The organism is Micromonospora sp. WMMD714 (genome assembly GCF_029581315.1).
In the GTDB taxonomy this organism is placed as follows: domain Bacteria; phylum Actinomycetota; class Actinomycetes; order Mycobacteriales; family Micromonosporaceae; genus Micromonospora; species Micromonospora rifamycinica.
Genome location: NZ_CP120744.1, coordinates 1,261,291 through 1,375,385, shown reverse-complemented (window position 1 = coordinate 1,375,385; position 114,095 = coordinate 1,261,291). Strand labels below are relative to the sequence as shown.

Here is a 114,095-nt window from a genome sequence, read left to right as displayed (position 1 = left end):
TCCATGGCGAGGATATCGAGCAGGTTCTGCGCCATCACCGCGTCCCGCGCCGCGAGCAGGCGGCCGATCCGCTGGGACGGGGTGCCCGGCTCGGCCATCACGGCGTGGTAGGTGAGCAGGCCGATCGCCGTGGTGGCGAGCACCCTGGCTCGGTTCCACGCCGTGGGGGAGGTGTCGCCGACGAGACGGGGCGCGTCGGCGTACAACCGGGATCGCAGGTCCTCGGCGAGGCCACGGAGCGCGGCGGCCTCGGGTGAGCGGCCCGGTGAACGCGAGGCGTCGTACATGATCTCCGGGGCGGTCCAGCGGTCTTCCCCGCCGACCAGGCGGTCCAGGTCGGTCGTCGTCACGCCGAGGTATTCGGACAGCTCCCGGAGCAGCGGGCCGGGGCTGGGTGCGCCGGTGATCTCGGTCGGCGCGTCGAAACCGTGGAAGGTGACGCGCTCGGCGGGTGCCAGTTTCCCGTTGTGCTCGCGCAGCCAGTCGACCAGTTCGCGGGTCGCCGGATGGGCACCCCAGCCGTGACTGATACCGGTGCTCAGGTCCACCTCGTCGCGCCGGCCCTGGACGTAGTCGTCGACGGCGAGGCCGGCGGCCCGGTCCGATTCGATCGCGATCGACCGGAAACCCTGCCCGACGAGTGTTTCGAGGATCCGGTTGCGCAGGCGGGGGAATGCCGGCTCACCGTGGTAGGGCTCACCGATCGCGAGCAGGTGCGGCCGGCGGGTGCCGACCAGGGACAGCAGCGCGGTGTCGAAAACCATGACCTCGACCGTATCGTTGAACCGACCTGTGAAACTTCACCCAGATCCTGCTCGGAGAACGCCACCTGAAGTCTCAAACCGCGAGGTACCGGCCGGTCGACCTGGGCCGGGCGGTCGGGCTGTCCGCGCAGGCGGTCCGTAACTACGAGCAGGCCGGGATGATCCCGCCCGCCGTCCGCACGCCCAGCGGCTACCGCGTCTACACCGACGACCACCTGGGCGCGTTGACCGCCTACGTCGCGCTCATCGCGGGGTACGGCCACCGTGCCGCCGGAGAGATCATGAAAGCGGTGCTCGGCGGCGACCTGCCGACGGCACTGGCCGTGCTCGACACCGCCCACGTGCAGCTCCACCGCGACCGGGAGACCGTGGAACGCGTCGCCTCAGCGGTCGTCCTGCTCGCCTCCGGCCCGCCGGCCACGCTGGCCTCGGACGCGCCCGTCTCGATCGGCGTCCTCGCCCACCGGCTCGGTGTCACCCCGGCCACCCTGCGCAAATGGGAACGAGCCGGCATCCTCGCCCCGGCCCGGTCACGGACCGCGCGGGTCTACCGCGCCGACGACGTACGTGACGCCGAACTCGCCCATCTGCTGCGCCGGGGCGGCTACCCGCTGCACCACATCGCGGCCGTGATCGGGCAGGTGCACGCTGCCGGTGGCCCCGGGCCGCTGGCCGCGTCGATCGACCAGTGGCGCGGACGGATCACCGCCCGTGGCCGGGCCATGCTCACCGGCTCGGCCCGCCTCGCGGACTACCTGTCCGCCGTGAGCTGACGCTCGACCTGACGACCGGGCCGGGGTCCGGACGGTACAGCCAGCGCTACCTCGACCGGCCCGCCACCTGGATTGTTGTCGGCGACTCCCAAAAATATGGTTTCTTCGCGGAGGAAATCAACGAAAATGGGAGTCCGGCGATGTCGGTGAATAGTGCACGACTCGATTTCGTGTCGACGGTCAACAAAGAGACGCCGGTGGCGGCGGTGCGGGTCCAGCAGTTGCGCAAGGTCTATGGCGGTGACCGGCAGGCGGTAACCGCGCTCGCCGGTGTCGACGCGGCCTTTCAGCGGGGGACGTTCACCGCGGTAATGGGGCCGTCCGGCTCGGGCAAGAGCACGTTGCTGCAGACCGCAGCGGGGTTGGACCGCCCGACCAGCGGCCTGGTGTGGGTCGGCGACACGGAACTGTCGCAGCTCTCGGAGACGAAGCTGACCAAGCTGCGGCGGTCGGAGATCGGGTTCGTCTTCCAGGCGTTCAACCTCGTCGGAGCATTGACGGTGCAGGAGAACATCACGCTACCGTTGCGGTTGTCCGGAAAGCGGGCGGACCCCCTCTGGATACAGCAGATCGTCGACCGGGTCGGGCTCACCGAGCGGCTGTCCCACCGCCCCTCGGAACTGTCCGGCGGGCAGCAGCAACGCGTCGCGATCGCCCGGGCACTGGCCACCCGGCCCGAGGTCATCTTCTGTGACGAACCGACCGGCGCGCTGGACACCCAGACCGCCGGCGAGGTGCTGGCCCTGCTGCGCTCGGTGGTGGACGAGGCGGGACAGACGGTCATCATGGTGACCCACGACCCGGTGGCGGCGTCCTACGCCGACCGGGTGATGGTGCTGGCCGACGGGCGCATCGTGCACGACATGCCGCAGCCGGGCGCGGCGCGGATCGCCGAGCACCTCGCGACGCTCGGGCGTCGTCCGCAGCTGACGCGGGAGGGCTGACCCGTGCTGAAGCTGGCCGGACAGATGCTGCGTCACCGCAAGGGCAGCGCGGTCGCCACCCTCCTGGCGATGACCGCCGGAGTGCTGATCCTGATGTCGCTGGGCGTCCTCGTGGAGTCCGGCCTGCGCTTCACCGCCGCCCCACAACGGTACGCGGCCGCCGACGTCGTCGTCGCCAACCGCGACATCACGCTCACCTCCACCACGCTGGGTGAAAAGGAAACGAACACCGTCGTGCTGCCCGAGGGCGGGACCGTCCCGGCCTCGATGGTCGACCGGATCCGGCAACTGCCGGGGGTGGCCACCGTCGTCGCCGACCGGACGGTGCCGGCGATCCTGCCGAGCGGCGCCGCCACCGGCCACGGCTGGAGCAGCGCCGCCGTCACCCCGTACCAGTTGACCAAGGGTGCCCGGCCCACCCGCGACACCGAGGTCGCGCTGGACGAACGGCTGGCCGCCTCGGTGGCTCCCGGCGACGAGGTGCCGATCCTGGTGAACGGCAGCGCACGGACGTACCGGGTCAGCGGTCTCGTCCGCCACGCGGGCCCCCGACCCGACCCGCACGCACCACCCGCGGTGTTCTTCACCGACGCGCACGCGGTGGTCATCCACCCACGGCTGGGCCAGGTCGACGCGGTGGCCGTCCTGGCCGAACCCGGTGCCGCCAAGGCCGTGGTGGCCGACGTGCGCCGGCTGGCCACCGAGGCCGGCGTCAAGGCCTACGCCGGCGACGAGCGGGGGCTGTTGGAACAGTCCGCGGACCAGGCGGCCTCCCTCATGCTGGTCCAGCTGGGCAGCGTGTTCGGCGGCTACGTGGCGCTGCTGGTCATGTTCGTGGTGGCGGGCACCATCGGTCTCGCGGTCCGGCACCGCCGCCGTGACCTCGCCCTGCTGCGCGCCGTCGCCGCCACCCCCGGCCAGGTCGCCCGCCTGGTCCTCGCCGAGGTGGGACTGCTCAGCCTGTTGTCGGTCGTCATCGGGGTGCCCGTCGGTTGGCTGGCCAGCCGATGGCTGCACCAGGAGCTGGTGGACCGGGCGTTCATCCCGGACACCTTCCCGGTTCGCGGTGGCGGCTGGGCGGCGGTCGCCGTGGCGGTGGCGACGGTCACGGTGGCGGTCGGTGCCGCGTTGATCGCGGCCCGTCGGACGGTGCGGATCCGCCCGACGGAGGCGCTCGGTGAGATCGCCGTGGAATCCGGCCGTAACGGCGTCCTTCGCCTGATCTTCGGTTTCGCCGCCCTGGCCGGCGGCTTCATCCTGATCGCCCTCACCGGCGCGGCGAAGGGGACCGCCGCCCTCGGGCCCGCGATGGGTCTGCTGTGCCTGCTCGTCCTCGCGGTCGCCCTGCTCGGGCCGTGGATCAACCGGGCGGCCGCCCGGCTGCTCGCCCCGGTGCTGCGGCGGGTGTGGGGCGACAGCGGTTACCTCGCGGCGGCGAATCTGCGCGCCAACGCCCAGGGTATGGTCACGGTGCTGACCGCACTGGTGCTGTCCGTCGGCTTCGGTGGCTCGATCTGGTTCCTCCAGGACAACCTGGACAAGCAGATCGTCGCCGAGAACCGTGGTGGGATGCTGGCCCAGCAGACCGTGGTGTCCGCCACCGGACTGCCCGACACCATGCTGGCGCAGATTCGCGACATTCCCGGCGTGCTCGCGGCCACCGGCGTCCGGAACACCTCGATCATCCCGGACGGAGCCGCCGAGGGCGCGGACGCGCAGGCGATCGACCCGGCGGGCGTCGACCTCACCATGGACCTCAAGGTCCGCAGCGGGAGCCTGGCGGACCTGCGCGGGTCGGCCATGGCAGCGTCGACCCTGCAGGCCGGGTCGAACGGCTGGCGGGTGGGCGACCAGGTCACCGTACGGCTCGGCGACGGCACACCCGCCGACCTGCGCGTCGTGGCGATCTACGACCGGGGCTTCGCGTTTGGCGACGTCACCGTCGCCAAGGACGTCGTCGCCGGGCACACCGCCGTCGCCGGCTACGAGCGGATCCTGGTACGCACCGAGCCCGGTAAGGACGTCTCCGCCGCGCTGGGCGGGGTCGTCGGCCAGTACCCCGGCAGCTCGGTGACCAGCACGGCCGACGTCAGCGGTCAGCTCGCCGACGACCTCGCGCTGAGCGCCTGGCTCAACAAGCTCCTGATCGGCATCATGGTCGGCTACGCGGCTCTCGCGGCGGCGAACACCATGGTCATGGCCGCCCTCGCCCGGGGCCGCGAGCTGGCCCTACTGCGCCTGGTCGGTGTCACCGGCAAGCAGGTCAAGCGGATGGTCCACGCGGAGCAGACCGGCCTGCTCGGCGTATCGCTGCTCATCGGCGGAGCCATCGCCGCCGTCACCCTGGTGTCGATCGTGCACACGCTCACCGGCCAGCTGGTGCCCTACGTACCACCGCTCGGATGGGTGTCCATCATCGGCGGCACGACGCTGCTGGCGCTGTTCACCACGATCCTGCCGGTCGCCCGACTGCTCCGCGTCCCGCCGGTCGCCGGTATCGGCATCAAGGAGTAACCGGCCACCGACAGCCGGTTCCGCGGATCGGCGGAACACCCTCGGCGGGCGGGCACGAAGGACGGGCCCGCCCGTCGACGTACCCCGGAAGGGGCCGGCACCGATCCGCGGGTGCGGCGGTACCGCAGGTCGTCGTGGTGGCGGGATCGTTGACCCGCGATCCTTCTGGCGTGCGACCACTGCCGCCACCGCGAACAGTGCGCCCACGAGACGAGAGACAGGGAGGCGATCTCAGCAATGACGAGCGACAGGAAGACGGGCCGCCGGGGGTGGCTCGCCGCTGCCCTGGTCGTCCTCGCGGCGGCCGTCACGATGGAGGAACTGCTGCGCTCCGGCACGCTGGCCGAGGGCCTGCTGGACCACTGGTGGGGTCACGTCGGCAGTACCGCACTGCTGATCGGCGGTGTGGGAGCCGCGTCGTACTTCCTGCATCGCGCGTACCGCAACTGATCGGCCCACCCTCCTACTCGCCGGTAATCGTGCGAGTGCGCTCAGCTACCTCTCAGGTGGCGTTGGTAATTTTCCGGCGCAACGGCCTCCATCATGGATGTCGTTGATCTCGTTGCGGCGCAAGGCTTTCCGGTGGAGTCTTCCTCAGATCACGGCGTCGCGCGGCTGATGGTCGTCAAGGGAGACGCGCGGAGTGTTTAAGAAGATGCTGGGCGCGTTCGGGGTAGGTGGCCCGAGCGTCGACACGGTCCTGTCGAATCCGAACACCCGTCCGGGGTTGCTGCTCGACGGGCAGGTGAACCTGACCGGCGGCAGCCACGACGTGGACATCGACCACATCACCGTCGGCCTGGTCACCCGGGTGGAGATGGAGGGCGTCGAGGAGGAGTACGACGCGTTCGTGGAGTTCCACCGGGTGGGGGTCGCCGGTGGCCTGCACCTGCGGGAGGGGCAGCAGCTGTCCCTGCCGTTCCAGGTGGCGGTGCCGTGGGAGACGCCGGTGACCGACCTGTACGGGCAGCACCTACACGGCATGACGATGGGCCTGCGCACCGAGGTGGCCGTGCGCGGTGCGGTCGACAAGGGCGACCTCGACCCGGTGTACGTGCACCCACTGCCGGCGCAGGAGCGCATCCTGGAGGCGTTCGGTCGGCTCGGTTTCCCGTTCAAGGGTGCCGACCTCGAACGCGGTCACCTCGCCGGGCTGCACCAGACGCTGCCTTTCTACCAGGAGATCGAGTACTACGCGGCCCCGCAGTACGCCCACGCCGTCAACGAGGTCGAGTTGACCTTCGTGGCAAGCGAGCACGGCGTGGACGTGGTGTTGGAGTTCGACAAGCGCGGCGGCCTGTTCACCGGTGGCCACGACTCGTACGGGCGGCACCACGTCGCCCACGGGAGTGCCGAGCACGGTGACTGGGCCGCGCAGGTCGACGGCTGGATCCGGCAGGCCCTCGAAGGCCGTCAGGGCCTGCACGCCGGGCATGGCTACACGGTGCCCACCCAGGGTTACGGCGTGCCCGGATATCCACCGCCTCCCCCTCCGCCGGGCTACGGCCAGCCCGCCTACGGTGCTCCGGGCTACGGGCAGCCTGCCTACGGTGCTCCGGGCTACGGGCAGCCTGCCTACGGTGCTCCGGGCTACGGGCACGTCGGGCACGGTCACTCGGGTGACCATCACGAGGAGCACCACGAGCGGAGCGGCCCCGGCATGGGCGCTGTCGCCGCCGGTGTGGTCGGTGGCGCCGCGCTCGGGTTCGCCGGCGGGATGGTCGCCGACGAGGTCTTCGGCGACGACGAGGACGAGGGCGGCGACGACGAGGGCTGAGCCCGTCGTCGGTCCACTATGGGCCTTGGTAGTGCTTCCTATTGGGCAGGCGACCTGGGCGTGCTGCAACCTCGGCCGTCAGGGGTGAAGCCGCCGCTCGTAACGCCCGATGCGGGCACAGCGGCAGCCGTGGCGCGACGGCTGCTTGTTTCGCACGACGCTGTGGCGAGGGCGCGCTTCCACAGTTGGCCATCTACGGCCCGATCGACACCGCCATCCGAGAGCTTGCCGTTCCTCCCAACGAACACGGTCGGCTCGCCGCGCTCGCCGACGCGGTGCGGTTGACCGATTTCGCCAACTGCGGCCGAGGAGCGGCCTTAACGGCAATCGCTACCTTACATAGTAATTTCCGCCCTTATGTCAGCGGTACCCGCACGATCAACCACTGCTGCCAGGCCTCCCAGTGGGTCGACCAGAGAATCGGAGGAGTTGGATTGGCGATCGAGCCATCCTTGGCGACGGCGGGGACCTTAGTGTCGGTCCTCGCGTCAAGGGCGTAGGCTGATCGATTTGCCTCTATCAGAAATGCAACACGGTCGTCCGTAGGTGTCATGCGCCACCGCTGGCTGTCGAGATTGCGGTCCGTCTCGAGCCACACCCAACTCCTGTCGCCGGCATGTCCGTCGGTCGTGAGTGCCTTACCGCCATGTTCGCTGACGATCTTCACGGCGTCGCGGCCGACCTTCCGAATTCTCCATTGCTGCCACGGCGCAGCGTGCGGCGTCCAGAGGACCGGTCTGGTTCTCTCCTGTGGCTCCGTTGTGGCGTCCAGCGCGAGGCCCCAGCGGCGGTCGATCAACAGGCAAGGGCCACCAAAGAGCTCGTCGGCCCTGAACCTCCTCTTCAGCGATGCCCACTCCTTCTGGCTGAGAGTCATCTTTATGACTCCCAGGCTCAAGGTCACCGACGTCTCGACCACTCTGTCCCCTCAACCCCGTCGTCTGATGAACTCGACCAGTTCTGGCCCAGATCAATCCGGTTGCTCGCAATTCTCTTTGGCAGAGCGCTCTAGAATATAGATCCGTCCGGTCGAAGCGGTGTCCGCTTATCGGCAGATCCGTTTCCCGACAGAAGATGTGCATGTCTGCCTGGTCGCAACCTTCTGAAACCGGGGATGTGGCCCGTCTTGCGGTGTTGGCCAGTTGGAACGGCCTCATCGGCCCGCCGATGCTCGGCTTGTCGGCGACCACTACGACCTGAGCTAAGCCGTGATTGCGGTGCTGACCTCCTCCTCGGCGTGGCCATCGTGGCCGGGCGGCAGGCAGACGACGCCCAGATGAATCAGAGCAGCAGCAGATCGGTTGCTTGATGGGGAGCTGCATGTCGTGCGCGATGAGGCGCATGGGCGTGCCGGTGGTCCTGGCCTTGCGGACCTGTTGGAGTTGGAAGACCAATGGTTGGGCGAAGAGGACCACGCACCGTCCGGTCGGTACGGGGCCAGACACGCCGGCCGCCTGCGATGACCACGCTAAGGTCAGCGCTCCCGGCCGGAGCTTGACCCCGTGCACCCAACCGCGACCGTGCACGTCGAAGTCGAAACGGCGGGTTACCACACCAGTCACGAGCACCTCCTCGCCGGCAGCCTCGGGCCGGCGCGCGGCGCCCCGCTCGACGGTGACGTTGCACGAAGGATGTGGCACGACCGCGCTCGTGTACGTGGTGCCGGGTGAGAGATCCCAGCGCAGCGTCCAGTGGTACTCGACCCATCGCGAGAGCACCGGGGCCGTATCGGTCCGCTCGCTCGAGACGTACCGCGCGAGTTCCTCGGGTCGCAGGATCCCGGCACTCGTGGTCGTCGCGTTTTTGCTAGTCGGCACCCAGCCAGCCTAGGGACGATCGGTGACATGACCGACACTGCCGTGACCGCACCGACCGCCACCTTGAAGATGACCACGCTGGACGCCGGGGACGTCGCCGCCGAGGCGACGTTCTGGGCCGGCCTGCTCGGCTGGAAGGTGGCCCACCAGCAGGAGGAGTACGCAATGCTGACGGGACCGTCGGGCGCACCCGCGCTGGGGATCGGGCTCGTCGCCGATCACCAACCGCCGACGTGGCCCGACGAGGGCGGGCGCAAGCAGTTTCACCTCGACCTCGCCTGCGACGACATCCCTGCGACCGAGGACCATGCCCTCGGCCTCGGCGCGACACTGGCGAACCCCCAACCGGGCGAGACGTGGCGCGTCCTGATCTCGCCAGCCGGGCACCCGTTCTGCCTCACCAACGCCGCGAACTGGTAGCTCCTGGCGGCGCTGGCGAACGCGCTGCCGACCTGGCGGTCACTCCGTCACGGTCCCATGGCCTCTGTCGACATCGCCCGGTGAACCCGCACCGCCGTCCTCCCAGGTGGCGGTCGGGCCGCTACCACCCGCGAACGCGATCCGGTGCACCGAAATCTGGGGCTCGGTCTCATATTCGGCTCTGTCTCAGGACGACCTAGACCTAGCAGTAGCCCGTCGGACAGGGCCGGACGTGAGGGATGCTCGTCGCACGAGCACCCACCGAGCACAACCGACCGCAAGGGACGGAAAAGCAAGGGGGTCTGACCACCATTTCGGCAGGTCAGACCCCTCATGATCTTGTGCGCCCGAAGGGACTCGAACCCCTAACCTTCTGATCCGTAGTCAGATGCTCTATCCATTGAGCTACGGGCGCTTGCTGCTCGACCAGTCTACACAACCGGTTTTGCGCGGAGACTCCGGGATTCGAACCCGGGAGGGGCTTTAAAACCCCAACCGCATTAGCAGTGCGGCGCCATAGACCAGACTAGGCGAAGTCTCCCCGGTGACCCTGCGGACCACCGCGGACGAGGATACAGGTCCGCCCCCACCCGGGGCAAAGCGACTGTCGGTGTGGGGGGCGGACCGCTGGGTGCCAGCCCGACCTGGCGTGACCGTGCCGGCCTGGACCACGCGCCGCTCGCACCGTGTGCGGGGTCACGTTCGCGACTAGGCTGCATCGGCATGCAGGAGCAGCCGCCGAGCGACCAGCCCACCGGTGACCGGACGCGTCGCCGCTCCCCGGAGACGACGTTCACCCCGCCGCGCCAGCAGCAACCCGCGGACGGCGAGGCGAAGGCCCGGCCGAGGCGGACCCGCCCGGCGAAGGCGGCGCCGGCCGTCCTGTTCCAGCCGCCCGTCGCGGAGCCGGTCGAGGCCCGTCCGCCGGCCGTCACCCGACCGCGCGGCGCGGGCGGCGACAGCCTGCCGGCGGCCGGGCCGACCGCCGTGGCGGACGACCCGTCGACCACCCCGGCGCAGCCCGGGACGGGCGGTGTGCCCCCGCAGGGTGGCAGCGCGAACCCCAGGAAGTCGACCCCTCGGCGGGCCACCCGCAGCCGGGCGGCGAGTGCGGATGCGGGTAACGCAGCCCCAGCCCCAGCGCCCGACGGGCAGGCACCGTCCGGCCAGGCCAGCTCCGAGCCCACCGAACCCGGCACCGGCAACACCTCGGAAGGCGTCACCACGCCACCCCGCAAGCGAACAGCCCGAAAGGCGACGCCGGCGGACGACAGCCGCCAGACCGCCCGTAAGGCTGCGCCACGCAAGAGGGCGACCCCGACGAAACCGGTCCCGCCGGCACCTACCGCCCAGTCGGTAGCGGTCCAGGGCGACGCGACCGCGCCGACGGCGACGCCGAGCAGACCCACTCCCGCCGCGTCGACCACACTCGCCGAAACCGCCACCCCCACGAAGCCTGCCACCCCTGCCGAGCCCGTCGGCCCTCCCGGACCAGCCGCCCACGCCGACTCCCCCGAACCCGCCGCGCCTGCCGCTCCAGAACCTGCCGCCGAAGCGCTCGAACCCGCCGAAGCGGTTGAACCCGCCGAAGCGGTCGAACCCATCGCAGCGGTCGAGCCCGTCGAGCCCGTCGGGGCACCGTCGACGGCCGCAGCGACCGGCGTAACCGGTGCGACCGGTACGGGCGGCGCGGAGTCGGGGCGTACCACGGTAGGGGAGCTGGCGGCGCTGCGGACCCGGCTGCTGGCCCACCCGGGGTTCGCGCCGGAACTGCTGGCCATGGCCGCCGTCGCGGGGATCGGGCCGCGCGCCCGGGAATGGGCGCACGGGCTGCGCGCGGCGTACCCGGATGCCGATCCGGACGGGTTGGCCCGGCTCGCCACCCGGCGGTACGTGCGGCTGGCCGGGGTGGGCGGGGGTGCGGCGGCGGGGGCCGGGGTGTTCGCGCCGCTGGCCGAGCTGGCGGTGGTGCTCTGGACACAGTCGGCGCTGGTGCTGCACCTGGCTGCGGCGTACGGCCGGGATCCGGCCCACCCGGACCGGGCGGTGGAGGTGCTGGTGCTGACCCAGGTGCACCCGGACGCGGACAGCGCGCGTGCCGCGCTGGACGCGGCGCGGGCGGCGGACGGGCCGGGGGAGGGGCCGTGGCCGCGCGCGGTGGAGGCGGCCTGGCGGCTGGCGGCGCCGCTGGCCGCGCAGGCCGGTGGCTGGGCCGCGCTGCGCCTGGTGGCCCGGGTGTTGCCGGGGGCGGCGGTGCTGGCCGCGGCGGCGGGTGACGCGGCGGCGGCCGAACGGCTAGCGGCCCGGACGGTGACCGGCTACCGGCGGGGCGGGAACGGCGGCGGTCAGAGCCAGTCGAACCACTCCCGGGGCAGCGACGAGTAGCCGACGAAGGCGACCACGTCGAGCAGGGTGTGCGCCACGATCAGCGGCATCACCCGCCGGGTACGCAGGTAGAACAGGCCGAACACCACGCCCATCACGGCGTTGCCGACGAACGCGCCGAAGCCCTGGTAGAGGTGGTAGGAGCCGCGCAGCAGCGCGCTGGCCGCGATGACCGCGCCGAGCCGCCACTGGAGCTGGCGCAGCCGGGTGACCAGGTAGCCGACCACGATCACCTCCTCCAGCACGGCGTTCTGCACGGCGGCGAGGATCAGCACCGGCACCGCCCACCACAGCTCCGGCAGGCCTGCGGGCACCAGGGTGGCGTTGACGCCGAGCTGCGCCGCCGCCCAGAACAGGGCCAGGCCGGGCAGGCCGATCAGCGCGGCCAACCCGGCACCCCGGGCCAGGTCGGAGCCGGGCCGTCGCAGGTCCACCCCGAGGGTCCGCGCCGGGTCGCCGGGATCCCGCGCCAGCAGGTGTACGGCGAGCAGCACCGGCAGCAGCGCGAAGGCGATGCCGAGCAGCTGGTACGTCAGGTCTAGCCAGGGCCGGGCGGACTGCGAGGTGTTGAGCGAGGCGGTCTGCTTGGACAGCGGCCCGTCGGCGGTGAGCTTCGCGGTCAGCGACACCACGGCGTAGACGGCCGACTGCCCGAGCGACAGTCCGAGCACCAGCAGGGTCTCGGTGCCGAGGACCCGCCGGGACGTCGGGCTGGGCGGCTGCTCAACGGTCACCGCACCACTCTGCCCGACGGCGCGGGTCGCCGGCACCGCCCGGTGGGTCAGATGAGTCGGTCGCACATTCTGTGCGACCGGTGGACACGCTCCGTGGACATTCTATGCGTGCCCGATCCGCCGTATGGAGGAGGACCGCCCCCCGTGGACAACTTCGCTCGGTTGCTCAAGCAGAGTTGGACCCTGGTCGAGGAGGACCGGGACCGGCTGAGCGGTCGCTTCTACGCCCGGCTCTTCCTGCTCGACCCCGAGCTGCGCAGGCTCTTCCCGGCGGAGATGACCGGCCAGGGCGACCGGATCCTGGACGCCATCGTCACCGCCACCCAGGTGATGGACGATCCGGAGAGCTTCGACGAGTACCTGCGCTCGCTGGGCCGGGACCACCGGAAGTACCACGTCGACACCGCGCACTACGCGACGATGGGGGTGGCGCTGCTGGACGCCCTGCGCTGCACGGCGGGGGCCGGTTGGAGCCTGGAGTACGACCAGGCCTGGCGGGAGGCGTACGCGGCGATCACGGCGACGATGCTGGCCGGCGCGGAGGCGGACCGGAATCCGCCGTTCTGGCACGCGGAGGTGCTCACCCACGAGCGGCTCGGCGCGGACACCGCCGTGTTGACCGTCCGCGCCCTCCAGCACCCGCTGGTCTGGAAGGCCGGTCAGTACGTCAGTGTCGAGGTGCCCCGGCACCTGCCCCGGGTGTGGCGGACGTACTCGGTGGCGAACGCCCCGAACGACGACAACGTGCTGGAGTTCCACGTCCGTACGCCGGGCGGCGCGGGCTGGGTCTCCGGCGCGCTGGTCCGCCGGACCAGGCCGGGTGACCTGCTCAGGGTGGCCGCGCCGATGGGTTCGATGACGGTGGACCGCGACTCCGGGCGGGACATCCTCTGTGTGGCCGGCGGGGTCGGCCTGGCGCCGGTGAAGGCGATCGTGGAGGAGCTGGCCGGCTGGAACCGGGACCGCTGGGTGCACGTCTTCTACGGTGCCCGGCACGCCGACGAGCTGTACGGCCTGGCCGGGCTGGAGGAGCTGGTCGCCGCGCACCCCTGGCTGTCGGTGACCCCGTCGTGCAGCGAGGACCCGGACTTCGGTGGTGAGCGGGGGGACGTCTCCGAGGTGATCGCCCGCTACGGCCCGTGGACGACGCACGACTGCTACGTCTCCGGCTCCGCGGCGATGGTCCGGGCGACCCTGCGGGCGCTGGCCGGGGACGACGTGCCGCCGCAGCACATCCGGTACGACACCTTCGGCAACCTGTAGAGCTTTACTCCCCCCGAGACCGGGTCGCGTGCCCCCGCCCCCTGGGGCACGCGACCCGGTCGCCCGTCCGCACCGGTCGCCGTCACCCAGCCCCGCCCCGGCCACGCGCGCCCGGCGACCGGTGGAACCGGCGACGGGGTCAGGCGTTGCTCTCGCGGTACTCCTCGACGGGGACCAGCGGCACGCCGGGCGGCATCCGGTCGGTCCAGGACCGACCCTCGAGGTGGTCGATCTCGTGGGCCACCAGCCGGGCCATCCCGTACGCGAACGAGGTGATCATCTGGCCGCCGTCCCAGCGGGCGTGTTCCACGTCGATGCGCAGCGGTCGGGGCACCAGGCCCCGGTGGTCGGCGGTGGCGAGACAGCCCTCGTACTGCTCGACGGTGTCCGGGCTCTCGCCGACCACCCGGGGGTTCACCAGGACGACCGGCGGGGCGTCCCGGTCAGCGGGGCGGACCACGGCCACGGCGGCGTCCAGGCCGAGTTGGGGTGCGGCGAGGCCCATCCCGGCGCTGAACGGGTGCAGTTCGTCGGCCCGGGTGAGCAGGTCGGTGAGCCGGTCGACCACCTCACGGGCGGCGGTGGCCTCCCGGGGCAGGTCGAACGGGCGGGCCGGCTGGCCGGCCGGGATCGCCTCGGGGGCCAGCACGCCGAGCGCCCGCAGCTGCTCGGCGGGGCGGGTCGGCACCGGCGCGGTCGTCTCGGCGGGCTCCTGACGGAACCGCCACTGGAGGCGGAAGCGGGTGTTGAGCGGTGGGTCCTCGGTGGACCAGTCGAAGACCACCCGGTCGCCCCGGTCGTGTCGACGTACCGGGGTGCGCAGCGGTCCCTCGTCGGCGGAGAGCGAGGTCTCCACCCCCCACACCCGGGGGTCGAGGGCCGCCGGCAGGTCCAGCCGTACGGCGAGGTGCCGGGTGGGCAGGCGGACGGCACGTTGGAACCAGGGGCCCCACTTGACCCGGCCGACCCGGTAGGCGTACTCCACGTCGGCGCGTTCGCCCGGGTGCAGCGGGAACGGGCCGTCGCCGTTCTCGAACAGCAGCCAGATCTCCTTGTACGCGTCCCGGTCGTGGCGGACCCGCCAGTGCATCGGCTCGCGGGCGCCACCGTCGTGATGGACGGCCCGGAAGCGCAGCTCGGCGAAGGTGAGCGGGTGTTCCCGGTGGTGCCGGTTGGAGCGGCTCGGATCGTCGGGCCACCGGTCGACGGCGACCCGGACGAGGTAACGGGTGACCGGTTCGGTACCGGCGTTGTGCAGCCGGCGGCGGACCACGCATCGGTACGTCCCGTCGACCAGGGTGAGGCTGGCGGTCTCCCGTTCGACGACGAGCCCGGTGCCCGGCGGGAGCCACCGGCCGGGGGGCGTGGGTTCGCGTTGTCCGGGGGCGGCCCGGGTCTGGCGGAGCCGGTCGTACTCGCGGAACCGTTGCCAGATGACGCCGCCGGCGTCGAGGACGGCTTCGGCCCGTCGGGCGAAGTCCTCGGTGGGGCGGTGGCGCCGCCCTTCGACATGGCTCACGTACGACGGGTCGAAGCCCATCATGGTGGCGAGCTGCTTCTTGGTCAGCCCTCGCCCCGTCCGGTGCCGGGCGAGTTCCGCCGCGAACGCATCGGTGGCCCGCTCCAGAGGGGAGGTCGTCATCAGCTTCCTCACGCAGCCGGGATGACAAGTGTTCACGTTTTCCCGCTCGGCTTACAGCGAACTGGCACGTTGCCGACATATGCCTTGACATCACCTCCTGTTTCTCTCTTGCAGCTGCGCCCGGATACCGCCCGACCGCCGCCCGAACGGTGGTCGGGCGGCGGTCGGGGTGGTGGAGCCGGCTGGCCCGGATCCGGCGAGCAGGAGGTGACGCCCGCCTCCCCGATACCTGGTGAAGAGGGCTTCCCCCCGGCCGTGAGGATGGTTAGGCTATCCTTAGCTTCACGCGTGATCCCTCCGGTACCCTGAGTGGCCGCGCGAACCGCTGCCACCCCTGGTGGCCCGAGCCAGTGACGGGAGGGTGGTCCAGGTGACAGCGGTGCTCCCGGGCCAGGACCTCGCCGGCCGGCTCGCTCCGGTCACCGCCACCCTGCGCGCCATGTTCGGCACCGACGTGTTGCCCGGCCTCGCGCCCGGCCTGGTGGTGGCGGACGAGGGCGGTTGGAGCCCCGCCACCACCCTGGTCGACGGCTCCCGGATGCCCGATTTCCTGCGCGCCGCCGCCCGCCGCTGGGGTGGCACCCCGCACGCCTGCGCCGCGCTGGCCTGGAAGGCCTACAGCTACTGGACGGCGCTGCCGGTGGTGCTCGGGTGGGCCTCGGCCCGTCGGGTGCCGTTGCTCGACCCGGCCGACGTGCTGATCCACTTCGAGGACCACCGGCAACTGCTCACCATGGGCCTGCGCCGTTCGACGGCCGTCGCGGTGCTGCCCGGTGACCCGCTCGCGCTCACCTGCCAGCCCGGCGTCCGGGTGGTCGCCGACGAGGCGGAGCTGCTCCGCGTCCTGCGGGCCAGCCTGCTCGACGCCCACCTCGCCCCGATGATCGCCGCGCTCCAGGCGGAGGTGCGGGTGGGCGCGCGTACCCTGCTCGGCTCGGTGGCCTCCGGCATCGCGCAGGGCATCCTACGGGCGGCGGACGTCCTGCCGGGCTCGTCGGTGCACACCGTCGACACCCTGCTCGACGCGCTCGACCTGGCGGACCTGGTCGAGCTGGTGCCCGGCCGCACCGGCGAGCCGACCGTGCAGCGGCGCACCTGCTGCCTGGCGTTCACCCTGCCCAGCCCCAAGATCTGCCAGGGCTGCTGCGTCCGCTCGGCCTGACCTTCCGCCGGCTCAGTCGGCGAGCTGCCGGACGTCCCAGAGCCACACCCCACCGGTCCGGATGGGGGTGACACCGGTCAGCGCGGTCATCGCCCGGCGCAGCGCGTCGGCGTACCGGTGCGGGCCGAGGATCACCACGCCGGCCCGCCAGTACCGCAGGTCGGTCCGGGCGGCCCGCCGGTCGGCGGCGGTGACCGGCGGGACGGTTCCGGTCCGCGCGATCCCGCCGAAGAAGTTGCTGGTCCGCCGATAGGGCGCGGTGAACAGGGCGGCGTCGGGCTCGGGGGACCAGGGCCGGGTGTCCGGGGCGAGGAAGTAGCCCCGGGCCAGCGGCATCTCCAGCCGGGTCCGGGACGACCAGCGCAGCGGGTCGGCGTAGGTGTTGTCGGGCAGCGGCAGGGTCACCACGCTGCGGCCCCCCGCGACGTAGGGACGCCAGCCGCCGGCGGTGACGAACTCCGGCACCGGGTCGAGGCGGGTCGTCGGCAGCGGGGTCGGCAGCAGCGGCAGCAGGGCCATCAGTAGCACGGTCACCGTGGCGAAGCGGATCTGTCGCCGGGCGGCCGGGTGCCGGCGGGCGAGGTCCCAGGACCGCTGCGCGCCGAGGGCCAGCAGCACCCCGAGGATCGGCGTGACCGCCAGCGACCAGCGGGTGGGCACCACGGAGTGCAGCAGGGGCAGCTCCTCCAGCAGCGCCCAGGGGGCGGGTATCCCGGTGTTGCGCCCGTTGAGCTGCACCTCCCGGCCCAGCGACAGGACGGCGAAGAACAGCCCGAGCACGGCCAGGCCGACCACCAGGGCGCTGCGCCGCAGCCACCAGACCAGGGCGACCGTGAGGACGACCAGCGGCCAGCCGAAGAAGGCGTTCTCCTCGGTGGGATTGCGGGCCAGCGGATCGGCGGACCGGGCGTCGCCGGCCAGCGACTCCCGGGACCAGCCCACGAACGCGCCCAGGTCGGTGCGGTAGCCCCGGATCAGCCGGGACAGCCCGTGGTAGGAGCCCGGACCGAAGAGCTGCACGTGGAGCGGGTAGGCGAGCAGCACGGCGGAGAGGAGCGCGGCCACGCCGAGCCCGGCGAGGAACGGCCGGGTGGCCGAACGCAGGCGCGGGCGGCCGATGACGAGGGCGCCGACCACCACGGCCAGCCCGATCGCGGTCATCAGCAGGATCTCCAGGTTGAGGAACGCCTGCCAGACGATCAGCAGGCCGAGCAGGAGCCCGTTGCGCAGCCACCGGCCCGGCTCGGCCAGCCGCAGGGTGCGCCAGATGATGAGCGGCACGACGAACTGGGAGACGATGTTCGGGTGGGCGTTGGCGTGCGACACCATCGCCGGGGCGTACGCGCAGAACGCCGCGCCGAGCCAGGCCGCCCCCCGGGACGGGGTGACCACCCGGGACAGGAGGAAATACCAGGCGGTGCCGGTGGCCGCCATTCCCAGGGTGAGGAAAAGGAGAAACGACCAGTGCGGCCCGAAGAGCAGGGTGACCGGAGTCATCGGTATTGACACGGATAATACCGAGGTATTCGCCATCAGGTTGACGCCGTCGGGCACGTTCATCCGATCCGAAGCGAACGGATAGCTCCATTCCGTGACCACCCGTGCGCCGTGGGCCATCATCCACTCGAACTGCGCCTGATCCGATCGGTTGTCCCGCACCCCCGCCCCGGGGTCGCGCCAGAGCCGGGCGGTCACCCAGAGCGCCAGCAGGAGATAGCTGCCGACGGCGAGCGCGTCGGCCCGCCACCGGGTGGTGGACCCGGCCTGCACCGGTCGGCCCGCCGGTGGTGACGGTCCGGCCGGGAGCACCCGTCGCCAGCTCCGCCGGACGGTCCGCCGGGCCGGCCCCGACCCCGCGTCGGCGACGCCGGACCGGTCGGCCCCGGGGTCCGATTCAGGAGTAGTCATGACAATTCAGAGCGTAGTTGCCCTATGGCGGGCACGTGACATGTTTCGGGTACTGCCGTACTATGTGCCGGGTTCGCCGACCGCCGATCGCGTGCCCTCCCCCGACCACATTCCAGCCCCCACGGTGCCCCGTTTCCTCCGCCCCTCTTGCGGATGATTCACTCTGTCGGTCCAGGCGCGGGTCAGTCATATATCGTGAGGAATCGACGCATGGTAGAAATCCTTGGGGATCAGCGCGTCCAGGCAGAGGTGCTGGAGGGTCTGGCCACCGCGGTCAACCACCGTCGGTGGTTCGTCGAGCTGGCGGTGCCCCACCTCGGTGACGACCCGATCGAGATCGGCAGCGGCCTGGGTGACTACGCCCTGGAATGGGCGCGGCACGTCCCCCGGTTCACCGCCACCGAGGCCGACCCGGACCGGCTCGTCCTGCTCAAGGAGCGGCTGGTCGACGAGCCGACCATCGAGGTCCGCGAGATGCTGCTGCCGCACCCGGGCGGCGGCGACTACAGCGCGGCCGTCTCGTACAACGTGCTGGAGCACATCGAGGACCACGTGGGCGCGCTGCGCAGCATGCGCGACCTGGTCCGGCCCGGCGGCGCGGTGATCATCATCGTGCCGGCGTTCCAGTTCGCGATGGGCCCCGCCGACATCGCCACCGGCCACGTGCGCCGCTACACCAAGAAGACCCTCGGCGACGCGATGACCGCGGCCGGGCTGCGCGTCGAGACGATGCACTACGCCAACGCCCTCGGCCTGATCGGCTACTTCATGGCCACCAAGGTCTTCCGGCTGATGCCGAAGGAGGGCCCGATGGTCAAGGTCTACGACACCCTCGTACTGCCCGCCACCAAGGCCGCCGAGCAGCTCGTCCGGCCGCCGTTCGGCCAGTCCGTCTTCGCCGTCGCCCGGGTGCCTGGCTGACCGTGCCCCGCGCCCGCCGGCCCCGCGAGCGCGGGACCGGCGGGACACCGGTCACTCCTTGATCTGGTACGTCGGCCGGATGACCGCCCGCGCCAGGGTGTGGAACGCCAGGTTGAAGCCGACGTACGCGGGGCTGGCGTCCGGCCCGACACCGAGCGTGTCGACGTCGACCGCGTGCACGGCGAAGACGTACCGGTGCGGGCGGTCACCCGGCGGCGGGGCCGCACCCCCGTAACCGGTGTCGCCGTAGTCGTTGCGGACGCTGAACGCCCCGCCCAGGTCGGCCTCCCGCACTCCGGTCGGCAGGCTGGTCGTCGAGGCGGGCACGTCGACCAGCACCCAGTGCCAGAAGCCGCTGCCGGTCGGGGCGTCCGGGTCGAAGCAGGTCACCACGAAGCTCTTCGTCCCGGCCGGGAAACCCGACCAGGTCAGCTGCGGGGAGACGTTCTCGCCACCGGTGCTGCCGTGCGCGTACCGGGCGTCCATCGGCTCGCCGTTGCGCACGTCGGCACTGGCCAGGTCGAACGACGGGACGGTCGGCAGCAGCTCGTACGGGTCCGGGGCGATCGGTCGTTCCAGGGTCATCGGGAAGGTTCCTTCCGGTGTGCGCGATTTCCTCTGCCCTTTCTTACCCCGCCGGGCCGGACGATCGAACCGGAAGCACCGCGCACCGTCGGGCCGCCAGAATGAGGGGACGCGGCGGACGACCGGGAGGGCAGAATGCAGGACACCGAACGTGAGGCGGAACTGCTGGAGGCGGAGCGCCGTCTCCAGGCCGCCCAGCGGGCCGGCGACGTGGCCGCGCTCGACGCCCTGCTCGACGACCGTCTGCTCGCCGTGGGGCCGGACGGGCGCACCTCCGGCAAGTCCGACGACCTGGCCGCCCACCGCAGCGGCAGCTCGGTGCTCGACGAGCTGGTGGAGGAGGAGCTGGAGCTGCTGGTCGCCGGCACGACCGGGGTGACGTTCTTCCGGGGGCGGGTCAGCGGCACCTTCGCGGGCGAGCCGTTCGCGGCACGGCTGCGCTACACCCGGACCTGGACCTACGACGAGGGGTACGGCTGGCGCATCCTCGCCGCCCACCTCAGCCCCGCCCCCTGACCGAGCTATCTGGGCTGCTTGCTGGACGACGCAGGGTGGCTGTCACCGGTCAGGACGCTGTCGGGGCGGCGACGCGCAGCCGGGGATGGCCGCTGGTCGTGCTGGGTGGGGGGCCTGGGTGCCGGTTGCTGGCTCTGTAGTTTGGCCGGCTGCACGAAGATCGACCGACGAGCGACGGCGTCGCCTCTGGGGTCCAGTTGGTAGACGTCGAGCCAGCACCACCCGTCGTAGGTGATCCAGTCGAGCACCCGGATGACCCGGCACCAGATCGGTTTGACGAACTGCACGCTGGCGGCGCGGGTGACGTACACCAGGTCGCCGGCCTTCGGCAGTGGCGCGTTCATCGATGGCCCCGGACCTGCCGCAGCCTGCGCCACGCCCTGATCCGGGCACGGGCGGCCTCGACCAGAGGGCAGAAGCCGCCCTCGGTGCACCTACCGCACCGGCTGTGGCGGTGGTGGTCCAGGCAGTCCCACGCCGACTGGACCAGGAGTGGCACTCCGCTGCGCGCATCCACCGCGCCCCGGTGGACAGCCGCCAGCCGGCAGGGGCAGTCAGCGTGGGCAGCTCGCGGGTAGGGCTGCGGCGGCGCACTCCGGACCCGAGCCCACGCGTCGGTCTGATTCGGATACGCGGTGGACGGGCCGGTGCGATCCAACGGCGGTGAGGCTCCCGGACGGCCAGCCAACCGGCGCAGGGCACGCTTGATCAAGGTGCGCAGCATGAGCGGGCGGGGGGATGTGGTCCCCGTCTGAGGTCGGGGGTCGCCACCTGGGACCGGACAGGCAGCCGGCAGCGGGTCGCTGTGCGGGCGTTCGTTCACGGAGATGCCTCCAGCCGGTCGTACTGCGAAGACGGGATGCCGGGCTGAGGTGGCGCAGGGTCCACCCCAGCCCGGCAGGGGCATCACGGCCAGGTGCCAACCAGGGAGGAATACCCGCCTCAACAACCTAGGTCACTATATGACCACTAAGCAAGGAGAGGCCGGGGTGACCGGCGTGTCGTGATCTACTGGCCAGGCCAACCAGGTACCGGACCATCCGGAGATCCGCCATGCCCATCCCCATGTCCTCACGCCAGATCGCCGACGACCTCAGCGCCCGCATCCGCTCCGGGGAGTACCCGCCGGGCTCCAAGCTGCCGTCCCTGCGGGAGTTGGCCGACCTGTACTCCGTCAGCGTGTCCACCATCCAGCGCGCCCTGGAACTCACCCGGGACCGAGGACTCACGGTCGGCCGGGCCGGTGCCGGGGTGTACGTGGCCGAGGGCCACTAGGTTGGGGTGATGGTCGACCAGTTCTCGCCGACACCCCTCTACGTGCAGCTCGCCGACCTGATCGCCAAGCGCATCGAGTCGGGAGAGTTGCAGCCGCTCAAGCCGCTCCCGAGCGAGCTGCGGCTACAGCAGGAGTACGGGGTGGCTCGCGGAACTGTCCGCGCGGCGATCGCCCTGCTACGGGAGCGCGGGATGGTCATGACCATGCCCAGCGCGGCACATACGTCACCGAGCGGCGTGGGGAGGCGTAGCCCGGCTGATTCCGCTGGTCGGCGCGGGTAGTCAGATGAGGCCAGAAGCTGGAACGGTAGAACATCTGGTTCTACACTCGGGTGCATGGAGCGCATCGGTGTCCGGGAGCTGAACCAGAACACGAGCCAGGTGTTGGCCCGGGTGAGTGGTGGCGAAACCGTGGAGATCACTGATCGCGGCCACCCGATCGCCCGACTTGTACCGGTAGGTGACGACAGGTCGGTGTTGGCCAAGTTGGTAGCCGCAGGGCGAGCCGTGGCCCCCACCGGCGGTGGTTCGGTGCCGCTTCCACCGAAGCTCGGTGACGAGAACGTGGACGTGGCCGCCTCGCTCGCAGCGATGCGTGATGAGGAACGCTGGTGATCTATCTCGACTCCGCCGCCGTCGTCAAGCTGGTTCGACAGGAGGAGTGCAGCGCCGACCTCGTCTCCTGGCTCAACACGCACAACGACGTCCCGCTGGTCTCCTCCGCCCTCGTCGAGGTGGAAGTCCCCAGAGCACTGCGCCGGTCGGCTCCGCAGGCGTTGATCGGAGTGCCGGCTGCGGTCGGACGACTGTTCCGGCTGGAGATCGACAGCACGATCCGGGCGACCGCGGCCACGTTCACCGAGCCGATGCTCCGCAGCCTCGACGCCATCCACCTGGCTACCGCCCACGTGCTCACCAACGAGTCCGGCGCGGCACTCACCGCCTTCGTCACCTACGACCGGCGACTGCTCCAATGTGCCAAGGAGGCGGGACTGCCCACAGCAAGTCCTGGCCAGAACTGACACCCGACGCCCTGTCCCGGTACGAAGTCCCGGGCACCGCGTCGGCCACGGCCTGCATCTGCGTGACCTCGTGCCCCTCCGTCGGGATACCCGATTCGAGTGGCGGCCGTGGGGAATTCGACTCACCAACGCCACCTTGATCGACGGGGTCTGCTGCACCGATGGGTGACATCTGAGATGGCTTGCCCTGCGGGCGGGCTGGAAGGATGTCGCTGTGCCCAAGCCTTACCCCCGAGAGTTCCGCGATGATGTCGTGCGGGTGGCCCGTGACCGTGATCCGGGCGTGACCGTCGAGCAGATCGCGAAGGACTTCGGGGTCCACCCGATGACGTTGTTCAAGTGGCTGCGCCAAGCCGACATCGACGCTGGCGCGAAGCCCGGCACGACCGGTGGCGAGTCAGCCGAGCTACGCGAGGCCCGCAAGCGGATCAAGCTCCTCGAACAGGAGAACGAGGTCCTGCGGCGGGCCGCGGCGTACCTGTCGCAGGCGAACCTGCCGGGAAAAGGCTCTACCCGCTCGTGAGCGAGCTGGCCGCCGACGGTATCCCCGTCGCGGTGACGTGCCGGGTACTGAACATCGCTCGTCAGCCCTACTACCGGTGGCTCGCCCAGCCCATCGGCGACGCCGAACTGGCTGCGGCTCACCGGGCGAACGCTTTGGTGGACGCCCACCGCGACGATCCGGAGTTCGGCTACCGGTTCCTGGTCGACGAGGCCCGCGCAGCCGGGCAGGCGATGGCTGATCGCACCGGGTGGCGGATCTGCTCGGACAACGGCTGGTGGAGCGCGTTCGGCAAGCGCAAGCGGCGCGGCAAGGGTCGCAAGGTCGGGCCGGCGGTGCACGACGACCTGGTCTGCCGGGACTTCACCGCCGACGGTCCGAACCGGTTGTGGCTGGCCGACATCACCGAACACCGCACCGCCGACGGCAAGCTCTACCTGTGTGCGATCAAGGACGTGTGGTCGAGGCGGATCGTCGGCTACTCCATCGACTCACGGATGACGTCGAGGCTGGCCGTCAACGCCCTGGACAACGCCGTAGCCCGCCGGGGTGACGTGGCCGGCTGCGTGCTGCACACCGACCGCGGGTCGCAGTTTCGAAGCCGGAAATTCGTCCACGCCCTCAACCAACACCACATGATCGGGTCGATGGGCAGAGTCGGCGCCGCCGGCGACAACGCCGCCATGGAATCCTTCTTCGGCCTGCTGCAGAACAACGTCCTCGACCGCCGAACCTGGACGACCCGGCAGCAGCTGAGGACCGCGATCGTGACCTGGATCGAACGGACTTACCACCGCCGTCGACGCCAACGATCCCTGTCCCGCTTGACCCCTATCGAGTACGAGACCATTATGACCCCACCGGCCAGTCAGGCCGCGTGACTGAAACTGTCACCTATCGGTGCAGCAGACCCTAGGGACTGCTCGTGCCGCTTGCGTGTCACGTGGCGGGCGTGTCGTACGCATGTGCTAGAACCAGCGAAGCCGGATGATCCATAGGAGGTGATCATCCCCGCACAAAGTTGGAGGAAGCATGGAACCGAAGGCGCTGATCATCAGTCTCGCCGCTGGCATGGTGGCGACTTGGGCCACCAGCCAGATCGTGAAGGAGTTGAAGATTCCTGCCTACGCGGCACCGCTTGTGGGCACCGCCGTCACCATGGCTGTCAACAGCGCCGCGAAGCGGCTGCACTGACGACTGGCGGGCCGCCGTGCGGTAGTTGCAGCGGCCCGCCAGTCTTCGCTCCCAGCGTTCCCGTCTACCATCCACGCACCATGGACAGCCCACCGAGTACGAACCCGCCTCCGGAGGGCGTTAGCGTTCCTAAGTTGACCATGCCTCTGACCTGGGTGAACGTCGATCCTTGTAGAAGAGTGTGCGCCAATTTGGCACGCATTTGGCATGGAGTGGTCCCTGGCGATGCCAGGGTGCTCCTTAGCAAGTCTCACCGTATCGGCTGACCCTGCCATCGCTCGCGAGGGTTACCATTGCTCAGTGCTGCTGTCTGCCAACGCCTGGTATGTCCTCCCGTGGAGTGACTGGGTTGGTGTCGTCGGCTTCCCCTTGGGGCTTTTTGGGTTGTGGCTTACGTTCAAACAGGCTCGCTCGGCTAAAGATGCTGCTACCGCCGCGAATGACGCCGTGAAGCGGACTCAGGTGCAGATCAGGGCGAACCAGCTTTTAGTGTTGATACCGCAACTGCGGTGGATTGCTGCCGAGCTTGACTTCGCCATCGATGACGGCAATGTGCGCTTAGCTAAGCGGCATTTGGATAGCTGGCGGTGGCAGGCAAACAACATTCATGGGATGCTCACGTCGGCTGATGCAAGTCAACGTCGGGTTCTTAAATCCCTTCAAGAAAGCGCCGGTCAAGCAGCTTCAGCGGGAACTCTTCTGATGAGAAAGAATAGCGGCGAAGAATCGATGCTAGACCAGTGCGAAAAGGCGCGTGAGGCAATCGGACGGGTCTGCGACCAGTTGAGCAAATGGGCTGGGGAGAATGTAACGCAAGTCTCGACCGATGAGGGTGCTGAATGAGTGACCAAGAGGTTCAAGGGAAAATGACCATCCTGGCGAAGCTTCTCCTTGAGAAGACGAAAGCTGGTCAGGTTAGCTGGAAACCTGCGAGGGATGAGAGTGAACTCCTTTCGTCCGGCCCCAGTTCTGGATTCAAACTAAGCACCTGGCTTGACGCTGATGGTGACCCTTGCTTCGGTCTGCATCTCCTGAACCCGCGCGGGACAATGGTGGCAGAGTTGACCAGCGAATGGCATATGGTCGACTACGAAGACGACGGACCCAGGCCATCTCCCTGGAATGGCGTCCTGAGCGAGTTGTACTACTTGGCCAGAAGGTATGCGTTAGGACTCGACGATATTCTGAGCCGTACTCTCGCAGACCTGCAAAATGGGTCTTTTAAGGATGACGTTCCCTTCTAATCATGCCTTCTTCGGTAGTGTCCGGTACCGGCGGCCACATCACTTCATGCCCGGCCGTGCGCGTGGCAGTTCATGAAGATAGCCGCTGCGGTCACGTAGCCAGTACCGACCTGCGGCGTCGCGAAACTCAAGGCTGACGTCGAGATCGCCATGCCGCTCACCGTCGGTAAGGCCATCGGGTGCGTTGGCCTCCACATTCACGAGTAGCTCTCCGCGATATGGCGGCACAACCCTGATCGGATGGCTAACCCATGACGTGTTCTCGGGGTCAGGCCGGTAGAACCTGACAACCGCGTCGTAGACCGGTGATTGGGAGGCATTTACGATCCAGGCACCCCAGTCATATACCACCCAAGTCGCTACGCTACGTAGCATTTTCCTGGCCTCCGCACTTTGGCCGTACCAGACGGCGACGAGCGACGCTTGGCTGCGTCGCTCGTCTGCCTCCCGTGCACGGCGTTCCAGTTCGGCTCGGGCGTCGCGCCCGGACTCGACCTTGTATACGCGGTACCCGACCAAAGCTGCAGCAAGGGCGAGAATAACGGTGGCGATGTTGGCCAGTGCACCGATCCACGTGGCCACGTCGCCCAGTTCCCACGGCCGCGTGGCTAGATAGGCCATCGTTGCGGTTGCGATCACGTGGTCAGGCTACGTCGTCCCTGCAACAGCCTTGCGGCTGTGGTTCTAGCCGCCGGCAGGTGGCTCTGTTCTCTGTGGTGGCTTAGCCCCCATTTGCAGCCCCGACGACCACGGCAGCAGAAGGCCGGGGTGTCCGAGCCGATCACAGCCCTAGCTCCGCCAGCCGGATCGACGCTGTCGAGAAAATCCACCATGGTCGAAAATCGGAGAAGAATTAGCGCGCTCGAATGTTATCGGATGCAGTCCACCCCAATGAAGATCGGTCAACCCTCCCCGCATCACCAGGGGGGCGGCAGTTAGATTCGGAAATAGAATAAATGGAGTGTATACATCGTAATCGGAGAGGGGGGACGCAGGCAAATACTTAATTTTGATTCTACCCTCCAATGCCCTTAACTGTACAGACATGCAATCGGAGCCGATTGTTGAACACAGCCCGCTTGCTCTCCTGATCGCAGATACTGCGAGCTTTTCAAGCGCCTCGACCGTATGGAAAGTGCCAGACTTCAAGGCGCTTACCCGCTGCTGAATGTCTTGCACGGGCTCCGATGCTAGATCTCCATTCGCGAATACATAAAACTTGTCTCTGTTCCAGACCATCGGTCGGGTTTCAGCATGGAGCGCTCTGGTGCTATCACCCCTCCGGCCAGTGTGGTCAAGTCGATAGAAGATCGGTCGTGAAGCGGACTTTCGAACGCGCTGTTGACCTACCACCTGAATAGTGAGGGGGGCACCGTGCGTTGCCTTTCGGTAATGATGATCAATTGCCTCCCTAAGGCGGATCAGATACCATCCCAAGTCTCGTTCGTGGCCTCTGTAGCCAAAGCGGGTGCCGTCATGGTCATAGCCAGGGTCAAGAGTTCTGCTGATCCATACGTCAGTCGGCTCGCCCTCTATATATGCGATACCTGTATATCCCAGCGTCACGGTTGCATTGCTCGCTTGAAAGAGAATTGCCTTGTTGGCCGCCATGTCATGTGGCCTATAGCTCCTCCCTCGTCTAGTTGTCACCAAACGATCACTAACATGTAGTGCGAATTCTGGCGTGATAATTGATACAAGCAGCGTCATGGGACGTCATCCGCCAATACGTTTGATCAAAACCTCGGCTATCTCGACCATGCTTTTGATTACCACATCCGCCCGGGCGGCTTGGAACTCATCAACCTTGGTCGGTCGATTCGCATACCCAATCACCTGAACGCCGGCCGCCCTCGATCCCTCAATGTCAGAAAGTGAGTCGCCGATTAGAACGCATCGACGCGGCCGTTTGCCGAGGAATCGGACAGCTTGCAGGATAGGTGCCGGGTTAGGCTTCATATTATCCGGAGCGGAGTATGCCCGGCCGACTACGGGCGATACGCAGCTGGCTAGCCGATGGGCTGCCAGGTAGGCACCCACCGCATCAGCTGAATTGTTGCTGACTACTGCCACTGGCATGCCGGCCTGTCTGGCTGCCACGATGACTTCCCGGCCGTACGGCGTGGGTTCGGCAGTCTCGACGGCGCGGCGCTCGGCTGCGCAGAGTGCGTCCTCTACCGCCCGCGTCACGTCCTGGTCGCCGGTTGCGCCGACGCGGCGTAGCACCTCTAGCGGGTCTGGTTCGCCGGCAAGGTCGGGAGGCACGTCGACGCTGTGCTTTCGAAGGACTTCGACCAACTCGGCGGCAACCTGCGGCGCGGGGTAGCCGGCGAAGACGCTGCACACTGGGCCGTCGAAGTCGAGCAGCAGCGCGCCGACCCCGGCTAGTAGCCGGTCAAGTTCGGTGTTCATGCGTCGTACCGGTAGGCGATGGTCGACCACACGGAGTCGAACCACTGGCGGGACGCTTCGACGAACTGCGTGCCGTGGGAGGCGTCGTCGTCGGTCACCGCGTAGTGGAACAGCGGCACGTCCTTGCCCATCAGGTCGTAGATCGCCATGGGCTCACCCTTGACGGACACGGTGCGCTCAACGACCGGGTAGAAGCCGTAGAAGACTTCCTCGCCGTTGAGGATGTAGAGCTTGAACAGCGGGGATGCCCGGTGCATCCGTACCTCGACGGTGGCCGACCGGATCAGGCCGAGGTCGCCCAGCTCGGTGACCTGATCGATGATGCCGTCCGCCGCCCGGCGGGTGATCCGCTCGGCGCGTTCACGCACGGCCGGGTCATCGACCTGCGTTTCGGCCCGTGCGGGCAGCGCCATCGGCGCAGTCATATCTGAGATCAGGACGCGCACCGAGATCGTCTCCGGTGCAAGTCGGCCGACGCGCACCTTGTCGAGCGCTTCGGCCAGCGCGTCCCGCAGCGTCTCACCGGAGAACCCGGCGAAGTCGATGGTGACGTGAGGCCGTTCGAATGCGGCTTCGATATGGGGCCGCAGCTCTACGGCTCGTTGTGTCTGCGCACGGACGAACGCGCCGCTGCCCTGCCGGGACACGATCAGCCGTTCCGCCCGGAGCAGGTCCAAGGCTCGCTTGACTGTCTCCCGCGCAACGCCATACCGGGCGGCTAGGTCGGGCTGCGACGGCAGCTTGTCACCAGGCGCGAGACGGCGCGTGAGGATGGCCGCCCGCAGCTTGTTCGCGATCTGCTGCGAAGCCTGTTTGGGGTCGTCGGGGTCCAACTCGCCAAGGAAGTCAAGGTTCTCGCTCACACGTTCACGGTAGCGCTGACTAGCCAAGTTGGGAAAGTTCGCCGCGTCCCCTTGACCTGACTAGCCAAGCCGCCCTACGTTTATCTTGTCGAACCTGGCTAGCCAGGAACGACAAGCCGAGCGGAAGCCGGGGAAGGTTGGCGCGTTGCGCTGCACGCCTACGGGCCGGTCGCGTGGTCGTTCATTGAGAACTTCACAGCAGGAGTGCCGCGTTTGATCCGTCTGCGGTATGTCCGCCTTGATCCACATGGTGGCCGACCTCGGTATGTCCCGAGCGAGCGGGCCGAGTGGGCTGATCTTGGCGCGCGGTTGCTTCTGCCTCTGACCCCTGCCGTGGGTGGGGTCGCGCTGTTCCGGCGTGGCCCCGGCCCCGGCGTTCTGCTGCTGGTCCGTGTGATGTCCATGTGGTGCCCGTGTACTGCGCACCCGGCCGTTCTACCTACCCCTGTGGGAGAGGTGATTCCGCTATGTCCGTGATTGCCGCGTGTGTGCGTGTCACCAGCAAGAGCCGCGCCGTTTGGCGTGCCTGCACGGTGTGCGGGTTGCTTGCTCCGCTGGCCCGTGACGAGAGCCGTTGCCAGACCTGCCCGCAGTCGTCGCGTTCTCGTCGTACTGAGAGGAACCGATCGAAGTGACCCCCGCTGAGATGGAGCCGTCCGCTGCCGACCTGGCCGCGGTCGATGCTGAGTGGCCGGTGATCGCCGCTGAGTTGGATGTGCTCGATGCTGAGATCAGCTTGTTCTACGCCGATGACCGGGGTGGTCCGTCGCCGTTGGACTGGCGCCGGTTGCGTCGGGCCGAGTCCCGCGTCACTCGCGTCGCCGCCGAGGTGGCCGGACGACCGGCCACCGGGGGGCAGTCCGCGTCCCGGGTCGCCTGATGGCCCGCGTGCGGGCCGTCTTCCGCGATCCGGACGGCGACCGGTACGGCATCCCGACCTTCTGGTGGCAGGGTGCCCCGCCTGGCTATGCCACCCGTCGCCAACTGCGGGCGGCCGGTCTGTGTCCGGGTGGTCAGGGGATCGCCGCTCAGGTCCTCTGGCGTGGTGTCGGTGGCACCCGCGCCGCGTATCTGTACCGGGTTGATCTGGCCCGGCCGAAGCGCACGGCTACCCCCGCCCAGCGCGCCGCTATCGACAAGGCGCTGACCGCCCGCCGTACCTGCCGCGTCTGCGAGCGGGTCCAGCCCTACTACATCCCGCGCTCACTGAACGAGTGCCTTGACTGCTTCGAGGGAGTCCCCTGGTGATCTGGCTGTTGCTGATTCTGCTGGGCGGGCCGCTGGTGATGCTCGCCCCGTTCGCCCTCGCCCACGCCCTCAACCACACCACCCCGACCGTGAAGGAGACGCTGCGATGACCGCTCCTGCCAGCGTCCACCCCCGCAGTGTCGATGACCTCTACCCCGGCGCGTTGGCGCTGACTGACCAACTCGGCGAGGTCCCCTCGCGTAACCGGCTTCAGAAGCAGTTCAAGATCGGCGCTCCGAAGGCGACCGAGCTACGCGAACGACTGCTGACCCGCACCCTCGACCCGATCGCCACCCCGGACCCGATCGCCATCCCGGACCCGGTGGTCACCGTTGAGCCGGTGGTGTGGGACTACCCGGAGCCGATCGGCCCGCTCCCGGCCCCGGCCCCGACCTCGGATCCGGTGCCGGTGGCGGTCGCCCCGGAGCCCGACGTCGCCCCGGAGCCTGACGAGGTGTCCCGTCCGGGTCGGGGGTGGTTCCGCCGTCGCCGGGTGGTGGGTGAGTTGTCGCAGGTCCGGGTGGACGGACACCCGGGTCCGAAGATCACCCCCGCCCCCGACCCGAAGCCCACCCCCGACCCGGTTCCGGTGTCGGTGCGGCCTGGGGTTGGGCAGGTCCGGCAGTTCAAGCGGATCCGGTGGGCGGTGCGGGTGGTGCTGGCGCTCGGGGTGGCCGCGTCGATCGCGGGCAACGTGCTCCACGCCCGGGACGAGATCATCAGTCAGGTCATCTCCGCCTGGTCGCCCCTGGCACTGCTGTTGACGATCGAGCTGATCTCCCGGGTGCCGGTGCACTCGCGTCGGTTGGCGATTGGTCGGTGGGCGGCGACGGCGTTGATCGCGGGGATCGCTGCGTGGGTGTCCTACTGGCACATGGCTTCCGTTGCCGCGCACTACGGGGAGACGAACGGGGCGCAGTATCTGCTTCCGCTGTCCGTGGATGGGCTGGTGGTCGTCGCGTCGATCTGCCTGGTCGAGCTGGGCGGTCGGATCAACGCGGCGGCGAAGCGATGACCCGGGTGCAGGACGTGTGCGTTACCTGCCACGGCGTCATTGAGTGGGTCAACGACGACGCCCACCCCTATTGGCGGCACGTCAACTCCCGCAATCTCAACCGGCCCCACGCGGCGAAGCCCGCCCGCTGACCCCGCCCGGCGGCACAGCCCTCATGGCCTGGAAACCAGTGCTGTGCCGCCGGTCCGGTCACCCAACCCCGATATGAGAGGAGGGCATCTCTGATGGTGCCAGTACCCGACCCGGTGTGGTTCATCGACCGGATCACCGAGGTCCGCGCCGAACTCGCCCGCGCCGACAGCAAAGCGTCCACGTTGATGGCCGTCGCGGGTGCGGCCGTGACGGTCGGCGTGGCAATCCTCGCCCGCACCGACCTGCCCGGCCTCGCCCTGGCCGCCGGGGTCACCACCGTCGCCCTGGTCGGCACGGCCGTGGGACTGCTGGCCGGTGCGGTCCGGCCGTGCCTGGGCGGTGGTCACGGCCTGGTCCGCTACGCGGCTGCTGTGCCGGGTGACCTGATGACCGAGGCGACCGCGCCACCGCTGTCCGCCGCCGCCGAACGGGCGCACCACCTGGTGTGGCTGTCCCGCACGGCAGTGCGGAAGTACCGGCGGGTTCGTACCGCTGTGGATCTGCTGCTGGCCGGTCTGGTCGGCACCGCCGTCACTGCCCTGCTCGCCACTCTCGCCTGAGTACGAAGGAGTCGTTCGTGTCGAACACCAACCCGCCGCAGGGTCGCACGCTGTTCTCCGGTGCGGACTCGTTGACGGATAACCACGCTCTGATCGAGTGGTGCGAGAGCACCCGCCGCATCCTGCACGCCGCCGCCCTGGAACTCGGGATCACCGCCAGCGAGTTGGACGCCCGGCTGCGGCGGGTCGGCGGTGGGGCCGTCGTCGTCGGTGGCCTGACCGCACGGGCACGCGCCCGGCAGGTCGCCAAGCCGATCCAACAGGCGTCCGAAGCCCTGGTCATCGCGAGTCAGTACGTGATCACGGCGAACAACCGGTTCGTCACCGCCTACATGCCCGAGCTGGAGCAGGTCGGCTACCGGGGCACCCGCCGCCCCGACTTCAAATTCACCGCCTAACCAGGAAGGAGAAACAGTCGTGAAGACACGGATGCCGAAGAACGGCGGGATCACCGACCCGTCCGGGCTGGCCGCTGTGCACACGGTGCGGCTGCCGCTGTGGCCCTACCTGGTCACCCCGACCGGGTCGGTCGGCCTGGCCGTCGCTACCGGCCTGGCCCACTGGCGATGGGGCGACCAACCCACCACCGTCGGCGCTGCCGCCGCCGGCCTGACCCTCGCCGGGACCGCCCTGACGTCGTTGACGTGGCGGGCCGCCGCCGCCCGGGGCATCGTCCGCCGCGCCGTGGCCACCACCACCTGCGTGGCCGGGTCGGTGTGGGCGATCGGCGCGACCATCGCCGGCCCCTGGTCGTCGCCCTGGTCGGACATGTGGCTCATCGGCGCACCCACGGCCAGCATCGCCATGGCGGTGGTGCGGGTGCTGCGCAACGGCGACGGCGACGACCCGGTCGCCGCCGGGGGTGGGCTGGCCGACGCGGTCAAGAGCCTGCGGAACGCCAGCGTCGCCCGACCCACCATCAAGGGCGCGAAAGCCGCAGCCGCGGTAACCCTTGAAGCGGGTACGTCGGTGCGGGAATTGGCCGCCGACCGTGCCGCTCTCGCCTCGGCGCTCGATGTGCCGGAGACGGCGGTGCGGGTCATCCCCGACCCGGACTCCGCCCGACGCGGGAGGGTCGAAGTCGTCCCCGTCGACCAACTCCGCGCCATGGTCCCCTGGCCCGGCCTATCCGCCCCCGGCCGGTCCATCGCCGAACCGATCGTGCTGGGGGTGATGGAAGACGGCGAACCGTTGACCCTGTGGCTGCCGGGTGATCACGCGGCGGGGCGCAACGCGGCGCACTTCCTGATCGTGGGCATGTCCGGCGCGGGCAAAACCGAGGTCATCCTCAACATCGCCGCCGAAGTCATCTCCCGCACCGACGCCGAACTGTGGCTGGCCGACCCCCGCAAGTTCGACCAACTCCCCACCTGGGCCATCCAGGGAGCCGCCCGCACGGCCGGGACCGAAGACGACACGAACGAACTGCTCGAAGACCTGTACACCGACATCACCGGCAGGGCACGGCAGATCGGCGCACACGGCCACAAGCAGTGGACCAAGGGTTGCCGGCAGTGCCCCCGCTACCGCGTCGCCATCATCGATGAGGCGTCCCAGGTCGCCGCCGGGAACCCCCTGGTCACCGAACTCACCGAGGCAGCCCGGAGTGCGGGCATCAGCCTGGTGTTCGGGTTGCAGCGCGCATCCCACGACCGGTTCCCCACCTCGGCACGGGCGAACATTCCCGGGTCGATCTGCCTCGGCGTCGACAAGGACGTTGACGCGGGCATGGCCCTGTCCGAGGCCACCCTCGACGCGGGAGCGATGCCGTGGGCGTGGAAGAACACCAAGCCCGGCTACCTCTACGCCGAGGTCCCCGGCACCGACACCACCCGATGGTCCATGCCCTGCCGCAGCTACGTCGCCGACGAAAACCACCGCGCCGACGCCGTCGCGCCGTACCTCGGCGGACAACCCACCACCGGCCCCACCCGCCCGGAACCTGCACGGCCGGCACCCCGCCCCCGCCCGCAGCCGACCCTGACCGACGACGACAGCGACCACGACGACGAACCCAACCAGGCCATCAACCCCCACGACCCACCCGACAACATCGACCCCGCACAGCCCATCCGAATCCCGCCCGGCATGCCGCGTATCCCGCTCGGGCTGCGCCAACCGGCCATGTCCAGCGAAGAGGCGTACGAGCACCTACGCGGGCACCTGCATGACCTGCACGACGCGGGCGTCAACGTCGTGCGACCCGGGGACCTCGGTGACGTCATCGCCGCTACCGGTCTGTCCGGCGACTGGGTACGCAAGGCACTGGGCCGACTTTCCACCGGCCCCGACGCCATGCTCCGCAAGACCGACCGGGGCACCTACAAGATCCGCATCCCCGAACCGGCGTAACCCACCGTCACCACACCCCGGGGTCGTCCGGACGGTCCGGACCGTCCGGACGACCCCGCCAGGGTCCAAGTAGGGGGCCGTCCGGACGCCACCATCCGGACCGTCCGGACGGCCCCCACCACCCCCATGACATCGCCGTCCGTAACCAACACACCCCGCGCACACCCACCGGGAGAACCCCCATGCTGACCGTCGCCGCGCTCGTCCTGGGCGCGCTGCTTGGCCTGATCCTCGGCGTGCCGTTCGGCCGGCGCGTCGAACGTGTCGCTTGGTACGCCGACGCCACCCTTGCCCGCGCCCGCGTCACCGGCTGGCTTCTGCGCGACCTCAGCGGTTGGCTCGCGGCCGTCGCGGTGGTCGTGGCTGTCGTTGTGTTCGTGGTCTGGGCGCTGGTGCGGCCCCACCGCTAATACCTCAGCGGCGCGCTTCGCGCCCTCACCCCCGCATGGCCAGTGCCCGTCCGGCGCTGGCCATCGTCACGCCGCCCCCGGGAAGGAGCGGCCCATGCCCCCGAACGGCACCCGGTGCGGCCACTGGATCGGCGTGGAACGGCGCTACTGCCACCACCCCGATCATGTCCGCCCCTACCTGCAAGGGCCACGCTGCCCGGCCCACACCCCGAACGCTCTCGCCGGGCGGCCCGAACCCACATCGACGTCCCTGAACGAACCCGAGAGGAGCGCCATGCCCGACACGCCTTCGCTGGTCGCCCCCGCCCTGACCTACGCCGCTCGCGGGTGGCCGGTGTTCATGCTCGCCCGGTCGAAACGACCCGTCGCCAACTGCCAGCCCTGCGCCGACGCCAGCCCCGACCACGACCGGGAAGGCTGCGCCTGCCTGACCTGTCACGGCTTCTACGCCGCCACCACCGACCCCGATCGGGTCACCGCGATCGTGGCCGCCGTCCCCACCGGGCAACTCGCCCTACGCACCGGTGCCCCATCCGGCACCGTCGTGATCGACGTCGACCCCGCCCACGGCGGTAGAGACACCATGAACGGCCTCATCGCCGATGGCCTGTTGCCCCCTACCGCCTACGTGGTCACCGGGTCGGGTGGGCTGCACCTGTACTACCGGCACCCCGGAACGCCCGTGCCATGCAGTCAGGGCAAGCCGGGGCAGGGACTCGGCCCCGGCATCGACGTCAAAGCCGACGGCGGGTATGTGGTGCTGCCGCCGAGCGTGCACCCGCGCACGGGCCGTCCGTACCGGTTGGCGCCGCGCCGGGAGATGCAGGAGATGCCCCCCGCCCTGGTTGACGCCTGCCGACCGGCCCCGCCCCCGCCGACCCCGGTCCCGGCGCACACGCCGGCCAGCACCCGAGAGGCGGGGGGCATCTCCCATCCCGACCGGCTCCTTGCCGCGCACCTGCACGCGGTCGCCACCGCCCCGCAGGGAACGCGCCGGACCACCCTCTACGGGGCAGCCCGAGGCATCGCCCGCATGGTCACCGCCGGAGCCATCAACCACCACGACGCCATCACCGCACTCACCACCGCCGGACACCAAGCCGAACAGACCGACCGGGACATTCGCGCCGCCATCACCGGTGGCTTCCGCGCCGAAGGGATCGCCGCATGAACCAGCCGGCCAGCATTGCCGATCAGCCCGTGGACGGTGCGGCGATCCTCGACCAGGTGCACGCCTGCCTGACCAAGTACGTGATCCTGCCGTCGGCGGAAGCCGCAGACGCGGTGACGCTGTGGATCGCGGCCAGCCACGCTCAACCCGCGTGGGCACACGCCCCCCGCCTGGTCATCCGCGCACCCGAGAAGCGGTGCGGGAAGTCCCGACTGCTCGACGTGGTGGAGGCCACCTGCTACGCGCCCCTGATCACCGTCAACGCCAGCCCCGCCGCCGTCTACCGGGCTATCGGCAGTGACGACCCGCCCACCCTGCTCGTCGACGAAGCCGACACCATCTTCGGAGCCGCCGCCGAAGGCAACGAAGACCTACGCGGACTCCTCAACGCCGGCCATCAGCGCAACCGGCCTGCGATCCGCTGGGACAACAACACCCGCAGCCTGGAGAAGATCCCCACCTTCGCCATGGCCGCCCTCGCCGGCATCGGCGCGATGCCCGACACCATCGAAGACCGCGCCGTCGTCATCCGCATGCGCCGCCGCGCCCCCGGAGAGCAGGTCGCACCGTACCGGCACCGCCGTGACGGCCCGGCCCTGCGCACCCTGGCCCGGACCCTCACCACCTGGCTACGCGCGAACCTGCCCACCCTCGAAGCCGCGGAACCACCCATGCCCGTCGAAGACCGCGCCGCCGACACCTGGGAACCCCTCGTCGCCGTCGCGGACCTGGCCGGTGGACCCTGGCCCGACCGGGCACGCCGCGCCTGCGAAACCCTCACCGCACTCCGCGACGGGGCAGCCGTCCCCTCCGACCGGATTCGGCTCCTGGCCGACTGCCGCGCCATCTTCCGCACCGCCGGGGTGACCGACACCCAGAACCGTCCCGGCATCCCCAGCAGCATCCTGCTCGACCACCTGCGTGCCGACGCCGAAGCGCCGTGGGCCGAGTACGGCAAGAGCGGCACCGGCCTCACCGCCATGAAACTCGGCCAACTCCTGGCCGAGTACGAGATCCGGTCCACGAACATCCGGTTCGGACCGCCCCACGGGCAGGTCAAGGGCTACTACCAAGCCGACTTCACCGACGCCTGGCAGCGCTACTGCCCCGGCCCCGAAGCCGTACCCCCACCGGAGGCGTCCCAGCCGTCCCAGCCGTCCCCGCCCAGCTCAGCCCCGGGACGGGTCATCCCCCTGGGACGGCTCAAGCCGTCCCACACCACCACCGCCCACCCCACCACTGGGACGGCTTAAGCCGTCCCAGCCACCAAGCCGTCCCAGCCCTGACCAGCAACGGGACGGCTGGGACGGCTGGGACGGCTACCCCGGGCTACCCCGACCACCTAGCGACGAACCGACCTCCACACCGAGGAAGGACAGCCAACCGTGACCAGCCGACCGAAGCGCACCACCCCCACCGGCAACCTGCTCACCCTCGCCGAAGTCCTGGACGAACTCCGCGTACCCCGGTCGACCTTCTTCCGCTGGAAGGCCACCGGCCGCGCTCCCCGAACGATCAAGTACCCCAACGGAAGTCTGTACGTCCGCCGCCGCGACCTGGACAACTGGATTGACGACCACGAGGAGGCCGCTTGAGTAGCTACGACGTACGCATTCACGCGATCCTGACCAACAGCCTCGCTGGCAAGAAGAAGTCACACACCGTTCGATGGAGGGTCGCCGGCAAGTCGTTCCGGAACACGTACGCCACCGGGGCGCTTGCCGAGAGTTTCCGCTCAAAGCTGGTCGTTGCCCAGCGCGAGGGAACAGCTTTTGACGAGAAGAGCGGGCTACCGGAGCCAATGGCCCGGGAACTGAACGCCCGCAACTGGTATGACCTCGCTGTCGCGTTCGTGGACATGAAATGGTCTCGTGCTGCCGCTACACAGCGGAAGAGTATTGCTGACGCGCTCACCACGGCCACGCTCGCCCTGCTCGCCACGTCGCGTGGCGTACCGGACGATGCCGAGATCCGCCACGCCCTCTACACATGGACTTTCAACAAGGCGCAGCGCGACCGCGACAACGCCAAACCGCCGGAGCGCATCGCTCCGGTCATTCGCTGGCTCGCCGCGAACACGCTTCCGCTATCGGACGTGGCGAATCCAGCCACTACCCGAAAAGCGCTCGACGCGCTCACGGTTCGGATTGACGGTGGTCCGGCCGCAGCAAACACCGTCGCAAGGAAACGGTCCGTTCTCTACAGCGCACTGAAGTACGCCGTCGAACTTCGCTACCTCGACGCGCATCCGATGGACTTCATCCAGTGGCGAGCACCGAAGAACACCGACCAGGTAGACCGGAAGGTGGTGGTAAATCCCGAACAGGCCCGTTCCCTGCTCTCGGCAGTGCGGAACCGCGATCCGCACTTGGAAGGCTTCTTCGCCTGCATGTACTTCGCCGCCCTCCGCCCCTCCGAGGTGATCCACCTACGCGCCGACGAATGCGAGCTACCCGACGACGGCTGGGGCTGGTTGCACCTCAGCGGATCGACGCAGCAGGTTGGCGAGGATTGGAGCGACAGCGGGACGTCGCTCGAAGACCGCGAACTGAAGCACCGGGCAAAGAAGGCGACCCGCGACGTACCGGCCTGTCCCGAGCTGGTCGGCATCCTGCGGCACCACCTACGGGCGCACTGCCGGAGCGCCAACGGCCGGATGTTCAACGCCGCTGGCGCACGAGTGGCCCCAGTGTCGAAGAGCACCTACCTGCGCGCCTGGCGACAAGCCCGAGAGTCGGCGTTGACGCCCTCGCAACAGCGGTCACCGCTGGCGCACCGACCATACGACCTGCGGCATGCTGCCGTGTCGCTCTGGCTCAACGCCGGGGTACCCGCTACCCAGGTCGCCCAGTGGGCCGGGCACAGCGTGCACGTCCTGTTGAAGGTCTACGCCTCGTGCATCGATGGACAGGACGAGGCAGCCCGGAAGCGGATTGAAGGGGCGTTGGGCACTGAGGAAGCCGAGTAACGCCGACACGTATACGACACGACCAGCGAGACACGTTGGCCACCAGCGGTACGAAGTGAGACTGATTCACGAACGGTGAAACGCCCCCTGACCGGCATGCGCGCTGGTCAGGGGGCGTTTCTGCTGTCCAGGGAGCGGAGGGTGTGGGATTCGAACCCACGAAGACATCGCTGCCTTACCGGTTTTCAAGACCAGCGCCATCGGCCACTAGGCGAACCCTCCCGGACCGCCACCCAGAGGTGCACGGCTGTACCTAGTCTGCCACGAATCGCGTCCGGACGAGCCGGCCCATCACCGTCCGGCGCGCGGTACCGTGCCGGAATCGGGTTGTTCATCCTCGGCGTGACCAGCATGACCTCACCCGGTCGGTCCACTGTGGCCAAAATTCCGGCCGTCCTGGGCGAGCCGTGGCCCGGCCGGGGCGACAGGTGGTGGATATTGCCGGCCGAAGGTGGTCAGGTTGGCGGATATCGTCGGCCGGGCGTGGTGGGGGAACCGGATCGGGTAAGACTGGGCCATGCATGCGATCACGATCCCGGAACCCGGTGGACCCGACGCGCTCGTCTGGGCGGAGGTGCCCGATCCCGAGCCCGGCGCGGGTGAGGTGGTGGTCGAGGTGGCCGCCAGCGCGGTCAACCGGGCCGACCTGCTCCAGCGGCAGGGGCACTATCCGCCGCCGCCGGGCGCGCCCGCGTACCCCGGGCTGGAGTGTTCGGGGGTGATCGGCGCGGTCGGCGCGGGGGTGACCGGGTGGGCGGTGGGTCAGCCGGTCTGCGCGCTGCTGGCCGGCGGCGGGTACGCCGAGCGGGTGGTCGTGCCGGCCGGGCAGCTGCTGCCGGTGCCGGCCGGGGTCGATCCGGTCGACGCCGCCGCGCTGCCCGAGGTGGCCTGCACGGTCTGGTCGAACCTGGTCCGGGTGGCCCACCTCGGCGCGGGCGAGACGCTGCTGGTGCACGGCGGCGGCAGCGGCATCGGCACGTTCGCCGTGCAGTTCGGCGCGGCGCTGGGCGCGACGGTGGTGGCGACCGCCCGGTCGGCCAAGCACGACCGGCTGCGTGAGCTGGGGGCCGCGCACACCGTCGACTACCGGGAGCAGGATTTCGTCGAGGAGGTCCGGCGGGTCACCGACGGGCGGGGTGCGGACGTCATCCTCGACATCATGGGTGCGTCCTACCTGGCCCGGAACGTGGCGGCGCTGGCCGACGGCGGCCGGCTGGTGGTGATCGGCATGCAGGGCGGCCGGACGGCGGAGCTGGACCTGGGCGCGCTGCTGGCGAAGCGGGCCTCGGTGGCGGCCACCGCCCTGCGGTCCCGCCCGCTGGCCGACAAGGCGGACATCGTCCGGGGCGTCCGGGAGCAGGTGTGGCCGCTGGTGGAGGCGGGCGCGGTCCGGCCGATCGTGGACCGGCGGCTGCCGATGCGCGACGCCGCGCAGGCGCACCGGCTGGTCGAGTCGAGCGACCACGTGGGCAAGGTGCTGCTCACCACCGGGTGACGGCCCGGCCGGACCACGAGGTGGTGCCGGTGGCGCTGCCGGGCCGGGGGAGTTCAGCACGGGGCGGGCGGGTCCTCCCGGTGGGGCAGCACCAGGCGGCGGGCGCCGGGGCCCTCGCCGGCGAGGGTGTCGTCCGGGTTGTAGAGGGTGCAGCGTTGCAACGACAGGCAGCCGCAACCGATGCAGCCGTCCAGGTCGTCGCGGAGCTTGCCGAGCAGCCTGATCCGTTCGTCCAGCCGTTCCCGCCAGGTGCGGGACAGGGCGGCCCAGTCGTCGGGGCTGGGCGCGCGGGACGAGGGCAGCGAGTCCAGCGCGGCACGGATCTCCTCCAGAGAGATGCCGACCTGCTGGGAGATCCGGACGAACGCCACCCGGCGCAGCTCGGTGCGGGCGTACCGGCGCTGGTTGCCGCCGGTGCGTTCGGCGTGGATCAGCCCGAGCCGTTCGTAGTAGCGCAGCGCCGACTGGGCCACCCCGCTGCGCGCGGAGAGCTGACCGATGGTGAGTGACTCGTGCATCAATGCCCTTGAGTTGAAGTCAACTTCAGGTTGCACGCTAGCGACATGACCACACCGACCGCAACCCGCCCACCCGGCCGCGCCCTCCCCGGCCCGGTCGTCGCACCGCTGGAGCGCCTCCGCGCCGGTCGCCACTACGACGCCAACGTGTACTCCACCGTCGACGTGCACTGGACGCTCTACGACCGGGTCCTGCGGGTCACCCCGGCCACCGTCGACGACCCCGACCGGGACCGCTTCCTGCTCTCCAAGGGGCACGCCGTGGCCGGCTACTACGCGGTGCTCGCCGCCAAGGGGTTCATCCCCGCCGACTGGCTCGACGACGAGGGCGGACCGGACAGCCGGCTCGGCGGCCACCCCGACCGGACCCTGGTCCCCGGCGTGGAGATCGGCTCCGGCTCACTCGGTCACGGGCTCGGGCTGGGCGTCGGCACCGCACTCGGCCTGCGCGCCCAGGGGCGTACCACCCCCCGGGTGTACGTCCTGCTCGGCGACGCCGAACTGGACGAGGGCTCCAACCACGAGGCGATCGCGTACGCCGGGGCGACCGGACTGGCCGGGCTCACCGCGATCGTGGTCGACAACGCGTCGGCCAGTCACGGCTGGCCGGGCGGGGTGGCCAGCCGGTTCACCGTCAACGGCTGGACCGCCGCCACCGTCGACGGGCACGACCACGACGCCCTGCACGCCGCCCTCACCGGCCACGACGGCCACCGCCCGCACGCCGTCGTCGCCGTCGACACGCCCGCCCACCCGGCGGACCGGCCGGACGGGTCGGCGGCCGGCGACGTGACGACCCCGGGGAGCCGGTCATGACCATGCGGGACGCCTTCGTCGCCAGCGCCACCCGGTTCCTCGACGACCCCCGGACCACGATCGTGCTGGCCGACATCTCCGCCGACGCCTTCGCCACGGCAGCCCGCCGGTATCCGGACCAGGTCGTCAACGTGGGCATCCGGGAACAGTTGATGATCGGGGTGGCCGGCGGGCTCGCCCTCACCGGGCAGCGCCCGATCGTGCACAGCTACGCACCGTTCCTCGTCGAGCGGGCGTACGAGCAGATAAAGCTGGACCTCGACCACCAGGGCGTCGGTGCGGTGCTGGTCAGCATCGGCGCGTCGTACGACCGGGCGGAGGCCGGCCGGACCCACCTGGCCCCGGCCGACGTCGCCCTGATCGACACCCTCGACGGCTGGACCGTGCACGTCCCCGGCCACCCTGACGAGGTGCCCGACCTGCTGCGGGACGCGGTCTGCGGACGGCACTCGACCTATCTGCGGCTGTCGACGCGCAGCAACGCGCGGGCGTACCCGCAGGCGGGTGGGTTGCAGGTGGTCCGCGACGCCGGACCGGGCGCGGCGCTGCTGGTGGCGGTCGGTCCGGTCCGCGACGACGCGCTCGCGGCGGTGGCCGACCTGCCGGTGACGGTGGCCTACACGCACCGCCCCCGGCCGTTCGACGTGACCGGGCTCCGGACGCTGGCCGGCGGCGAGGTGATCGTGGTCGAGCCCTATCTGGCCGGCACCTCGACGCGGGTGGTGGCCGAGGCGCTGGCCGACCGGCCGCACCGGCTGCTCAGTCTCGGTGTGGGCCGTGCCGAGCTGCGGCGCTACGGCACCGCCGGGGACCACGACCGCTGGCACGGCCTCGACCCGGCCGGGCTGCGCCGCGCGGTCGTCGACTTCCTGACCTCCGGCGACCGGACGCCGGCCGTATCGGCGCGGTGACCGGGCCGACAGCGGCAGCCGGCCTGGCGGTTACGGGCGGGGGTGGCGGCAGACCCGGTGGTCACGGCCGACGGCCGCAGCCGGCCCGGTGGCCACGGGCGGGTACGGGGGTCGGGGCGGGCACGCGGGCGGGACGGCGGCGGGGCCGGGCTCAGCGGGGTGCGCGGGCGGGACGGCGGCGGGTACGTTCCCGGCCGAGGATCCAGATCGCCTCGACACCGTCCTTCCAGGTGATCTTCTTGCCCTCCTCGCGACCGCGCGCCCGGTAGCTGATCGGCACCTCGTACGGGCGGATCCGCCGGCGCAGCAGCTTGCCGGTCACCTCCGCCTCCATCCCGAAGCCCCGGGACCGGATGCCCAGTGACCGGTACAGCTCGACCGGCATCAGCTTGAAACAGGTCTCCAGGTCGCCGATGTAGGAGTTGAACAGCACGTTCGCCGCCATCGTGACGCCCTTGTTGCCCATCACGTACCAGAAGCTGTAGGCGCTGTGGCTGCCGAAGGTGCGGTTGCCGTAGACCACCGTGGCCCGCCCGTCGAGCACCGGGGCGAGCAGCCGGGGGATGTCCTGCGGGTCGTACTCCAGGTCGGCGTCGAGGATGACCATGTACTCACCCTCGGCGCTGTCCACGGCCGTCTTGATGGCCGCGCCCTTGCCCGCGTTGCGGGGGTGGGTGATCACCCGCAGCCGCGCGTCGTCCGCCCGGCCGAGGATCTCCCCGGTGCCGTCCCGGCTGCCGTCGTCCACCACGACCAGCTCGATCTCGCACGGGTAATCGACCGCCAATGCCTGCTTGAGGGCATCCGCGATGCGTTCTTCCTCGTTGTAGACCGGCATGAGGATCGAGAGCTTCACGGGAATCTCCACGGTGGCGACAGTGAGTCGGGGCCTAGCCTAGCCTGGCAGGTCAGCCGTGTGAGGGTCGCCACCGTGCCGGCCGGGGCCGGTCGTTCGTCCCGACCGCGCCGGCCGACGCCGGCCGTTCGTCCCCACCGCGCGGCCGACGTCCGGTCGTCGGCCGCCACGCACCGGCCGGCAGCCGGTCGTCGGTCCCGATGGTGTTTACTTCCGCCCATGTCGGCAGCCGGCTGGATGCTCGTGGCGGCCCCCGTCGCCGCGCTCGTGACGCTCACCGCCCTCCTGCGGCCCCGGGCCGCCGCAGCGGTCGCCCCGAACCGCCTCGGCGTGCTCCGGGCCGCCCTGCTGACCGGCGTCTTCGCCGTGCTGACCGTGGAGCTGCTCGGCGCGGTCGGCGCGCTCACCCTGCCCGCCCTCGCCCTGGCCTGGCTGGTCTTCCTGGTCGGCATCGCGGTGCCGGCCGGCCGCCGACGCGGCCGGGCGGCGGTCCGGGCCGGGACCACGGTCGCCGAGGACCGCCGGGCGGTGCTGGTCGGCGCGGCCGTGGGCGGCCCGGCGGCGGGCGGCGCGCCCGGGACCGCCCCCGGGCGGCCCACCGCGCACCCGGCCGCCGTCCGGGGTGGCGTCGCGGCGATGCTGTCCGGCTGGTCGGACCGGCTGACCCGGCTCTGGCGTACGGGCACCCGGGGCGAGCGGCTGCTCGCCGGCACGGTGGGCGGGGTGGTGCTGGTCGAGCTGGTGGTGGCGCTGCTCGCCGAGCCGAACAACTTCGACTCGCAGACGTACCACCTGCCGAAGGTGGAGCACTGGGTGGCCCAGGGCAGCCTCGACTTCTGGCCCACCGCCATCCACCGGCAGGTGACCATCCCGCCCGGCGCCGAGTACCTGCTGCTGCACCTGCGCCTGTTCACCGGCGGGGACGCGCTGCACAACCTGGTGCAGTGGGCCGCCGGGATCGGCTGCCTGCTGGCGGCCACCCGGATCACCGCCCAGCTCGGCGGGGGACGACGGGCCCAACTGCTCACCGCGTTCCTGGTCGCCACCACGCCGATGGTGGCCCTCCAGGCGACCAGCACCCAGACCGACCTGGTGGCCGCCGCCTGGACCGCCTGCGCCGCCACCCTGGCGTTGGACGGCCTGCGCCGGCGGGCTGGCCTGGGCGACGCGCTGGCGCTGGGCGCGGCCACCGGGCTGACCGCGCTGACCAAGACCAGCGGGCTGCTCGCCGTCGGGCCGCTGCTGCTGCTCTGGGGCCTGGCCCAGCTCCGCCTCGCCACCCGCCCCACCGGGGCCGACCGACCGGCCGGGATCGACCGCCCCACCGGGATCGACCGCCCCACCGGGGCCGACCGGCCGGCCGGGGGTGGCCCTGCCGGGACGGCGCCGACCAGGGCGGTCCGGCAGGTGGCCCGGACGGTGGGCGGCTCGCTGCTGGTGCTGCTGGTCGCGGCGACGGTGGTGGGGCCGTTCCTGGCCCGGGAGACCGCCGAGTTCGGCCACCCGTTGGGGCCGCCCCGGCTGCGGGAGTCCATCCCGATGGAACGGCACGATCCGGCTTCCGTCCTGGTCAACGCGCTGCGGATCGGGCACACCGCGTTCGACACCCCGCTCGCCCCGCTGCGCGCCGGCACCGCCGAGGCGATCATGGCCGGCTCCCGGACGGTCGGCGTGGACCCGCAGGACCGGGCCATCACCTTCGGCCGGGAGGTCTTCCCGGTGCCGTCCTGGTATCCCGACGAGGACCGGGTGGCCTTCCCGCTGGCCGGGGCGCTGGCGCTGCTCGGGGCGGTCGTCGCGCTGGTCCGGCCCCGGCGGGTCAGCCCCGGTCGACCGGGGGCGCTGCGGGCGTACGCGGCCGTGGTGGTGTGCGCGGTGCTGCTGCACACCGCGATGATCAAATGGCAGCCGTGGGGGAACCGGCTGCTGCTCTACGCGCTGGTGCTGGCCGTACCGCTGGCCGGGCTCTGGGTGGACGCGGTGCTGCGGCGGCGGGCCGGGGCGGGCCGCCGGTCGGTGGCCGCCGGGCTGGTGGTGACCGTGCTCGCCACCTCCGCGCTGGCCGGCGTGCTGGCCCTGTCGTACGGCTTCCCGCGCCGGCTGGTCGGTGCCGGCTCGGTCTTCACCACCACCGAGTGGGACACCCGGTTCCTGCGCCGGCCGCAGTGGGCCGACGAGTTCCGCTGGGCCGCCTCGGCGGTGCGGGCCAGCGACGCCCGGCGGATCGGCCTGGTGCAGCAGAACGACAACTGGGAGTACCCCTGGTGGTTGCTGCTGCGCGACGACGACGGCCGGTCGCCCGAGCTGGTGGCGTTGCAGTCGGTGCTGCCGGACCGGCCGCCGGCCGACCCCGCCTCGGTCGACGCGATCGTCTGCACCGGCCCCCGGACGGAGTGCGTCCGGCTGGTCCCGCCGGGGTGGACGGTCGAGTACCGGGACCACGTCGGCTACGCGCTGCCCCCGGCCCGCTGAGCCACGGGGAACACACGTCGGGGCCGGCGCGGTGGTCCACGCCGACCCCGACCGGCCCCCCACGGTCACTTCTGCTTGATCGGCACCACGATCAGCCGGGCGACGCTGGCGTCCCCGTCCTTGGCCCCGGCCACGTTGACCTTGGTGCCCACCTTGACGTCGCTGGCCTTGATGGTGGTGCGCCGCTCGACCACCCGGAGCTGGTCGCCCAGCTTCCAGGTCAGCGAGAAGCCGTCGGTGGACTTCACGGTCACCGAGCCGCCGTCGACCGCGGTCACCTCGCCGCGCTGCACGACGACGGTCTTCGTGCCGCCGTCCCTGGTCTGCACCACCGCCTCACCGTGCAGGCCGTTGCGGCCCAGCTGCACCCGGGCCTGCCGGCGCTGCCGCAGCTCCTGCGCCCGCTCACCGCGCTTGCCCTTGGCCCCGGCCTGCGGGGACGGGGTGGTCGACGCGGCGGGCGCGGCGAGCAGGTCCAACTCGACCGGGTCGAGGCCCAGCGCGGCCAGCGCCTGCCCCTCGACGCCCAGCGCGGCGGCCACGTCGACCGCGGTGGCCTTCGTGCCGTCCGCCGCGACCTGGGCCGCCCCGCAGCCGGCCACGCCGAGCGCGAGCGCCGCGAGCAGCGACGTGGCGGTGACGGCGATTCCCCGATGTGCCATGACTCTCCCTCTCGTCGGTGACGCCACCAGCGTCGCCGAGCGGGATGGGCGCCGGGTCAGGCCCGTGTTCGGGTCAGGTAAGGATCGGCGGGCAGCCGGACGGTGAACGCCGCCCCGCCCTCGGCAGCGTGCCCGGCGACGATCTGCCCGCCGAGTCGACGGACCAGCCCGGCGGCCAGCGCCAGCCCCACCCCGCTGCCCACCTTCCGTACCCCCTGGTACCGCTGGTGCAGCGCGCCCCGCTCGAAGGCCACCGCCAGGTCGTCGTCGGTGAGGCCGGGTCCGCCGTCGCGGACCTCGACCAGCCCACCGGCGGCCGGGCCGGCACCGGCCGAGCGGACCGCGAGCACCACCGGCGCCCCCGGGGGTACGACCCGTAGCGCGTTCTCCAGCAGCCCGTCCACCACCTGCCGGATCCGTCCCGGATCGGTGTACGCGGGCACCGCCGTGCCCGGCGTCTCCAGCCGGAACGGCACCCCGAGCGCCGCGCACCGCTCCGACCAGGTCCGCTCGGCGTCGGCGGCCAACCGGGCGAGGTCCACCGGCACCGGTTCCAGCGGAAAGTCCACCGCCTCCAGCCGGGCCAGCGCCAACAGGTCAGCGACCAGCCGGTCCAGGTGCCGGGCCTCGGTGAGCATGGTCCGGCCGGTGGCTCGGGTCTGGTCCGCGTCGATCACCCCGTCGGCGAGCGCCTCGGCCCACCCCCGGATCGCGGTCAACGGGGTACGCAGCTCGTGCGAGACGGAGAGCAGGAACTCCCGCTGCCGGCCCTCGCTGGTGGCCAGCGCGGCGGCCAGCCCGTTCAGCGCGTACGCCAGGTCGGCGACCTCGTCGGGGGGCTCGACGGGCACCCGGACCGCCCGGTCACCGGCGCGCAGTCGGGCGGCGGCGGTGGCGGCGTGCCGGATCGGCCGGGCCAGCCGGCGGGCGAGCAGCAGTCCGGCCACCACCCCGGCGGTGAGCCCGGCGAGCAGCGGCAGCCAGAGGGTGCGCAGCACCTGCCGCCACGGACCCTGCGGGGTGGCCCGGGTCAGCACCACGCCCTCCCCGCCGGGCAGCGCCCGCCCCTCGACCAGGGTCCGCTGGCCGTTGACCAGCCGTCGGCCGGACACGTCCCGGCCGGCGGAGATCCGGTTCACCACCTGCCGGGGCAGGCCGGGGCGGTCGGCCAGCCCGCCCTGGACGACGTACACCTCGATCTGTTGTTCGCGGAGCTGGCGGATCAGCCGGTCACCGGCCGCGTCGCGCTGTCGGCTGGGGCGTACCCGGAGCACGTCGGCGGCGAGGCGGGCCTGCGCGGCCAGCGCGGCCTGGTCACGGCGCTCCACCCCGCGTACCGCCAGGGGGACGGCGACCAGCGCGGTGACCAGCACCGACACCAGCGCCACCGCGCAGGTGACCAGGACCGCGCGGGCGGTGAGCGTGTGGGTGATCCGGCGGCGGGGCCGCCCGGCGGCCGGTCGGGTGGTGGCCGGTCCCGCAGTGATGGCCGGTCCCGCAGTGATGGCCGGTCCGGCGGTGGTGGCCGGCGGCGTGCCGGGTGGGGGCGGCGCGGTGGCGGGTGGGCGCGCGGCGGCGGGGTCAGCCATCGGCGGCGTACCCGACGCCCCGGTGGGTCCGGATCACGCTGGCCGGGCCGAGTTTGGCCCGGACCTGGGCGACGTGCACGTCCACGGTACGGGTGCCGGCGTGCGCCGCGTACCCCCAGACCGCGGCCAGCAGCTCCTCCCGGGTGAAGACCCGGCCGGGGCGGGCCATCAGGTGCGCGAGCAGGTCGAACTCGGTGGAGGTGAGCTGGACGGCGGCCCCGTCCGCGAGCACCGTACGGCGGGCCGGGTCGAGGGTGACCGGGCCGACCGAGCGCGGCCGGTCCACCCCCTGCGGGATCCCGGCGGTGCGCCGCAGCACCGCCCGGACCCGGGCGACCAGCTCCCGGGGGCTGAACGGCTTGGTGACGTAGTCGTCGGCACCCAGCTCCAGGCCGACGATCCGGTCGACCTCGTCGTCGCGGGCGGTGAGGAAGATGACCGGGGTCCAGTCGCCGGCCTCGCGCAGCCGGCGGCAGAGTTCGGTGCCGGCGAGGCCCGGCAGGCTGATGTCGAGGACACAGGTCACCGGGCGCAGCCGGCGGGCGGCGGCCAACCCGGCCGTGCCGTCCCGTTCCAGGTGTACGCCGAACCCGTCCCGGCTCAGGTAGAGCCGGACCAGGTCGGCGATGGCCGGTTCGTCCTCCACCACGAGGACGAGCCCGCGCGGCACGGCGGCGTCGACGGTCACCGGCCCATGATGACCGACCCGGAACCGGCTGAAACGTCCGGCGGTGTTCGGGTCAGGTAAGGATGCGGTCAGCGGGCCGGCAGCGGGCGCAGCAGGGGGGCCGGCCCGGTGGCCGGGGTGTCGCCGATGGTGGCGACCACCCGCTCCTCGGGCCCGCGCAGCCGGGTCCGGAAGGCGTGGTGCAGCAGCGTGTCGAGCTGCCACACCTGCTTCGGGTGCTGGGTGCGGATGACGAACCGCTCGCGTGCGCCGTCGATCGCGGTGGCGGCCAGCTCGACGGCCTGCGCCCGGGGGTCGGGGCTCCAGGTGACGTTGCTCAGCTCGCGCAGCTCGGTGTTCAGGTGCAGGCGCAGCCGGTGCAGCACCCGGGTCTGCTGGGTGACCACCAGCCGGCGGTGGGTGAGCAGGAGGAGGTACTCGCCGTCGACCGGCCGGTCGGGGCGGGCGCACCGGGCGACCAGGACGGTGGCGTCACCCGAGCCGACGCACTGGCGGAACACCGGCATGTGTCGACTCACCGTCTGGACGGCCAGCCCGGTGTCGGCGGCGGCCGGGAGGAAGGTGCGCGAGAAGACGTCCATACCCCGCCAACGAGCCGTGACCAGGGGTGATATGGGTCACTGTCGACTTTTGGATGTTCCACCCCTCCGGGTCGCACCAGCGGTGTGTCGTCCCGGCGGGTCGGGTGGGGAGCAGGGGTGGTGGCGGGCAGGGACGGTTGCGGGCGGTGGCGGTCAGACGGACGGTGGGGCGGTGGCGGTCAGACGGGCGGTGGCGGGCGGTGGGGTGGTGGGGCGGTCAGACGGGCATCGGCGCGAAGAGTTCGCCGAGCCAGCCCGGCACCGCGCTGACGTACTCGGCACGGCTCGGATCGGTGGTGTCCAGCGCCCGCCGCCAGGACAGCGCGCGACTCACCGTGGTCACCCGCACCGCCAGGCCGGCGATCTCCCGCAGGGCCGCCCGGTCGTGCCGGTCGGTCCACGGCTCCAGATAGGCGTCGCGGAGCCGGAGCAGCACCGGATCACCCTCGGCCAGCGCGAAGGTGTGTGCCACCGAGCGCAGCGTCACCAGCAGCGTGCCGAACGGGTGGGCCACCGAGGCGTCGCCCCAGTCGAAGAAGCGGTAGCCGTCGGCCGCGCCGAACACGTTCCCGTCGTGCAGGTCGTCGTGCTGCACGCTGGCCGGGATGCCGCTGTCGGCGAGCCGCCGGCAGTCCTCGGCGAAGCGCGGCAGGTACGCCCGCAGCCGTTCGTGGGTCGCCGCGTCCATCCCGTCCCCGGCGTCCTGCCCGTCTCCGGTGGGTGGGCCGTCCCCGGGGTCGAGGAGCAGAGCGGCGCGGTCGTCGAGGAGGCCGGCGAGCAGGCCCGGCAGCGCCGCCGGCCGGTGGTCGGGCACCCCGAGCGCGACGAGTGCGTCCGCCCCCGGGGCCACCGCCCGTTGGAGGCCGGCGTACGTGGCCAGCACGTCGACCCACCGGGCGGGGTCGGGTTCGGCCAGCTCCCGTAGGGACGGGCCACCGTCTGGCAGCAGCGACCAGCCCCGCCGGGTGTCCACGGCCACCGGGTCGAGCACCCGGCCGGGAGCCCGCCGGGCCAGCTCGGCCAGGAGCACCGTCTCGTACGCCGTGCCGGGGTTGTTCGCCTTGAACCAGTACGGCCCGGCGTCGGTGGGCACCCGCCAGACCAGCGACCAGGGGCGCAGTCGGGGCTGGACCGGGCCGGTGACCCGCCGGCCGAGCCGGCCGAGCTGCCCGGTCACCCAGTCGAGCGCGGCGGACCGCCACTGCGGATCCGCCCAGCCGGTGGCCTCGGAGGTGGTCGTCACGCAGCGGAGGGTAGATCATCCGCCTGGCCGGGCACCCGCCATTTTCCACCCGCCCCGGCCGACCCGTTCGTCGCCGGGCGGCTAGACCAGCTCCAGGATGGTGGCGTTGGCCATGCCGCCGCCCTCGCACATGGTCTGCAGGCCGTACCGGATGTCGTTGTCCCGCATGTGCTGGAGCATCGTCGTCATGATCCGGACGCCGGACGCGCCGAGCGGGTGGCCGAGCGCGATCGCGCCGCCGCGCGGGTTGAGGCGTTCCGGGTCGGCCTCGGTCTCGGCCAGCCAGGCCAGCGGCACCGGGGCGAACGCCTCGTTCACCTCGTACACGCCGATCTCCTCGATGCCCAGGCCGGCGCGGCGCAGCGCCTTCGCGGTGGCCGGGATGGGGGCGGTGAGCATGGTGACCGGGTCGTCGGCGGCGACCACGGCGGTGTGCACCCGGGCGAGCGGGCGCAGGCCGTGCCGCCCGGCCCACTCGGCGGTGGTCACCGCGAGCGCGGCGGCTCCGTCGGAGATCTGCGACGCGGAGCCGGCGGTGACGACCCCGTCCGTGCGGAACGGGGTCTTCAGCTCGCCCAGCTTCGCCAGCGAGGTGTCCCGCCGGATGCCCTCGTCGGCGGCGACCGTGCCGCCGTCGGGCAGCGGCACCGGGGCCAGCTCGGGGTCGAACGCCCCGGCGTCCTGCGCGGCGGCGGCCTTCTCGTGGCTGGCCAGTGCGAACTCGTCGAGCTGGGCGCGGGACAGGCGCCAGCGGGCGGCGATCAGCTCGGCGCCGACCCCCTGGTTGAACGGGAGCGGCTGGTCGTCGGCGAAGCCCTCGACGCCCCGGTAGCGCTCGCGGAGCTGTGCGCTGAACGGCGTTCCGTCGCCGACGCTGGCGCCCATCGGCACCCGGGTCATCGACTCGACGCCACCGGCCACCACCAGGTCGGCCTGGCCGGAGAGGACGGTCGCGGCGGCGAAGTGCAGGGCCTGCTGGCTGGAGCCGCACTGCCGGTCGAGGGTGGTGCCGGGCACCGTCTCGGGCCAGCCGGCGGCGAGCACCCCGTTGCGGGCGACGTTCCAGGACTGCTCGCCGACCTGGGACACGCAGCCCCAGATCACGTCGTCGACCTGGCCGGGGTCGATGCCGGTACGGTCGGCGAGGGCGCGCAGCACGTGCGCCGACAGGTCGACCGGGTGGATGCCGGCGAGGCCGCCCTTGCGCCGGCCGACCGGGGTGCGTACCGCACCGACTATGACTGCGTCACTCATGGCTACTCTCCGGTAACGTCGGCTGGCTCGATACTACCGGGGGCCCGGCCCCACCCCGTGCCCCCGGCCGGGTCGTCACGCCGCGGGCCGTCCAGGCCGGTCGGCGGGGTGGTGCGGGCGCGGCTGGCATGCTGGGGTGGTGCATCCACCATCGTCTCCGGCCCGTCAGTGGCGGGTGTCCCCGGCGCTCCCGGCGGCGAAACTGGCCGCCGCCCTCGGGCTGGTCGCCCTCGGTCTGCTGCTCGCCGCCGGTGACCCGGTCCAGTGGGCGCTGGCCCTCGCCGCCGCCGTGGGCCTGGTCGGCTGGGCGGTACGCGACCTGCTCGCCCCGGTCCGGCTCGCGGTCGACGCCGCCGGGATCACCGTCGTCCGGGGGTACGCCGGGCGGCGGCACCTGCCGTGGGACGTGGTGGAGGCGATCACCGTGGACCGGCGGACCCGGTTCGGGCTGTCCGGAGAGACGTTGGAGATCGACGCGGGGGAGACCCTGCACCTGCTCGGTCGGGCCGACCTGGGCACGTCGCCGACCGAGGTGGCCGAGTCGCTACTTGCCGCCCGCCCCTGACCCACCGACCCGTCCCCGGCTTGCCACTGCCCGACCGACCCGGCCCTGACCTGCCGATCCGACCGGCGGTCAGCCGAGCAGCAGCACGGTGCGGACGATCACCAGGCCGAGCAGCGCGGCCAGGATCACCGCCGTGCCGGCCGCCTGGAACACCGAGCGCCGCATCCGGGGGGCGTACGCCAGCACCAGCGCCATCAGCGCCCCGACGACGAGCCCGCCGACGTGGCCCGGGATGGAGATGCCCGGCACGGTGAAGGTGAAGATCAGGTTGATCACCAGGATCGGCAGGATCGCCGAGGTGTCCCGGCCGAGCCGGCGCATCAGCACGAAGACCGCCGCGAACAACCCGAAGATCGCCGTCGAGGCCCCGGCCGAGGCGGTGTTGGGGCTGCTGAACAGGTACGCCGCCACGTTGCCGCCGAGCCCGGCCACCAGATAGAGGGTGAGGAAGCGCAGCGGCCCGAGCAGGGCCTCCAGCTCCCGCCCCAGCACCCACAGCGCCCACATGTTGAGCAGCAGGTGCACCACGCCGTAGTGCAGGAACATCGCGGTGACCAGCCGGTACCACTCGCCGGAGGCGACCCCGTGCGCCTCGCCGAACGGCACGTACGACGCGTAGCTGAGCACCGAACCCCACTGGGTCAGCGGGGTGCCGCCACCGAGCAGGCCGCCGAAGCCGGACCCGCCGATCATCGAGTCGCCGCCCCGGTCGCTGAGCACCGAGACGATCATCACCAGCACGTTCAGCGCGATCAGCGTGCGGGTGACCAGGCCGCGACGGCCGGCGGTACCGCCACCGAAGGCGGTACGCGCCGGCCGTACGCTGCGGCGTCCCTCGTCGACGCACTCCGGGCACTGGTGGCCGACGGGCGCGTCCCGCATGCAGTCCGGACAGATCGGCCGGTCGCAGCGGGAGCACCTGAGGTACGTCTCCCGGTCGGCGTGCCGGTAGCAGACCGGGCTGGTCGGCACCGGCGCACCGGTGGCGTCGCCGGCCGGCCCGGAGCGTTCAGTCATGCGTGCAAAGGTACCTCGCGGGTGCGGTCAGGCCCCGGTGCGCTCGATCTCGACCCGCTCGATCACCACGTCCTGCAGCGGTCGGTCGCTCGGACCGGTCGGGGTGTTCGCGATCGAGTCCACCACCTTCGCGGACTGCTCGTCGGCCACCTGGCCGAAGATGGTGTGCCGGTTGTTCAGGTGCGGGGTCGGCCCGACGGTGATGAAGAACTGCGAGCCGTTGGTGCCCGGCCCGGCGTTCGCCATGGCCAGCAGGTACGGCCGGTCGAAGCGCAGCTCGGGGTGGAACTCGTCGGCGAACGTGTAACCCGGCCCACCCCGGCCGGTGCCGGTCGGGTCGCCCATCTGGACCATGAAACCGCTGATCACCCGGTGCGAGATGGTGCCGTCGTAGTACGGCCCGTTGCCCGGCTGGCCGGTGCGGGGGTCGGTGTACTCCTTGTTGCCCTCGGCCAGGTCGACGAAGTTACGAACCGTCTTCGGAGCGTGATTGCCGAAGAGCTCCAGCCGGATCGGGCCAGCGTTGGTGTGCAAGGTGGCGTAGATAGCCTCGGCCACGGGTACTCCTCACTCGTTGGTCAGTTCCATGCGGATCCTCCCATGTGCCCCATCTGGCAGTGCGGAGGCATCCGGTGGTGGAGGATGACGAAGGAACAACTCCCAGGAGGTGGGACCGTGTTGGGAATCGGGCGGCGCAAGACCCGGGGGCAGCTCGCGAAGGTGGAGTTGCACCAGGGCATCGGTCATCTGAGGCAGGCCGCCACGCACGCGGCGAAGGGCGCCGGGGCCACGGTCGGCCCGCGGGTCCAGGCGGCCCGGGAGGCTGTCGCGCCGGCCGCGGTCGTGGCACGGGACCGGGCCTCCAGCGGCCTCGCGTCGACGGTCGCGGCCCTGGCGCCGGTGGCCCTGGCGGTGCGCAACGCCCAGGCCGAGGCCGCCGACCGGGCGGTGGCCGGCAGGAAGATCGCCGCCGCCAAGCAGGCCGCGGTGAGCAAGAAGATCAAGGCGAAGAGCCCGAAGGCGCAGAAGCGCAAGCGCAGGTCGCGGGGCATGCTCGCCGGCCTGCTGGTCGCCGGCTCGGTGGCCGGGGTGGCCGGTGCGATGGCCCTGCGGCGGCGGCGTGAGCAGCAGGAATGGGCCGAGTACGACCCGACCCACGGCATCGACACCACCCCGGGCGCCCGCAACGTCGGCGCGGCGGCCACCCCGGGTGCCACCGGGGTCCGCCCCACGACCGGTGTCGAGGCCGCCCGGGACGAGGTCGACGTCCTGGTCGTCCAGACCCCGTCCGCCGGCGGGTCCACCCCCACCGGGTCGGCTGTGCCGGCCACCCCCGCCGGGTCGGCTGCGCCGTCCACCACCGCCACGCCGGCTGCGCCGGCCACCGGCGTCGGCAGCTCCGCGGTGGCCGCCGACACGTCGACCGGCAAGCCGGTGGTCCACCCGAACCACCAGGTTCCCTCGGTCGCCGAGGGCGCGACCGACGTGTCCGGTCGACCGGCTGACGACCTCGGCAAGGCGCTCGACGCCGGGCGGTCGGCGAAGTCCGGCACCCGCCGCTGAGCTCCGCGGTCCCGCCGACGGCGCGGAGACGATCCCGGTCGTCCCGCGCCGTCGGCACGTCCGGGTCGGTGGGCGTCCTGACTTAAGTCGCCGCTTATGGGATCGTCCGCCGGGCGTCCGGCTCCTACAGTGCTGACCATGCAGACGCCGACCACCGACCCGGATCCCCTCGCCCCGGAACCGGGTCGCACCTCAGCGGCCGGGCGGGACCGGGCACTGTCCCGGCGGCGGATCCTCTCCGGTGGCGCCGCCGCGCTGGCCGGCGCCGGGGTGGCGCTGACCGGCGAGTTCGGGTATTCCGAGGCCACCGCCGGCAGCAAACTGCCCGTCTACGGCGGCTACGCGGCGACCGTGCACGCCGACCGGCGTACCCCGCCGAAGTCCTCCCGGGTCGACGTGGTGTGGAGCGTGGACACCACCCGACGGCTGATCGCGCTCACCTTCGACGACGGCCCGGCGCCGAACTGGACCCCGCGGGTGCTGTCGATCCTCGCCGAGACGGACACCCCGGCCACCTTCTTCATGGTCGGCCGCCGCGCCCGCGAGTACGGCCGCCTGGTGACCCACCGGCTGGACCGGCACGAGATCGGCAACCACACCTGGGACCACCAGGACCTGGCGAAGATGACCTACGAGCAGGCCTGTGTCGCGATCGGCCGGGCGCACAACGAGCTGACCCGGCTCTGCGGCCGGGAGCCCACCCTGCTCCGCCCGCCCTACGGGCACCTGGCCGGCAGCACCCTGCTGGCCGCCAACGACCTCGGCTACCAGGTGGTCCTCTGGAACCGGCAGATGCTCGAATCCCGGTTCACCCGGAATCCGGACGGCCTGGTCGACTACGTGGTCGACTCCTGCGACCCGGGCACGATCCTGCTCGCCCACGACACCGGGCCGGTGGACCGGCTGGTCGCCATCCGGGGGCTGGCCGCGATGATCAGCGGGCTGCGGCGGCGCGGCTTCGAGTTCGTCACCGTCTCCGAGCTGCTGGCGGCGGCGACCCCGGCCGCCGCCCCGGCGCACTGACCGGGACGACCGTCAGAGCCAGCCGTTACGGCGGAACCACCGGTACAGCGCCAGCGAGATCGCGAGCATCAGCGCGAGCACGCCCGGATAGCCGTACGTCCACTTCAGCTCGGGCATGTTCTCGAAGTTCATGCCGTAGACCCCGGCGAACGCCGTCCAGACCGCCGCGATGGCGGCCCAGGCGGCGATCTTGCGCATGTCGTTGTTCTGGTCGACGGTGACCTGCGCCAGCCGGGCCTGGAGGATCGAGTTGAGCAGGTCGTCGTAGGAGTTGACCTGCTCGACGGTGCGGCTGAGGTGGTCCTGCACGTCGCGGAAGTAGCGCCGGACCTCCTGCGGCACCTCCCGGTTCACCTGGGCGGTCAACGTCAGCAGCGGCCGTTGCAGGGGGATCACCGCCCGCTTGAACTCCACCAGCTCCCGCTTCATCTGGTAGATCCGCTGGATCCGCCCGCTGGTCTGCCGGTCGAAGACGTCGGCCTCCAGCACGTCGAGGTCGTCCTCCAGCTGGTCGGCGACCTCCAGGTAGAGGTCCACGACCCGGTCGGTGATCGCGTACGCCACCGCCCACGGCCCGTGTCGCAGCAGGTCCCGCTTGGCCTCCAGGTCGGCCCGGACCGGCGCCAGCCGGCAGGCGTCCCCGTGCCGGACGCTGATCAGGAAGTTCGGGCCGATGAAGAGCATCACCTGCCCGGTCTCCACCACCTCGGAGGTCTCGGTCAACTCGGTGTGCTCGCAGTACCGGGCGGTACGCAGCACCAGGAAGCTGACCTCGCCGAAGCGCTCCAGCTTGGGCCGCTGCTGCGCCTTCACCGCGTCCTCGACGGCCAGTTCGTGCAGCCCGTACGTCTCGGCGATGGCGGTCATCTCGGCCAGTTCCGGCTCGTGCAGCCCGAGCCAGACGAACGCGTCGCGCTCGTCGCGGGCGGCCGCCAACGCCTCGGCGTACCGCCACTGGCCGGGGCGGCGCTTCCCGTCGACGTAGACGCCGCAGTCGACCACGCCGCTGCGGCCGGGGTCGGCGGGCGCGGGCGTCCGGGGGGAGCCGTCGGCGTTGAGGATGCGCGACATCGCCCGGACCGGGGACACCCAGGCGCGGGGATTGAGCACCCGGCCGCCGTGGAGTGTCGCCGACCGTTCCCGTTCCGCCCGGTCCGTCATGGCGTTCCCCCTCCCCGGTGTGGTGCTGCGGCTTGCAGGCTACGCCGCCACCGCACCGGCGGCCCTCCGACGATCGGCGGCTCCGGGTACGGCGGCCCGGCCACCGGAATGCGCGACCAGGGGCTGGCGCCGGGCGGGTCGGGCCGCGTTCAGGGGGTGAGGGGGCGACCCGACCCACCCGGCGCCGTCGGGGGGCGGGGGTGAAGCTGCGGTGTCGTCGACGTGTGGGCGCGACCGGGCCAGGTCAGCGGCCGAACGTGAGCGACGCTCGCAGCATTGTGGGTCGCCGGGCCGGTCAGGGCGAGCCCCTGACCGGCCGATGGCGTACTTCTGTCGGGAATCCGACAGATAATCAGCCGCGTACCGCGGCCACCGCGTCCGCCAGCCGGCGGACGCCCTCGTCGATCCGGTCCGCGGTCACCGCGGAGAAGGCCAACCGCAACGCGTGCCGCCCGCCGTCGACCATGAAGTCGCTGCCCTTGACCACGGCCACGCCGCGCTCGGCGGCGGCCGGCGCCAACCGGTCGACGTCCACGTCGTCCGGGAACTCCACCCAGAGGAAGTAACCGCCGTCCGGTTCGACGAAGGTGACCTCGGGCAGGTGCCGGCGCAGCGACTCGGCCAGCACCCCGGCCCGCTCGCCCAGCGCCGAGGAGACCGTGGCGATCGACCGCTGGATGTCACCGGAGACGCAGAACTGGTGCACGATCGCCTGGGAGACCATGCCCGGCGAGATGTAGAGGCTGGTCGCCGTCTTGGCGATGTCCGCGATCAGGCTCGCCGGCCCGACCAGGTAGCCGACCCGGACCCCCGGGCAGACGGTCTTGGTGAAGCTGGACGCGTGCACCACCACCCCACGGGTGTCCATCGACAGCATCGACGGCAGCGGCTCACCCCGGAACCGGATGTCGGCGTACGGGTCGTCCTCGAAGATGGTGAAGCCGTACTCGGCCGCGAGGTCGAGCAGCTCCCGCCGCTTGTCCAGGGAGAGGGTCACCCCGGCCGGGTTCTGGTAGTTCGGGATCACGTGGGCCAGCCGGGGGCGTACCCCCGACTCCAGCAGCTTGCGCAGCTCGGCGGTGTCCAGCCCGTCCGGCTCGATGCCGACGCCGTGGATCTCGCCGCCCATCCGCTGGAGGTTGAGCAGGGTCCGGTCGTACGTGGGCCGCTCCACCACCACGGCGTCGCCGCGCCGGACCAGGTGGTCGAAGAGGAACGCGTCGGCCTGGAGCGAGCCGTTGGTGACCAGCACCTGGTCCGCCTCGACGCCGTGCTTCTCCGCGATCCACTTCCGCAGGGGCGGGTAGCCGACGGAGGTCCCGTACGCGGTGACCCCGGCGGGGTCGGCGTCGAAGGCACGGACGGCGGCGGCCTTGAGCCCCTCGACATCCACGATGTCCAGCGAGGGGGCGCCACGGGCGAACGAGATCAGCTGCTCGGCGGTCATGCCCACGAGCCTAGGACCTGGTCGGGCCGCTCCGGCCGGGATACACGCCGAGTTCAACATGCGGGCACACCGTCGGCAGAGGCATGCCCCGGAACCGGTCGACTCCGTGCAGGTCGGGACAGGACCGGACATCGGCGCGGGCGGTCCCCGCTCGCTACTGTCGAAAGGTGCCCACCGAGCCCCTCCGCTGTCCCGGCGCGTTGACCGTGGACGACGGCGTCGAGCTGGCACCGCACCGGTTCGCCGGGCTGGTCGCCCCGGCGGTCGAGCGGGCGTTCGTGGCGGGGATGCTCGCCGGCCACGACGGAGGCGGCGCCGAGCTGAGCCAGCGGTACGGCGGACCGGCCGCCACCGCCTTCCTGGTGGAGTTCCGCACCCGGCTCGCCGTGCCCGGGGGCACCGTCGACCGGGTGGGCTTCGCGGCGGTCAACCGCTACCGCGATCCCGCGACCTGCCAACGTGCTCTGGACAAGCAGGTCGCGCACGGCATGATCGCCCGGCGGCCGGACGGCGGCTTCACCGCCACCGAGCGGGGCGCCGACTTCCTCGCCGAGCTGTACCAGGTACACGCCGAGGTCACCGAGGAGCTGTGGGCCGGGCACGACGACCGGGTGTGCCGGCTGGTCGAGGCGTACGGCCGGGTGCTGGCGTACGCGCTGCTGCTGGCCGGGGAGCCGGCCGCCGAGCCCGCGCCGGCGTTCGACGTGCTGGCTCCGCCCCACGAGCCGGACGGCACCCCGCCGGGAGTGCTGCTGCTCAACCGGATCGGCGCGCTGCGGTACCACCGCGCGGACGCGCACGCCGCCGCGTGGACCGCCGCCGGGCACACCGCGACCAGCGTCGGCAAGCTGCCGGACGGGCCGGAACGACGGGCCATCGAGCTGGAGACCGACCGTCGGGCGGCCGGCCCGTACGCCACGCTGACCGCCGACGAACGGCTGGGCGTGCTCGCCGACCTGGCCGCCCTGCCCGGCTGAACCCCCGATGACCCGGCCCGGACTTCCCGGCCGGCCCGGCCCGGACTTCCCGGCCGGCCCGGCCCGGACTTCCCGGCCGACCCGGCCCGGACTCCCGGGTGGGCCGGGGGTGAACTCCCGGTTGACGGCGGCCGTCCGGTGACGCGGGGCTATCCTCCACGGTGACCTGGAACGGTGACCTGGAGTAGGACGAGGGAGGCCCCGCATGATCGGGATGGTGCTCGCGGCCGGTGCGGGGCGCCGACTGCGCCCGTACACCGACACCCTGCCCAAGGCGTTGGTGCCGGTGGACGGTGAGACCACCATCCTGGACATCGCGCTGCGCAACCTGGCCGAGGTGGGGCTCACCGAGATCGTGATCGTGGTCGGCTACGCCGCCGACGCGGTCGTGCAGCGGCAGGCGGCCCTGGAGGAGAGGTACGGCGTCACCCTCACCCTGGTGCACAACGACAAGGCCGAGGAGTGGAACAACGCCTACTCGCTGTGGCTGGCCCGGGAACACTTCGCCCGGGGGGTGCTGCTGGTCAACGGTGACACCGTGCACCCGGTGAGCGTGGAGAAGACCCTGCTGGCCGAGCGGGGGCCGGGCATCCTGCTCGCCGTCGACACCCTCAAGACGCTGGCCGAGGAGGAGATGAAGACCACCTTCGACGCCGCCGGCCAGCTCACCCGGATCACCAAGCTGATGGACCCGGGCGAGGCGTACGGGGAGTACATCGGGGCGACGCTGATCGAGCCGCAGGTGGCCGGGGCGCTCGCCGATGCGCTGGAGGCGACCTGGCGGCGCGACCCGAACCTCTACTACGAGGACGGCTACCAGGAGTTCGCCGGCCGGGGCGGTGAGGTGCGGGCGGCGCCGATCGGGGACGTCTCCTGGGTGGAGGTCGACAACCACGACGACCTGACCCGGGCGCGGGAGATCGCGTGCCGCTACTAGCCCGTACCATCCTGACCCCGCTGCACATCGACGTGCGGCGCGGCGCGGTGGCCGACCTCGCCACCATCCTCGCCGACGGGCGGATCTCCGCCGGGGGCGACGTGGCGGTGGTGGTCGGCCCCGGTCAGGGCGGGCAGATCGCCGAGCTGGTCCGGCCGGCACTGCGCTCGGCGGACGTCTTCACCGTGTCCGGCGGCACCCTCGACGCCGCCGACGAACTGGGCGGCAAGCTCCGCGAACGGTCGTACGACGCGGTGGTCGGCATCGGCGGCGGCAAGACCATCGACGTGGCGAAGTACGCGGCCACCCGGCGCGGCCTGCCGATGGTGACGATGGCGACCAGCCTCGCCAACGACGGCATCGCCTCCCCGGTGGCCAGCCTGATCACCGGCGGCCTCAAGGGCTCCTACGGGGTGCACATCCCGATCGCGGTGATCGTCGACCTGGACTTCGTGGCCGCCGGCCCCGACCGGCACAACCGGGCCGGCATCGGCGACGTGGTCAGCAACATCAGCGCCCTGGCCGACTGGGAACTGGCCCGGCAGGTACGCGGCGAGCCGGTCGACGGCCTCGCCGCCTCGCTGGCCCGGATGGGCGCGGAGGCGGTGCTCGCGCACACCGGCGACATGACCGACGACGCCTTCGTGACGGTGCTGGCCGAGGCGCTGATCTCCAGCGGCCTGGCGATGGCGGTCTGCGGCAGCAGCCGACCGGCCAGCGGCGGCTGCCACGAGATCATGCACGCGATCGACACCCTCTTCCCGGGCACCTCGTCGCACGGCGAGCTGGCCGGGCTCGGCGCGCTGTTCTGCACCTACCTGCGGGGCGACCGGCGGCGCTTCGCCGAGATGGCGGCCTGCCTGGGCCGGCACCGGCTGCCCCGGCTCCCCGCCGACGTGGGCCTGACCGACGCGCAGTTCGTCGAGGCGGTGCAGTTCGCCCCGGCCACCCGACCCGACCGGTACACCATCCTGGAGCACCTGGCCATGTCGGTTACCGAGACGCGGGAGCGGCTGGCAGACTACGCCGGTGCACTCCGCGACCACTGTGGCTGAACCCCGTCCCACCGTTGCCGACTTCCACCGGGTCAACCGGGGCGGCGGCCTGTTCAGCGAGTCGGTCAGCCAGTGGCTGGGTGCCGTCTTCGCCCTGGTAGCCCAGCGTCTCGGGCTGCGCCCGACGGCGCTGACCATCACCAACCTGGTGCTCGGTCTGGCCGCCTCGGTGACCGTGGTGGCGCTCGCCGGCCGGGTCGCCGCCGGGGCCGTACCGGCCTGGCTGGTCGGTCTGGTCGCGCTGGTCGGCTGGCAGGTGGCGTACGCGCTGGACTGCGCCGACGGGCAGCTCGCCCGGGTCACCGGCCAGGGCAGTGCAGCCGGAGCCCGGGTCGACGTGCTCTGCGACGTGGCCGCCCAGATCGCCCTGGTCGCCGCCCTGTCCGCGACCGCCGTGGCGCAGCGCCCGAGCACCCCGACCTGGCTGGTCGCCACCTTCGCCGGCACCTGGATGGTCAACCTGGTGACCTCGGTGATGCAGGCCGGCCCGAACGCCGCCAGCATGGTCACCTCCACCTCGCTGCCGGTACGCCTGGTCAAGCTGGTCCGCGACTACGGTGCGGTGATCTTCGTGGCCGGGTTGGTGCTGATGGCCGCCCCGGCGCTGGTGTTCTGGGTGATCGTGGCGTTCACCGTGGTCAACGGCGGGTTCCTGCTCGCCAGCATCGCCTTCTCGGCCCGCGCCTCGCTCTAGCACCGCGGGCGGGCCGCACCGGGGGCCGCACCGGGTACGCCGGCCAGCCGGGCGAACGGCCCACCGGCGGCGAGCAGCACCCCGGGTGGTCCGCTCTCCACCAGCCGGCCGCGGTCCAGCACCAGCACCAGGTCGGCGTCGGCGACCGTGGACAGCCGGTGCGCGATGACCAGCCGGGTCATCGGCAGCGTACGGAGCGCCGCCTCGACGGCGGCCTCGGTCACCGTGTCCAGCGCGCTGGTCGCCTCGTCCAGGATGAGCAGGGCGGGGTCGGCGAGCAGCGCCCGGGCGAGCGCGACCCGCTGCCGTTGCCCGCCGGACAGGCCGGTGCCACCGTCGCCGAGGTGGGTGTGCAGCCCCATCGGCAGGGCCGCCACGTCGTCGTGCAGCGCGGCGAGCCGGAGCGCCCGGGCGATGGTGGCGTCGGAGGCGTCCGGGCGGGCCAGGGTCAGCGCCTCCCGGAGGGTGCCCGCGCCGAGGTAGGTCTCCTGGAGGACCACCCCGATCTGCCGGCGCACCGAGGACAGGTCCAGCGTGGCCAGGTCGTGGCCGTCGACGTGGATGCGCCCCCCGGTCGGGGCGTACAGGCCGGTCAGCAGGCCGACCAGGGTGCTCTTGCCGCTGCCGGAGCCGCCCACCACCGCCACCTTGCTGCCCGGCCGGATCACGGCGGTGACGTCGCGCAGTGCCCAGGGCGACCGCCGGTCGTAGCGGAAGCTCACCCCGCTGAGGGTGACCAGCCCGGTCAGGGTGGGCGCGGGCATACCCGGGGTGGGTTGCTCGACCGGTGCGTCCGCGATGTCGGCCAGCCGGTCCATGGTGGGCGCGAGCAGGGTGAACGACGGCAGCCGCTGCGCCAGCGCCACCGCCGGGGTGATCGCGGCGACCGCGAGCGCGGCCAATCCGGCCGCCCGCCCGGGTGAGTCGGCCTGCCGGACCGCCACCAGCAGCATGAGCACCGGGCTCGCCATCGACCAGGCGGCGAGCAGGGCGTCCGCGACCGCCGACAGCCGGGCCAGCCGGTGCGCCGCCCCGACGCCCCGGTCGAACGACTCCTGCCAGCGGCCCAGCACCCGCCGCTGCGCCCCGGCGACCCGGATCGCCGCCATCCCCTGCACCGCGTCGGCCAGCCGGGCCGCCTCCTCGCCGGAGGCGAGCAGCTCCTCCCGTTGCAGCGCGCCGGAGCGACGGCCGACCCGTAGCGCCGTGCCCGCCTGGACCGCGATCACACCGGCGGCCACCAGGCCCAGCACCGGCGCCAGCACGGTCACCACGGCCAGGTAGCCGACCACCAGCAGGCCGTCGAGCGCGGTGGCCACCAGCGCCGACGCCAGCAGGTCACGGACGGCGGTGACCGCCCGGACCCGGTCGACCAGGTCACCGGCCGACCGGCGGTGGAAGTACCGGTAGACCACCGCGAAGAGCCGGTGCACCGTCTCGGTGCCGAGCCGGGTGCCGATGCGTCGTTGCAGGGCGGCCACGGTCAGCCCGCGGGCCAGGGACAACGCCCCGGTGAGCAGGGCCAGCGCGGCGACGGCGGCGAGCCAGGACGCTTCGGGGGGCGCGGCGGCGTCGATGATCGCGGCGGTGGCCCACGGTACGGCCAGTCCGGTCGCGGTGAGCAGCACCGAGGTCGCGGCCAGCAGGGCGAGCAGGCCGGCGTGCCGGCGCAGCACCGGCACCAGCAGGTCGCGTACCGGTGACGGTGCCGGGAGTGCCGGCGGGGCGGGACCGGCGGGCTCGGCCAGCAGCACCACACCGGTGGTGCCGGCCGAGAACTGGGCGGGCGACAGCCGCCGTCGGCCCACGGCCGGGTCGACCACGTCGATGCCGCGCCGTCCCACCCGCTCCACCACCAGGTAGTGGTCGCCGTTCCAGTGCGCCACCAGGGGCAGCGCCAGCTCCCGCAGCCGGGTGGCGTCCCGGCGCAGCGCGGGCAGGGCGATCGCCCGGCAACGCAGCCCGTGCTCCTGTGCCGCGTCGCGCAGGTCACGCAGGCTCAGACCGTCCCGGCCGACGTCGAGCCGGGCCCGCAGGTACGACGCCGGGACCGCCCGGCCGCAGGCGGCGAGCAGCATGGCGAGCGCACTGGGTCCACAGTCGGTGGCGGCGACCTGGAGCACCACCGGCACCCGTCGCCGGCCGGTCACCGGACCCGCGTCGTCCGGTCCCGGGGCAACCAGAACCACTCGACGTCCGTCTCGGCCCGCCGCTGCGCCAGCCACTCGTCGAACATCGCCCGTTCCACCAGCGCCCGGGTGCCCCCGTCGAGGACGGCCGGCTCGCGGTCGACCACCACCGCCGTCACCGCCGTACCGGCGATCGTGGTCGGCGCCGGCCCGTCGGCGTCGCGCAGCCCGGGCGGGGCCGCCACCGCGACCGTCCGCAGGATGCCCGCGGCCCGCCCGGCGTGGACCGCGGCGGCGACCGCCGAGAGCGCCGCCGCGCGGTCGGTCGGCGGCGACCCCTCGGCGGTCCAGGCGATCACGAGGGTGTCGAACGAGGACCGGTGCGCGGCGAACCAGCCCGGCAGCCGGTCGCCCACCACCCGCCCGCGCAGCCGGGTGACCGCCACCGTGTGGGCGATCAGGTCGGCGAAGTCCTCGGCGCTGAGCCCCCGCTCGGTGAGCCACCGTGCGGTCGCCTCGGCGTCGAGCAGGCCCTTGGCCCGGCGGTACGCGTCGGCCGCCGCCTGGAGTTCGTCGTCGTCGACCTCGACCGGGTGCTGCTCCAGCTCGGTGGCGACCAGGCCGGTGTCGACCAGCCGGGCGAGCACGTCGTGGTCGTACCAGAGGAAGTCGAGTGCGGTGAGCGCCTCGCCCACCCGCAGGGTCCTGGTGCCCACCCGGGCGAGATGGCGGTCGGAGTGCCGGACCGCCCCGCGCAACGGCCACGGCAGTGCCGGCGTCGGGCTGTACGCCACGGAGACCGTGCCGGCGGGTTCGCGCAGCAGCACGTCGAAGGAGACCGAGCCGTCGGCGGCCTCCTCGTCCCGCACGATCGCCGGATCGGCCCCGGGCCAGCGCTCCCGCAGCGGGGCGAGGCGCTGTCGGGCCTCGCCCATCCCGGCGCGGTCGGTGGTCAGCTCCCGCACCAGGCGCAGGGCCGCGTCGAGCAGGGCCGGATCGAGGGTGGTCATGTGCTGGCTCCGGGGGTGGGGGCGGGGGCGGTGAGCAGGTCGACCACGGCGGCCGTGATGGGCAGCCCGGTCTCCTCCTCCACCCACAGGTACTGGCCGGTCGGGTTGATCTCGATGTAGACGTACCGGTCGTCGGGGGTGACGATCAGGTCGAGGGCGCTGTAGCGCAGGCCGAGCGCGCGGGTCAGCGCCACGCACCGGTCGGCGACGTCGGCGGGCAGGTCGTACCGGGTCAGCGGGGTGTTCCGGTCGTCCTGGCGACGCCAGTCGTGGCGGGCGTGGTTGGACCGCTGGGAGTCGATGGCGGCGGTGAACACCCGGTCCCCGACGACGGTGACCCGCAGCTCGACCCGCTTGGGCACCCGGGCCTGCGCGATGAGGGGGCAGTGGCGTACCCCGTCGACGTGGCCGACGTCGCGGTGGGTGACCGGTTCGGTGTAGCGCATCAGTTCGTCGCGGAGGGTGGTCAGCCCGACCTGCTTGGTGATCAACCGACCGCCGGTGTGGTCGAACAGGTCGAGCACGGCCCCGGGGGAGTTGCCGACGGCGGTCGCCGGCACGTCGAAGCCGAGGCGCAGGGCGAGCTGGAGCTGGCGGACCTTCTGCTGGGCCCGCAGCACCACCGGCCGGGCCGCGGGCAGCGCCGGCACGTCGAGGGTCTCCCAGACGTCGCCGACGAACTGCCGGCTCTCCGCGACCACGAAACTGGCGTGGGGTTCGCCCAGGTGGGCCGGGGCGACCGGGACACCGGGGCGGCGGAACCAGACGGCGGTCACCGTGTCGAGGTCGAGGACCCGGTCGCCGGTCCCGTCCGGGTCGACGTCGCCCGGGTCGGCGTGCCGGACCAGGGTGCGGGTCAGCCGACCCTCCCGGATGGTCACCGACAGCGATGCGCGGGACGGGACGTCGGCCGGGTCGAACCGGACCCAGCTGACGCCGCGCCGGCCCAGCTCCACCTCGGCCGCGTCGGCGTGCACGTCGTCGGGGGCGGTCAGGATGAGGATCATGGGTACTCCGGGCGGGGGCCCGCCGACGGCCCGGCCACCTCGGTGGACCGGATCGCCGGCGGTGACGGATCAGTCGAAGTCGGTGTCGGTGTCCGGTCGGCCCCCGCCGGGGATGTCGTCGATGGTCTTCGACGAGCCCGCGCCGTTGCGCGGCAGGCCACCGAGCATCCCGGCGAGCTGCTCGTCGGCCAGCTCCACCCCGTCGGCGGGAATGGTGTCGATCTGTACGGTCCTACGCTTCATGGTGCTACCTCGTATCCGGTTCGGAACGCCCGCCGGCCGGGTGGACCGGCTGGTCCGAGCAGTGTGTGCCGGCCGGGGTGAGCTGGGCACCAGGGATCTCCCCAGTCTTGGACCCGGGTTCTACGCTCAGCCGGTGTCCACCGAGATCACGGCCGAGCGCCTGCTGTCGGCGGCCGACCGCGCCGATCCGGAGCGGGCCGCGGGCCTGGTGTTCCGGGCGTTCCTCGCGCTGTCCCGGACGGCCGACAGCGACCGGTTGCTCCCCCTGCTGGCCCGGGCGCGGCAGGCCCACAAGGCGAGCGGTTCGCCCCGGACCGAGGTGATCTACCGCACGCTGGCGGGGACGGCGGCGACCCGGGCCGGTCTCGCCGAGGGACCGGAGCACCTCGCCACCGCCGTCCGGGTCTACGACGAGAACCCTTTCGGGGACGATCCGGTGCTGGTCGAGTGCGCGCTGACCGCCGTGATGACCCTGATGCGCCCGCACGAGGCTCGACGGTTCGCCCCGCTGCTCGCCACCCTGGACCTGGCCCCCGCCGACCGGGCCCGGCTGCTCGCCCTGATCGGTGTGGGTGACGCCTGGGCCGGCAACCTGGTCCGGGGTCAGGCCGAGCTGCGGGAGGCGGCCCGGCTCGCCGCGCAGTGCGGCAGCCTCGACGTACAGGCGGAGGCGACCTCCTGGCTGGCCAAGTGCGACGCGCTGCGCGGGGACCTCGACCAGGCCGCGCTCCACCTCGACCAGGCCCGCGAGCTGGCCGCGCAGGTCGGTTCGGCCTGGGTCGCCCGTCACCTGCCCGAGTGCACGGCCGCGCTCGCGTTCGCCCGGGGCGACGAGGAGACCTGGGCGGGGTTGCTCCAGCTCGTGGTGGCCACGGACGCCGGGGTGACCGCCGGCCTCCAGTACGAACACCGCTGGGAGCTGGCCACCCACCACGCCCTGGCGGGCCGACCCGGGTCAGCCGCCGACCTGCTCGCCGGGGTCGACGACCCGCCGTCCTCCTGGCCCGGCGGCTCGGTGCTGCCGGCGTGGCGGGCCTGGATCCTCGATCCGCATCCGGCTACGACGACGGCACTGACCGCCGCGCTGCACCTGCTGACCCGGCCCGTCGAGCAGCTCCTGGCGGCCCGGATCGCCTGGCTGCTGGGCGTACACCACGGGCGGGCCGGTCGGCGGGGGGACGCGGCGCGGCTGTTGGAGCAGGCGTGTGCGGGCTACGCCCGGACCGGTGCCGCGGGGATGCTCGCCCTGGTGATGCGGGACCTCCAGGCGCTCGGCACACCACCCGCCGTCGGTGCCGCCCGGTCGTCGTCCGCTGCCCCGACCGCCGACTTCGCCGGGCCGACCGCAGGTTCCGCCGGGCCCACCGAGGGCTTCGCGGGGCCGGCCGAGGGCTTCACCGGCCGGGCTGATGGGCCGAGGCTGACCGAGGCCGAGGCGCGGGTCGCCACCGCGATCGCCAACGGGCTCAGCAACCGGGAGGCGGCCCAGCGACTCTTCGTCTCGGTCAAGACGGTCGAGTTCCACCTCGGCAACATCTTCCGCAAGCTCGGCGTCCGCAACCGCACCGAGCTGGCGACCCGACAGGCCCGGATCCGCTGAGACCGGCGCTGCCGGCCGGGAACCGGGCGGCCGGCCGTACTCAGGCCGGCAGCAGCCGTGCGCGGTGTTCGGCCACCTCGGCGGCGAGCGTCGGATCCGCCGCCGCACACGCCTGGAAGTCGGCGTCCGCCTCGGCGTGCCGGCCGGCGTCGGCCAGGGCGAGCGCCCGGTTGAACCGGACCGCCGGATCGTCGTCGAGTTCCAACGCGTGGCCGAGGTCGGCGACGGCAGCCGGCAGGTCGCCCAGCTCGTAGCTGGCCACCCCGCGGGCGGCCCAGCCGGCGGCGAGCGTCGGATCGGCGTTCACCGCGTCGGTCAGCGTGCGCCGGGCCTGCTCCGCGTCCGTCTCCAACTCCAGTTGCCCGCGTACACAGAGCAGGTGGCCGTTGTCCGGGGCGAGCGCCAGCCCGGCCCGGACGTCGTCCCACGCCCCGTCGACGTCGCCGAGCCCCTGGCGCAGCCCGGCCCGGTTGATCCGGGCGTCCAGGTGCTCCGGATCGAGGTCGAGCACCCTGTCGAAGCCGGCCAGGGCCGCTTCGGCGGCACCGAGTTCCAGCAGCACGTCGGCCCGGTTGTAGTGCACCTCGGGGAAGGGCGGGGACAGCCGCGAGGCCTGCTCGTAGCTCTCCAACGCCTCGTCGAGGCGGCCCAGCCGGCGCAGCAGGGTACCCCGGTCGAGGTGGTACTCGGCGTAGTTGGGATCGATCGCGATGACCGTCTCCAGGTCGGCCAGGGCCTCCTCCGGCCGGCCCAGGGCGGAGAGCAGCTGCGAGCGGTTGTGGCGCAGCACCGAGCGGTGCAGCAGGTGCTTGTCGTCACCCAGGGCGTCCTCCATGCTGGCGAGTCCGGTGGTGATCAGATCCAGCGCCTCGGTGAGCCTGCCCTCGTGCATCGCGACCAGGGCCAGACCGTTGCGGTTGAAGACCAGGTTGGCGGCGCTGTCCTGCGGGTTCGGGGCCAGCCGGGCGTACGCGATCGCCGCGTTGCACCAGGCCCGCGCCTTGCGGTGGTCGCGCTTGCCGGTCTCCAGGTGCCGGGTGTAGATCATGGCGGTGGCGTACGCCGCCTGCATGTGCACCATGCCGCTGTCGGTCTGCGCCCGCGCCTCGTCGTAGAGGGCCAACGCCTCCAGCGGCCGTTCCAAGGCCATCAACGAGGTGGTCATCTTGGTGGTGAACGCCCACCAGTGTTCGACCTGTCCGGACCAGTCGATCACCGCCCGGCCACGCGCCCCGTAGTCCAGGGTGGCGTGGTAGAAGCCCAGGTTGACGCAGTATTCGAGTGCCTGGCGCAGCGCGTCGGCGCCGGTCGAGCCGGGCGCGCGGCCCCGCTCCCGGTGCAGCGGGACGGCACCGAGCCGCCACGACCACTCCCCGGTGGCGAGCAGCTCGTCGGCCCGGTCGTCGTGCAGGGCGGCCCGGACCTCGGCCGGCAGCTCCCGGTAGGCGGCCAGCACCGCCGGATCGTCGTCGACACAGTCACCGGCCACGTAGCTCCGGGCGTAGGTCGCCGGGTCGGCGGGCGGCCCGGCCGCCGGCTGCGCCGGATCGCCGTCCACCGGCACCGCGTACCGCTGGAGGGCGGGCAGCAGCGGGACGGCGACCGCTCCCGGCGGCTCGTCGACCGCGTCGGTGGCCGTCGCCACCCGCAGTTGCAGCAGGTCGGGGTCGGCCCGGCGCAGCAGCGTCCCGACGAACTCCCGGTCGGTCTGGTCCGCCTCGTGCAGGTTCTCCACCACCAGGCACCTCGGCCCGTCGTCGAGGTGCCGCAGCCACGCGTCGAGCAGGTCGACCAGCCCGTGCGCGTGCCGCAGGGTCCGCATCCGGGAGTAGAACCGGGTCCGCTCCGCCGGCACCGCCAGCGACGTCAACGTCTCCCGGGTGGCCGGAACGAGATCCCGTAGCTCCGGCGCGACCGAGAGGATCTCGATCTGGTGCCGGGCGACGAGGTCCGGACGCCCGGCCAGGATCGTCGGGACCAGGGCGCGCAGCAGGGTGCCGGCGGCCGTGTACGGCCCGCGCAGCCACCGGTGGGCGTCGAGTACGGCGAGCACCGGCACGTCGATCCCGGCGGTCAGCAGCCGTTGCCGGTCGTGGTGCCGGGCGGCCCGGATCCAGCGGTGGGGGGTCTGTTGCACGGGTTCGCCTCTCGGGTGGTTGCGGGGCTGTCGGGGGTGGCCGGTTGCGGCGGGGGCGTGCTCGGGGCGGTCCGGGCGGGTCGTGCTCAGGCGGGAGCGGTCCGGGCGCGACGTCGGGTACGCAGGGCCAGGTAGCCGACGAAGGCGAGTTCGGCCACACTGAGCACGAGCACCACGGCGGAGTCGACGAGGTTGTCGACGCCGTGGCGGCCGTCGAGTTCGGCCACCGCCTCGACGAAGAAGTGGATGCCCGCCGGCACGATGGCGAAGGCCAGCGTGGCCAGGGTGGCGGCGTACCCGGCGACCATCACCCACGAGTACCAGCGGGCGGTTCGCCGGTCGGTGGGGTGCAGCCGGGCCACCTGCCGGTCCAGACCCGGCCGGCCGGTCAGCCGACGGAACCGGTGCCGCAGCAGCACACTGGCGCTGCCGTGCAGGTCGACCGTGCCGAGCACCAGCGTGAGCAGGTAGTACAGGTCGGTACGCAGGTAGAGGAAGAACTGCCAGGCGACGCGGAGCAGCGCGCCGAAACTCAACGCGAGGCAGAGCCGTGCCAGCAGGGGCAGCGAGCCGTCGGGCTCGCGCAGCGCGGCGGCGGCGAGGGTCAGCAGCGCCATCACCACCAGGTCCACGCCGATGCCGGCGAGCATCGGCACCCAGCGCTGGCGGCGCGGGACGGTGACCAGGCCGTCCATCACCGTCTCGAAGACCAGATACTGCAACCGGTACCCGACGGTCAGCCGGGTCCGTAGCCCCAACCGTCGCCCCGCCAGCGCGTGCGCGGACTCGTGCAGGGCGATCAGTGGCCACTGGCCGATGGCCAGCACGATCGTCACCACCGTCAGGTAGTCGGTGAAGAAGATGGCCCGGTAGTGCGGACGCAGGTCGGGTTGCGCCACCGCGACGACGACGGCGGCCACGACCAGCGCCGCGTAGGCGAGCAGGGCCACCGGGGAGAAGAGCGCCCGGCCCAGCCGCTGCCAACGCACCGGCGCGGCTGCGCTGGCGGATGCGGCTGCGGTTGCCGGTGTGCCTGTGGTTGCGGAGGGGGTGGTCGGTCCGGTGGCGTCGGGCAGGGTGACCAGACCCAGGTCGGCCAGGTCGACGAGGAGTTCGGCGATGTCGACCTCCTCGCCGTACGTCTCGGCGTACCAGGCGGCGGCGGCCCGGGGTGTCATCCCCTCGCCGAGCCGGCGCAGCAGCTCCGCGCCGTCGACGGGCAGGACCGCGTACGAGTCTGCGGCGGCGTTGCCCACCACGACACCGTCCCCCTCGGGCAGGAACGACAGGCTCGGTACCTGCACCTGCCGGTCCGGGTCGAAGCCCGGCTCCCCGGCCGGGGCGGTGACCTGGTCGGTGCCGGCGTGGCCGCTCATGCCGTCCTCCTGTGGTGGTGTCGGTCCCGGCGGAGCGCCGCCCGACCGGGAGAGCCGGTCGGGCGACGCGCCACGATCAGAACGGCCAGCAGGAGAAGGGGGCGTACAGGGCGTTCGCGTTGGCGGTCAGCCGAACCGAACCGGCCTTGCGAACGGTGATCTTCTTCATCGGCCGCGCGGCCTTGACGTCCTGGGTGTTCATGGGGGAGCCCTCCTCTGGTCGGGACGCTCGGTAATGAGCCGATCACAGGCTATTCCTGCGGGCTCGAATTAACCTTGAGGTCTCCTGAAGACGGACTTGGGAACGGAGAAATAGCAGGGAAGGCCCCGGTTTTTCTCGTGGCCGTGCGTGTGGTCATTCGCCGATCAAAGCACAAAATCCGACAATGGTCGGGTAAGTGCCACCTGCGGGAAGTGAAAGCAGCATATTTTACCAATTGGCGAGTGGGTCGGCGGTGTCCGCCGTGCCCCGGTACGACGGTCGCCGGTGAGCCGTCCCGCCATCTCGTCGCCCGAGGTCGCCCCACCGGTGATCCACTGTCGGCGGCTCCACCGGACGGTGCGGATCACCGTGGGGTGCCGCCTCGGGCCGCCGGCGACGCTCGACGGAAAGATCGCGCCGCAGAGCTACTGGCGCGAGCGCGAAGAACGTCCGGTAGCGCGGCGAGCAATCTGATGGCGTGGTATCGGGGTGGCCGACCGGGCGGCCGCCACCCGGTACCGCCATGGGTCGTCAGGCTGTCAAGTACGGCTCGAAGTGGCGCGTCTTGCCCCTACGGGCAAAGATGGACAGGCCTTGGCGGGTATGCACCTTTACGATGCGGTCGGGCAGTTCCACGCGGGCCACCGCCCGCACTGGCGACGCACCTCTCAGAAAGACGGTTTCTGAAACTCGGCCGGCGATGATGGCATCTACCACCTCTCGGCAGGAGAAGTGCATTTCCTCGTAGTCATCATCGGCAAGATCGAAGACAGACATTTCGCCGAAAGCGATCGTCATCTCGTCCTCGTCCTGAAAGAACGCGGCGAAACCGCAGGCTTGTTTGTTGCTTGGAGTGACCTCGACCCGCCTTCTGATGCCGCTTCCCGTGGTCGTCACACGAGTCTCGTCATCGACTCGAGTTCGGACATGATCGGCCAACTCGTCTAGATACTCTAAGAAGTCCATTCAATTCAGCCTCAGAATAGATCCCAGCGGAAACGCGGCGGTAAGCGGTGTCCGAGGCCGCTCCCGTGACCGATACCCCGAGATCCGCAGCGGCCGCCTGTTAGCCACTTCCTGAGTCGCCCCCCCGCAGCGCCGGTGAGGCTCCTTCCGCTTCTGGCACGCCTACTTCGGCCCCGGTCCCGGAAGTGGAATGAGATACAGGCCAGGATCGCCGGTGGGGGCGGTCTCTGGATATCGCACCGTGAGGGACCGAACATCCGCCCCTGGGTCGGTCGGACACCACCTCCGACCGGCCGCAGCATCCAGCCGTGAACTTGATGGTCCGCAACGCACTCGTCAAGAGGGCACCCGAGACAGCGAACCCTGCCGTGACGATGGGCTGGTGCTCGGCAGGTGCTCGCAGAGAAAGCCTCGAATCCGACAATCCTCGCACAGGAGGGTGATCAGCTAAGGCGATGATGGTCTATTCTTGCAGTTCAGATGGTAGGCCGCCTGGGACTCGAACCCAGAACCTAAGGATTAAAAGTCCTCAGCTCTGCCATTGAGCTAACGGCCCGCTGCGCCATAGATTACCCGAACTCCTCCGTCGGGTCGGGTTCGCCTGAGGCTCGCCCTTCGACGCGGTGTGGGTGATCGTGCTGGTGACCGTGGATCGTCCGGCCCACCTGGTGCGGCTACCAACACCGGCTGCTCGTGCTCGGCGGGCGGGACATGCCCGAGTTCGCCGAGCGAGCGGCGGCTGTCGTGCCAGTCGATGTCTTCGACGGTGGCCGTCTCCGGGTCGTCGAGCCCGCGCCACGGACCTCGGTTGCGGACGAGTTGGGCGCTGTACAGGGAGTTGAACACCTCGGCCATGGCGTGTCGCACGAGTCGTCCTTGGGTCCGACCGAGGTGACAGTGACTGTCTGGGCGATCCGTTGCCTGGGCAGGGGTACGACGCCCCGGCTCGGAAGCTCCGGGGCCGGATATGCCCGGTCTGTCCTGTTCAGCTGGGTGCTGGCCCGACGGTCGGGCGGGACGATGGTGCTGCGGATCGAGGACACGGACGCCCTCCGGTGACCGCGAGATCCTGGACCGACCCCAACGGACGCGGCGCGGAACCGACCGGAGTAGGTCGAGGGCATCCTCGACGCGATGGAGTGGCTCGGCATCGACCCGAGCGAGTACGAGGGTCCGCTGTTCCAGTCCGACTACGCTCCGCAGCACCGCGGAGCCATCGATCGGCTCCTCACCGTCGGGACCGGGTGGCCCTGGAAGACTTCCGCGCCGAGGGGTACCTCGCCGGAGCGATACGGAACTACCTGATGTTGCTCGGGTGGACGCCCTCCGGTGACCGCGAGATCCTGCACCGACCCCACCGATCCCAGGCCGATCGCCGCTTAGCATCAAACCGGATCCCGCGATGGCCGTCTCTTGCACCAGTCGTAATGCAGCCGTCCTCGGCGTCCGTCCAGGATCCCCCGGTACGAGCGCCTCAAGCGGGATCTCGCGCGCGCCCACGGTGCTGACCTCGTAGCACGTGCGCGACAAGGGCAACTGTGTGGCCGTCATCCTCGGCGCCACGACCACGGAACGCCGCCTGGCCGCCGCCCGTGCCCTGTGAAGTTGCTCACTGTCACGAACCCCCGGGGCAGGTCAGCGCACATCCGTCTCACCACCGAGAAGCCGCCGGGTCGTCCGCCCGACACCGGTCGGAACAAAAGCGGGAAGGATTCGAGATTCGTGCTACTAGGTTCGATGTATGTACCATGCATGGGGGAAATCGTGACCGAACTCCTCGTCGACAAGCTTCGTGCGTTGCGGGACCGCTCCGGTCGCAGCCTGCGGGAGCTGCAAGCGGCGACGTACGTCAGTGACTCGTCGCTTTCCCGCTACCTTTCCGGCCAGTGCGTTCCACCATGGACTGTCGTGGTGACACTGTGCGAACTCGCGGACGTGGACTCCGCCGAGCTGCGCCCGGCGTGGCTCGCGGCCCGCGCGGAAAGGCACGGCCGGCCGGCGAAGAATGCGTCGGCCGACCTACACGCCGCCTTGAGCCGGGACATCTCCACTATCAGCGAGGGGGTGGTCCGAGCCATCCAGTCGATGCTGGAGCTCGGCGGCCCGGTGCCGGACTACCTCGTCGCCGCCCAACGCGCCGCCGCTGACGCCGCTCGGCTGCTCAACACTCCGCCCGCGAAGGGCCTGAGGTGGCAGCCGATGGACGGCAGCACGTGACGACGGCGCCCGGGAGACGTTTTTTCCAAGTCCCGTAAGTAGCATCGTCGCGCAGCCTCCGCCCGCCACCGTTCCGGCCACAGATCTTAGGCGTCGCTGCAGCTCAGGAGCATTCCGACGGCTCTTCCGATGCGTCCATTCGACGATTTCATGACGTTGACACCCACCATTTCAGGAAACAGCATGGATTGCAGTCCACCTGCGAGCCGGCTGTTGTCGTACCGACGGACCGGGCTCGCCTCACAAGCGAGAGGAATCCCATGGACCACGCCGTCGTGCGACAATTCTGTCAGCAATGGTTCGACGATCTGAGTCATCGGGCACCGGTGCAGGAGATGCTGCCGCGGCTTGCTTCGCAGGGTCTGGAAATGGTTTTTCCGGAGACTACCCTCTTCAGCACCGGCGACTTCGTGGAATGGTATGCCGCCGTCGGCGACCTGTTCACCGACCAGGAACACGAACTGCAACGGCTGGACGTCGCGGACCACGGATCCTGGCTCGATCTGGACCTGACGGTGATCTGGAAAGCGACCCACGTATCCGACGGCACCCGCACCGTCTTCCGGATCGACCAGCGCTGGACCTTGCGCAAGGGGCCCGGTGACCAGTTGCGCATCCTGACCTACCGGGTGGGCGAGCTGATTCCGGTACTGCAGGCGACGCCATGACCACGAACCAGGTGTTCGACTACATCGTCGTGGGGTCGGGCTCCGGCGGCGCGGCCGTGGCGAACCGGCTCAGCGCGGACGGGGTGCACACCGTCCTGCTGCTGGAGGCGGGCGGCCAGGACGACCGGCCGGAGATCCACCGCACGGACGCCGGTTCGGTGCTGTCGCTGCTGACCTCGGACTGGAGCCCGCAGATCGACTGGGGCTACGTCACCGAGCCGGAGAAGGGCCTGGACGGCCGGCAGATCCCGGTGGCCCGCGGCATGGTCCTCGGCGGGTGCAGCTCGGTCAACGCGCTGATGTGGGTGCGCGGCAACCGAGCCGACTACGACGGCTGGAGCGCGGCCGGCAACCCCGGCTGGTCCTACGACGAGGTGTTGCCCTACTTCCGCCGCTCGGAGAGCTACTCCGGACCGACCACGAGCCCGCAGCAGCGGGGCGATTCCGGACCGGTGAGCGTGCTGGCGCTGCGTGATCCGAGCCGGATCGCCCGGGCCTTTGTCACCGCGACCGGCGGCCGGGGGCCGGCCGAGGGCTTCGACTACAACGGCGACACCCAGGAGGGCGCGGGCTTCTTCTACCAGACCATTCGCACCCCGCGGAACCGCCGGGCCAGCAGCGCCGCGGCCTACCTGCGCCCACTCGCTGACCGGCCCGGCCTGTCGATCGAGACGGGCGCCCGGGCCACCCGGGTGGTAATCGAGGATCAGCGGGCGGTGGGCGTGGAATACGTCCAGGACGGCGTCCGGCGCACCGGCGAAGCCCGCTACGAGATCGTGCTCAGCGCTGGGGCGTTCGAGACGCCGAAGCTGCTGATGCTGTCCGGGATCGGGCCGGCCGCGCACCTGGCCGAGTTCGGGGTGCCGGTGGTGCAGCACCTGCCGGGAGTCGGCGCCAACCTGCAGGACCACCCGTTCGTCCCGGTGTGCTTCGAGGCGGTCGAGGAGCACCCAGCCGGTGCCCTGTTGTCCGAGGCGGGCCTGTTCACCCGGACACCGGCGGCGGCTCCCGACGGCCCACCCGATCTGCAGTTCACCTTCGGGCCGGTCAAGTTCCTGCCCCCCGAGGCAACGGCCTACCAGTGGGCCGGCCCCGGCTTCACCTTCGCGCCGATCGCGCTCCAGCCCCGCAGCCGCGGTGAGGTCCGGCTGGCCGACACCGACCCCGCGCGCCCCGCCCGGGTCCGGGCGAACTACCTCGACGACGAGGCCGACCTCGACGTCCTGGTTCACGGGGTCCGGCTGGCCCGCCGGTTCGCCGCCCACCCCGCCTTTGCCGCGCTGCGCGGCATCGAGCTGTCACCCGGACCGGCAGCGTCCCGCGAGGAGGACATCCGTGCCTTCGTGCGGGCCAACGCCTCCACCCTCTGGCACCCCGTCGGTACGGCCCGGATGGGCACCGGTCCCGACGCGGTGGTCGACCCGCAGTTGAGAGTCCACGGCCTCGACGGCCTGCGGATCGCGGACGCGTCCGTCATGCCGCGCATCGTGTCCGGCAACACCCACGCACCCACCGTCATGATCGGCGAGAAGGCCGCCGACCTGATCATCCGGTCCCGAAGCCAGCACCCCGCAGGAGGCCTGTCATGAGCAATGCCCACCGCACCGCAGCCGATCTCTACCGCACCTTCCTCCAGGCGTTCAACGACGCCGACTACGACACCGTCCGCTCCGTCATCGCGCCCGGTTTCGTCGACCACCACCCCGGTTTCGAGATAACCAGCCAGGACACCTACCTGGAAGCCCTGGTCGAGGCGCACAAGACCCTCGCGATCCACGGTGAACTTCTCGACATCATCGACAGCGGCGACAAGGTCGTGACGCGCGTCCGGCTGCACGGCGTCCATCAGGGTCCGGTGCTCGGCGTCGAGGCGACCGGGCGTCAAGCGCAGTGGGAAACCACCGAGATCTGGCAGGTCGCCGACGGTGTGTTCACCGAACGTTGGGCCACCGACGACCTGCTCGGGCTTAAGGCCCAGCTGACCCAGGACGAGGCCAACGTGGCCGTCGTGCAGCGGGTCAGCGACGCGGTCAACGCCCACCGGTACGACGAACTCAACGAGCTGTTCGGCCCGGGGTTCGTCGACCACAACCCCGCCTGGGACGTCGAATCCCTGTCGGAGCTCAAGGGCATCATCGTCGCCGCGCACGAGGCGCTGGACTTCAGAGCCGATCTCGACGGCCTGTACCCGGCCGAGGGGCAGCGGGTGATCATGCACATCACCTTCACCGGTCGGCACGTCGGCCGCTTCTTCGGCATCGAGCCCACCGGCAAGGAGGTGAGCTGGACCAGCGTGGAGGTGTACCGCCTAGCGGACGGCAAGGTCGTCGAGCGGTGGACCCAGGCGGACACCGCAGGCCTGATGGCCCAGCTCGGCGTCCCGATCCCCAACTGACCCCACCGCCGCCCATCCCACCCGAGGAGAGATGTCATGAACACCGCTGATGTCGTACGCCGCTACTACGAACTCGCCAACGACGGCGAATGGGACACCTGGTGCGACCTGTTCGCACCGGATCAGACGATGGACGAGCAGTTGGCCGGGCATGTGGCGGGCCGGGAGACGCTGCGGGAGATGATGAAGGGCTTCCCCACCATGTACGCGAGCTTCACGAACACGCCGGTGCACGTCGTGGTGCAGGGCGAGAAGGCCGCCGTGGTCTCGCACATCTCCGCCCGTACCCCCTCCGGCGCGCAGGTCGAGGCCGACGTCTGCAACTACTTCGAGATCGTCGACGGGCTCATCCGGTACATGACCAACGTGCACGACACCGTGCCGTTCGCCGTCGCGATGGGCCAATGACGTGGCCGGCATGATGCGGTGGTCCCACGTAGGGCTGAACTGCGCCGACCAGGCGGCGACCGAGGCGTTCTACACCCGCTGGTTCGGTTTCCGCCGCGCCCGGGTGGTCCGCGCCGGCGACGAGGAGGTCATCTTCCTCAAATCCGGTCCGGTCTACCTGGAGCTGTTCGCCTCGGCAACGCCGCCGGCCTTCCCGGCCGAGAAGGACGGTCCCACGCACCGGGGATCGGTACGCCACCTGGCGTACCAGGTCGACAGCGTCGACGACTTTCTGGCCGCCGCCCGCGGAGAGCTGACCGTGACCCTGGGACCACTGTCCTTCGACGAGTTCATCCCCGGCTGGCGGACGGTCTGGGTGAGTGACCCCGACGGGGTGGTCGTGGAGGTGAGTCAGGGTTACACCGATCAGGCCCCCGAGGAGCTGGCCGCGGCCTGAATCGCCCGGCCCGCACGAAACAGCGCCTCCGCCGCACGGCGGAGGCGCTGTTTCGTCGGGTCAGATCGTCGGGAACGGGACACCGGTCAGCTCCGCGCTGAACGCCCGGAGCCGGGCACGGGCGTCGTCGTCGTACGCCTGGCTGTGCGCGCGGGCGACGTCCGCGCGGTTGAGGTACTGGCCGGTGACGACGGCGTACTCGGGGTCGTCGATCAGCCGCACGACGTTGGTCGTCCCCTCCGCGATGGTGCTGCGGGGCGTGTAGAGATGCGTCACGATCTTGGTGGGCATGTACGACGCCGGGTGCAGGGCGTTGACCGTCACCCGTTGATCCTCGTACGCCGCGGCGAGGTCGAAGCTGAGCATGATCTGGGCCAGCTTCGCCTGGCAGTAGGCCTGCTCGCCGCTCCACCCGCGGCGCAGCATCACGTCGTCGAAGTCCAGCGGCGCCTGGCCGGCCGAGGAGACATTCACGATCCGGGCCGGGGCGTGGCGGGCCAGCAGCGGCGCCAGTCGCACGCTGAGCACGTAGGTGGCCAGGTAGTCGACCTGGAAGGTGAGTTCGTGGCCGTCCTCGCTGTCGCGGCGCTGCAGCTCGACACCCATGCCGGCGTTGTTGACCAGGGTGTCCAGCCGCGGCTCGCGCAGGACGTGCTCGGCGAGCTCATGGATGTCGCGCAGGGACGCGAAATCGGCCGTCACGTAACTCAGGCGGGGGTTGCCGGTCGCGTCGCGCAGGTCGGCCAGGAGCTCCTCACCCTTGGTCTTGTTGCGCCCGTGCAGGATCAGCGTGGCGCCGCGGGCGGCCAGCTGCTCCGCGACGGCACGGCCGAGGCCGTCAGTAGCGCCGGTGAGCAGGATCGTACGACTGCTGAGATCGGACATGACGCACCTTTCACGATGGTGGTGGTGGGCGGGGACACACGGGCGGGTGACGGCACGCTGCGGCGTGCCGTCACCCGTGGTCCAGCGGTGGTGGGGCCGGTTCACTCGACGTTGACGACCACGGACTTGAGCTGCTGGTACTCCTGCAGGCCCTCCGGGCCCAGCTCGCGGCCGTACCCGGAGTCCTTGTAGCCGCCGAACGGGATGCTGTTCTCGAACATGGCCCAGGTGTTCACCCAGACGATGCCGGCCGCCAACTGCGCGGCGACCCGGTGCGCCCGGGTCAGCGAAGCAGTGTGCAGACCCGCGGCCAGGCCGTACGGGGTGCCGTTGGCGATGGCCACCGCCTCCTCGTCGGTGTCGAACACGGTCACCGTCAGGACCGGCCCGAACACCTCCTCCTGGGCGATGCGCATGTCCGGGGTGACCTCGGTGAACAGGGTGGGCTCGTGAAAGAAGCCGGGCCGGTCGACCGGGTTGCCGCCCGCGCGCAGCGTGGCACCCTCCGCTTGGGCCAAGGCCACGTAGCCGGTCACCCGGTCGAGCTGTGCCCGGTGCGCCAGCGGCCCCATCATCGTGGCCGGGTCCAGCGGGTCACCGACGCTGGTGGCCTCGATCACCTTCGTCAACCGGCTGACCAGTTCGTCGTGGACACTGCGGTGCACGAGCAGCCGGGAGCCGCTCATGCAGAACTGCCCGGTGTTGAAGAACGCGGCCTGGAAGGCCCACTGGGTGACCGCGTCGAGGTCGGCGTCGGCGAAGACGATGTTCGCGCCCTTGCCGCCCAGCTCGGCGGTGACCTTCTTGAGGGTTCCCGCGGCCTCGGCGATGAGCTTCTTGCCGGTGGCGGTGGACCCGGTGAAGGCCAGCTTGATGACCCGGGGATGGCGGGCCAGCCGGGCGCCGACGGTCGGGCCGTCGCCGGTGACCACGTTGAAGACCCCGGCCGGCAGGCCCGCGCGGGACATGATGTCGGCCAGGTACAGCGAGGACAACGGGGTCTGCTCGGCCGGCTTGAGCACGAAGGTGTTGCCGGCGGCCAGGGCGGGGGCGATCTTGTTGACCGCCAGGTTGAGTGGGAAGTTGAACGGCGTGATCGCCGCGACGACGCCGAGCGGCTCCCGCCGGGTGTAGCCGAACGACCGGGTGCCGGCCTGGCGCATGGCGCCCTCGATCTGTTCCACCATCCCGGCGTAGTACCGGAAGCCCTCAGCGGCCTGCGGCACGTCGAAGCCCTGGGTGAAGATGATCGGCTTGCCGACGTCGATCGACTCCAGGCGGGCCAGCTCGGCGCCGTCCTCCTCGATGGCGTCCGCGATGCGCAGCAGCAGGCGCGCCCGCTGCTTGAGCGTGAGTCCGCTCCACTGCGGCGAGACGAAGGCGCGCGCCGCCGATTCGACGGCGTCGTCGACGTCGCCGACGGTGCCCCAGGCCTGCCGGCACACCACCGCACCGGTGGCCGGATCGATCACGTCGCGGAGCTGGCCGTCGGCGGCGGGCCGGAACTGCCCGTCGATGAACAGCTGCACGTCCTGTACGGCATTGGCGGTTGACACAGTCACGATTCTTCCAATCCTCAATGCGGGCGGACGGGGCGATTACCGGGTCTTCCGTCGGGCCTTCGGCAATGCCTAAGGCATTCGAAGCAATCGATCGAAAGAACTGATTCGACGGTAACGTCTCAGATGATTCGATCGACTGATCCGGGGCCACCCGACGGCGAATTCGTCAAGTTCCCGCCCGAATCGGGAACAGTTCAGGGTTTCCCGGCAGGACGCCCGACAGCGGCGTGCAGAATGCCCGCCGCGACGGCGACCGCGGCACCGGTCAGGCAGAGCACGCGCACACTGGTCCCGCCGTCGAGCAGGACACCACCGAGCGCCGCCCCGACGGCCTGTCCGAGGTAGATGCCCGAGGCGTTGAACGAGATCACCACGCTGGGCAGCGTCGGCACCAGGGCGGTGAGCCGGTGGTTGTTGGGCGTGGACACCGCCCAGCCGGCAGCGCCGTTGAGCAGCATCACCACAGCGACCGCGACGAACGAGGTGGCCAGGGTCAGCGCGGCGAGGGTGATGACCAGCAGGACGATGGCGGCGGTCAGGGTCCGTTCGGCGCCCCACCGGTCGGTGAGCCATCCACTGCCGAAGGCGCCGAACACCCCGCCGATACCCCAGACGAGCAGGGCGACCGCCAGTTCGGTGCCGCTGACGTGCGCGATCCCACCGAGGATCGCGGCAGTGTAGGTGTACACCATGATGCTGGCGCAGCTCTCCAGCAGCATCACGCCGACGATGGCCACGACCCGGCCGTGGGCCAGGACGCGGAAGCGCTGCGCCAGCGGGACTGCCGGCGGGACCGGCAGGGTGGGCAGGACCACCAGCACGCCGAGCAGGGCGACGGTGCCCACGGCGGCCACGAAGAGCAGACTTCCCGACCAGGACAGGTGCTGGCCGATCCAGGTACCGACGGGTACGCCGAAGACGGTGCCGACAGTGAGTCCACCGAGGATGACCGACAGTGCCCGGCCGCGGCGGGCGGGCCCGGCCAGGGCGGCGGCCGCGGCGGAGGCGTTGGGCGTGTAGAGCGCCGCGCCGATGCCGGCCGCGACCCGGGCGACCAGCAGCAGGGTCAGGGTCGGGGCGGCTGCGGAGGCCACGTTGGCCACGATGAACAGCGTCAGGGCGAAGGCCAGGAGCGGTTTGCGGGGCAGGCGGCTGGTCAGAGCGGCCAGGAAGGGCCCGGCCAGGCCGTAGGTGAGGGCAAATGCGGTGATGGTCTGACCGGCCTCGCCAGTGGAGACGTGCAGCCCCCGGGCCATCTGCGGGAGGATCCCGGCCAGGACGAAGGAGTCCGTACCCATCGCGAACGAGCCCACGGCGAGTACGGTGACGGACTTGACCCAGCCGGATCCGCTGGGGCCGGGCGCCGCGCTGGGGGCGCCCATGGTGGTCGACGATGTGCTCACAGTTCCACCCTGGTGTCTTCGGGGAAAGTAGTACAGAAGGTTGTTTATGCTGGTGTAAAGACCACCAGGACAAGCGCGCGGCGGAGGTGCTTCCATGGCAGGCATGGCGCAGCGTGAACTGCTGGCGGGTTTCCTCCGGTCGCGGCGGGAGATCCTGACGCCCGAACAGTTGGGTCTGAAGCCGGGCCCCCGGCGGCGTACTCCCGGTCTACGCCGCGAAGAGGTCGCCCAGCTGTCCGGGGTCAGCCTGACCTGGTACACCTGGCTCGAGCAGGGCCGTGACATCGGGGTGAGCCGGCAGGTCCTCGATGCGCTGTCGCACACTCTGCAACTGACCCCGGCGGAGCGGCGGCATCTGTTCACGCTGGCCGGCACCGCGGTGCCGGCCGAGATGCCGCAGCGGCTGGAGGTCAACCCGACCCTGCGCCGGTTGGTGGACACCCTGGACCCGAACCCCGCTCACGTGGTGGACGACTGCTGGGACCTGCTCGCGGCCAACCGGGCGTACGCGTCGCTGGTCGGTGGCCTGGCCCACCTGCCCCGGGAGGAACGCAACAGCATCTGGCTGCTGTTCAGCCGCCCGGAGATGCAGTCGCTGCTGGTCGACTGGCAGCGCGAGGTCCGCGACATCCTGGGCCAGTTCCGCATCGCCGTGGGGCAGCACCCGGACGACCCGCGCACCACCGCCCTCATCGAGACACTGACCCGGACGAGCGCGTCGTTCCGCGCGCTCTGGGAAAAGCACCCCGTGCATGCGTTCCGGCCCACCATGAAGCGGTTCAGCCATCCGCAGGCCGGCCGACTGGACCTGAACTACACCAAGCTCGATGTGGCCGAGGCACCCGGTCAGCACCTGGTCGTGTTCATGCCCGCCTCCGACGCGGACGCCCTCGCGCTGCGCCGCCTCGTCGACGAGTCGCCGCACGAAGCCCTGCTCTGAACGGGCACCCGCCGCCTCCCCGGCAAGGGGAGACAGCCGGTACGCCGCGGCCGGTCAGGTGGCGACCACCGTCACGGATCGGTCCAGCCCGCTGTCGCGCAGAGCTGCCCGGACGGTCTCGTCCGCACCGTCGACGATCACCTGCGTTCCCGGGCGCACCTGCTGCTGGGCCAGGGCCAGGCAGCGGATGCCCGCGCCGGATATCGACCGGAGCTCATCGAGATGGATCACCAGACGGCGTACCGGGGTGCGTGCCGCCTGCTCGACCAGATCACGCAGCCGGTTCACGTCCGGACCGAGCAGGTCACCGGCCAGGTGCAGGGTCGCGGTGGAGTCGGAGATGCCGAGGTAGGCCTCGAAACTCATGGTCACGTCCTTTCGTCGGGTGCAGCGGTCAGCAGGAGCACGCTGTGGCTCTGCAGGGTGCGGGTGTCGGTGGCCAGCGCCGGTCCGGTGCCGGGCGCATGGCTGGGCGGCGTGGCGGCGGTGTCGGCACCAACAGACCAGTGGGTGCCCGGCGGCGGTGCCGGCAGGCGGATCTCGACCGGGGTGTCAGCCGTGTTCGCCGCGACCAGCGCGGCGTCGCCGATGCCGTCGTCGTCCCGGTGGTAGAGCAGAGCCACCAGCAGGCGGGACTCGTCGCCCCAGTCGGGCGCGCCGGGCCGGGTGCCGTGCCAGGAGATCGGGGGCAGCGGCCAGCCGTCCCGGGGCCGGCCGTCCGGGTGCTCGTCGAGCCGCAGCACCGGATGGGCGCCCCGCTGGGCGATCAGGTGCCGGGTGAAGCGGACCAGATCCGCGTTCTCGCGGACCGTGTCCCAGTCCAGCCAACTGGTGGCGTTGTCCTGGCTGTAGGCGTTGTTGTTGCCGCCCTGGGTGCGGCGGGACTCGTCGCCGGCGAGCAGCATCGGGACGCCCCGGCTGGTGAACAGCAGGGCTAGGGCGTTGCGCTGCTGACGGCGGCGGACCACCGTGATCGCGGGATCGACGGTCGGACCTTCGTGCCCATGGTTCGAGCTGTCCTCGTCCGCGATGCCGTCCCGGCTGTCCTCACCGTTGGCCTCGTTGTGTCGTCGGTCGTAGCTGGTCCAGTCGGCCAGGGTCAGGCCGTCGTGGCAGGTGACGTAGTTGATCGAGGCGACCGGTCCCCGGCCCGGGTAGAGGTCGGGCGATCCGGCCAACCGGGTCGCCATCTCCGCGGTGCTACCCGGCCGGGCGAGCAGGAAGCGACGCACGGCATCGCGGTACCGTGCGTTCCACTCCGCCCACCGGTGGTGGTGCGGGAACGAGCCGGTCTGGTCCAGACCGGTGGCGTCGGTGGCCTCGGCGATCAGGAGCCGCCCGGCCAGGACCGGGTCACCGGCGACCGTCGCGATCAGTGGCGGGTCGGCCATCACCCGGCCGTCGTGGCCGCGGGTGAGGATGGACGCCATGTCGAAGCGAAAGCCGTCGACGTTGTACCGGGTGACCCAGTGTCGCAGGCAGTCGAGGATGAGTGCGCTGGTCACCGGATGGTTCGGCTGTACCGTGTTGCCGGTGGCCGTGAGGTTGACCGGCCGGCCCGCCGGGTCCAGCAGGTAGTAGGCCTGCTCGTCCAGTGCCCGTAGGGAGAGATCAGGACCGCGGTGGTCGCCCTCGGCGGTGTGGTTGAAAACCACGTCCAGCACCACCTGGATGCCGGCCCGGTGCAGGGCGGCGACCAGGGCCGCGAACTCCGCGTCCGGCTCGGTCGCCGCGTACGACGCCTTCGGCGCGAAGAACGCGACCGGGTTGTATCCCCAGAAGTTGAGCAGTGGGGCGCCGCCGGCCGGATCGCTGTAGGTGTTGTCGGTCTCGTCGAACTCGGCGACCGGCAACAGCTCGACACAGTTGACGCCCAGCCGCTGCAGGTACGGGATCTTCTCGATCAGACCCGCGTAGGTGCCCGGGGCGCGGACCCGGGAGCTGGGCGACCGGGTGAAGCCGCGGACGTGGGTCTCGTAGATGATCAGGTCCTGCGGCGCGATCTGCGGCCGGGGACCCCGTGCTCCACCTTGCTCGGGCAACACCCGGGCCGTACGGCGGTGCGGGCGCTGGCCCCAGCCGGTGGTGGTGAAGACCTTCGCGTACGGGTCGACGACCTGGATCGGTGGTTGCTCCGGCGTGCGCTGTACGCGCAGCTCATAGCCCACGCCGGCCAGACCGGGGCCGTCGAGACGCATCGTGTGGACGGTGCCGACCCGGTGCTCCGGACGGAACCGGTACTCCCCGGTGGTCGCGCCCGTGACCGGATCCAGCAGCAGCAGCCACAGGGCCGAGGCGGTGCTGTGCACCGCGAAGTTCACGCCGTCGCGGTCAGCGGTCGCGCCGAGCGGCTCCGGCCGTCCCGGGCCGGCGGAGACCACCGCGGACACGCTCAGGGCCGACGCGCTCACCGCTGCGGCTCCGTGGCCCGCAGCCGAACCTTGACGGTGACCCGTTCGGGCGTGTTCGGCAGGGTGACGGTCATCGCCTCGGCGTCGAAGTCGTCGTATGGGGTTCCGTCGATCAGGACGGAATCGAGCACGACCCGGCCCGGCGGCAGCGCGTCCGGCGCCACCCGCAGCTTGCCGCCGGGGAACTCGGCGTCGAGCCTGGGGCGGAACCACAGGGTCAGCGGCTCCCGCCGGATCAGCAGCCGGGTGTAGACCTCGGCCAGGAAGCACAGCTCCGCCTTGTGGTACATGCTCATGGCGTGGCTGCCCTTGAGCCGCTCGTTGCCCACGTGGTAGGGCAGCCCTTCCGCGAGCACGGTGAAGTGGACGGCACCCTCATCGTGGTCGAGGAAGAACGCGTTGTAGAAGGCCGACGCCTCGTCGGCGTGGCGCAGGAAGTCCGCGTCATGGCCGGTACCGGCCATGATCAGGTACGCGAGGATCGCCTGTTCCTGTTGCCACCAGGTCTTGCGGTCGTGCCAGGCGAAGGCGTGCGGGCCCCGTTCGTCGGCCACCCGTTCGACCATGTCGTACCAGCCACCGCGCTGGGCGTCCCGGCCCACCGCCGGCATCGTCCGCCCGATGCGCTCGGCCAGATTCCGGTACTCGGGCTTGGGTCGCATGGACTGCATCCGGGTCAGGTTCCAGGCGATTTTGAGATTGTGGCCCACGACCGCCCGGTTCTGCTGCCAGCCCCAGTGGTGGTCCGGGGTCCAGTCGGCGTGGAAGCGCTCGTTGACGAACGGGCTGCCGTCCGGCCCCGGGTCCGGCAGATGCGTGGTGATCATGTCGAAGGTGTGCTCCAGCATGTCCAGGTACTGTCCATCGCCGGTCGCCAGGTACAGATTGATCAGGTACGCCGGCGCGTGGTCGCCGACGGAGTTCCAGTTCTTGCGGGACGCGTTCGGGCCCAGTGAGGGGTGGTGCGGATCGAGTTCCACCGGGTCGACGTGCGAGTAGTAACCGCCCAGCCGGGTGTCCCGGAAGAACTTCTCGAACAGCCGTACCGTGCCCTCGATGTCGCGCAGCAGGGTGGGATCCCCGGTGAGGCGGTACGTCTGCACCAGGCCGACGAGGGCGTAGATCTGCTCGTACGCCGGGACGGCCCGGTAGTCGTCACCGAACTCCGAGGCGAAGTAACGCTGTTCCCGCGGGCCCTCGACGTCGACGCCGTGGTACCAGTAGACGACGTCCTCCGCCGTGTCCGCGTACCGCAGGTGGTCGTGCAGGTACTGGCTGCCGCGCTCGGCGACGTCGAGGAAGTCCTCGTCACCGGTGAGCAGGTAGGCGGTCGCCATGCCGTAGACCAGCCGGGAGATCGTGTCGGTCTCCTGTACCTGGCGGTGGGTCTTCTCCCCGCTGCTGCGGATGTCGGTGCGGTAGTCGGCGAAGTCGACCGGCCCGGTACCGAACTGCGACCGCCGGTAGAACCGGGCGAGCTGCGCCAGCTGGCGGGTCCACCAGCCGCTCTCCTCGAACGGTGGCCGGCCGTCCGGCTCGGTGACGAACAGCAGCTGGGTGGCCTGGAAGTACAGCCCGTCGGCGGTGGGATAGACCGGCCCGTAGCTGAACAGCAGGACGCCGGGTTGCAGCAGCTCGTCGATCCGGCCGGTGGCGTCCCGGTACGGCTCGCCCAGGTTGCGGAGCTGGTGGGCATAGGTGGTGGCCGTGAGGTGCACGGTGACCGAGCGCCCGTCCACGGTTCGCAGCCGCAGCCGGTCCCCGATGCGTTCCTGCACGTAGCCGGCGACGCTGTCGGAGAAGGTGAAGTCGACCTCAGCCTTCATCGCCGGGCCCGATCATCTCGATCACGGCGCGGGCCAGCAGCTGACATTGCTCGACGGTCCGCCCGGTCACCAGATCCGCGTCGATGACCAGGTCCTGGTTGGTGTAGCGGGCACCCATGTTGCGGACGTCGCCGACGAGGTTGTTGTGGCAGGTGACCGCCCGGCCCCGTACCAGGTCGGGGGCCGCCGACATGAGCAGCAGGCCGTGGCACGAGAACGCCTTGACCAGTTTCGGCAGCCGGAACGCCCGGCGCATCAGCTCCACCGCGGGGGCCAGGCGTTCCACGTCCTCGCTGTAGCGCAGCCGGTCGGCGACCATGCCGGACGGTACGATCAGAGCCGACAACCGGGCCAACTCGCCGTAGCCGAGCTGCTCGAGGTCACCGTCGACGCGAATGGCGGGCCCGTTCTCGGCACCGGTGAAGGTGAGGGCCGGCTGCCCCCACAACCGGGTCAGCAGCAGGACCTCGGCGCCCTCCTCGGCGAACCGGCGGCGGTAGTACCCGATCTCGTCGGTGACGAAGTCGTTTTCGATCAGGATCCCGACCCGTTTGCCGGCCAGGCGGCCGGGCGACGGGATGACTGGTGCTTGCATGTGAGCTCCTCGGCTCTTCGGGGTGGTGGCGGCTCCGCCGGTCCGGCCGCCACCACGGTGGCGGCCGGACCGACGATCAGGCGGCCACGAGGGCCTCGGTGTGGACGGTGACGGTACGGATCCGCACCACGCCGTTCTGGAGCACCACGCCGATGGACTGCCCCGGCCGGCCGGGACCTGCGCTGACCACCGCCTCGGCATGCCGGGGCGAGACCAGCCGGACCGTGACCGCACCGGTGCCCGCCTGCTGGGCCAGGCCGCCCGGCTGGGCGCGGTACCAGGCGTCGAACTCGGTCCGGCCCCGCAGAGCGCGGTCGCCGACCTCGACGAGCAGGCCGTTGGCGAAGTAGTCGTGCAATTCGTCGGGCGGCGCGTGCCGGGTGAGGGCTTCGTTCCATTTCTGGACGAGCTCGCGGACGTGTTCCTCGCGAAGCGTCTCCGGTGGGGACAGGTTCACAGAATCCTCCCGGTTGTCAGGTGATGGCCAGGTCGATGAGGTAAGGACCGTCGTGCCGGAGCATCTCGGCCACCGCCGGGCGTACCTGGTCGGCCCGCTCGACTCGGCGGCCGGGCACACCCAGCGAGGAGGCCAGGCCGGCGAAGTCGATCGGGGGCCGGGACAGGTCGAAGGCGTCCGGCGAGCTGTGCGGGGCGATGCCGAGTTCGCTCCAGTACTGCTCGAGGTTGTCGTCAAGCAGCCGGTAGCGCTGGTTGTTGCAGATGACGAACTTGGCGCCGATGTCATACCGGGCGGCGGTCCACAGCGCCTGGAAGGTGTACATGCTCCCGCCGTCGCCGGTGAAGCCGACGACCGTGGACTCCGGGCGGGCCAGCTTGACCCCCATCGCGCCGGGGATGCCGACGCCCAGGGAGCCGCCCCGGGTCTGGAAGAAACGTCCGGGCGTGCGCGCCGGCAGGTGGGTGGCCAGCGGCCCGCCAGCCGTGAGAGCCTCGTCGAAAACGATCAGGTCGGCCGGGGCCTGGGCGGCGAGCTCGTAGGCGAAGTCGTCCATGAGCGTCCCGGCCGGCGGTGACCCGGGCCGGGACCGGTGGTCAGGCACCGCCTGCCGGCCTCGGCCCAGGATGCGCGCCACCGCCTCCAAGGTGAGCTTGGGGTCGGCGACCAGGCCGAGATCGACCGGGTGGTTCTTGGCGATCTCGTACGCGTCCAGGTCGACGTGCACGATCTTCGCGTCCGGCGCGAACGGGTTGCCGAGACTGGGGAAGACCTCCGGGAACACGTACGTCCCGACGATCAGGACAGCGTCCGCGTCGGCCACCACCCGGCTGCTGACCCGGCCGAACATGTGCCCGAGCTGACCGCCATACAGTGGGTGGGTGGTGTCGAAGTTGACCTCCGAAGAGTTGACCCCCCAGACCGGGGCCTGGAGGAGTTCGGCGACCTCGGTGAGTTCGGGCTGGGCGTCGCTGACGGCGACCCCGTCCCCGACCAGGATCAGCGGCCGTCGGCCCTGGGCGAGCAGGCCGGCGGCCGCCTCGACCAGATCGGGGGCCGCGACGCTACGGGTGTGCGGGATCGATGTCGGGACGACCGCCTCGGTGGTCACCTGGTCGAGCACGTCGGCCGGCAGGACCAGCACCACCGGGCCGCGCGGTGGTGTCATGGCGATCTTGACGGCCCGGCGCAGCATCCGCAGGATCGAGCCCGGGTCGAGTACCCGGAGCACGTCCTTGGTCACCGGCCGGGCCATCGAGACCAGGTCGGCGGCCATCTGCGCGTCCATCGAGTCGTAGCGCACTCCGGCCTCACCGACGAGCACCACCAGGGGCGATCCGCCCCGCTTGGCCTGGTACAGCATCCCGATCCCGTTACCCAGGCCCACACTGCTGTGCAACTGGACGAGTCCGGGCCGGCGGGCGGCGCGGGCGTACCCGTCGGCCAGGCCGACGGCCACCCCCTCGTGCAGCGTCAGGGCGTAGGACGTCGACGCCTTGGCCCCCTCGTCCAGCCAGCCCTGTTCGACGGTGCCCGGATTACCGAACATCCAGGTGATTCCGTCAGCGGCGAGTTGCTCGTAGATCGCTGCCTTGCCCGGTCTCGCCGGCATGGCCCGCTCCTCTCGTCGGTGTGCGGACCGGTCACCAGCCGGCCCGGCGCAGCCCGTTCTCCAGCACCTCGACGAGTGCCTTGCCGCCCGGTATGGAGTCCGGGGTGGACCGGGCGGTGATGAACGGGAAGTCGACGATCACCGAGGTCTCCCTACCGACGTTGCCGTGGAAGGCGCCGTCGGGGGCGGTGGCGTCGCGCAGGATGTACTCCAGCGGGTACGGCGGCGGGCCCATGTTGAACTCCACCCCGACGAAGCCGGTGCCGTCCTTGTAGTCGTACTCCTTCGGGTGACCGGTCACATGCTTGCCGCGCAGCAGGCTCTCGCGGGTCTCCAGGTCGCGGGCGAAGGCCAGGACGGCGACGCCGTAGCACTCGGCCAGGATCGGCTTGTCAGCCGCGGCGAAGGCGAGCACCAGCTCGTGCAGCCGCTCGTTGTTGGCCAGGTCCACAATGGGCCCGCTGCCGCCGACGATGACGAGCGCGTCGAACCCGGCCAGCAACCCGTCCACGGCCCGGTCGAGCTGCCGGTGGTAGTCCTCCAGGTCGCGCAGGTGGTTGAGCACGCTGTAGTACGGGCGCTCCGGGAGGAGGTCCTGCAGGCTGAGCGGGTCGTCGAGCCGGTTCGATCCGTCGACCTCGCGGACCTTGCGGGCCATGTCGCGGGTGGTGACCGAACGGCCCAGCGGCGGGTCGACGTACTCCGCGTCCATGCTCGGCGGCAACGCCACGGCCCGCTTGCCGGTAGGGGTGGCGAAGGTTACCCGGTAGCCGCGGGCGTCGAACACCTCCAGCGGGCCGACCAGTTCCTCTCCCCAGTAACCGAATTCTGAGAGCACCGTCAGGATTCGCTTGGACATGCCATCTCCCATCCATCTCTACGAATGCTTTTCCGGTGGTCCGGCGGGCCGGTAAATGCCCGCCGCAACCGTGCCGGCACCACCGAGTCAACCCACCGGCGGCCCCGAGGGCAAGGTCGTCCCCGCTTTACGACTCCACTTCCCGGACTCCACGAAATAACCACCGGGATCGGTCGCCGCGCCTGATTTCAAGGACTGCACGAAGTGTGATCACGATCATTCGAATCACTTCCGCTGACTGAATTGCAACGGGCAAGCTGACCAGCGGACACGAATCACAGGAGGAGGCGAGATGATCGGCCGTCTGGTAATTCAGGACGTCTCACCGACCGCCGGCGACGGGGCTCTGGCATCGAAAGCCGTCGTCGGGGAGCACATCCCGGTCCGCGCGACCATCTGGCGGGAAGGCCATCAGAACCTGTCCGCGGCCGTGGCCTGGCACCGTCACGACGCCGGCCCGGAGGTCCTCACACCCATGGTCCTGGCCGACGCCGGCCAGGACAGCTGGGCGGCCACGGTCGTCGCCGACCAGGTGGGACTGTGGACGTACCGCGTCGAGGCCTGGCACGATCCCTGGCTCACCTGGCGGCACGCTGTGCTGGCCAAAATCGACGCCGGCCAGGACGCGGAGGCCCTGGCCAACGACCTGGAGAGCGGCGCCCGCCTGCTGGAGCGCCTCGCCGCCCAAGCCGCCGCCGGTGACCGGCAGCCTCTGCTCGACGCCGCCCGGGCGCTGCGCGACGTCCGGCGCTCGCCGGCCGAGCGCGCCGCGCCGGCCCTCGGTGACGAGGTGACCGGCGCCGGCGCGCGCAAGCCGCTGCGTGAACTACTGACCCGTGGCCCGGTGCGCACGGTCCAGGTGGAGCGGCCGCTGGCTCTCGCCGGCGCCTGGTACGAGTTGTTCCCCCGGTCCACGGGCGGCCGCCAGCTGGACGGAACCTCGCGCCACGGCACCTTCGCGAGCACCGCGGCGGAGCTGCCCCGCATCGCCGACATGGCGTTCGACGTGGTCTACCTGCCCCCGATCCATCCGATCGGCAGCACGCACCGCAAAGGGCCGGACAACACCCTCACGGCCGGCCCGGACGACGTCGGCTCGCCCTGGGCCATCGGTGCCGTAGAGGGCGGCCACGATGCGGTCCACCCGGCGCTGGGCACCCTGGCCGACTTCGACGTGCTGGTCGGCACCGCCCGCAGCCTGGGTCTGGAGGTGGCTCTCGACCTGGCGCTGCAGTGCTCCCCCGATCATCCCTGGGTGACCAGCCATCCGCAGTGGTTCACCACCCGGCCGGACGGCAGTATCGCGCCGGCCGAGAATCCGCCGAAGTCCTACGAGGACATCTATCCGCTCGATTTCGACAAGGACCCCGAAGGCCTGTATGCCGAGGTGCTGCGGGTCGTGCTGCACTGGATCGAGCACGGCGTCACCGTCTTCCGGGTGGACAATCCGCACACCAAGCCGGCCTGGTTCTGGCACCGGCTCATCGACGAGGTCAAACGCCACCATCCGGAGACGATCTTCCTGGCCGAAGCGTTCACCCGGCCCGCCATCCTGCGCGGGCTCGCCGAACTCGGGTTCAGCCAGTCGTACACCTATTTCACCTGGCGCACCGGCAAACAGGAGCTGACCGAGTACCTCACCGAGCTGTCCGCCGGCATCGACCGGCTGCGGCCGAACTTCTTCGTCAACACCCCCGACATCCTGCCGGAGCACCTGCAGACCGGGCTGGGCCCGAGTTTCGCCCTGCGCGCCGCGCTGGCGGCGACCCTGTCACCGACCTGGGGCGTCTACTCCGGTTTCGAGCTGCTGGAGCACGAGGTTCTGCGGCCGGGCAGCGAGGAGTACCGGAACTCGGAGAAGTACGAGCTGCGCCCGCGGGACTGGACGGCCGCTCCACTGAGCGACTGGATCACCGAACTGAACGTGCTGCGCCGGGAGCACCCGGCCCTACGCCAGCTCCGCGACCTGCGCTTCCTGACGATCGACAGCGACGATCTGCTGGCCTTCGTCAAGCACGACCGGCCCTCGGGCGACGTCGTGCTCTGCATCATCACCCTGGAGCCGCACCGGCCCGCCGTGGGTCGGCTCGAGGTACCCGCGGATCTGCCCGGAGCGCTGGACAGCGGAGGTATCGCGGTGCGGAACGTCCGTACCGGTGAACCGGCGTTCCTGACCTCCGGCACCGTCAAGATCGACCCGGCCGATGCCGTGATGACCGCGTACACCTGGAACACCGATGAGTGATCACACCCTCGACTGGGTGGTTCCCACCCCGAGTTCGGCGGACTTCGAGAGCGCCCGCAGCATGCCCGCCGACGACCGGGAATGGTACAAGCGGGCTGTCTTCTACGAAGTCCTGGTCCGTTCCTTCAGCGACAGCAACGCCGACGGTGTGGGCGACCTCCGCGGACTGACCTCCCGCCTGGACTATCTGCGCTGGCTGGGCGTCGACTGCCTGTGGCTGCCGCCGTTCTACGCCTCACCGCTGCGTGACGGCGGGTACGACATCAGCGACTACCGGGCTGTGCTCGCCGAGTACGGCACCATCGAGGATTTCGTCGCACTGCTCGACGCGGCTCACGAGCGGGGCATCCGCGTCATCACCGACCTGGTGATGAACCACACCAGTGACCAGCACGCCTGGTTCCAGGAGTCGCGCAGCCACCCGGCCGGACCTTACGGCGACTTCTACGTGTGGGCCGACGACGACACCGGCTTTCCGGACGCTCGGATCATCTTCGTCGACACCGAGACCTCCAACTGGGCCCGCGACCCGGTCCGTGGCCAGTTTTACTGGCACCGCTTCTTCAGTCATCAACCGGACCTGAACTACGACAATCCCCGGGTCCAGGACGCCATGCTGGATGTTCTGCGGTTCTGGCTGGACCTGGGCATCGACGGGTTCCGGATGGACGCCGTGCCCTACCTGTTCGCCGAGGAGGGCACCAACGGCGAGAACCTGCCGAGCACCCACGCCTTCCTGCGGCTGGTCCGCAAGGTCGTCGACGACGAGTACCCCGGCCGGGTACTGCTGGCGGAGGCCAACCAGTGGCCGGTCGACGCCGTGGCCTACTTCGGGGATCCAGCCGTCGGCGGTGACGAGGCGCATATGGCCTTCCACTTCCCGCTGATGCCCCGGCTGTTCATGGCCCTGCGCCGGGAGGAGCACCAGCCCGTCTCCGAGGTGCTGGATCGGACGCCGCCCATCCCGTCGAGCAGTCAGTGGGGGATCTTCCTGCGCAACCACGACGAACTCACCCTCGAGATGGTGAGCGACGAGGAGCGCGACTTCATGTACACCCACTACGCCCGGGAACCACGGATGCGGGCGAACATCGGCATCCGCCGCCGGCTGGCGCCGTTGCTGGGCAACGACCGCAACCAGCTAGAACTGCTCACCGCGCTGTTGCTCTCGCTGCCCGGCTCGCCGGTGCTCTACTACGGCGACGAGATCGGCATGGGCGACAACATCTGGCTCGCCGACCGCGACGGGGTACGGACGCCGATGCAGTGGACCCCGGACCGCAACGCCGGCTTTTCCACCGCCGACCCCGGCCGGCTGGTCCTGCCGGTGGTCAGCGACGCCACCTACGGATACGCCGGGGTCAACGTGGAGGCGCAGCTCGCCCAGGACTCCTCGCTGTTGCACTGGACGCGCAAGATGCTCGGTGTCCGGCGGCGGCATCCGGTCTTCGGCCTGGGCGACTTCCAGCCGGTGCCGACCGGCAACGACGCCGTGTTCGCCTTCCGCCGGACCCTGGTCCACCCGGACGAGACGGAGTCCACGGTGGTGTGCGTGAACAACTTCTCCCGGCACCCCCAGCCCGCTCATCTGGTCCTGCCCGGCCTGCCCGAGGGGCGGCCGACCGAGCTGACCGGGTCGGTGCCGTTCCCGGCCATCGGTGAACAGCCCTACCAGGTCACCCTGGCCGAGCACGGTTTCCTGTGGCTGGGCCTGGAGTCCGCCCGTCGGGACGAGGCGCGATGACAGCCACCTTCGACATCCTCGGGTCGCCGGCCGTCGCCGAGGCCGTCGCGCTGTGGCTGCCCACCCAGCGCTGGTACGCCGACAAGGGCGCGCCGCTGGCCCGGGTCCGGGTCCGGGAGGTCCTGCCGTTCCACCCGGCCGGCGCTCTGGTGCTGTGGCAGGCCGAGTTCCGCGACAGCCCACCGAGTCTTTACCACGTTCCGCTCGGCGTTCGGCCGGGCAGCATCGCGGACCCGGTGATCACGCGCCGGTCCGGTCTGGCGGTCACCGACGCGCTCACCGATCCGGAACTGGTCCGGTCCCTGGTCGGCCGGATCGCCGCCGGCGACGCGGACGGACCGCTGTCGTTCAGCCGGGAGGCCGCTGATCTGGTGCCACCCGGCAAGGCCGCGACCGTCCGCCCACTGGGCGTGCAGCAGAGCAACTCTTCCGTGATCGTGGACGACCGTCACCTGCTGAAGATCGTGCGGCGACCGGCCCCGGGGGTGGACACCGATCTGGCCGTGCAGCGCCTGCTCGCCGCAGCCGGCTCGGCGGAGAGCCCGCGGTTGCTCGGCAGCGCCGAGGTCACGGTGGACGGCCGGCCGGCGACCCTGGCCGTGCTGCAGGAGTACCTACCGGACGCCCGGGACGGGTGGACCCTGGCCGCCGGGACCGACCCCGGGTTTGTGGACCAGGCAGCGGAGATCGGCCGTACCGTGGCGAGGTTGCACGATGTCCTGGCCACGCACGGGCCCACGGCGCCAATCAGCCCGCAGCGAGCCCGGCGGATCGGGCGGTCGATGCTCGACCGGCTGCTCCCGGTCGCCGACGTGCTCGAACCGCTGCTCCCCCAGATCCGCGACCGGTACACCTGGGCCGTCGTCGAAGCGGCCGGATCCGGGATTTTGGTGCAACGGGTGCATGGCGATCTGCACCTGGGACAGCTGCTCCGCACACCGGACCGCTGGCTCGCCGTCGATTTCGAGGGCGAGCCGGCCGCGACGCCGGCCGAGCGCACGGCGCTGCACCCGGTGGTCAAGGACATCGCCGGCATGCTGCGTTCCTTCGACTACCGGGCGTTCGCGGGCCTCAGTGAGCAGGAGTCCGACCCGGACCTGCGCCCGCGCGCACAGGAGTGGGCAGATCGCTGCCGGACGGCCTTCCTAACTGGCTATGCGGCGGGTACGGGAAAAGAACCGCTGACGGCGGACCCGCTGCTGGCCGCGTATGAGATCGACAAAGCCGTCTACGAGGTGGCGTACGAGCGCCGGAACCGACCTTCCTGGTCGTGGATCCCTCTCCAGGCCCTGGCGCGGCTGCTCAGGGAATGACATATTTTCCCGGCAACCCGGATGTTAGGGGCAATCATTACATCTGTCTTCTTCATGGCATAAGGACATTCCGTCCCACTTGACGGGATCCCCCCTGTAGTCGACAAGCCACTGACCTCACCTTTTGCTTTTGATCTATCACCCAGAGCAACATGACGGATTTCTGGGACAGAGACAGCGGTGGATAAGTCGTAAGATCGGCTCTGCGGCGGAATGGCAACTACGCCTTGAGAGGTACTTCTGTGGACTTCCTGGAAGCTCGCCATAACGAAAGTTCTTCGGTGACCCGGCGGGACGAATCGACTTTGGCACTCCCGGCAAACGATTCCGTCAGCGACTTCTCCGCTGAGGTCTTCAGCTCCCTTCCCCGAGCGGACCAACGTCGCTGGGCGGAGATCTATCTCCGCGGACTGCTGACCGCTCCGGGCAAGAAGTCAATTCGACAGATCGCGGACGCGGTATCGGTCGGCAACGCCCATCAGTCGCTGCAGCAATTCATCAACCAGAGTCCCTGGGAATGGGCGCCGGTCCGTTCACTGATCGCCCGCGGTGTCGACGTCGCCCTCGGCCCGGTCTGCTGGTCCATCGAACGGATCATAATCCCCAAGCGCGGGGACCGCTCGGTCGGCGTTCGCCGCCGCTTCGTCCCGGAGGCCGGCCGCATGGTCAACAGTCAGCTCGCCCTCGGCGTCTTCCTGTCCGCCGGTGACCTCAGCATCCCGGTCAACTGGCGCATCGTCCTCAGCGACAAGTGGAACCGGGACGAGCGGTTGCGGCGGGCGGCCTACATCCCAGAGTCGGTCACCGGGAAACCGGAGTTCCTGGAGGCGCTCTCCATGATCGACGAAATGCTCCGGGGCTGGAAGATCACGCCCGCTCCCATCGTCGGCGACATCCGGCACTTCGCCGAAGCGGACCAGATGGTGGCCCGCCTGGCGGGCGCGGGCGCCGACTTCGCTCTCCAGATCGACGGGTCCCTGCCGATCACCCCCGCCGATGCGACGGCACCGCCGGCCCGCACCCTGCACGGCGAACCGTCACGACGCGAACTCGCCCCCACCGTGCGCAGCCACCTCGTGGAGGCCGAGCGGAGATCGCCGTCGGCCGCCCCGTTGACCCTGACCCGCACCGACACCCGCAGTGCCATCCTGTCCTCACTGGTGCGCATCACGACACCACAGCCGCACGGCGGCCACACCACCCGGATCGTGCGGCTCATCGGTGAGTGGACCGACACCTGTGGCTTCACCCGGTTCTGGGTCACCACCATGGTGCGGACCAGTCTGTCCGAGGTCCTGGACCTGACGCGCAACACCTTCTGCAACCAGGCCGACAACGATGCGATCACCACCGATCACGGTCTGCGTGACTTCGAGGGCCGCTCCTACCGCGGCCTGCACCACCACCTCACGATGGTGTCTGCGGCCTTCGCCTACACGGCGCTGCACAGCCGCCGGATGGCCACCACCGGATCCTGACCCGGCCCCGGCACGGAACAACGTCGTTCCGGTGCCTGACCGCCGGTGTTCCCCCACCGGTCACCAGGGCATGAGGCCATACCGGTCGAGGATCAGCGGCACGGTGACGGCGGCCGAGCAGGCCAGGGTCATCCGCGCGACGACGGCGGACCGGCTCCGCCGCCAGGACCGGATCGACGCCACGGGGCCTGTCTCGCCAAGGGTGTTTCCGGCGATCTTGGTTAGTAGGTTTCAGCGGCTGGGAAGCGGTCGCTGAAGGTGATGGCGAAGGCGTTCAGGGCGGGTTTCCAGCGCATCGTCCATCGGGTCCTGCCTGCTCCGGTGGGGTCCAGGGACCGGGTCACCAGGTACAGACACTTCAACGCGGCCTGCTCGTTGGGGAAGTGGCCACGGGCCTTGACCGCCCGCCGGTAGCGGGCGTTCAAAGACTCGATCGCGTTGGTCGAGCAGATCACCCGCCGGATTTCGACGTCGTAGTCGAGGAACGGGATGAACTCGGCCCAGGCGTTGTCCCACAGCCGGATCACCGCCGGATACCGGTTACCCCACTTGTCGGCCAGGTCGTCGAACGCGGCCCGGGCGGCGTCGGCGTTGACGGCGGTGCAGATCGGCGTATAGCCGTGGGTGGTCAGCTGCCGGGTGACCCTGACCAGGGCGTGGTCGAGGTCGGCGGCGGTGTCGGTGAGCCCGATGGTCCCGCCGCGGCGTAGACCGCGGTGGAGGATGAGCACGAGCAGTGGGTGGCGGGCGGTGGCGGACGCCGTACCGACCGGGTGAAACTCGCCCCCGGCCAGCTACCGGGCGGTGACCGGCGGTTCGTCAGGGCGGCATCCGCTCAGAAGTGACGACGGTCACAGGAGATCGGGATCCGATCCCGGTCGTCCTGTCGTCTTACCGGGTGTGAGAACAGACCTGGACGCGGCTGACGAGGGTGAACTCGTCCGGCGCGTCGCCCGTGGAGATCGGCGGGCGTTCGACGAGCTCTACCGGCGTACCGCGCCGTGGCTGGAGGTGCGGCTGCGTCGCCGCTGCGCCGACCCCGACGTGGTCGCCGAGGTGCTCCAGGACACCTACCTGACGGTCTGGCGGGCGGCGGGCAGCTTCGCCGGCACCGCCGCCAAGGGCGGTGGCGCGGCGGCGGGGAGCGCCGTGGGCTGGCTGTGGACCATCGCCGCCCACCGCCTGGTCGACGCGTTCCGGCACCGGGCGCGCAGGGGGCGGGTGCCGCAGGTGGAGCTGATGCCGAGCACGGCTCCCGCCGCCGAGGACGAGGTGCTGGCCAACCGGATCGGCCAGGAGCTGGAGCAGGCCCTGCTCGTCCTGCCGGCCGAGGTGCGGGCGGCGCTGCGGGCCACCGTCCTCGACGGGCTCTCGACGCGTGAGGCGTCGGTGCTGCTCGGCGTACCGGAGAACACCGTGAAGTCCCGTGTCCGCCGTGCCCGGATCGCCCTGCGGGAGGCGCTGTCATGACGACCCATCCCAGTCTGACCCAGATCGACCGCTACGCCGCCGGGGATCCGGGCCTCGACGAGCCCAGCGTCTGGGCGATCGAGGTGCACTTGGAGGACTGCGCCGACTGCCGGGCCCGCCTGGCCGGCAGCACCACCCTGGAGAGCCGGGTCGTGCTCGACCAGGTCGCGGCGGTGCTGGACCGGCAGATCGCGGCGGCGCCGCCGGTCGGCCGGAGCCGGCCCTGGTCGGTGCTGCGTCACCGCTGGTTCGTCGGCACGCTGTTGCCGTGGCTGGTCATGACGGCCACGGTGCTCGGGTGCGCGGCCCTGCTCGGCGCGCTGTGGGTCGGCACCCCCTCGCTGGTGCTGCTGATCGCGCCGCTGGCCCCGCTGCCCGGCGTGGCCGTCGCCTGGCACCGTCGGGCCGATCCGGCCTGGGAGCTGATCGCCACCACCCCCGCCGCCGGTCTGACGACGCTGCTGCGGCGTACGGCTGCGGTGCTGGCGTTCGTCATCCCGGCGCTCGCCCTGGTCGGTGCCGGCACGGGGGTGTCGATGGCCCTGTTGCTGCTGCCCTGCCTGGCGTTCACCGCCGCCACGCTCCTGCTGGGAACCCTCGTCGGGGTGCGCCGGGCCGCGATCGGACTGGTCGTGGTCTGGACGCTCGCGGTGGTCACCCCGAGTCTCGTCGCCGCCCGGCTGCCGGTCCTGCTGTCGGCGCAGAGCGCCCGCAGTTGGGCGCTGGCCACGGTGGTCCTGACCCTCCTGGCCCTCCTCCGGGTCAACGGATTCCGGCGGCTCTCCCACCACGAGTAGCCCCACCCCGACACACGGCCGACGGCCGTGCCTCCACGCTGCCCTCTGGCGATCACTGAAGGAGATCATGACAATGCGTGCCGTGAGTGCGGTCGAGACGACCGCCACCACCCATCCCTGGGCGATCCATGCGGAGGGCCTCCAGGTCCGGGCCGGGCGGCACCTGGCCGTCAACGGGCTCGACCTGGCCCTCCCCACCGGCGTGCACGGTCTGCTCGGGCCGAACGGGGCGGGGAAGACCACGCTGATGCGTGCCCTGGCGACCGTCGTGGCCCCGGCCGGCGGCCGGTTGACGCTGCTCGGGCACCCGGTCGACGGCCGCTCCGAGCTGCGGCCGGTGCGCCGGGCCCTGGGCTACCTGCCGCAGCACTTCGGCTACTACCCACGGTTCACGGTGCGGGAGTTCGTCGGGTACATGGCCTGGCTCAAGGAGATGCCCAAGTCCGCCCTCCCGGCGGCGGTGCAACGGGCCATCGACCGGGTCGGGCTCACCGCCAAGGCCGACGCCCGGCTGAAGACGCTCTCCGGCGGCATGCTGCGGCGGGCCGGCATCGCGCAGGCCATCGTGAACGACCCCCGGCTGCTGCTGCTCGACGAACCGACCGTCGGTCTCGACCCGGAACAGCGGCTCGACTTCCGCGAGCTGCTGCGTGACCTCGGCACCGACAGTTGCGTGCTGGTCTCCACCCACCTGGTCGAGGACGTGGCGGCGGCCTGCACCGACGTCGTGCTGGTCAACGAGGGCCGCCTGGTGTGGCGGGGCACGCCCGAGGTGCTCGCCGCGCAGGGCGACCAGGGGCACGCCGGTGACAGTCCGGCCGAGCGGGGCTACTCCGCGCTGCTGCGTCAGCACCGGGCGGAGGCCACCCGATGAGCGGGCGGACGGTCGAAGCCGGTGCCACCGCCACGGGTCGACCCGGAGGGGGACGGAGAGCCGGGATGAGCATCATGGGGATCGAACTGCGCCGCTCCGCCGCGGTCGGTGCCGCGCTGGTCACGGTGGTGGTCGGGACCGGTGCGCTGTACGTGGCGACCGGCCGGTGGTCGAGTGGCTGGATGCCGTTGGCCCTGGCCATCCGGGAGTACCTGCTCCTGTTGTGGCCGCTGGCCCTCGCGGCCGGGGCCTGGCAGGGGCGACGGGAGCACCGGGCGAAGGTCGGCGAGTTGTTCGCCACCACCGCCCGCCCGCGCGTCGCCCGGATGCTGCCGGTGCTCGGCACGATGGCGCTCACCCTGGTGGTCGCCTATCTGCTGGTGACCGCGGCGGGCATCGCCTGGATCGTCGGCACCTCCTCGTACGTGCCCCTGCCGAGCTTCGCCGTCGTCACCGGGGTGGGCGCGTTGTCCCTGGTCGCCGCGGCCTGGCTCGGGCTGGGGATCGGGCGGATGCTGCCCGCCCTGGTGACCGCCCCGGCGCTGGCGGTGGGTGGCGTGCTGCTGGTCTTCTTCGTCACCGTAGGGCCGTCGGACCGGGTGGCCGCGGCGCTCTCCCCGGCCCACGGCTCGGGTCCGTTCCACGACTACCAGACGATCGACAACCGGGTCAGCGGTGCGCTGGCGATCTCGATGACCGCGCTCGCCGTCACCGGCCTGCTGTTGTTCGTCGCCGACGGTTGGCGGACCCGGCTGACGGCGGTGCTGCCGGTGCTGCTCGGGTTCGTGGTGGCGCTGACGGTCCTCCCGCACGACCGGGACGTGCTCAACTGGCCGGTCGACCCGGTCGCGCAGGAGCTGGTGTGCACCGACGACACCCCGACGGTGTGCGTCAGCCGGGTGCACGCCCACGTGCTCGACACGGTGACCCCGCTGGCCCGGCAGGGCCTCGCGGCGCTGGGGAAGATGCCGGACGCGCCGACCGTCGTGCACGAGGACACCCGCACGATCGGGTACGACCGGGGCGAGCCGGCCCCCCGGCCGGGCGTCGTCACGATCGAGATCCGGATCGACAAGCGCGGCGAACTCGCCCACCCGGCCGCGGTGGTCCCCGAGATCGTCAGAAGGCTGGGCGTCCCGTACGACGGGAAGTGCGAGAAGAGCGACGAGGTGGTCGAGCGGGCGGCGGCCTACTGGCTCATGGGCCGTGAGCCACGCTCGGACGTGGGCCTGATCCCCGGACTGATCGAGGAGGAGCCCGAGATCACCACCGGAGCGGTCGCCCTGTGGCGGGGGCTGCGTGACCTGCCCGAGACGGAGGCGCTGGCCCGGGTCACCGCGGTCCGCAACGCCCTTCAGGCCTGCCAGGACCCGACCGGCCTGCTGTCCAGGAGCGCCCGGTGACCTGGACGCTGCTGTACCTGCGTTCGCGCCGGGTGCCGCTGGCCCTGGCCGCAGCCGTCGGCGGCCTGGCGGCGCTCTGGACGACGTACCTGATCTTCGCCGAGGAGCGGGACGTCACCCCGATGATGGTCGTCCTGACCGTGCTGCTGATGGTCGCGGCGCTCGCGCCCACCCTCGCCGGCCCGGACGAGAGCCTGGACCGGACCGCCTCGGTGCGCTGGCCCTGGCGGCGTGCGGTGCACCTGCTCGCCGGACTGCTGGTCGTCCTGGTGGTCCTGCTCGCCACGCTGCCCACCGGAGCGCGGTTCGGACCGGCCACCCTGGTGGTCCGCGACGCCGCCGGCCTGCTCGGCCTGACGGCGCTGTGCGCGACGGTGTTCGGTGCCGCCCGGTCGTGGTTCCTGCCGCTGGGCTGGACCATCGTCGCGGCCATCTATCCGCAGGGCGGCACCTGGGGGGCGACCGCGACATGGCAGGGTCAGCCGCCCGACAGCCGGGCCGCCACGGTGGTGGCGGCGGTGCTCGCCGTGGGCGGCCTGGTCGCCTATGCGCTGGCCGGCCCGGCCCGCCGGGCGCCGGCGGAGTGAACGCAGCCGCCGGTACGCCTGCCGTGAGTTCCTGGTGGGCGTACCGGCGGCGGTGGTCGTGCTCCCGTCGGGCGGTACGACGGGAAGGCGGGGGTGGCCGGCGGGTCGGGCGATCTCGTGGGTGACCGATCCGGGTGATCCGACCGTCGCATGTGGAGGAACTGGCGCGGTTCCTCAAGGTGGGGCCGGTGTGGGGGTGATCGTCTACACTCGACGATCAGTCACCGCACACCCCACGATCCCGCGCCTGCCGTCCCGTCGGATCAGGCCCTCGCGGCACGAGACGACGGTGTGCGGTCCCGGGCCGGGGCCTCGAAGAGGAGTTGCCTTGCGCACCGCGCGTCGTCTCATGCCACTCGCCCTGACTCTCGCCCTGGTCCTGGTCCCGTCCCTGGACGCGGCGGCCAAGCCCGGCGACCAGCCCGCCCCCCAGACCCAACCCCAGCCCCGTCGGCTCCACATCATGATCACCAATGACGACGGCTGGATCGGGCCGGGGGGAGCGAGCACCCCGATGATCGTGGCCCTCCGCGACGCCCTGGTCGCCGACGGCCACGACGTGACGGTGGTCGCCCCGGCGACCAACCAGAGCGGCACCGGCACGTTGATCACCTATCCGACGGTGAACCTGGCCAACCCCGAGCCCCGGGTGTGGACCGTGACGGGCACCCCCAGCGACGCGGTGATCGTCGGTCTCGACGCCCTGTTCCGCAGCGCACCGCCCGACCTGGTGGTCTCCGGGATCAACCCGGGCGGGAACTACACCACGGTCGCCAACCACTCCGGCACCGTCGGTGCGGCCATCGCCGCCCTGGAGAACGACGTCCCGGCGATCGCGGTCAGCATCGACGGCAAGACCGTCGACCAGTCGCTGGCGCTCAAGGACACGGTCGCCGCGTACACCAGTGACGTCGTGGCGGCGCTGGCCCGCGACGCCCGGGGCGGCGCCCTCCTGCCCGAGGGCCTCGGCCTGAACATCAACTACCCCGGCGCCACGGCGGTCACCGGTACGAGCCTGACCCGGATGGACCGCAACGGCTACCTCCGCTTCGGGTTCACCAACACCACCGGGGCACCCGGCCAGCCCGGGACGTACGCCCTGTCGATCGGCGGGCCGACGGGCACCCCCGCCCCCGGCAGCGACTGGAGCGCCCTGCAGGCCGGCAGGATCAGCATCACCCCGTTCGACGTCGACCTCAGCGCGAACCCGCGCGGGACGGCCCGGCTGCGCTTCCTGGAGCGGCTCGCGCCGTGATGCGCCGGGCTCCCGGCCGCTCTCCCCGGCGGGCTCCCGGCCGCGCCGCCGGGTCGCCCGCCCGGTGTCGCCATCCGGGCACCCGGTCGATGTTGCCCGAGCACGTATCGACATGCTGGAATGGCTGTGATCACCGCAGTGTGGGGGCAACCGCGCTGGGAACGGTGAGCGCGGGAGCAGCGCAGGCCGGCAACGCGCCTTCTCGGCGTACCTGCCGCGACCTGCCGGGTCGTCGCCACGACGACGGGCTGTCGACGTCCCGCCGTCCGTGACCCCGCCACACCTTTCCGCGACCACCGAGACGCTCGACCGTCGGCGGCCGGAGACGTCCGACGCCTGTCGACGTCCTGCGGCCGGCACCGGGACGAGCGACGCTCGGGAGCCCGTTCTGCTTCCCGCCCCCGGGGCGTGAACGCGATGTCATGGAGGACGACCATGCGCAGTTTCCTCGCGGTCTTCACCGCCGCCCTGATTCTCGGCACCACGGCCGGCAGCGTCCCGGCCGGTACGGCTGACGCGGCCGGTTCCGCCCCGCGCTCGTGCCCCCGTGGCCTGCTCTTCTGTGAGGACTTCGAGCGGCTGCCCCAGGGTGGCCCCAGCACGCTGAAGTGGGGCGTCGACACCCGCAACGGCACGCTCACCGTCGAGCGTGCCCGGCACGGCAACCAGGTCCTGCACCTGCACACCGTCGACAACGGACGCGCGTTCCTGCGGGTCGACGACTTCGCCGCCCCCGGCAACCGCTTCTACGGTCGGCTGCGCCTGCGCGTCGACGCCTTCCCCACCGCCCCCGACTGGGCACACTTCACCCTGGTGGAGGCGACCGGCAGCGGCAGCGCGGAGGTCGTCCGTCCGATCGGCGGGCAGTACGCGCCCACGGTCCCCGGCACCTTCTGGGGGGTGGGCGCCGACGGCGGCCCGACCGGCGACTGGACCAACTGGCGGGAGTCCGCCCCGGTCACCGAGGACGAGTGGCAGTGCTTCGAGTGGAAGTTCGACCCGACCGACAACCGTGTCGCGGTGTGGATCGACGGGGTGGCGAACCCGGAGCTGACCGCCTCCACCACCGAGCACGGGGGCAACGACGTCCCGTTCGTGCTGCCGACGGTCGACACCGTGAAGATCGGCTGGCAGCTCTACCAGGGCGGCACCACGCCGGGTGCGTTCGACCTCTGGATCGACGACATCGCCCTCTCCACGAAGCGCCTCGGCTGCTGAGCCGCCCGGCTCGACCGTCCGGGCCGGACCGACGTGCGCGGCTCGACCGTCCGGGGGCGGATCGACGCACCCGGCTCGACCGTCCGGGCCGGACCGACGTGCAGGGCTCGACCGTCCGGACAGGACGATGATCCGTCGTCCTGTCCGGAGCGGGGACTCCCACCCGGCTCGGTCGGGCGGGGCGGCCGCGGTGCGGGCGGGGGTTTCCCGGCCGGGTCGGCCGGGGTAGTGATCGCACCGCCATCAGCCAACCTCCCGAGGAGACTCCCATGTCGGTGCAGGCGTTTCTCTACGTCGTCGCGGTCATCCTGCTCGTGCTCGCCGCGCTGCCCATCCCCACCCGGGGTTTCTCGCTCGGGATGCTCGGGGCGGCGTGCGCCCTGCTGGCCTACGCCTGGCCGGTGATCACGGCGTAGCTGCCGCCGGACGGTCCGGGGGAGTGCGGTGCGGGCCGAGGTGGCTGCGCTCCCCGTCGTGGTCGAGGATGCAGAGGATCTCCGCCGGGCCGCCGTGGGCGCCGAAGGCGTGCGGGACCAGGGTGGAGAACTCGGCTGCCTCGTTGGTGCCGACGAGGATCGTCCGCTCGCCCAGCCGCAGCTCGATCGTGCCGGAGAGCACGGTGAACCAGTCCCGTCCCGGGTGCACCCGCAGGTCCGTGGGCACCTCCCGGTTGATCCGCATCTTGGCGACGGTCTGGTGACGGTCCCGGGAGAGCAGCCAGGTGGTGACGCCCCGGTCCTCGTCGCAGTGCGGACGGATCACCACGTCGTCGTCGGTGTCACCCTCGACCAGCCGGTCGAGGGTGATGCCCAGCACCCGGGCGATGGTGGCGATCTGGTCCAGGGCGACCCGTCGGTGCCCGGTCTCGATCCGGCTGAGCGTGGACGGGCTGATCAGGCAGCGGTGGGCCAGCTCGTCCAGCGACCAGCCCCGGGCCGTCCGCAGGCTGCGGATCCGCTGGCGTACCAGGGTCTCCAGATCCTTGTCTTGCGTCATAGGCAAGATGCTATGCCCCAGAGGCATGAGGGGGCTACCGTTGCCTTATGTCACATGACTCCCTGATCGAGCTGCTCGACCTGGACGCGGAGGTGCTGCACGACTACGTCCACGACCTGGTCGGCTGGGTCGGCCGCGAGGCCGCCGAGCGACCCCGCGTCGTCGACCTCGGTGCGGGCAGCGGCACCGCCTCCCTCGCCCTGGCCCGGCAGCTCCCCGGTGCCACCGTCACCGCGGTCGACCAGTCCCCGGAGATGCTCGCCCACCTGCGGGCGCGTGCCGACGCCGCCGGACTGGCCGACCGGATCCGTACCGTCGACGCCGACCTCGACCGACCCTGGCCCGACCTCGGACCGGTCGAGGTGATCTTCGCCGCCGCGTCGATGCACCACCTGGCCGATCCGGCGGCGGCGGTCGCCTCGGCATTCCGTGCGTTGCGGCCGGGCGGGCTGCTGGTGATCGTCGAGTTGGAGTCGTTCCCCCGGTTCCTCACCGGCACGCCGGACGAGGAGCTGGAGTCGCGCGGTCACGCCGAGGCGGCGAAGCGTCGGCACGAGGCCGGCATGCACATGCACGAGCCCTGGGGGCACCGGATGGAGCAGGTCGGCTTCACCGCGGTGATCGAGCGGCACTTCGACATCGACCTGCGCCCGCCGCTGTCCGCCGCCGCCATCCGCTACGCGCAGGTCTGCCTGGGCCGGATGCGCCACGGACTCCAGGAGCGGCTCTCCCCCCGCGAACTCGCCGCCCTGGACGAGCTGGTCGAGAGCCTGCCGGGCCGGCCCGACCTGAGCGTCCGCGCCGAACGGACGGTGTGGTTGGGCCGCCGCGCGGTGCACCCGCCCGGGTAGTCCCGCCGCGGGTCGTGCCGGCGGCGGGTGCGGTGCCCCGGGCCGGGTGCGGCGGGGGCGGGGCGTGTTCGCCCGGTGCCCCGCCGCTCCCGCCGCGGCCTGTCTCAGAGCTTGCGGGCCACCCCACCGACGATGGTGTGGTAGGTGGTGGTCTGCCTGCTGTCGTCCTCGCCGTCCGGCTGCCACTCGGCCAACGGGACCAGCCCCGGCGGCAGCAGCTCCAGGTCGCCGAAGAAGCCCAGGATCTCGTCACGGGTACGCCAGCGACCGGTGCCGAGGGTCTCGTTGAAGATCTTCTCCACCGCCCGGGCTCGCTCGGACACCTCCGGCTGTGACTCGCCCGGGTCGTAGAAGTGCGAGATGGCCAGGTAGCTGCCGGCGGGCAGGGCGGCGATGAGCCGCCGGGCGACACCGGCCGGGTCGTCCTCGTCGTTGAGGTGGTGCAGGATCGCCAGGAGCAGCAGTCCGACCGGCTGGTCGAAGTCGATGAGCCGGCGCTCGCGCAGCTCCGCCAGCAACTCCTCCGGCTGCCGGACGTCAGCCCCCACGACGGTGGTGGTCCGGGCGTCGGCGAGCAGGGCGCGGCCGTGCGCGAGGGCCATCGGGTCGTTGTCCACGTAGACCACCCGGGTGTCCGGGTCGACCCGGTGGGCGATCTCGTGCACGTTGCCCCGGGTGGGCAGCCCGGATCCGAGGTCCAGGAACTGGCGGATGCCCGCCTCGGCGGCCAGGTACCGGACCGATCGGCGCAGGAACGCCCGACAGGCCCGCCCCGCCTCCGGGCCGTCCGGGGTGACCTGCATCGCCATCTGCGCGGCGTGCCGGTCGACCGCGAAGTTGTCCTTGCCGCCGAGGTAGTAGTCGTAGACCCGGGCGATGCTGGGCCGGGTGGTGTCGACGCCCGGCGGCGCCGCCTTCTCGCTCGTCAACGCTTCGATCCCTCCGAACAGGGCCATGGCGGTCACGGATTGGCGGGGAGACCAGGACACTCATGGCTGCCGAATCGATGTCGGCCCACGACGGTGGGCCGGATGTGCCCTGAGGGTAGATGAGCGCGCTCCCAAACGTCGATTCCGGCGGTGTCAACAACCTGGCACGGACGCCCGCCGACCTGGGAGACCGACCCGTCGCGCCCTCCACAGTCGATCCGGCGCGGGCTTTCGGGGAGGTCGGCTCCGGGGGTGGGCGGCGGCTCGGAACCCGTGCGGGCCAGCGGATCCTCGCTTATGCTGCCGAGGGATATATCGATACAGTTAGATTAAGCCGGTAACACCACCGCGACCGCCGCCGACGGCGGGTCGCCCGCCGATCGGAGTCATCGATGGTCCTGCACCCCGCCACCACCGCGCTGGCCGGTCTCCTGCTCGCCCTGCCCGCCGCCGTTCCGGCGAACGTGGCCGCCCCTGCCGCGCCGCTGGTTCGGGCCGTCGATGTGAACGGTCACAGCGGAGCCGGGTCACTGGCCGGGCCGCCCGGGGCACCGCCCGGCGTCTGCCCGTCCGGGACCGGGTACGGCCCGCCGCTGCCCGCCACCTCGGTCGTGGCCACGAAGATCCGCGGCGGTTTCTCCTTCCTCGAAGGACCCGTCTGGATCGCCGACCGGGGCTACCTGCTCTTCTCCGACATGGGCGCGGCCACCGGGTCGGAGTACGTCCAGCCGTCGACGATCCGGCGGTTCACCCCACCGGCCACCTTCGACACGTTCCTCCCCAACGCGGGCAGCAACGGGCTCGCGCTCACCCCGGACGGGCAGCAGCTCGTCGCCGCCACGCACGACCAGCGCAGCGTCTCGACGTACCGGCTCGACAACCTGGCCCGAGGCGTGGTGGCCGGCAACTACCAGGGGCGGGCGTTCAACTCGCCGAACGACGTGGCGGTCCGCTCGGACGGCGTCGTCTACTTCACCGACCCCAACTTCCAGCGCGGCAACCGCCCCGACCAGATGAGCGGGCGGACCAGCGTCTTCCGCGTCTCGGGCGGCCAGGTGTCGCTCGTCGACGACGCGCTGCGGCAGCCCAACGGTATCGCCCTCTCCCCGGACGGCGGCACCCTCTACGTCGGTGCCTACGGCGAGAACAAGATCTACAAGTACGCCGTCCAGCCCGACGGCAGCACCGGCCCGCGCAGCGTGTTCGTCAACTACGTCGGCGGCCCGGACGGCGGCACGATCGACTGCGCCGGAAACGTGTACTGGACCTCGGGAGGCGACGGTCTGGTGCACGTCTACTCGCCCACCGGCACCCAGCTCGGCACGATCCGCTCCGGCTCCTCGGGCACCACCAACGTGGCGTTCGGCGGATCCGACCGGCGGACCCTCTACGTCACCTCGGGCCGCACCAACGACTCCGGTCTGTACAGCGTGCGACTCAACGTGCCCGGCTACCCGTACTGACCACCAGGTTCCCCAGGAAGGGACGTATCGCGTGCGTACCAGTCCACCCCACACCCGCCGGCTCGCCGTCCTCGCCGCGTTGACCGTCGCCGGCACCGTCGCGGTCGCCCCGACCGCCACCGCCGGCCCACCCACGGTGACGCAGGCCACGGCTGCCGTCGGCCGGCTCGCCGCCGACACCCGGGCGCCCACCCCGCCGACCAACCTGCGCAGCAGCAGGCTGAGCTGTCAGTCCGTCACGCTGACCTGGTCGGCGTCCCGGGACGACGTCGGCGTGGCGTACTACGACGTCTACCACGACGGGCAGCTGGTCACCTCGGTTCCCGGCCGGACGCTGACCGCCACCCTCACCGTCGCGCAGGGCGTCACCTGGGGCTGGTACGTCAACGCCCGGGACGCCGCCGGCAACGTGTCGCAGGCCAGCGCCACGCTCCCCGTCACGCCGCCGTTCTGCCAGTCGGACACCCAGCGGCCCACCACCCCGACCAACCTCGCCGCCACCGCCAACGGCACGGACGTCACCCTGACCTGGACGGCCGCCACCGACAACGTCGCCGTCACCCGGTATGACGTCCTGCGCGACGGGGTGACCGTCGGCTCGGTCACCGGCACGGCCACCAACCCGCCGGTGACCACGTTCACCGACACCGGGCTGACCGCCGACACCGAGTACCGGTACACGGTCGTCGCCCGGGACGCGCAGGGCAACACCTCGGCGGCGAGCAGCGCGGTGACCGTCCGCACCGGGTCGACCTGCACCAGCCCGGTCTGCGGCACCACAGTGGTCACCACCGAGCGGGACCTGCCGTGGGGGCTGGTGCAGCTACCCGACGGCACCGTGCTCTACGGGCGGCGTGACCTGTTCGACGTGGTCGCGATGAACCCGGACGGCACCAACAAGCGCAGCATCGGCACGGTGCCCAACGTCGCCGGCACCAACGGCGAGGGCGGGGTGCTCGGTCTGGCCGTGTCGTCGAGCTTCGCCACCGACCGGTGGCTGTACATCTACCACACCACCACGACCGACAACCGGATCGTCCGGATCCGGTACGACGGGACGCTGCAGACCAGCTCGGTGCAGGTGCTGCTGACCGGCATCCCGCGCAACAAGTACCACAACGGCGGGCGGCTGCGGTTCGGCCCGGACGGGATGCTCTACGCCGCCACCGGTGACGGGCAGAGCCCGGACCGCGCCCAGGACGTCAACGACCTGGGCGGCAAGGTGCTCCGGATCCGCCCCGACGGCACCGTGCCGTCCGACAACCCGTTCGGCAACGCGGTCTGGAGCTACGGGCACCGCAACCCGCAGGGGCTGGCGTTCGACTCCCGGGGCCGGCTCTTCGAGCAGGAGTTCGGCAACAACGTGATGGACGAGACCAACATCATCGTCCGGGGCGGCAACTACGGGTGGCCGGCGTGCGAGGGCACCACGGGCAGCTGCGCCAACCCGAACTTCGTCGCGCCCGTACGCACCTACCCGGTGGCCGAGGCGTCGTGCAGCGGGCTGGCCATCGTCCGGGACGTGCTGTATCTCGCCTGCCTGCGGGGCAACCGGATGTACCGGGCCGTGATCAGCGGAAACACGCTCACCGACGTGCAGCAGTACTTCGTCGGCACGTACACCCGGCTGCGGACGGTCGAGCCGACGCTCGACGGGAACCTGTGGCTGACCACGAGCACCGGCGGCGACAAGGACAGCGTCCCGAACAACAGCAACGAGCGGATCCTCAAGGTGACCCTGGGCCGGTAGCCCCGGACCGGCACCACCAACCCCACCACCTGCGGTGCGGTCGTCGACCTGCCGGTCGGCGACCGTACCGCCCCCGTCCCCGGATCGGAGACCCTGCCCGTGAGACGTCTACTCAAGGCGGTGACGGCCGTGGTCGGCGCGGTCGTGCCGTTGCTGGCGATGACCGTGCTGATGACGGCGCAACCGGCCGCGGCGGCATCGCTGACCCAGGTCACCAACTTCGGCAACAACCCGAGCGGCCTGAACATGTACCTCTACGTGCCCGACAACGTGGCGCCGCGCCCGGCGCTGCTGGTGCTGATCCACTACTGTGGCGGCTCCGGCCCGGCGATCTTCAACGGCAACGGGCGTGACTACGTCACCGCCGCCGACCGGTACGGCTACGTGATCGTGCTGCCGGAGGTCACCCGCAGCAGCAAGTGCTTCGACGTGTACTCGCCGCAGGGGCTGCGGCGGGGCGGCGGCAGCGACTCCGACGGCGTCATCTCGATGGTCAACTACGCCAAGCAGCGGCACAACGTCGACCCGTCCCGGGTGTTCGTCAGCGGCTTCTCCTCCGGGGCGATGATGACCAACGTGATGGCGGCGCAGTACCCGGACGTGTTCGCCGCCGGATCGTCGTTCAGCGGAGTGCCGGCCACCTGTTTCGCCACCGGCAGCAGCACCAACACCTGGAACGGCCAGTGTGCCGGCGGCCAGCTCACCAAGACCGCCCAGCAGTGGGGCGACGCCGCCCGCGCGATGTATCCCGGCTACACGGGCCGGTACCCCCGGATGCAGTTCCTGCACGGGACCACCGACACCACCCTGTCGTACGTGAACTTCGGTGAAGAGATCAAACAGTGGACCAACCTGTCCGGGTTGAGCCAGACGCCGGCGTTCACCGACCGCCCGCAGTCGAACTGGACCAGGACCCGGTACGGCGACACCGGCACCCGGGCGACGGTGGAGGGCATCAGCATCAGCGGGGTGGGCCACGAGCTGCCGCAGGCCGGTCAGATCGCGTACGCCATCTCCTTCCTCGGCCTCGACGCCCCGTCGACCACGCCGACCCCCACCCCGACCACGCCGACCCCCACCCCCACGCCGACCACTCCGGCGGGCGGGGTCACCGTCGTCGGCGAGCAGTCGGGTCGCTGTCTGGAGGTGCCGAACGCCAGCACCACCAACGGCGTGCAGACCCAGCTCTGGGACTGCGCGGGCGGTGCCGGGCAGCGGTGGACCCGCACGTCGGGGCGTCAGCTGACGGTGTACGGCACCAAGTGTCTGGACGCCAGCGGGTCGGGCACCGGCAACGGCACCCCGGTGATCATCTGGGACTGCCACGGCGGCGCCAACCAGCAGTGGAACGTCAACGCCAACGGCACCGTCACCAACGCGCAGTCCGGGTTGTGCCTGGACGCCAACGCCGCCGGCACCGGCAACGGCACCAGGATCATCCTGTGGTCCTGCAACGGCCAGGCCAACCAGCGGTGGGCGCTGCGGAGCTGAGCCACCCCACCGCAGCCACGGGTGCGTCTCCCCGTCGTGGGGCGGCGCACCTGGTCGTGGGGCGGCGTGCCCGGTGGTGGGGGAGGTGCACCCGGGGCCGTCGGGAGGCACAGTGGAGCGTCCGTGTCGATGCCACGACGAAGACGGGACGACCATGAGGGGTTACGCGTTCGACAACGCGAGCGAGCAGGCCACCGACCACCACTCCGCGCTGGCGGACCTGCTCGACGGGCACACCCGGGCGGCGCTCGGCGAGCTGGGCGGGCTGGCCGGTCGTCGCTGCCTGGAGGTGGCCGCCGGGGCGGGGAGCATCGCGACCTGGCTGGTAGGGCAGGGTGCCGAGGTGGTCGCCACGGACATCGCGCCGCAACACGTTCCGGCCCGTCCCGGGCTGGTCGTCCGCCGCCACGACATCGTCGCCGACGAGCCGCCGGTCGGCTTCGACCTGGTGCACGCCCGGCTGCTCCTGGGTCACCTGCCCCGGCGGGAGGAGGCGCTGCGCCGGATGACCGCCGCCCTGCGGCCGGGGGGCGACCTGCTCATCGGTGAGTTCACCCTCGCTCCGGGGAGTTTCGTGCGGTACGCGCCGGACGAGGCGACCACCGGTCTGCTGAACCGCTACCTGGCCGCCCACGTGGCGGCCCTGGTGGCCAGCGGGATGGACCTGGACTGGGCGCACCGGGCACCGACGGCCTTCGCCGAGGCGGGGCTGACCGGGGTGCGGTCCCGGACGCAGGCGGAGAGCTGGCACGGCGGTGGGCCGGGCTGCCGGCTGCTGCGGGCCGGCATCCCGCAGCTGCGCGGGGCGCTGGTGCGGCAGGGCCTGACCGACGCCGAGCTGACGGCGGCGGTCGAGGCGTTCGGTGACCC

General features: G+C 71.3%; 108 protein-coding genes, 4 tRNA genes and 3 pseudogenes (2 of these 115 only partly in view). 66 read left to right on the top strand and 49 right to left on the bottom strand.

What is annotated here, in order from left to right:
* Positions 1–764 carry the beginning of a DUF6194 family protein gene (locus tag O7625_RS06265; RefSeq protein ID WP_282344998.1) on the bottom strand. 823 nt of this gene lie to the left of the window's left edge, so the window shows 764 of its 1,587 coding nt (coding positions 1–764); it begins with the start codon at positions 762–764; the stop codon falls past the left edge of the window.
* Between the two features lie 65 nt (positions 765–829).
* Here O7625_RS06265 and O7625_RS06260 point away from each other — a divergent pair, with 65 nt between their 5' ends.
* The 5 genes from O7625_RS06260 to O7625_RS06240 all read left to right on the top strand — a co-directional run bounded on the left by O7625_RS06260 (position 830) and on the right by O7625_RS06240 (position 6,772).
* Entirely contained in the window at positions 830–1,537 is a 708-nt protein-coding gene (locus O7625_RS06260; RefSeq protein ID WP_282346823.1) for a TioE family transcriptional regulator, read from the top strand.
* A 140-nt stretch (positions 1,538–1,677) separates the two neighbouring features.
* Positions 1,678–2,481: an ABC transporter ATP-binding protein gene (locus tag O7625_RS06255; RefSeq protein WP_282346821.1), complete on the top strand. Its 804-nt coding sequence runs from the start codon at positions 1,678–1,680 to the stop codon at positions 2,479–2,481.
* Positions 2,482–2,484: 3 nt separating this feature from the next.
* Positions 2,485–4,995, top strand: a complete 2,511-nt coding sequence (locus O7625_RS06250; RefSeq protein WP_282344997.1) for an ABC transporter permease — start codon at positions 2,485–2,487, stop codon at positions 4,993–4,995.
* Between the two features lie 237 nt (positions 4,996–5,232).
* Positions 5,233–5,445, top strand: coding sequence for a hypothetical protein (locus O7625_RS06245; RefSeq protein WP_282344996.1), 213 nt, complete (start codon positions 5,233–5,235; stop codon positions 5,443–5,445).
* A gap of 205 nt (positions 5,446–5,650) precedes the next feature.
* Complete coding sequence (locus tag O7625_RS06240; RefSeq protein WP_282346820.1) at positions 5,651–6,772, top strand: sporulation protein; 1,122 nt, start codon at positions 5,651–5,653, stop codon at positions 6,770–6,772.
* Positions 6,773–7,127: 355 nt separating this feature from the next.
* Here O7625_RS06240 and O7625_RS06235 read toward each other — a convergent pair whose 3' ends face one another.
* A complete protein-coding gene (locus O7625_RS06235; RefSeq protein WP_282344995.1) occupies positions 7,128–7,691 on the bottom strand; it encodes an RICIN domain-containing protein in 564 nt (187 codons plus the stop codon).
* Between the two features lie 403 nt (positions 7,692–8,094).
* A pseudogene (locus O7625_RS06230) lies at positions 8,095–8,226 on the bottom strand (site-specific DNA-methyltransferase); the annotation flags it as partial.
* 390 nt (positions 8,227–8,616) lie between these two features.
* Here O7625_RS06230 and O7625_RS06225 point away from each other — a divergent pair.
* Complete coding sequence (locus O7625_RS06225; RefSeq protein WP_282344994.1) at positions 8,617–9,009, top strand: VOC family protein; 393 nt, start codon at positions 8,617–8,619, stop codon at positions 9,007–9,009.
* A 342-nt stretch (positions 9,010–9,351) separates the two neighbouring features.
* Here O7625_RS06225 and O7625_RS06220 read toward each other — a convergent pair.
* Together O7625_RS06220 and O7625_RS06215 are read right to left on the bottom strand one after the other, a co-directional pair.
* A tRNA-Arg gene (locus O7625_RS06220) sits at positions 9,352–9,424 on the bottom strand.
* Between the two features lie 35 nt (positions 9,425–9,459).
* A tRNA-Ser gene (locus O7625_RS06215) sits at positions 9,460–9,550 on the bottom strand.
* A 1,238-nt stretch (positions 9,551–10,788) separates the two neighbouring features.
* On the opposite strand from O7625_RS06215, the gene O7625_RS06210 reads away from it, so the two are divergent.
* Positions 10,789–11,394, top strand: a complete 606-nt coding sequence (locus O7625_RS06210) for a hypothetical protein (RefSeq protein WP_282344993.1) — start codon at positions 10,789–10,791, stop codon at positions 11,392–11,394.
* Here the strand turns inward: O7625_RS06210 and O7625_RS06205 are convergent.
* Positions 11,355–12,128, bottom strand: coding sequence for a CPBP family intramembrane glutamic endopeptidase (locus tag O7625_RS06205; RefSeq protein ID WP_282344992.1), 774 nt, complete (start codon positions 12,126–12,128; stop codon positions 11,355–11,357). The genes O7625_RS06210 and O7625_RS06205 overlap by 40 nt on opposite strands.
* 144 nt (positions 12,129–12,272) lie before the next feature.
* On the opposite strand from O7625_RS06205, the gene O7625_RS06200 reads away from it, so the two are divergent.
* A complete protein-coding gene (locus O7625_RS06200) occupies positions 12,273–13,391 on the top strand; it encodes a globin domain-containing protein (RefSeq protein ID WP_282344991.1) in 1,119 nt (372 codons plus the stop codon).
* 139 nt (positions 13,392–13,530) lie between these two features.
* Here O7625_RS06200 and O7625_RS06195 read toward each other — a convergent pair whose 3' ends face one another.
* Positions 13,531–15,033: a peptide deformylase gene (locus tag O7625_RS06195; RefSeq protein WP_282344990.1), complete on the bottom strand. Its 1,503-nt coding sequence runs from the start codon at positions 15,031–15,033 to the stop codon at positions 13,531–13,533.
* A 439-nt stretch (positions 15,034–15,472) separates the two neighbouring features.
* Between O7625_RS06195 and O7625_RS06190 the strand changes: the two genes are divergently transcribed.
* The gene (locus O7625_RS06190; RefSeq protein WP_067304194.1) at positions 15,473–16,195 is read left to right on the top strand and encodes a ferric iron reductase; all 723 of its coding nucleotides are present in this window, start codon (positions 15,473–15,475) and stop codon (positions 16,193–16,195) included.
* A gap of 12 nt (positions 16,196–16,207) precedes the next feature.
* Here the strand turns inward: O7625_RS06190 and O7625_RS06185 are convergent, their stop codons facing one another.
* Positions 16,208–18,103, bottom strand: coding sequence for a hypothetical protein (locus O7625_RS06185; RefSeq protein WP_282344989.1), 1,896 nt, complete (start codon positions 18,101–18,103; stop codon positions 16,208–16,210).
* Between the two features lie 210 nt (positions 18,104–18,313).
* Here O7625_RS06185 and O7625_RS06180 point away from each other — a divergent pair, with 210 nt between their 5' ends.
* Positions 18,314–19,024 carry a methyltransferase domain-containing protein gene (locus O7625_RS06180; RefSeq protein WP_067304159.1) on the top strand — a complete coding sequence of 237 codons (711 nt, stop codon included), beginning with the start codon at positions 18,314–18,316 and terminating at the stop codon, positions 19,022–19,024.
* 51 nt (positions 19,025–19,075) lie between these two features.
* Here O7625_RS06180 and O7625_RS06175 read toward each other — a convergent pair whose 3' ends face one another.
* Positions 19,076–19,609, bottom strand: coding sequence for a YbhB/YbcL family Raf kinase inhibitor-like protein (locus tag O7625_RS06175; protein WP_282344988.1), 534 nt, complete (start codon positions 19,607–19,609; stop codon positions 19,076–19,078).
* 135 nt (positions 19,610–19,744) lie between these two features.
* Between O7625_RS06175 and O7625_RS06170 the strand changes: the two genes are divergently transcribed.
* Positions 19,745–20,125, top strand: a complete 381-nt coding sequence (locus tag O7625_RS06170) for a nuclear transport factor 2 family protein (RefSeq protein WP_282344987.1) — start codon at positions 19,745–19,747, stop codon at positions 20,123–20,125.
* A gap of 5 nt (positions 20,126–20,130) precedes the next feature.
* Here O7625_RS06170 and O7625_RS06165 read toward each other — a convergent pair whose 3' ends face one another.
* Complete coding sequence (locus tag O7625_RS06165) at positions 20,131–20,469, bottom strand: hypothetical protein (RefSeq protein WP_282344986.1); 339 nt, start codon at positions 20,467–20,469, stop codon at positions 20,131–20,133.
* 709 nt (positions 20,470–21,178) lie between these two features.
* Between O7625_RS06165 and O7625_RS06160 the strand changes: the two genes are divergently transcribed.
* From O7625_RS06160 to O7625_RS06130, 7 genes are all read left to right on the top strand, one after another.
* Positions 21,179–21,400, top strand: coding sequence for a winged helix-turn-helix domain-containing protein (locus tag O7625_RS06160; protein WP_282344985.1), 222 nt, complete (start codon positions 21,179–21,181; stop codon positions 21,398–21,400).
* Between the two features lie 9 nt (positions 21,401–21,409).
* The gene (locus tag O7625_RS06155) at positions 21,410–21,682 is read left to right on the top strand and encodes a GntR family transcriptional regulator (RefSeq protein WP_282344984.1); all 273 of its coding nucleotides are present in this window, start codon (positions 21,410–21,412) and stop codon (positions 21,680–21,682) included.
* 54 nt (positions 21,683–21,736) lie between these two features.
* Positions 21,737–22,015, top strand: a complete 279-nt coding sequence (locus O7625_RS06150) for a type II toxin-antitoxin system prevent-host-death family antitoxin (RefSeq protein ID WP_218105002.1) — start codon at positions 21,737–21,739, stop codon at positions 22,013–22,015.
* The gene (locus O7625_RS06145) at positions 22,012–22,422 is read left to right on the top strand and encodes a type II toxin-antitoxin system VapC family toxin (RefSeq protein ID WP_282344983.1); all 411 of its coding nucleotides are present in this window, start codon (positions 22,012–22,014) and stop codon (positions 22,420–22,422) included. The genes O7625_RS06150 and O7625_RS06145 overlap by 4 nt, the downstream gene beginning before the upstream one ends.
* 214 nt (positions 22,423–22,636) lie before the next feature.
* Positions 22,637–23,805, top strand: a protein-coding gene (locus tag O7625_RS06140) for an IS3 family transposase (RefSeq protein ID WP_282341783.1) whose coding sequence is annotated in 2 segments (ribosomal slippage) — positions 22,637–22,921 and positions 22,924–23,805 — 1,167 coding nt in all. Because the reading frame shifts where the segments join, the coding sequence is not laid out codon by codon here.
* Positions 23,806–23,956: 151 nt separating this feature from the next.
* Positions 23,957–24,118 carry a hypothetical protein gene (locus O7625_RS06135; RefSeq protein ID WP_282344982.1) on the top strand — a complete coding sequence of 54 codons (162 nt, stop codon included), beginning with the start codon at positions 23,957–23,959 and terminating at the stop codon, positions 24,116–24,118.
* A gap of 300 nt (positions 24,119–24,418) precedes the next feature.
* On the top strand, positions 24,419–24,961 hold the full coding sequence (locus O7625_RS06130) for a hypothetical protein (protein WP_282344981.1): 543 nt from the start codon (positions 24,419–24,421) through the stop codon (positions 24,959–24,961).
* A 440-nt stretch (positions 24,962–25,401) separates the two neighbouring features.
* On the opposite strand, the gene O7625_RS06125 is transcribed toward O7625_RS06130, so the two are convergent.
* The 3 genes from O7625_RS06125 to O7625_RS06115 all read right to left on the bottom strand — a co-directional run bounded on the left by O7625_RS06125 (position 25,402) and on the right by O7625_RS06115 (position 28,637).
* Positions 25,402–26,001: a hypothetical protein gene (locus O7625_RS06125; protein ID WP_282344980.1), complete on the bottom strand. Its 600-nt coding sequence runs from the start codon at positions 25,999–26,001 to the stop codon at positions 25,402–25,404.
* Between the two features lie 1,077 nt (positions 26,002–27,078).
* The gene (locus O7625_RS06120) at positions 27,079–27,774 is read right to left on the bottom strand and encodes an HAD family phosphatase (RefSeq protein WP_282344979.1); all 696 of its coding nucleotides are present in this window, start codon (positions 27,772–27,774) and stop codon (positions 27,079–27,081) included.
* Positions 27,771–28,637, bottom strand: a complete 867-nt coding sequence (locus O7625_RS06115) for a winged helix-turn-helix domain-containing protein (protein WP_282344978.1) — start codon at positions 28,635–28,637, stop codon at positions 27,771–27,773. Before O7625_RS06115 ends, O7625_RS06120 begins: the two co-directional genes overlap by 4 nt.
* A gap of 631 nt (positions 28,638–29,268) precedes the next feature.
* Here O7625_RS06115 and O7625_RS06110 point away from each other — a divergent pair.
* The 11 genes from O7625_RS06110 to O7625_RS06060 all read left to right on the top strand — a co-directional run bounded on the left by O7625_RS06110 (position 29,269) and on the right by O7625_RS06060 (position 38,493).
* Positions 29,269–29,517, top strand: coding sequence for a DUF6284 family protein (locus O7625_RS06110; RefSeq protein WP_348773988.1), 249 nt, complete (start codon positions 29,269–29,271; stop codon positions 29,515–29,517).
* Entirely contained in the window at positions 29,517–29,885 is a 369-nt protein-coding gene (locus tag O7625_RS06105; protein ID WP_282344977.1) for an RRQRL motif-containing zinc-binding protein, read from the top strand. Before O7625_RS06110 ends, O7625_RS06105 begins: the two co-directional genes overlap by 1 nt.
* Positions 29,886–29,991: 106 nt before the next feature.
* Positions 29,992–30,900, top strand: coding sequence for a DUF2637 domain-containing protein (locus tag O7625_RS06100; RefSeq protein WP_282344975.1), 909 nt, complete (start codon positions 29,992–29,994; stop codon positions 30,898–30,900).
* A gap of 224 nt (positions 30,901–31,124) precedes the next feature.
* Positions 31,125–31,592, top strand: a complete 468-nt coding sequence (locus O7625_RS06095; RefSeq protein WP_282344974.1) for a Pycsar system effector family protein — start codon at positions 31,125–31,127, stop codon at positions 31,590–31,592.
* A gap of 17 nt (positions 31,593–31,609) precedes the next feature.
* Complete coding sequence (locus tag O7625_RS06090; protein WP_282344971.1) at positions 31,610–31,990, top strand: hypothetical protein; 381 nt, start codon at positions 31,610–31,612, stop codon at positions 31,988–31,990.
* 19 nt (positions 31,991–32,009) lie between these two features.
* Complete coding sequence (locus tag O7625_RS06085; protein ID WP_282344969.1) at positions 32,010–33,944, top strand: conjugal transfer protein TraB; 1,935 nt, start codon at positions 32,010–32,012, stop codon at positions 33,942–33,944.
* Between the two features lie 182 nt (positions 33,945–34,126).
* Entirely contained in the window at positions 34,127–34,354 is a 228-nt protein-coding gene (locus O7625_RS06080; RefSeq protein ID WP_282344966.1) for a hypothetical protein, read from the top strand.
* Positions 34,355–34,628: 274 nt separating this feature from the next.
* On the top strand, positions 34,629–35,525 hold the full coding sequence (locus O7625_RS06075) for a bifunctional DNA primase/polymerase (RefSeq protein WP_282344964.1): 897 nt from the start codon (positions 34,629–34,631) through the stop codon (positions 35,523–35,525).
* Positions 35,522–36,778, top strand: coding sequence for a DUF3631 domain-containing protein (locus O7625_RS06070; protein ID WP_282344962.1), 1,257 nt, complete (start codon positions 35,522–35,524; stop codon positions 36,776–36,778). The genes O7625_RS06075 and O7625_RS06070 overlap by 4 nt, the downstream gene beginning before the upstream one ends.
* A 132-nt stretch (positions 36,779–36,910) precedes the next feature.
* A complete protein-coding gene (locus O7625_RS06065) occupies positions 36,911–37,120 on the top strand; it encodes a helix-turn-helix domain-containing protein (protein WP_282344959.1) in 210 nt (69 codons plus the stop codon).
* A complete protein-coding gene (locus O7625_RS06060) occupies positions 37,117–38,493 on the top strand; it encodes a tyrosine-type recombinase/integrase (protein WP_282344958.1) in 1,377 nt (458 codons plus the stop codon). The genes O7625_RS06065 and O7625_RS06060 overlap by 4 nt, the downstream gene beginning before the upstream one ends.
* A gap of 135 nt (positions 38,494–38,628) precedes the next feature.
* Here the strand turns inward: O7625_RS06060 and O7625_RS06055 are convergent.
* Positions 38,629–38,715, bottom strand: a tRNA-Ser gene (locus O7625_RS06055).
* A 295-nt stretch (positions 38,716–39,010) separates the two neighbouring features.
* Here O7625_RS06055 and O7625_RS06050 point away from each other — a divergent pair.
* On the top strand, positions 39,011–39,988 hold the full coding sequence (locus tag O7625_RS06050; protein ID WP_282344957.1) for an NAD(P)H-quinone oxidoreductase: 978 nt from the start codon (positions 39,011–39,013) through the stop codon (positions 39,986–39,988).
* 53 nt (positions 39,989–40,041) lie between these two features.
* On the opposite strand, the gene soxR is transcribed toward O7625_RS06050, so the two are convergent.
* Positions 40,042–40,506: a redox-sensitive transcriptional activator SoxR gene (gene soxR, locus O7625_RS06045; protein ID WP_282344955.1), complete on the bottom strand. Its 465-nt coding sequence runs from the start codon at positions 40,504–40,506 to the stop codon at positions 40,042–40,044.
* Positions 40,507–40,551: 45 nt separating this feature from the next.
* Here soxR and O7625_RS06040 point away from each other — a divergent pair, with 45 nt between their 5' ends.
* Both O7625_RS06040 and O7625_RS06035 read left to right on the top strand, forming a co-directional pair.
* Complete coding sequence (locus O7625_RS06040; RefSeq protein ID WP_282344953.1) at positions 40,552–41,322, top strand: transketolase; 771 nt, start codon at positions 40,552–40,554, stop codon at positions 41,320–41,322.
* Between the two features lie 2 nt (positions 41,323–41,324).
* Positions 41,325–42,233, top strand: a complete 909-nt coding sequence (locus O7625_RS06035) for a transketolase (RefSeq protein ID WP_282346816.1) — start codon at positions 41,325–41,327, stop codon at positions 42,231–42,233.
* Positions 42,234–42,384: 151 nt separating this feature from the next.
* Here the strand turns inward: O7625_RS06035 and O7625_RS06030 are convergent, their stop codons facing one another.
* Complete coding sequence (locus tag O7625_RS06030; RefSeq protein WP_282344951.1) at positions 42,385–43,089, bottom strand: glycosyltransferase family 2 protein; 705 nt, start codon at positions 43,087–43,089, stop codon at positions 42,385–42,387.
* A 219-nt stretch (positions 43,090–43,308) separates the two neighbouring features.
* Here O7625_RS06030 and O7625_RS06025 point away from each other — a divergent pair, with 219 nt between their 5' ends.
* Complete coding sequence (locus tag O7625_RS06025; protein ID WP_282344949.1) at positions 43,309–45,561, top strand: phospholipid carrier-dependent glycosyltransferase; 2,253 nt, start codon at positions 43,309–43,311, stop codon at positions 45,559–45,561.
* A 65-nt stretch (positions 45,562–45,626) separates the two neighbouring features.
* On the opposite strand, the gene O7625_RS06020 is transcribed toward O7625_RS06025, so the two are convergent.
* The 6 genes from O7625_RS06020 to O7625_RS05995 all read right to left on the bottom strand — a co-directional run bounded on the left by O7625_RS06020 (position 45,627) and on the right by O7625_RS05995 (position 51,578).
* Positions 45,627–46,223, bottom strand: coding sequence for a hypothetical protein (locus O7625_RS06020; RefSeq protein WP_282344947.1), 597 nt, complete (start codon positions 46,221–46,223; stop codon positions 45,627–45,629).
* Between the two features lie 56 nt (positions 46,224–46,279).
* Entirely contained in the window at positions 46,280–47,812 is a 1,533-nt protein-coding gene (locus O7625_RS06015; protein ID WP_282344945.1) for a HAMP domain-containing sensor histidine kinase, read from the bottom strand.
* The gene (locus O7625_RS06010; protein WP_282344941.1) at positions 47,805–48,500 is read right to left on the bottom strand and encodes a response regulator transcription factor; all 696 of its coding nucleotides are present in this window, start codon (positions 48,498–48,500) and stop codon (positions 47,805–47,807) included. Before O7625_RS06010 ends, O7625_RS06015 begins: the two co-directional genes overlap by 8 nt.
* Before the next feature lie 68 nt (positions 48,501–48,568).
* Positions 48,569–49,081, bottom strand: a complete 513-nt coding sequence (locus O7625_RS06005) for a hypothetical protein (RefSeq protein ID WP_282344939.1) — start codon at positions 49,079–49,081, stop codon at positions 48,569–48,571.
* 217 nt (positions 49,082–49,298) lie between these two features.
* The gene (locus O7625_RS06000) at positions 49,299–50,324 is read right to left on the bottom strand and encodes a phosphotransferase (protein ID WP_282344937.1); all 1,026 of its coding nucleotides are present in this window, start codon (positions 50,322–50,324) and stop codon (positions 49,299–49,301) included.
* A gap of 81 nt (positions 50,325–50,405) precedes the next feature.
* Complete coding sequence (locus O7625_RS05995; RefSeq protein ID WP_282344935.1) at positions 50,406–51,578, bottom strand: acetyl-CoA C-acyltransferase; 1,173 nt, start codon at positions 51,576–51,578, stop codon at positions 50,406–50,408.
* Positions 51,579–51,717: 139 nt separating this feature from the next.
* On the opposite strand from O7625_RS05995, the gene O7625_RS05990 reads away from it, so the two are divergent.
* Positions 51,718–52,143 carry a PH domain-containing protein gene (locus tag O7625_RS05990; protein ID WP_282344933.1) on the top strand — a complete coding sequence of 142 codons (426 nt, stop codon included), beginning with the start codon at positions 51,718–51,720 and terminating at the stop codon, positions 52,141–52,143.
* Between the two features lie 69 nt (positions 52,144–52,212).
* On the opposite strand, the gene O7625_RS05985 is transcribed toward O7625_RS05990, so the two are convergent.
* Positions 52,213–53,160 (bottom strand): rhomboid family intramembrane serine protease, encoded by a 948-nt coding sequence (locus O7625_RS05985; RefSeq protein WP_282344931.1) that lies wholly within the window; start codon positions 53,158–53,160, stop codon positions 52,213–52,215.
* Between the two features lie 27 nt (positions 53,161–53,187).
* Positions 53,188–53,718: a peptidylprolyl isomerase gene (locus tag O7625_RS05980; RefSeq protein ID WP_067309172.1), complete on the bottom strand. Its 531-nt coding sequence runs from the start codon at positions 53,716–53,718 to the stop codon at positions 53,188–53,190.
* A gap of 84 nt (positions 53,719–53,802) precedes the next feature.
* Here O7625_RS05980 and O7625_RS05975 point away from each other — a divergent pair, with 84 nt between their 5' ends.
* Positions 53,803–54,723: a hypothetical protein gene (locus tag O7625_RS05975; RefSeq protein ID WP_282344929.1), complete on the top strand. Its 921-nt coding sequence runs from the start codon at positions 53,803–53,805 to the stop codon at positions 54,721–54,723.
* Between the two features lie 138 nt (positions 54,724–54,861).
* Positions 54,862–55,746 (top strand): polysaccharide deacetylase family protein, encoded by an 885-nt coding sequence (locus tag O7625_RS05970; protein WP_282344928.1) that lies wholly within the window; start codon positions 54,862–54,864, stop codon positions 55,744–55,746.
* A gap of 12 nt (positions 55,747–55,758) precedes the next feature.
* On the opposite strand, the gene corA is transcribed toward O7625_RS05970, so the two are convergent.
* Both corA and O7625_RS05960 read right to left on the bottom strand, forming a co-directional pair.
* A complete protein-coding gene (corA, locus tag O7625_RS05965) occupies positions 55,759–56,907 on the bottom strand; it encodes a magnesium/cobalt transporter CorA (RefSeq protein WP_067309168.1) in 1,149 nt (382 codons plus the stop codon).
* Positions 56,908–57,259: 352 nt separating this feature from the next.
* Positions 57,260–58,354: a PLP-dependent aminotransferase family protein gene (locus tag O7625_RS05960; protein WP_282344927.1), complete on the bottom strand. Its 1,095-nt coding sequence runs from the start codon at positions 58,352–58,354 to the stop codon at positions 57,260–57,262.
* A gap of 167 nt (positions 58,355–58,521) precedes the next feature.
* On the opposite strand from O7625_RS05960, the gene O7625_RS05955 reads away from it, so the two are divergent.
* The 4 genes from O7625_RS05955 (at position 58,522) to O7625_RS05940 (ending at position 62,017) form a co-directional block, all read left to right on the top strand.
* The gene (locus O7625_RS05955; protein ID WP_282344926.1) at positions 58,522–59,331 is read left to right on the top strand and encodes a hypothetical protein; all 810 of its coding nucleotides are present in this window, start codon (positions 58,522–58,524) and stop codon (positions 59,329–59,331) included.
* Positions 59,332–59,536: 205 nt separating this feature from the next.
* Positions 59,537–60,268 (top strand): phosphocholine cytidylyltransferase family protein, encoded by a 732-nt coding sequence (locus O7625_RS05950; RefSeq protein WP_067309164.1) that lies wholly within the window; start codon positions 59,537–59,539, stop codon positions 60,266–60,268.
* Positions 60,256–61,323: an iron-containing alcohol dehydrogenase family protein gene (locus tag O7625_RS05945; protein ID WP_282344923.1), complete on the top strand. Its 1,068-nt coding sequence runs from the start codon at positions 60,256–60,258 to the stop codon at positions 61,321–61,323. The genes O7625_RS05950 and O7625_RS05945 overlap by 13 nt, the downstream gene beginning before the upstream one ends.
* Entirely contained in the window at positions 61,298–62,017 is a 720-nt protein-coding gene (locus O7625_RS05940; RefSeq protein WP_067309156.1) for a CDP-alcohol phosphatidyltransferase family protein, read from the top strand. Before O7625_RS05945 ends, O7625_RS05940 begins: the two co-directional genes overlap by 26 nt.
* On the opposite strand, the gene O7625_RS05935 is transcribed toward O7625_RS05940, so the two are convergent.
* The 4 genes from O7625_RS05935 to O7625_RS05920 all read right to left on the bottom strand — a co-directional run bounded on the left by O7625_RS05935 (position 62,014) and on the right by O7625_RS05920 (position 66,406).
* Entirely contained in the window at positions 62,014–64,206 is a 2,193-nt protein-coding gene (locus O7625_RS05935) for a peptidase domain-containing ABC transporter (protein ID WP_282344919.1), read from the bottom strand. The two genes, O7625_RS05940 and O7625_RS05935, sit on opposite strands and share 4 nt — an antisense overlap.
* Positions 64,164–65,156 (bottom strand): TIGR04500 family putative peptide maturation system protein, encoded by a 993-nt coding sequence (locus tag O7625_RS05930; protein WP_282344918.1) that lies wholly within the window; start codon positions 65,154–65,156, stop codon positions 64,164–64,166. The genes O7625_RS05935 and O7625_RS05930 overlap by 43 nt, the downstream gene beginning before the upstream one ends.
* A complete protein-coding gene (locus O7625_RS05925; protein WP_282344916.1) occupies positions 65,153–66,163 on the bottom strand; it encodes an MvdC/MvdD family ATP grasp protein in 1,011 nt (336 codons plus the stop codon). The genes O7625_RS05930 and O7625_RS05925 overlap by 4 nt, the downstream gene beginning before the upstream one ends.
* A 69-nt stretch (positions 66,164–66,232) precedes the next feature.
* Positions 66,233–66,406 carry a putative ATP-grasp target RiPP gene (locus tag O7625_RS05920; RefSeq protein WP_157517551.1) on the bottom strand — a complete coding sequence of 58 codons (174 nt, stop codon included), beginning with the start codon at positions 66,404–66,406 and terminating at the stop codon, positions 66,233–66,235.
* 133 nt (positions 66,407–66,539) lie between these two features.
* On the opposite strand from O7625_RS05920, the gene O7625_RS05915 reads away from it, so the two are divergent.
* A complete protein-coding gene (locus O7625_RS05915) occupies positions 66,540–68,006 on the top strand; it encodes a LuxR family transcriptional regulator (RefSeq protein WP_282344914.1) in 1,467 nt (488 codons plus the stop codon).
* Positions 68,007–68,046: 40 nt separating this feature from the next.
* On the opposite strand, the gene O7625_RS05910 is transcribed toward O7625_RS05915, so the two are convergent.
* The 5 genes from O7625_RS05910 to O7625_RS05890 form a co-directional block, all read right to left on the bottom strand.
* A complete protein-coding gene (locus O7625_RS05910) occupies positions 68,047–70,143 on the bottom strand; it encodes a tetratricopeptide repeat protein (RefSeq protein ID WP_282344913.1) in 2,097 nt (698 codons plus the stop codon).
* 86 nt (positions 70,144–70,229) lie between these two features.
* Entirely contained in the window at positions 70,230–71,519 is a 1,290-nt protein-coding gene (locus O7625_RS05905) for a hypothetical protein (RefSeq protein WP_282344911.1), read from the bottom strand.
* A 76-nt stretch (positions 71,520–71,595) separates the two neighbouring features.
* Positions 71,596–71,721: a hypothetical protein gene (locus O7625_RS05900; RefSeq protein ID WP_282269098.1), complete on the bottom strand. Its 126-nt coding sequence runs from the start codon at positions 71,719–71,721 to the stop codon at positions 71,596–71,598.
* 531 nt (positions 71,722–72,252) lie between these two features.
* On the bottom strand, positions 72,253–72,687 hold the full coding sequence (locus O7625_RS05895; RefSeq protein ID WP_282344909.1) for a hypothetical protein: 435 nt from the start codon (positions 72,685–72,687) through the stop codon (positions 72,253–72,255).
* A 481-nt stretch (positions 72,688–73,168) separates the two neighbouring features.
* A tRNA-Lys gene (locus tag O7625_RS05890) sits at positions 73,169–73,243 on the bottom strand.
* A 365-nt stretch (positions 73,244–73,608) separates the two neighbouring features.
* Here O7625_RS05890 and O7625_RS05885 point away from each other — a divergent pair.
* From O7625_RS05885 to O7625_RS05855, 7 genes and pseudogenes are all read left to right on the top strand, one after another.
* Positions 73,609–73,914, top strand: a pseudogene (locus O7625_RS05885) (glutamate--tRNA ligase family protein); the annotation flags it as partial.
* Positions 73,915–74,451: 537 nt separating this feature from the next.
* Positions 74,452–74,904, top strand: coding sequence for a helix-turn-helix transcriptional regulator (locus O7625_RS05880; protein WP_282344908.1), 453 nt, complete (start codon positions 74,452–74,454; stop codon positions 74,902–74,904).
* 260 nt (positions 74,905–75,164) lie between these two features.
* On the top strand, positions 75,165–75,572 hold the full coding sequence (locus tag O7625_RS05875; protein WP_282344907.1) for a hypothetical protein: 408 nt from the start codon (positions 75,165–75,167) through the stop codon (positions 75,570–75,572).
* Positions 75,569–77,161 (top strand): GMC family oxidoreductase N-terminal domain-containing protein, encoded by a 1,593-nt coding sequence (locus O7625_RS05870; RefSeq protein ID WP_282344906.1) that lies wholly within the window; start codon positions 75,569–75,571, stop codon positions 77,159–77,161. The genes O7625_RS05875 and O7625_RS05870 overlap by 4 nt, the downstream gene beginning before the upstream one ends.
* Positions 77,158–77,967, top strand: a complete 810-nt coding sequence (locus tag O7625_RS05865) for an ester cyclase (RefSeq protein WP_282344905.1) — start codon at positions 77,158–77,160, stop codon at positions 77,965–77,967. Before O7625_RS05870 ends, O7625_RS05865 begins: the two co-directional genes overlap by 4 nt.
* Before the next feature lie 36 nt (positions 77,968–78,003).
* On the top strand, positions 78,004–78,375 hold the full coding sequence (locus O7625_RS05860) for a nuclear transport factor 2 family protein (protein ID WP_282344903.1): 372 nt from the start codon (positions 78,004–78,006) through the stop codon (positions 78,373–78,375).
* A 10-nt stretch (positions 78,376–78,385) separates the two neighbouring features.
* Positions 78,386–78,811, top strand: coding sequence for a VOC family protein (locus O7625_RS05855; protein ID WP_282344901.1), 426 nt, complete (start codon positions 78,386–78,388; stop codon positions 78,809–78,811).
* 60 nt (positions 78,812–78,871) lie between these two features.
* On the opposite strand, the gene O7625_RS05850 is transcribed toward O7625_RS05855, so the two are convergent.
* The 3 genes from O7625_RS05850 to O7625_RS05840 all read right to left on the bottom strand — a co-directional run bounded on the left by O7625_RS05850 (position 78,872) and on the right by O7625_RS05840 (position 82,661).
* Entirely contained in the window at positions 78,872–79,696 is an 825-nt protein-coding gene (locus O7625_RS05850) for an SDR family NAD(P)-dependent oxidoreductase (protein WP_282344899.1), read from the bottom strand.
* Between the two features lie 101 nt (positions 79,697–79,797).
* A complete protein-coding gene (locus O7625_RS05845) occupies positions 79,798–81,252 on the bottom strand; it encodes an aldehyde dehydrogenase family protein (RefSeq protein WP_282344898.1) in 1,455 nt (484 codons plus the stop codon).
* Between the two features lie 200 nt (positions 81,253–81,452).
* Complete coding sequence (locus O7625_RS05840) at positions 81,453–82,661, bottom strand: MFS transporter (RefSeq protein WP_282344897.1); 1,209 nt, start codon at positions 82,659–82,661, stop codon at positions 81,453–81,455.
* 94 nt (positions 82,662–82,755) lie between these two features.
* Between O7625_RS05840 and O7625_RS05835 the strand changes: the two genes are divergently transcribed.
* Positions 82,756–83,601 (top strand): helix-turn-helix transcriptional regulator, encoded by an 846-nt coding sequence (locus O7625_RS05835; RefSeq protein ID WP_282344895.1) that lies wholly within the window; start codon positions 82,756–82,758, stop codon positions 83,599–83,601.
* Positions 83,602–83,655: 54 nt separating this feature from the next.
* Here O7625_RS05835 and O7625_RS05830 read toward each other — a convergent pair whose 3' ends face one another.
* The 7 genes from O7625_RS05830 to O7625_RS05800 all read right to left on the bottom strand — a co-directional run bounded on the left by O7625_RS05830 (position 83,656) and on the right by O7625_RS05800 (position 91,361).
* A complete protein-coding gene (locus O7625_RS05830; protein ID WP_282344894.1) occupies positions 83,656–83,967 on the bottom strand; it encodes an STAS domain-containing protein in 312 nt (103 codons plus the stop codon).
* Between the two features lie 2 nt (positions 83,968–83,969).
* Positions 83,970–86,012 (bottom strand): alpha-amylase family glycosyl hydrolase, encoded by a 2,043-nt coding sequence (locus tag O7625_RS05825; protein WP_282344893.1) that lies wholly within the window; start codon positions 86,010–86,012, stop codon positions 83,970–83,972.
* Positions 86,009–87,838 carry an AGE family epimerase/isomerase gene (locus O7625_RS05820; RefSeq protein ID WP_282344891.1) on the bottom strand — a complete coding sequence of 610 codons (1,830 nt, stop codon included), beginning with the start codon at positions 87,836–87,838 and terminating at the stop codon, positions 86,009–86,011. The genes O7625_RS05825 and O7625_RS05820 overlap by 4 nt, the downstream gene beginning before the upstream one ends.
* Positions 87,828–88,433 carry a DJ-1/PfpI family protein gene (locus O7625_RS05815; protein ID WP_282344889.1) on the bottom strand — a complete coding sequence of 202 codons (606 nt, stop codon included), beginning with the start codon at positions 88,431–88,433 and terminating at the stop codon, positions 87,828–87,830. The genes O7625_RS05820 and O7625_RS05815 overlap by 11 nt, the downstream gene beginning before the upstream one ends.
* A 76-nt stretch (positions 88,434–88,509) precedes the next feature.
* Entirely contained in the window at positions 88,510–88,890 is a 381-nt protein-coding gene (locus O7625_RS05810) for a hypothetical protein (RefSeq protein WP_282344887.1), read from the bottom strand.
* 16 nt (positions 88,891–88,906) lie between these two features.
* Positions 88,907–90,502 carry a thiamine pyrophosphate-binding protein gene (locus O7625_RS05805; RefSeq protein WP_282344885.1) on the bottom strand — a complete coding sequence of 532 codons (1,596 nt, stop codon included), beginning with the start codon at positions 90,500–90,502 and terminating at the stop codon, positions 88,907–88,909.
* Between the two features lie 31 nt (positions 90,503–90,533).
* Entirely contained in the window at positions 90,534–91,361 is an 828-nt protein-coding gene (locus tag O7625_RS05800; RefSeq protein ID WP_282344883.1) for a type 1 glutamine amidotransferase domain-containing protein, read from the bottom strand.
* Between the two features lie 292 nt (positions 91,362–91,653).
* Here O7625_RS05800 and O7625_RS05795 point away from each other — a divergent pair, with 292 nt between their 5' ends.
* From O7625_RS05795 to O7625_RS05780, 4 genes are all read left to right on the top strand, one after another.
* On the top strand, positions 91,654–93,606 hold the full coding sequence (locus O7625_RS05795) for a maltotransferase domain-containing protein (RefSeq protein ID WP_282344881.1): 1,953 nt from the start codon (positions 91,654–91,656) through the stop codon (positions 93,604–93,606).
* Positions 93,599–95,350 carry a maltose alpha-D-glucosyltransferase gene (gene treS, locus O7625_RS05790; protein ID WP_282344878.1) on the top strand — a complete coding sequence of 584 codons (1,752 nt, stop codon included), beginning with the start codon at positions 93,599–93,601 and terminating at the stop codon, positions 95,348–95,350. Before O7625_RS05795 ends, treS begins: the two co-directional genes overlap by 8 nt.
* A complete protein-coding gene (locus O7625_RS05785; RefSeq protein WP_282344876.1) occupies positions 95,347–96,663 on the top strand; it encodes a phosphotransferase in 1,317 nt (438 codons plus the stop codon). The genes treS and O7625_RS05785 overlap by 4 nt, the downstream gene beginning before the upstream one ends.
* A 242-nt stretch (positions 96,664–96,905) precedes the next feature.
* Positions 96,906–98,141: a transposase gene (locus tag O7625_RS05780; protein WP_282344874.1), complete on the top strand. Its 1,236-nt coding sequence runs from the start codon at positions 96,906–96,908 to the stop codon at positions 98,139–98,141.
* Between the two features lie 60 nt (positions 98,142–98,201).
* Here the strand turns inward: O7625_RS05780 and O7625_RS05775 are convergent, their stop codons facing one another.
* Together O7625_RS05775 and O7625_RS05770 are read right to left on the bottom strand one after the other, a co-directional pair.
* Positions 98,202–98,324 carry a hypothetical protein gene (locus tag O7625_RS05775; RefSeq protein ID WP_282344872.1) on the bottom strand — a complete coding sequence of 41 codons (123 nt, stop codon included), beginning with the start codon at positions 98,322–98,324 and terminating at the stop codon, positions 98,202–98,204.
* Positions 98,325–98,362: 38 nt separating this feature from the next.
* A pseudogene (locus tag O7625_RS05770) lies at positions 98,363–98,752 on the bottom strand (transposase); the annotation flags it as partial.
* 289 nt (positions 98,753–99,041) lie between these two features.
* On the opposite strand from O7625_RS05770, the gene O7625_RS05765 reads away from it, so the two are divergent.
* The 8 genes from O7625_RS05765 to O7625_RS05730 all read left to right on the top strand — a co-directional run bounded on the left by O7625_RS05765 (position 99,042) and on the right by O7625_RS05730 (position 106,161).
* A complete protein-coding gene (locus O7625_RS05765) occupies positions 99,042–99,611 on the top strand; it encodes a sigma-70 family RNA polymerase sigma factor (RefSeq protein ID WP_282344870.1) in 570 nt (189 codons plus the stop codon).
* Positions 99,608–100,408, top strand: a complete 801-nt coding sequence (locus O7625_RS05760) for a hypothetical protein (RefSeq protein ID WP_282344867.1) — start codon at positions 99,608–99,610, stop codon at positions 100,406–100,408. Before O7625_RS05765 ends, O7625_RS05760 begins: the two co-directional genes overlap by 4 nt.
* A gap of 73 nt (positions 100,409–100,481) precedes the next feature.
* A complete protein-coding gene (locus tag O7625_RS05755) occupies positions 100,482–101,282 on the top strand; it encodes an ABC transporter ATP-binding protein (protein ID WP_282344865.1) in 801 nt (266 codons plus the stop codon).
* Positions 101,283–101,347: 65 nt separating this feature from the next.
* A complete protein-coding gene (locus tag O7625_RS05750) occupies positions 101,348–102,685 on the top strand; it encodes a hypothetical protein (protein WP_282344863.1) in 1,338 nt (445 codons plus the stop codon).
* Positions 102,682–103,272, top strand: coding sequence for a hypothetical protein (locus O7625_RS05745; RefSeq protein ID WP_282344861.1), 591 nt, complete (start codon positions 102,682–102,684; stop codon positions 103,270–103,272). Before O7625_RS05750 ends, O7625_RS05745 begins: the two co-directional genes overlap by 4 nt.
* 349 nt (positions 103,273–103,621) lie before the next feature.
* Positions 103,622–104,527 carry a 5'/3'-nucleotidase SurE gene (locus O7625_RS05740; protein WP_282344858.1) on the top strand — a complete coding sequence of 302 codons (906 nt, stop codon included), beginning with the start codon at positions 103,622–103,624 and terminating at the stop codon, positions 104,525–104,527.
* Positions 104,528–104,962: 435 nt separating this feature from the next.
* A complete protein-coding gene (locus tag O7625_RS05735) occupies positions 104,963–105,745 on the top strand; it encodes a hypothetical protein (RefSeq protein ID WP_282344857.1) in 783 nt (260 codons plus the stop codon).
* A 269-nt stretch (positions 105,746–106,014) separates the two neighbouring features.
* Positions 106,015–106,161 (top strand): hypothetical protein, encoded by a 147-nt coding sequence (locus O7625_RS05730; RefSeq protein WP_282344855.1) that lies wholly within the window; start codon positions 106,015–106,017, stop codon positions 106,159–106,161.
* On the opposite strand, the gene O7625_RS05725 is transcribed toward O7625_RS05730, so the two are convergent.
* On the bottom strand, positions 106,151–106,741 hold the full coding sequence (locus O7625_RS05725; protein WP_282344852.1) for a helix-turn-helix transcriptional regulator: 591 nt from the start codon (positions 106,739–106,741) through the stop codon (positions 106,151–106,153). The genes O7625_RS05730 and O7625_RS05725 overlap by 11 nt on opposite strands.
* 47 nt (positions 106,742–106,788) lie before the next feature.
* Here O7625_RS05725 and O7625_RS05720 point away from each other — a divergent pair, with 47 nt between their 5' ends.
* Positions 106,789–107,592 (top strand): class I SAM-dependent methyltransferase, encoded by an 804-nt coding sequence (locus O7625_RS05720; protein ID WP_282344851.1) that lies wholly within the window; start codon positions 106,789–106,791, stop codon positions 107,590–107,592.
* A gap of 104 nt (positions 107,593–107,696) precedes the next feature.
* Here O7625_RS05720 and O7625_RS05715 read toward each other — a convergent pair whose 3' ends face one another.
* Positions 107,697–108,521, bottom strand: coding sequence for an SAM-dependent methyltransferase (locus O7625_RS05715; RefSeq protein WP_282344849.1), 825 nt, complete (start codon positions 108,519–108,521; stop codon positions 107,697–107,699).
* A gap of 392 nt (positions 108,522–108,913) precedes the next feature.
* Here O7625_RS05715 and O7625_RS05710 point away from each other — a divergent pair, with 392 nt between their 5' ends.
* The 4 genes from O7625_RS05710 to O7625_RS05695 all read left to right on the top strand — a co-directional run.
* The gene (locus O7625_RS05710) at positions 108,914–109,984 is read left to right on the top strand and encodes an SMP-30/gluconolactonase/LRE family protein (protein WP_282344847.1); all 1,071 of its coding nucleotides are present in this window, start codon (positions 108,914–108,916) and stop codon (positions 109,982–109,984) included.
* Positions 109,985–110,015: 31 nt separating this feature from the next.
* A complete protein-coding gene (locus tag O7625_RS05705) occupies positions 110,016–111,734 on the top strand; it encodes a PQQ-dependent sugar dehydrogenase (RefSeq protein ID WP_282344845.1) in 1,719 nt (572 codons plus the stop codon).
* Positions 111,735–111,905: 171 nt separating this feature from the next.
* Positions 111,906–113,225 carry a PHB depolymerase family esterase gene (locus O7625_RS05700; protein WP_084261420.1) on the top strand — a complete coding sequence of 440 codons (1,320 nt, stop codon included), beginning with the start codon at positions 111,906–111,908 and terminating at the stop codon, positions 113,223–113,225.
* Between the two features lie 154 nt (positions 113,226–113,379).
* On the top strand, positions 113,380–114,095 hold the 5' portion of the coding sequence (locus O7625_RS05695) for a methyltransferase domain-containing protein (protein ID WP_282344843.1). It continues 58 nt past the right edge of the window; only the first 716 of its 774 coding nucleotides appear in the window; its start codon is at positions 113,380–113,382; its stop codon lies beyond the right edge, outside the window.

Coding starts and splice junctions, on each gene's coding strand:
- O7625_RS05950 (WP_067309164.1), top strand. CDS start 59,537: ATGATCGGGATGGTGCTCGCGGCCGGTGCGGGGCGCCGACTGCGCCCG.
- O7625_RS06185 (WP_282344989.1), bottom strand. CDS start 18,103: ATGACTACTCCTGAATCGGACCCCGGGGCCGACCGGTCCGGCGTCGCC.
- O7625_RS06165 (WP_282344986.1), bottom strand. CDS start 20,469: ATGAACGCGCCACTGCCGAAGGCCGGCGACCTGGTGTACGTCACCCGC.
- O7625_RS06025 (WP_282344949.1), top strand. CDS start 43,309: ATGTCGGCAGCCGGCTGGATGCTCGTGGCGGCCCCCGTCGCCGCGCTC.
- O7625_RS06190 (WP_067304194.1), top strand. CDS start 15,473: ATGTTCGGCACCGACGTGTTGCCCGGCCTCGCGCCCGGCCTGGTGGTG.
- O7625_RS06075 (WP_282344964.1), top strand. CDS start 34,629: ATGCCCGACACGCCTTCGCTGGTCGCCCCCGCCCTGACCTACGCCGCT.
- O7625_RS05820 (WP_282344891.1), bottom strand. CDS start 87,838: ATGAAGGCTGAGGTCGACTTCACCTTCTCCGACAGCGTCGCCGGCTAC.
- O7625_RS05960 (WP_282344927.1), bottom strand. CDS start 58,354: ATGACCGCCGAGCAGCTGATCTCGTTCGCCCGTGGCGCCCCCTCGCTG.
- O7625_RS06015 (WP_282344945.1), bottom strand. CDS start 47,812: ATGGCTGACCCCGCCGCCGCGCGCCCACCCGCCACCGCGCCGCCCCCA.
- O7625_RS05830 (WP_282344894.1), bottom strand. CDS start 83,967: ATGAGTTTCGAGGCCTACCTCGGCATCTCCGACTCCACCGCGACCCTG.
- O7625_RS05920 (WP_157517551.1), bottom strand. CDS start 66,406: ATGAAGCGTAGGACCGTACAGATCGACACCATTCCCGCCGACGGGGTG.
- O7625_RS05870 (WP_282344906.1), top strand. CDS start 75,569: ATGACCACGAACCAGGTGTTCGACTACATCGTCGTGGGGTCGGGCTCC.
- O7625_RS05740 (WP_282344858.1), top strand. CDS start 103,622: ATGCCACTCGCCCTGACTCTCGCCCTGGTCCTGGTCCCGTCCCTGGAC.
- corA (WP_067309168.1), bottom strand. CDS start 56,907: ATGACGGACCGGGCGGAACGGGAACGGTCGGCGACACTCCACGGCGGC.
- O7625_RS05930 (WP_282344918.1), bottom strand. CDS start 65,156: ATGACCACCCTCGATCCGGCCCTGCTCGACGCGGCCCTGCGCCTGGTG.
- O7625_RS06020 (WP_282344947.1), bottom strand. CDS start 46,223: ATGGCACATCGGGGAATCGCCGTCACCGCCACGTCGCTGCTCGCGGCG.
- O7625_RS05800 (WP_282344883.1), bottom strand. CDS start 91,361: ATGTCCAAGCGAATCCTGACGGTGCTCTCAGAATTCGGTTACTGGGGA.
- O7625_RS05970 (WP_282344928.1), top strand. CDS start 54,862: ATGCAGACGCCGACCACCGACCCGGATCCCCTCGCCCCGGAACCGGGT.
- O7625_RS06135 (WP_282344982.1), top strand. CDS start 23,957: ATGGAACCGAAGGCGCTGATCATCAGTCTCGCCGCTGGCATGGTGGCG.
- O7625_RS06155 (WP_282344984.1), top strand. CDS start 21,410: ATGGTCGACCAGTTCTCGCCGACACCCCTCTACGTGCAGCTCGCCGAC.
- soxR (WP_282344955.1), bottom strand. CDS start 40,506: ATGCACGAGTCACTCACCATCGGTCAGCTCTCCGCGCGCAGCGGGGTG.
- O7625_RS05785 (WP_282344876.1), top strand. CDS start 95,347: ATGACAGCCACCTTCGACATCCTCGGGTCGCCGGCCGTCGCCGAGGCC.
- O7625_RS05865 (WP_282344905.1), top strand. CDS start 77,158: ATGAGCAATGCCCACCGCACCGCAGCCGATCTCTACCGCACCTTCCTC.
- O7625_RS06255 (WP_282346821.1), top strand. CDS start 1,678: ATGTCGGTGAATAGTGCACGACTCGATTTCGTGTCGACGGTCAACAAA.
- O7625_RS05730 (WP_282344855.1), top strand. CDS start 106,015: ATGTCGGTGCAGGCGTTTCTCTACGTCGTCGCGGTCATCCTGCTCGTG.
- O7625_RS05875 (WP_282344907.1), top strand. CDS start 75,165: ATGGACCACGCCGTCGTGCGACAATTCTGTCAGCAATGGTTCGACGAT.
- O7625_RS05725 (WP_282344852.1), bottom strand. CDS start 106,741: ATGACGCAAGACAAGGATCTGGAGACCCTGGTACGCCAGCGGATCCGC.
- O7625_RS05905 (WP_282344911.1), bottom strand. CDS start 71,519: ATGAGCGGCCACGCCGGCACCGACCAGGTCACCGCCCCGGCCGGGGAG.
- O7625_RS05835 (WP_282344895.1), top strand. CDS start 82,756: ATGGCAGGCATGGCGCAGCGTGAACTGCTGGCGGGTTTCCTCCGGTCG.
- O7625_RS06240 (WP_282346820.1), top strand. CDS start 5,651: ATGCTGGGCGCGTTCGGGGTAGGTGGCCCGAGCGTCGACACGGTCCTG.
- O7625_RS05815 (WP_282344889.1), bottom strand. CDS start 88,433: ATGCAAGCACCAGTCATCCCGTCGCCCGGCCGCCTGGCCGGCAAACGG.
- O7625_RS06175 (WP_282344988.1), bottom strand. CDS start 19,609: ATGACCCTGGAACGACCGATCGCCCCGGACCCGTACGAGCTGCTGCCG.
- O7625_RS05760 (WP_282344867.1), top strand. CDS start 99,608: ATGACGACCCATCCCAGTCTGACCCAGATCGACCGCTACGCCGCCGGG.
- O7625_RS06150 (WP_218105002.1), top strand. CDS start 21,737: ATGGAGCGCATCGGTGTCCGGGAGCTGAACCAGAACACGAGCCAGGTG.
- O7625_RS06035 (WP_282346816.1), top strand. CDS start 41,325: ATGCGGGACGCCTTCGTCGCCAGCGCCACCCGGTTCCTCGACGACCCC.
- O7625_RS05900 (WP_282269098.1), bottom strand. CDS start 71,721: ATGAACACCCAGGACGTCAAGGCCGCGCGGCCGATGAAGAAGATCACC.
- O7625_RS05985 (WP_282344931.1), bottom strand. CDS start 53,160: ATGACTGAACGCTCCGGGCCGGCCGGCGACGCCACCGGTGCGCCGGTG.
- O7625_RS05750 (WP_282344863.1), top strand. CDS start 101,348: ATGAGCATCATGGGGATCGAACTGCGCCGCTCCGCCGCGGTCGGTGCC.
- O7625_RS05805 (WP_282344885.1), bottom strand. CDS start 90,502: ATGCCGGCGAGACCGGGCAAGGCAGCGATCTACGAGCAACTCGCCGCT.
- O7625_RS05995 (WP_282344935.1), bottom strand. CDS start 51,578: ATGAGTGACGCAGTCATAGTCGGTGCGGTACGCACCCCGGTCGGCCGG.
- O7625_RS06105 (WP_282344977.1), top strand. CDS start 29,517: ATGGCCCGCGTGCGGGCCGTCTTCCGCGATCCGGACGGCGACCGGTAC.
- O7625_RS06100 (WP_282344975.1), top strand. CDS start 29,992: ATGACCGCTCCTGCCAGCGTCCACCCCCGCAGTGTCGATGACCTCTAC.
- O7625_RS06050 (WP_282344957.1), top strand. CDS start 39,011: ATGCATGCGATCACGATCCCGGAACCCGGTGGACCCGACGCGCTCGTC.
- O7625_RS06195 (WP_282344990.1), bottom strand. CDS start 15,033: ATGACGACCTCCCCTCTGGAGCGGGCCACCGATGCGTTCGCGGCGGAA.
- O7625_RS05925 (WP_282344916.1), bottom strand. CDS start 66,163: ATGATCCTCATCCTGACCGCCCCCGACGACGTGCACGCCGACGCGGCC.
- O7625_RS06120 (WP_282344979.1), bottom strand. CDS start 27,774: ATGAACACCGAACTTGACCGGCTACTAGCCGGGGTCGGCGCGCTGCTG.
- O7625_RS06180 (WP_067304159.1), top strand. CDS start 18,314: ATGGTAGAAATCCTTGGGGATCAGCGCGTCCAGGCAGAGGTGCTGGAG.
- O7625_RS06005 (WP_282344939.1), bottom strand. CDS start 49,081: ATGGACGTCTTCTCGCGCACCTTCCTCCCGGCCGCCGCCGACACCGGG.
- O7625_RS05735 (WP_282344857.1), top strand. CDS start 104,963: ATGCGCAGTTTCCTCGCGGTCTTCACCGCCGCCCTGATTCTCGGCACC.
- O7625_RS06095 (WP_282344974.1), top strand. CDS start 31,125: ATGGTGCCAGTACCCGACCCGGTGTGGTTCATCGACCGGATCACCGAG.
- treS (WP_282344878.1), top strand. CDS start 93,599: ATGAGTGATCACACCCTCGACTGGGTGGTTCCCACCCCGAGTTCGGCG.
- O7625_RS05855 (WP_282344901.1), top strand. CDS start 78,386: ATGATGCGGTGGTCCCACGTAGGGCTGAACTGCGCCGACCAGGCGGCG.
- O7625_RS06160 (WP_282344985.1), top strand. CDS start 21,179: ATGCCCATCCCCATGTCCTCACGCCAGATCGCCGACGACCTCAGCGCC.
- O7625_RS06210 (WP_282344993.1), top strand. CDS start 10,789: ATGGCCGCCGTCGCGGGGATCGGGCCGCGCGCCCGGGAATGGGCGCAC.
- O7625_RS05860 (WP_282344903.1), top strand. CDS start 78,004: ATGAACACCGCTGATGTCGTACGCCGCTACTACGAACTCGCCAACGAC.
- O7625_RS06225 (WP_282344994.1), top strand. CDS start 8,617: ATGACCGACACTGCCGTGACCGCACCGACCGCCACCTTGAAGATGACC.
- O7625_RS06070 (WP_282344962.1), top strand. CDS start 35,522: ATGAACCAGCCGGCCAGCATTGCCGATCAGCCCGTGGACGGTGCGGCG.
- O7625_RS06080 (WP_282344966.1), top strand. CDS start 34,127: ATGCTGACCGTCGCCGCGCTCGTCCTGGGCGCGCTGCTTGGCCTGATC.
- O7625_RS05720 (WP_282344851.1), top strand. CDS start 106,789: ATGTCACATGACTCCCTGATCGAGCTGCTCGACCTGGACGCGGAGGTG.
- O7625_RS05895 (WP_282344909.1), bottom strand. CDS start 72,687: ATGGACTTCTTAGAGTATCTAGACGAGTTGGCCGATCATGTCCGAACT.
- O7625_RS06040 (WP_282344953.1), top strand. CDS start 40,552: ATGACCACACCGACCGCAACCCGCCCACCCGGCCGCGCCCTCCCCGGC.
- O7625_RS05755 (WP_282344865.1), top strand. CDS start 100,482: ATGCGTGCCGTGAGTGCGGTCGAGACGACCGCCACCACCCATCCCTGG.
- O7625_RS05975 (WP_282344929.1), top strand. CDS start 53,803: ATGACGAAGGAACAACTCCCAGGAGGTGGGACCGTGTTGGGAATCGGG.
- O7625_RS06245 (WP_282344996.1), top strand. CDS start 5,233: ATGACGAGCGACAGGAAGACGGGCCGCCGGGGGTGGCTCGCCGCTGCC.
- O7625_RS06170 (WP_282344987.1), top strand. CDS start 19,745: ATGCAGGACACCGAACGTGAGGCGGAACTGCTGGAGGCGGAGCGCCGT.
- O7625_RS05850 (WP_282344899.1), bottom strand. CDS start 79,696: ATGTCCGATCTCAGCAGTCGTACGATCCTGCTCACCGGCGCTACTGAC.
- O7625_RS05710 (WP_282344847.1), top strand. CDS start 108,914: ATGGTCCTGCACCCCGCCACCACCGCGCTGGCCGGTCTCCTGCTCGCC.
- O7625_RS05795 (WP_282344881.1), top strand. CDS start 91,654: ATGATCGGCCGTCTGGTAATTCAGGACGTCTCACCGACCGCCGGCGAC.
- O7625_RS05700 (WP_084261420.1), top strand. CDS start 111,906: ATGACGGCGCAACCGGCCGCGGCGGCATCGCTGACCCAGGTCACCAAC.